Here is a 115,343-nt window from a genome sequence, read left to right on the forward strand (position 1 = left end):
GGCTCAACCGGTGCCACGGGTTCCACTGGCGCGACTGGCCATACCGGAGCGACTGGCTCGACGGGTGCTACGGGCTCGACCGGTGCTACAGGTCATACCGGTGCAACCGGAGCGACCGGCTCAACCGGTGCCACGGGTTCCACTGGCGCGACTGGTCATACCGGTGCCACCGGAGCGACAGGTTCGACCGGAGCGACTGGCTCGACCGGAGCAACAGGCTCGACCGGGTCGACTGGAGCAACCGGTGCCACAGGGTCTACCGGTGCAACCGGCTCCACTGGTGCGACAGGTCATACCGGAGCGACTGGCTCAACCGGTGCCACGGGTTCCACTGGTGCGACTGGCCATACCGGAGCGACTGGCTCGGCGGGTGCTACGGGCTCGACGGGTGCGACAGGTCATACCGGTGCAACCGGAGCGACCGGCTCAACCGGTGCCACGGGTTCCACTGGCGCGACTGGCCATACCGGAGCGACTGGCTCGACGGGTGCTACGGGCTCGACCGGTGCCTCTGGCTCGACCGGAGCAACAGGCTCGACTGGTGCAACAGGCTCGACCGGGGCGACTGGTGCCACCGGCTCAACGGGTGCAACCGGAGCGACTGGCTCGAGCGGGTCGACTGGAGCAACCGGTGCTACTGGTGCGACCGGCGATACGGGTGCAACAGGTTCGACTGGAGCCACAGGCGATACAGGCGCCGCTGGTTCGACTGGAGCAACAGGCTCGACCGGGTCGACTGGAGCAACCGGTGCCACAGGGTCTACCGGTGCGACTGGCTCGACCGGTGCCACAGGCTCGACTGGTGCCACGGGGTCCACTGGTGCGACTGGTTCTACCGGGGCAACAGGTTCGACAGGCCCGACCGGAGGAACCGGTTCGGGTGGTGGTGACACTGGTCATGCCAACAACGGCCACGGCAACGGAGAACAGCCCGCGCCGGGTAATTCCGGGGACCATAACAATGCCGACAACAGCTCACATCAGGGACAGGGCAACTCCGGCAACGGAAACGGCGGTTCCAAAGCCAACGTCACGGCCAGCACGCTGGGGCTCAAGGACACGACACAATTCCTGCCGTCGAGCTCGACCGGCAACGGCAGTGACCCCGGCGGCCAAGCGTCGTTCCGCAACCTGATCGGGCTTGCAGCCACATCGGTGACGACAGACCTGCTCAATGTCCTCAAGACGATCAGCGGATCTGGTCAGAACCAAAACAAGCCGACGGGGGCGAGCACGGATCTTACCTCCGACCAGACTAAGCCTGGCGCCGGCTACGCCAGCAACGACCACACCGTCAAGACGACCCTGAAGGATCTCTTGAAGCCACATGAGTGAGCGGCGAACGGACTGGACGGTAACTGGTCCAGGTTGAAAAAGGACGCGCGGGCTTCGCTGGAAATCGGCACCCCGCGCGTTCATCATCTCGAAAGAGGAAAAGCCATGAGAGTCGCGCTCCCGATCAGTTCGGAGTACAGTGCGTCATTGCCAGGAACCTCGGCAGAAACGCCTCGGCCTTGGGCCTTGTGGATCGTTGGCGCTGCGTACCGGATGAGAAGCCTGTGGTAAACGTTCCCGTAAATGCCGACAATCAGCCGCTCCGGATCCGCGCCGGGACCGAGGTCGAGGCTGCGGCGGACCAGGCCGACGGCCAGAATGCGCCCGGCGGTCCCGCCGAGCTCGACCAGCTCAGCGCGCGCCTCAAGGCCGTACTGCGGGCCGCCCGCTATCACGGCGTCGAACTCGATCCCTCGGAATTCAGGACGGCCAACCCGGTCCCGAGCGCCGCCGATCTCTCCGAGTGGGCGCAAAACGCCGGCATGTGGTCGCGCGCCATACGCATCCGCTGGGCCCACCTCTTGCGCTTCCAGGACACCGGACCGGTCGTCCTGTTGTTCAACGATGGCGGCGCGGGTCTCCTTACCGGCGCGAGTGTCGAGCGCAACGTCGTCTTCCTCAAAAGTGCTGACGCGCCAGACGACGGCGAGGTCACCGCCGTCGACGAGCTGCGGCTGTCCCAGGTGTGGACGGGCGAGGCCGTGCTGCTGCGCCCTACTCGGTCGCATGTGGCAGCGGACGCGCCTTTCACCCTGCACTGGCTGGCCGAACTGGTGCGGCTCGAAAGCCGCCCCCTGCGCGACATCGCCATTGCCTCGTTCACGCTCAGTGTCCTTACCATCTTGCCGCCGCTGATGGTCATGACATTGGTCAACAAGGTGCTGCAGTTCAACAGCCTGTCCACTCTGGTGCTCCTGTCCGCGGTGATTGCCGTAGTTTTCGTCTACGAGACCCTGCTTGGCCATTCGCGGCGGCTGATCATCAACGTCGTCGGCGCCCGTCTCGACACCAAGCTGCATCTGCACGTCTTTAGCCGGCTCCTGCGCCTGCCGCTCGACTATTTCGAGCGCCATCCGGCCGGCGAGACGATGTATCACCTCGCCCAGGTCTATCGTATCCGTGAATTCCTGACCGGAAAGCTCCTTAGCACGTTCCTGGATCTGATCACGCTGTGCGTGCTGGTGCCTGTAATGTTCTATATCAACGCCACGCTGGCCTGGATCGTGGTGGCCTGCGCGGTCGTGATCATGCTGATCATCCTTGCCTATCTCAAGCCGCTGCGCCGCAGGTACCAACGGGTGGTCGAAGCCGAGACCTGGAAGTCGGCGGCGCTCGGCGAAACTGTCGTCGGCATCAAGACGGTGAAGGCGCTCGGCCTTGAGCCGCAGCGCAAGGCGCTCTGGGATGAACGGGTGGCTGAAGCGGGAAAGGCCCGTCTCGCCTTCGGCCAGCTCGCCAGTTGGCCGCAGACCTTGGTCACGCCGATCGAACGCGTGATGGTGCTCGGCACCATGCTGATCGGCGCCTATCTCGCCATGAACGACCGCTCCGGCTATATGGTCGGCAGTCTGTTCGCCTTCATGATGATCTCCCAGCGCGTGGCGCAGCCGCTGGTCGGCCTGGCGCGACTGGTTGAAGACTATGAGGAGGTCGGAGCGGCGATCGGCGAGGCAGCGTCGGTTCTCAACCGGCCGCTGGAGAGCAGCTCGAATTCCACCGGCCTGAGACCCAAGCTCGTCGGCGAGGTGGCGTTCAGCGACCTGACCTTCAGCTATATCGCTACAAAGTCGCCGGCGCTCGACCGGGTCAGCTTCCACATCCCTGCCGGCACCATGTTCGGCATTGTCGGGCGCAGCGGGTCGGGGAAATCGACCATCGCGCGCCTCCTGCAGGGGATCAACCGTGACTACAGCGGCTTCCTCAAGCTTGACGGCGTCGACCTCAAAGAGATCAACCTGCGCCATCTTCGCCAAGGGCTCGGCGTGGTGCTCCAGGACAATTTTCTGTTCCGCGGCTCGATCCGCGACAACATCATCGCCGGGCGCCCAGGGCTGACGCTTTCCGACGCCATGCGTGCCGCGCATCTCGCCGGCGCCCAGGAATTCATCGAGCGGATGCCCAATGGTTACGACACCTACATCGAGGAAGGCTCGCCCAATCTGTCAGGCGGTCAAAAGCAGCGGCTGGCGATCGCGCGCGCCCTCATCCACGATCCGACAATCCTCATCCTCGACGAAGCGACCAGCGCGCTCGACCCCGAGAGCGAGGCAGTGGTCAGCGCCAACCTCATGCGCATCGCCAGCGGGCGCACCATGATCATCGTTTCGCACCGGCTGTCCTCGCTGACAGAATGCGACAACATCCTGGTCATGGATCAGGGTAAGGTGCTCGACGTCGCGCCGCACGCGACGCTGCTCGAGCGATGCACGCTCTACCGCCAGCTGTGGTCGCAGCAAAACCGGCACCTCGATGGCCGCCAAGGCCGTCCGGTCGCCATACCGCCGCGGTTGGTTTGACGATGCCAAGACAATCTACGCTTCAGGTCCGGTAACCCATGAGTAGCACCTCGCTCATCGCCCTCCCCGCCCGGCGGCAGCGGATGGAAACGAGGGATCCGACAAGCCCGGCCATACTGGAGTTCCAGTGGCCGTCAAGCGCCGTCACCAATGCACCCATTCCGCGCACGGCGCGCGGCATCGTCTGGATCATTGCGAGCCTCGTCATGGCGCTGATCGCCCTGGCAGGACTAATACCGGTCGATCAGGTTGTGACGGCAAGGGGGCTGGTGGTGTCAAACGCGCCCAACATCCTGGTGCAGCCGCTGGAGACGGCGATCGTGCGTTCCATCGACGTTCGTGAAGGACAGCACGTTCAGGCCGGTCAAGTGCTTGCTCGCCTCGATGCGACCTTTGCTTCAGCCGACCTGGCGGCGCTTGCGATGCAGGTTTCGACACTTGAAGCCGAAGTGGCGCGCCTGAAGGCGGAAGCAGACGGCAAGGTCTTCAACTATGACGGTCTGGACCCAAGCTGGACCCTGCAGGCATCGATCTTTGAGCGCCGCAAGGCGGTCTACGACGCCAAGGTCGAAAATTTCGACCGCCAGCGCGACGAACTCGGTTCCGTGATCTCGCGTTCGCTGTCGGATGCCGACGGCTACCGCCAGCGGCTCACTGTGGCGGCGTCGATCGAACAGATGCGCAAGCAGCTCGAAGCACGGCAGGTGGGCAGCCGCCTCAACACACTGCTGGCCGAAGACAATCGCGCCGAAATGTCCCGGTCGCTTGGCAATGCCGAGCAGACGGCCCAAGCCGCAAGGCTCCAGCAGCAGGCCGTGGCCGCCGAGCGCGACGGATACATTCAGGGATGGCGTGCCGATGTCTCACAAAGCCTGTCGGAGGCGAGTTCGCGGATATCCGACGCGCGCGAACTTCTCAACAAGGCAAAGCTGCGCAAGCAGTTGGTGGAATTGAAGAGTGAAGCCGACGCCACCGTCCAATCGGTGGCCAAGGTCTCGGTCGGTTCGGTCCTGCAGTCCGGCGAGCGCTTGATCACCCTCGTACCGGCTAACGCGCCGCTCGAGATCGAGACAAACATCGTCGGCCGCAGCAGCGGCTTCGTCCATGTCGGCGACCAGGTGGTTATCAAGTTCGACACTTTCCCCTATTCGCAATATGGGCTCGCGCATGGCACCGTGCGGACGCTCAGCCCGGATTCCTTTTCTGCCCAGGAGCAAGCCCGCGATCCGAACAGCTCGCTGGCCATGCTGCCTTCCGACGCCGAGCCGTTCTATCGCGTGCGCATTTCCATCGATCAGGTCGCTCTTCACGGCGTGCCTGCCGGTTTCACCGTCAGCCCCGGAATGCCGGTGACCGCCGACGTCAAGGTCGGTCGGCGTACTGTGCTCAAGTACATACTCGCAGTGATGCTCCCGGTCAGCCAGGAAGCGATGCGGGAGCCATAGAGGATCGGAGCGATCAGAGGTTCGGGATCGATGACAATTCTGCATCGGCTGGCTGGACGCGTCTCCCCGGCGGCAGCGTTGCGCCGGTCTATCCAGCTTTTTGACGCCGGCAAACCAGCTGAAGCCTTTCCGCTGGTGGCGGTAGCCGCGCGTGCGGGAATGGTCGAGGCCGAATACCGGGTCGCGCGTTGCTATCTCGAGGGAGCGGGTGTGCCGCCCAGCCGTGTGGAAGGCGCGCGTTGGCTGCTGCGGGCAGCCAATCACGGCAGCGCCGATGCGCAGGCGCTCCTTGCCGCACTCTACGTGACGGGGCTGGTCCCGGCGGAAGCCGCCAGTAAAGGCGCCGGATCGGAAGAATTGTTCAAACGCGACCGCCCAGGCGAACCGGATTTCACGGCAGCGTTCGAACTGGCCACCAAGGCCGCCGAGGCGGGCTCGCCAACCGGACAGGCGATCCTTGGCTATCTCCTCACCAGCGGCCCCAAGCCGATGCGCAACGCAGATGCGGCGCATCACTGGTACGAGAAGTCGGCTTCCGCCGGCTGTGCCGAAGGATGTCTTGGCCTTGCCCTGTCGCTCGCCCGGCGTGGCAATCGCGAACACCGGGTCAGGATTGCGGCCGAGGTACGACGCGCGGCCGACGCCGGCCTGCCGACCGCAACCTATCTTCTGGCGGTCCTCACCGAGCACGGGCTCGGCGTCTCACGCGACCTGGCGGCCGCCGCTCGCCTCTATCAGGCCGCCGCAGAGAAGGGCCTTCCCTCCGCCCAGTTCCGGCTGGGCTTGGCACTGATTGATGGGGGCCTCGTCGACCATGATCCCGCTGCCGGCGAGGCCTGGATGCGCAGTGCCGCCTTGGCCGGCAACAGCGAGGCCGCCTATCTCCTGGGCGATCGCTATGTGAAAAACCAGCGGCCCGATTTTGCGGAAGCCGCAAACTGGTATCGGCGGGCGGCCGAAGCGGGTCACCAGGCCGCCGCCCGCGCCCTGGCCTCTCTCTACCTGACGGGGAACGGTGTGGCTGAGGACGTCGAAGAGGGAGCACGCTGGCTGCGCGCCTCTGCCAATGCCGGCAATCAGGACGCACAGATCGACCTCGCCAATCTCGTCCTCGGAGGAGCCGGCGAGCCGGACGACGGCGCAAGCGTTGCCGGTTGGTTCGAGGCCGCCGCATCATCGGGCGACCTGATTGCAGCATTCAATCTCGGGCTCTGCTTCGCCAACGGCGTTGGCGTGCGCCAGGACGAGGCACAAGCGGCGCAGTGGCTGAGGCGGGCCGCCGAAGGTGTCGCGGAGGCGCAATATATGTATGCCCGCCTCCTCCAGGATGGCCGCGGCGTGGCGACGGATCCAAGGCAGGCCCGCCTCTGGTTTGCTCGGGCGGGCAAAGCCGGCGTCCTCGACGCACAGGTCGCGCTTGCCGAGATGCTGCTCAACGGGCGCGGTGGCGCCCGCGAGCCAGAGGTCGCAACGCAGTTGTTCAAGCAGGCCGCTCTCGACGGCCACGCTGGGGCGATGTTTGCGCTAGGTGCGCTGTACGGTGCTGGCCAGGCCCTGCCGGTTGACCACAAGGCGGCGCAGAAATGGTTCGCCGCCGCTGCCGGACGTGGTCATGGCCAAGCCCAGCTCATGCTTGGGCGTTACCTCGTCAATGGCCTGGCCGGGGAGTGCGACCCCGCGGCCGGCCGGGTCTGGCTCGAGCGGGCGGCTGCCTGCGGCGTCAGTGAAGCGGCCGACGAACTCGCCGAGCCCATATCTGGTTGAGCTTTGCCGATTTTGTCAACAAACCGTCAGGCTCGTGGCGCGCGCCCGCTGAGGTGGCCTCATGCGGACCCGTCCAGAGCTGCAAGCCACCGGGGTGACCGCTGCGGTCATCGCCTGAAGCGCTTCGCGTCGAGACGGATTTCAGGCGACGCGCTTTACGTAGATCTTATGCGTGTCGCCTTCCCAAAACCGAAGTCACTGTTGGCCACCGTGCACTAGCCATCAACCACGACTTCTGACCGTCTGTCATAGGCTGTCATCCACTCTTCTGCAGCTCCACCAGAGGACTCGATTTCCTCCGCGGCGAGAATTCCCTGAGATCGAGCAAATGCCTCAAAGGCAAGGCGAGCCGTTTCCGCATCTTCGTCGTCTGCAAGGGCAGACCGGAAAAGCGCAAGTGTGGCCGCATGTGTTGGGCTGCGGAACCCGACCCATTCGTCGAGAAGCTGATAGGCATCCATGACAGATGACACCTCATGCGCAAAGCCAAGTCCCACAATTACCTGAACCGGGCGGGTGAAGCGCTTGGGCGTCATTGTTGAGCTCCGTTTCGAGGACCGTAGTCAGAGTGCCACTAGCTGTGTACTGAGGTGACCGGGCCAAGGACCATTTCTGGCCTCAGGATGCATCATAGTCTGGCAAATATTCAAGTAGGTCTTACGGACTAAAGAGCCTCCGACGAATTCTGAAGTCGCGCCTACTTCCGGCAGCTGCCATGGACCGCAGTGCGGGCCGTTACCTTCCTTGCTCTGTACAGATGGCTACATACAGCTTGCATACTGCCCGCTAATCGTTCGCCTGAGGAAGGTGCATGGCAGACAATTGACAGTCGTGGAGTACAGCTTGCCATTACGGCTCGCGATCACGTCAACAGAAGCACCTAATCTTGGCGTTTGCTGTCGGCATGGCAAGGGCCGCCCGCCGGCGCGATGCTACTGCCCGTCTTTGACGTCGGCTCGCACGAGCCGCCCTGTCCCAAACAGAAGCGCGAAACGGTACACTTTTGGCCGACCCGTTCTTACACCCCGCATTTCTGGCCGGCAAAGGGCGCGCGAAAGTGCCTCGGCTCGCCTTTCGTCAATCTCCAGCATCACATTCTCGCACGTGTCTGAAGCCCCACACCCAGGGCATCTCAGGACATTCGATGGTCGTGTCTCATCGCCGACAAGAGCAAGTTTGCACCTGTTGCAGCCGAGCCGCGGTGTGTTTGCAATCATGATGGTTATCCCAGCGCTCGCCAAAGGTTCACCCCTGACGCTGGATGGGAGATGCAATTGAGGGACCATTTGCGGGTGGCCCATTACGGCACAGCTTTGACGCTGCGAACCCCGGCAGAGCCTGCCCTGGAGCCTGAGGATGCAAGAGCCCGTCGTCCCACTTTGCAATAATCAGTTGCACCAAGCCGCCATTCTCGCCGCTTGGCCCGCTCAAAAAGTTTGGTTATAGGCGCCGACTTCCGGACTGCGGCGCAACACGGCGTCGACGGCATCGAACATCTGGCGGCGACGCTCGGACGAGACCGGACTTTCGACGACCACGACCAGTTCCGGCTTGTTCGACGAGGCGCGCACCAGACCCCAGGTACCGTCCTCGGCAACGACGCGCACGCCATTGACGGTGATGAGATCCACGATCTTCTGGCCGGCAAAACTGGAGCCGTCACGCTTCATCGCCTGAAAATCGGAGACCACTCGCTCGACCACGCCATATTTCACATCGTCCGCGCAGTGCGGGGACATTGTGGGCGTGCCGAAGGTCAGTGGCAGTGCCCCGTAGAGATCGGCCATCGAACTGGCGGGGTTACGGTCCAGCATCTGACAGATGGCGATTGCCGTGACCAGTCCGTCGTCATAGCCGCGCCCGATTGGGGGGTTGAAGAAGAAGTGGCCTGATTTTTCGAAGCCGGCGACCGCGCCGAGTTCGGCAACCCGGCGCTTGATGTAGGAATGGCCGGTCTTCCAATAGTCGGTAACGGCGCCATTGGCGCGCAGCACCGTGTCGGTGTTGAACAGTCCGGTCGACTTGACGTCGACAACGAAGGTCGAACCCGGATGGAGCCGCGAAATATCCCGCGCAAGCATGACGCCGACCTTGTCGGCGAAGATCTCCTTGCCTTCATTGTCGACGACACCGCAGCGGTCGCCGTCGCCATCGAATCCCAACCCGACATCGGCCCCGGTCTTCAGCACCTTGTCTCGGATGGCATGCAGCATCTGCATGTCTTCCGGATTGGGATTGTAGTTTGGAAACGTATGATCAAGCTCGACATCGAGCGGGATCACTTCGCAGCCAATGCGTTCCAGCGCCTCAGGTGCGAAGGCACCAGCAGTGCCATTGCCGCAGGCGGCAACCACTTTGAGCTTACGTGTGATGCGCTTGTCTCGGGTCAGATCGTTGAGATAGGTCTCTCGAAAGTCGGAAACGAAATCATAAGAGCCGCCGCCAACAAGGTCGAAATCGGCGGCCAGCACGATCGCCTTCAGCGCGCTCATCTCCTCGGGGCCGAAGGTCAGCGGCCGCGCCGCTCCCATCTTGACGCCGGTCCAGCCATTTTCGTTGTGCGAGGCCGTCACCATGGCCACCGACGGCGTATCGAGCGCGAACTGCGCGAAATAGGCCATCGGCGACAGGGCCAGACCGATATCCTTCACCCGTGCGCCGGTCGCCATCAGCCCGGAAACCAACGCCAGCTTGATGCCGAGCGAATAGGAACGGAAATCATGCCCGGTGACGATGTCTGGCCCAACCCCGAGACGGCGGATCATCGTGCCGAGCCCCATACCCAACGCCTGGACGCCGATCAGGTTGAGTTCGGGCGCGACCTGGCCAAACCACCAGCGCGCGTCATATTCCCTGAAGCCGCATGCCTTGATCAGCGCAGAGGTTTCAAACGCGAAGGTGTTGGGCCGGGCTTCGGCAATGAAATTCAGAGGCACGAAAGGAAACTCCGCACGATGAAAACGACACGAACGCGCTTGTCGAGGCGGTAGCTTACCGGAACCGTTCCTCAGGCCTATCTATCAGTTTGGTTGAGCCTGCTCAGGCTCGACGCCTGCTGCGGCCTTAGCGGGCCGACACTGCTTTTGAAAAGGCGATGGCTGTCGCTTTCCCGACGGTGCAGAAGGCGAAGTCTCGGGAGACGGTTTTGTCGGCCAATCGAACCTTTTTAATATTTTGTGATCAACCGGATTTGAGTTCTCCACAACCGTCTCCGGTTGACCATCTGCGGTTGCTAGAATCTTGTGGGCGAATGCCCTAAGCAGCCGTGAGCAAGAGCAAAACCCCGCTTTGACGAGCGGTTTGTTGTTAAGCGCGGATGCAAAATGCCACTGTTTTTTTTCGATGTCCGGGACGGCAAATCCCATTTTCCCGACACCGAGGGCACCCATTACGTCGGTGCGCTTGAGGCCCGGGTAGACGCAGTCAGAATGCTGGTCGCCATGGCACAGGACGAAGTTCAGGGCGAGCTGCAAAGCAAGCTTTCGGTAGTCGTATCCGACGAAAGCCGTAGGCCCGTGATGGAAGCAAATATTGATTGCAATATAAAAGTCTTCTGAAAATCCCCAAAACCGGCATCAGCTTCGCACGGATGAGTTGCCCCGCAACGATGTAACCGTCGGATGCGCAGGTCAGATCAGGCAGGCGTGTGGCGCCAGCGTGTTGCACTTGTTCGGCACAGCCTGCAGGCTGCGACCAGCTTTTGGCGGCAACCCTCCTCTTCTTGCCAGGCGACCGGCGCCCCAGCCAAGGGCGATCGAGCCCAGGCTCGCCGGTTAGTCAATATCCCCGTCCATTTTGAACATGACCGGGCCCTGACACATTGCCAGCAACCTTTGCCGTCGCAAAACCAACTCGGCGGAACCGGAGTACACGACTTTGGCCGCACCGTCGCCGGACGCCGGGCTAGATCGCTCGAATGCCGCAATGCCGCGCCGAGCACTGACTCTCGTGGCGCAAACGACTGCAAGTGCAATGAAAAAGAGAATGCCTGGATCAGCGCTGCCGCCCGATACCGACATGGCAATTATGCTTGCAAGGGCAGCATTCCTGACGCTGACCACGACGGCGTCTGTTTCTGGGGCCACCCATTGCCGAACCGCCCCCAGCCCCCTAGCCAGGACACACAGCAGGACACCCATCATCAGCGACCCGAACAAGCCCAACTGGGAAAGGACAGCGATCGGCCAACTCGATGCTCTTGAGCTGCCGAACCCCACACCCAGGCCGCTGGGATCGAGAAACGACTTCAGGCTCTTTACATTCCAATAGGTGCGTTCATGGCCCGAGGCGGAATCGGCTTTGTTGATGATGGTGCTGTTGATCAGCCTGACGAACGGGTCAAACGCCTCGGCCTTGTAAAGACTTATGCCCAACATGGCTGTCCCGCCCAACACCAAGAGAGCCATTATCAGGATCTCTTCGCCCTCGACCTTTCCCCTCAGGATCGAGCCCAGCATCGACAAAGCAACCGGGATGCATAGCAGTATCAGCCCGACATAGGCGGTCGATGAAGTCGACAGAATGGACAGGAAGAGCAGGATGGCAGCCAGCCATTTGGCCAGCGGTGATTTCGTCTTTCTCCAGTAGCTGTAGCAGAATGCCAGGAGTAGCTGTAGCAGAATGCCAGGCAGGCGAGGGAAATGCTGGCGAATGAAGAGGCCTCCGAAAAAGGTCCGGTGATCCGCACGAATCCGGCCTCCGTCGCGTTCGATATGATCGCGTAGTTGGCGGTTCTGATCGGGCCCAGCAGGTCTCCCGCGCCCGCCGTCTTGCTGATGAAATCGAAGACTCCCATCCCCGTGTGGAGGCCGCACCACAAGAAGAAGCCGCGCCGGACCTGGTCGATCCGGTCGGAGTGCAGCAGCAGGGCGCAAACTATAGCGGCGAGTCCACCAAGGACGAAATAGCCGGTCTGAGAGATGTTGCTGGAAACCGGCGCCAAGGAATCTTCTATGACTATGCCGCGGGTCTTGGACTGCACGAATACGGCGGTCTGTCCCGCAAAGAATCTCGGACACAACCATGATCCGATGACTGCGTACAGTATGAGGCTTGTCAGGATCCAGACCGTCCGGATGCTTCCGAACACGAGTCCAAGATCAAGCCATATGCGGCGTCTTGCAGCGACGGTCGTGACAAGCAAGGCCGCGAACATGGTATAGATCAATGGAGATGACCCGCCCAGAAAGGTCAGTGTCATGACGGCCGTCGCGCCGAAAGCCTGGGAAGCGATCAAGCCGATGATCAGCATTCCCCTTGAATAGTAGGACGTGACCAAAATAGCCGCGCATATTAGCAGTCCCGGCAGAGACACCTGCATGCCGACGAGTTCCCGCTTGGTTTGGCCCTGTGACGCCGATACAGCGAGCTGTCCGATCGCTAATCTTTCGACAGCTGGATGTCCTGAGCAAGTGAGTCAGAGGGGGTAGCCTTCCACCGGCGATGGTAGAGCGCGCCAATGCTCGTCCCCACATCCCTTCCGTGGCCTTGATAATCAAGGTGGTGGCGTGCGCTCAAAAGCGCTTGGCGTTGAGTGATCGAATGTCCCCATCAACGTCGCGCCAAAACATGCACCTGAGCACAATTCGACAACAAACAGGTCTGCGACGGAGGCGCGAAGCGGGTCGTACCCTCCCGCGAATGGCTAAGCCCTGGTTCCGGCGGGCCCCCTAAAGAACGCCTCGACCCGGGAAGCCGACGACCTTACTACAGTCGCACGCAGTTTTTTGCTTTCAGCCAGGAAACTCTCTGTCAATGCAGGCGCGTAGTAGGCCGGGCAGCGGAGAATTCCACTACAGGGAGGAGAGGCGATATGACCAGCCATGGAGTATATCGCGCGTTAGGGCTCAAGCAGGTTAGGAAACTCAAGGAGGTTTACGAGTGTGCACGGGCCGTGAAGGCCACCTACCCTGAGAGTCATATCGCCAGCAAAGCCGCCAAAAGGTTGATCGACGCCTTCGAAGCCGATGTCCAGAATGCCGGACCTGTTCTGGACGCATCTTGGCTGACCGAGAATGATCCCCAGGGGACCGCCTGAGCCCGAGCTATACATGGCGTAGCTGTCGGTGTAAGTGCGGCGACACCGTGTGCTGCTTCGGACCTCATGTCCGCTAGGGATGCTGGCGGATTTGCCTTCCCCTTCCCGACCAAACGAGCTGGCATTTGCCACAGCGTCCAAGGAGCGCCATGGAGCTGCCCTACGCGGTCCTTTGGCTGAGCGTTGCGCGAAGCAGGCGCTTAGATGACAGTGGCGGCGCCTATGCAGTCAACCGATGCTTTGGTGATACGTGGCTTTTGACTGCCGGAGGGGTAGTCCTCGGCTACGCCTATGGGATGAGGACCGCCGGGCCAGCTGTCTTCGGATGGGTTCACCTTCGCAGCGTTGCGATGTCCTGCGGTATTCAGACGCTCCACAACATCCATCGACGGGCCAGCTCGCATGTTTACCTAAAACGGTAGCGTCCGCGGCGGGGCTAGCCGTTAGTGTTTTTCGCACATCCAAAAATTTAACCAAATGTTAATCTAAGTTAGCGCTGGCTCATAAATAGCCCATAAGCTTAGGTTGTTCTGGTTGGGATTGGGAACAGGGAACAGCAGTGGGTGCAAAGCTGGGCAAATTCCAGCTGAAGCTCCCAAATGGTGGGCGCCGATTTTTAAATTTCTGGAGGAACTGAAGAGTGAGGGGCTAATTGGCCGCCGCAGGGCGGATCGCGTGGAAAAAGGGTGGGTAAGTGTATGGGCTCCACAGTAGGACTGCATAAATATACTTCGGCAGATCAGGCAGAAATCCCGTCAAGCGGAGCGGGAATGGTGCAGCGAGCAGGCAGGGAATGTCTGCTCATCCTGGACGGCAGGGCGCTCGACCGCGAATGTCTCGCATCGGCGCTGGAAGACCACGATCTCGGCATGGCCGTCGAGGCCATGGGATCGATTGCCGAATGGCGCGCCAAAGAGGGGATGACCCTTGCAGCCATTCTCTTCAACCTAGGTGGCCGGAAAGTCACCGACCAGGGTATCGCGGACCAGATCAGGCGAATTTCGAGCGAATTCAAGTCAGTGCCCGTAGTGATTTTGGCGGACACCGAAGACCTCGCACAGATACTGACGGCTCTCGAATGTGGCGCGCGTGGCTACATTCCAACCTCTGTAGGGATCGATGTCTGTGTCGAGGCAATCAATCTTGCGGCAGCGGGAGGCATCTTCGTTCCGGCAAGTAGCGTTCTGTCTATGCGGCACCTGATAGATTCAGGCAGCCGTGATGCGCCTTTGACCGGCATGTTCACGCTCAGGCAGGCTGAGGTCGCGCAGGCGCTCCGACGCGGCAAGGCCAACAAGATCATCGCCTTTGAACTGAACCTGCGCGAAAGCACGGTGAAGGTACACATCCGCAACATCATGAAGAAGCTCAAGGCGACCAACCGCACGGAAGTCGCATACAAGGTCAATGATCTCTTCGCGGAAGGAACTGCGGCTGAACGGTGATCGCAATCACACGCCGCCTCCCTCAATGTACGATCGCGGTCTTGTTGTAGCGAACGCACCAAGCGCGTCGCCGTCAACGAAAAGCCCGCCACGGTAGCGACCCGGGCGGGCTTCATTCTGAGCGGCTACATCCCGGGGGAATCGACCGCTGCTAGCTGTTTACCATAAGATTCTTTTTCGTGAATGGCGTGATCACGCAGGGGACTGCTATTTGGCAGGATCGCCTGGAATTTCCGGGTCGTCCGCGGGTCAGGGGTCGTAGTTCGCGGCAGCCGCGGCGCAAATGCTCATCAGCATTTCGGACATGCCGGCTGTTCGCCCAGGGTCCCAGTGTTGAGCCTGGTTCAAGCAACCTACGCTGGATTAGCTGCTCCCGGCCGCAGGCAACGCTGCGCGAATTCATTCGCTTGCGCCTTGATGCTGCTTGTCAGTTGCGCGTTTGCCGCACAAGACCGCACAATCGGGCCAACCATCCACCATAAGTGCTAAAGCGGTGACCTTATGGAGAACGCGAAAATCCAGGCTCAGACATCTAGACTTTCTGTCGAACTGGAGCAGTCCGCATGCCTGAGCAAAGCCTCTGTTTTCGCAAATCGGGACGCCTTCAAGAACGTGGCCGCGAGCTGATCCCGGGCGGCAGCCACACCTACGCGAAAGGCGAGGATCAGTATCCCGTTCTCGCGCCGGGCTTTATCGAACGTGGTCTGGGGTGCCACGTCTGGGATGTCGATGGAAACCAATACATCGAATACGGCATGGGCAACCGTTCCGTCGGGCTGGGGCATGCGTACCCAACGGTGCTCAGGGCGGTGGAGGCGGCGCTTGCAGGCGGAGCCAACTTCACGCGCCCCGCAAGGATCGAAGTTGACTGCGCCGAAACCTTCCTTGAACTCGTCGGCGCGCAGATGGTAAAATTCTGCAAGGACGGATCGGACGCGACGTCAGGCGCCGTCCGCCTTGCCCGCGCCTACACGGGTCGCGATCTCGTCGCGTGCTGCGCCGACCACCCTTTCTTTTCGACAGACGATTGGTTCATCGGCACCACACCGATGAATGCGGGAATTCCAGAAGCGGTTCAAAACCTGACCCTCACTTTCCGGTACAACGACATCGCTAGTGTCAAGGATTTGTTCGACAGGCACCCGGGTAAGGTAGCCGCTGTGATCCTGGAACCATCCCGTGGCGACGATCCGGCCGACGGCTTCCTGCATAATGTCCAGCGTCTTTGCCGGGAAAATGGCGCGCTGTTCATTCTCGACGAAATGATCACCGGGTTCAGGTGGCATGCAGCGGGAGCACAAAGGCTCTATGGCATCGAACCGGACTTCTCGACATTCGGCAAGGCTCTTGGCAATGGTTTTTCGGTCTCCGCCCTGGCAGGCAAACGCGAATATATGCGGCTGGGTGGGCTCGAGCATACGGATCGCCCCCGTGTCTTTCTGCTGTCGACCACGCATGGTGCGGAAACCCACGCGCTTGCCGCGGCCATCGCGACCATGCGGGTTTATCAGGACCAGTCCGTCATCGAACACCTGCACCGTCAGGGAACGAAATTGAAGGAAGGTATCACGGAGGTTTGCAGACGCCATGGATTGGATCGGCACTTCAAAGTTGTCGGCCGCCCCAGCTGTCTCGCCTACGCCACGCTTGACCAGGACGGCAAGCCGTCACAGACATACCGTTCCCTGTTCCTGCAGGAGACGATCAAGCGTGGTGTCCTCATGCCATCTCTCGTCGTCAGCTACACGCACGACGACGCGTCGGTCATGAAAACCATAGACGCCGTCGATGGTGCTCTGGGCGTGTACGCGAAGGCCCTGGATTCGGGAGCAAGCCAATTTTTGGTCGGCCGCCCCTCGCAGATCGTGTTTCGTCGCTTCAACAATGGCGATGCACAGGCCCAGATATCGGCCGTCTCACAGAACCCTCGGCCAGCGAGCAGTGAGACCAAACGACAATCAGAAACCCGCGGGCTCGTACCCACTTTATGAGCCGGTAACCCCGATCTGGCAGCGTGGTGCGCCAAAAGTGTCGTGCGAAGATCGCCAACCACGTCGAGGATGGCTCCTGAAGGCAAAGCCCGACCCGAAGTCTTCCCCAGGAACCATGCGCCCCCTCGGCTCAGACAAGCCCTCAAGCAAATCGGGACGGAAATCCGCTAAAGAAGTCTGGCTTTTCTGAGTGTAAACGCCTCGGCGAAATGTTCCGGGGCCCTGCACTCCATCCCGCGCAATCGCGCCAGCCCCGCGAATGTGTCGCGGTCGAACCAGTCCTTGGAGCGCTGCGTGCCGAAGTGCTGTTGCAGGAGCTCGATCTTGCGTTCCAGCACTGCGGCAGAGAGCGGCACGTAGGCATTTGGCTGGCAAAGATCGCCATCCCATTTGGGAATCTCGTATTCGACCACAAGATGATCGCGAAAGACATTCCAGGTCAGTTGATTGACCTCCCGATGGTCTTGATGGGCATCGAACCTCGCATGGGTCAGCACCAGGTCGGGATGGACGCGAGATCTTAGATCTATCAACCGCTGCTTTATCGCCCGGCTATGGGCCGGGAAATAGCTGTCTTCGAAATCCGCGATGTCGATTACGGACGACTTCGATCCTTTCAGGAACGCTTCGGCCGAAGCGCGGGCCTCGACCGACCGCTGGCCGCCGGCGCTCAGCACACACCAGTGGACGTCCAGTTTCACCCCCGACGCGATCAAACCAAGGATAGTGCCGCCGGCGCCGATCTCGATGTCATCGGAATGGGCGCCAAGGCAGAGGATCGAGAGTTCCTCCCCGCCACGTGCGAGGCCAAGCCCTCTCATGAAGCGGCCATCACCAGACCGCGCCTGGTTTTCTCGGCGGTAACTTTTCTATTCCAGGGCATGTCGCCCCGTTCGACCATGTCTTCGAGCGATTGCCAATCGCGTAGCGTATCCATCGATCGCCAGAAGCCATCATGTTTGTACGCCATGAGCATGTTGTCGTCGATCAGTCGTCTGAAAGGTTCCAGAACGAGCTCCTCGCCATCGCGCATATAGTCGAAGATTTGCGGGCGGAACAGGAAGTAGCCGCCGTTGATCCAGATCTCCGAGGTATCGGTTGTGCGGAACTCACGCACGCGACCATCTTCCGCGATATCGGCCAAATGGTATGTCAGTGGTGCGCGCACTGCGAGAAAACAACCGATCTTGCCGCTGGCTTCGAATTTCGCCACCACGTCGTCGAGATCGACGTTGGTCAGACCATCGGAGTAGTTGGCCAGGAACATCTTCTCGTTCTTAACCTGGTCCCTTGCCGCCCAGAGGCGTTCGCCGATATTGCGCCAGACCCCGGTATCAAGCAGGGTAATGCTCCAGTCCTTGACCTGGTCTCCGAGCAGTTTCACGTCTTGACCTCCCTGCGTGACCACGCAATCGGAAAAGGTCTGCGGCCGTGTGTTGAGGAAGAAATCCTTGATTACATTGGCTTTGTAGCCCAGGCACAAGACGAATTCATCATGTCCATAATCGCTGTACCACTGCATCACGTGGCGCAGGATCGGCTGGTGGCCAAGCGGGATCATCGGCTTGGGTATACTGTCGGAATAGTCGCGGATCCGGGTTCCGCGACCGCCGCAGAAGAGGACAACTTTCATCTGCCTAACTCCGATGGATCGATCACCGCCACAAAAGGAATTGGGACCACAAACCTTGCACCCCAGGAGGCGACATGGCGCATCTGTTCGATGATCTCGTCCTTCAGGTTCCACGGAAGGATGAGGATGTAATCTGGCCGGACTTCGTCGATGGCCTCGACGGATTTGATCGGGATATGCATCCCCGGTGTGAAGCGACCATGCTTGTAAGGATTACGGTCGACCGTGAAGTCGAGGAAGTCGGTGCCGATGGCGCAGTAGTTGAGCAGCGTGTTGCCCTTACCTGGAGCGCCGTAGCCACAAATCTTCTTCCCTTCGTTTTTGACCGAGATAAGGAACGCCAAGAGGTCGCGCTTGGCACGCTGCGCTTTGTGACCGAAGGAGGCATAGGTAATCATCTCCGTCAGCCCGTGGCGTTTTTCTCGGGCGAGAAGTTTGCCCACGCTGTCATCCACGCCCCAGCGACTGCCCTCATGGGCGAGATAGACACGCAGCGAGCCGCCGTGGGTGGGCAACTCCTCGACGTCGATCAGCCGCAATCCGTGGCGCGCCGCCATCAGTTCGATCGTCAGCAGCGAGAAATATGAAAAGTGCTCATGATAAATGGTATCGAACTGATTCTCCGCCATCAGCCGCTCGATATGTGGAAACTCGAGCGTGACCACCCCCTGAGGTTTGAGCAGGATTTTCATCCCGGCGACGAAGTCATTGAGGTCCGGCACCTGCGCCAGGACGTTGTTGCCAATGATGAGGTCGGCGCAATGTCCTTCGCTCATCATCTGATTTGCCAACCGAACCCCGAAGAAGTCGACCCGGGTGGTCACACCTTTCTCGATCGCGGCGCGCGCAACATTGGCTGCCGGTTCGACGCCCAGTACAGGAACGCCCAGTGGCAGAAAGTGCTGCAGCAGGTAACCATCGTTGCTTGCGAGCTCGACCGCAAGACTGTCACGGCCAAGCCCAAGCCGTCTGGTGATGGCCTCGCAATACACTTTCGAATGAGCCACCCAGCTGGAGGAGAACGAAGAGAAATAGGCATACTCGCTGAAAATGGTCTCGGGGCTCAGATACTCCTTGAGCTGCACCAGGTAGCAGGTGTCGCAGACAAGCACGTTGAGAGGATAGTAAGCTTCCATTTGGTCAAGCTGCTCGGCCTGCAGGAAGCTTTCGCAAGGTGGAGACATGCCTAGATCGACCAATGTGTGGCGCAGGCGCGACCCGCAGAGCCTGCAACCGACATTCCGGCTTGCCGCATTGTGACCGCGAACGGTTTCGATAGGCTGAATGTTCATTTCCCCGCTCCTGTCTTCTACCTAACCCGCGGGTCCGCTCCGCAGAACCCATGCCTGCCGCGCCTGAGTAGGCACATGACGGCAGGTTAGGATCCGGCCCTCTCCGCTTCGATTTGCCAATCCGTCGGGCGCGTTAATCCTTATAGCGAGCCGGCGGCGGTGATCCCGACGCCAGGCTCGCCGAACGGGTAGTCAGCTTTCATCCGCACATACCGCTATCGGAGAGGCCAGCTAAGGCTTAGGTAGCCCTTACAGCGTGGGCTGGCGACGCTGACAATTGATGCGGCAGTCTCGCTCGGCGCCGGGGAGTCAAGGCATGCAGTTCACCGAAACGGAGCTTCAAGGGGTCTGGGTGATCGAGCCTACTCCCATGCTTGACGACCGTGGTTCTTTCACCCGCCTTTTCTGTGAGAAGGAGATGGCCGATTGTGGTCTGGCGACGCGCTTTGTCCAGCACAGCCGGGCTCATTCGATCAAAAAGGGAACTCTCAGGGGGCTGCACTACCAGGAGGAGCCTTACGCAGAGGTCAAGCTGGTCTCCTGTGTCCGCGGCGCGATTTTTGACGTCGTCGTGGACCTGCGTCCGAATTCGCAGACACGCTACAAGTGGCTTGGTTTCGAGCTGACTTCCGAAAACATGAAGCAGCTCTATATCCCTGCCGGGTTCGCCCACGGCCTCCAGACCCTAACCGACGGCACCGAGGTCTCGTATCTCATATCACAGTTCTATACGCCCAACGCTTCGACCGGCGTTCATTACAATGACCCCACCTTGTCCATCGGATGGCCCTTGATGCCGACGGCCATGTCGGAAAGGGACAAAAGCTGGCCCCTTATTAGACGGCGAACCGCAACGGCCTCATAAGGCTACCAGGAGCTCATGTTCCAACAGCAGTTTGGCAGCGGCGGCCAGTTCCTTGAAGGGCAGGTTCGAGCGCTCCGCCATGGCCAGGAGCGAATGCTGCCCGTCGGCGAGGTTCAGCACCCAAAGCAGGGACATCGACGTCGCCCCCGACGACTTCTGCCCTCCCACGGCTGCATAAAGGCCGCGCTTGCCGAGCTGCGGCTCGCCCTTGGGCGAGCGGTTCAACGGCGTCCAGTCCTCTTCGACAATGTCGATCACCTCCATCAAGATGCGGAAGGAATCCTCGAGATGCTCTGGCCTGATGAAGTCAAGATTGTCGGCCGAGGTGTGGTATTCGGGAAATGTGCCGTGGACGCTTCGCTGGAACATGCCGACCGGAAGATTGAACCCCGGCGAACAATATTGCCTTTCGTCATAACCGTAGGGGGAGAAATCCATCAGCTTTGCCCCGGCTCGACGCTCCAGCACGTGGGACATGGCTCGGTCAATAAAGGCGTCGCCGCGGCGGCTGCGCTTGTATGCCGGGTCTCCTGAATCACCAACGCATGACAGCACGAGACCGTGGTCGATGAGACATGTACGGTCCTCGTTGCGCGACAACCACGCGAGCGCGCCGATCGTGCCGGGAGCGAATAGGAAGCGGTAGCTGTATCGTGTCTTCCTTGCCTTGAGACTTCTCGCCAGCATTGCCAGCAGCGCCAAGCCCGAACAGTTGTCGTTGGCAAGCGAGGGATGGCAAATGTGCGCCGAGAGGAGGAATTCCCGCTCGCTCTGCCCGCGGTGCAGGTATTCGCCGTATGTGAGAGTGCCGTCCTCGAGCTCGGCGTCGATCTCCACACGGTAGAAACCGTCGGGCAGGTCGGCCACACGCACATGGGCTGCGCAGAAGCCCCAGGTCGGGGCGTAATAGCTGGTGCGGTAGGGGATCAGCTGCGGCTGTTCGGGCAGAGTATGAATGTGCGGCCTCAGCTCGGCGAGCGGCAGGATGCCCTTGAACGGCAAGCTGTAGTTGACGACGTGCAGGTTGGAATCCGCAAAATCGAGGACCGTCTGTCCGTCCGGGCCTGTGATGGTTGCAGAGCGTATGTTCCATTCCTTTGGAACGGTCCAGTCGAACAGCTGCGTCCCGGTGGGCACTTCGTGCCGTTGCAGCTCGATATGCTCCGAAAGGACATCCAGCGTTGCTCGCACGCCGTTTCCGGTGATGCTCCGGCAGATAGGAAACAGACGTTCGGCCAGGGCATAAATTTCTTGACCGACTCCGGTTGCCGGCGGCTGGCCGATCCCGGCGGGGTTCAGGTGTTCCATCCAGCTTATCCGAGCGCCTCCTCCAATGGCTTGGATACTCCCGCGACCCGCATCCGCTCGTCCAGAAGTCCGCTGGTCAACAAATGCCTGATATGGCCGATACGCTGGAAGCGGGGCCCCTCGAATTCCTCCAGCGTGACATTCGACTTCCGGTATGCCTGGTAGAGCTGCTCGGCACCCTTGCGCGCATCCCATTGTGGCCTGAAGGCAGGCAGGGCAAGCGCGATCTTGTCGAAGTTGACCCGATAGGAGCGTTTGTCGGGTCCGGCGTCGGGCGCGAGTTCAAGCCGGCAATCGGGCACGATCTCGGCGACGATCTCGGCAATGTCCCGGATCCTGTAATTGTGGTCGGTTCGTCCCACATTGAAGGCTTGATCGTGAATGGCCTCGCGGGGCGCCTCCAGCCCGGCAATGAATGCCCTGGAAATGTCCTCGATATGGACAATCGGCCGCCACGGTGTTCCATCGGACTTCAGGAGGATGACGCCTTTGGTGACCGCCCACGCGACCAGATTGTTCAACACGATGTCGAAACGGAGCCGCGGCGAGAGCCCATAGGCCGTGGCGGGGCGGAAATAGGTGGGAGAAAAGCTGTTGCTGGCCAGTTCGGAAATATCCCGTTCTGAAAGGACCTTGGACCAACCATAGGGCGTTACCGGATTCAGTTCGCCAGTTTCATCGACCATCCCGTCGCCCGCCTGTCCGTAATTGCTGCACGACGAGGCGAACAGGAAGCGCGACACGCCGGCGTCCTTGGCTGCCTTGGCAAAGCGGACGCTCCCCTGATGGTTGATTTCATAAGTGATGTCCGGATCAAGGTCGGACAGCGGATCATTGGAAAGGGCCGCAAGGTGGATAACGGCATCGAACCCTTCGAGGTCGCGCGCATGCACGTCCCTGACGTCCTTTTGGACGGATGGAATTGAAGCTCGCTCGCCCCCAGCGGCAAAGGTGCAGCGCCGGTAGAGATCGCTGTCATACCCCGTCACCGAATGCCCGGCACGAAGCAGCATCGGCACCATCACCGACCCGATATAGCCTTGATGGCCGGTTACCATGACTTTCATCGCGCATCTTCCTCAAGCAGATAGTGATGGTGCAGAGCCTACCGAGGCTCAAAGAGCTGGGCGAGAACGCCAATAGGCGGTCGGAATGCCCTGTTGGACGAGGCCCTGCCGCCGAATAGGTCATTCGGTTGGTGCGCGCCTAATCCTTTCGGATGTTGTCTCAGGGACCGCCGAAACCGTGTTTTTGGAGCTCGAGTCCTACGGTCCGAAGACGAACAGCGCGCGGCCGGCCTCGATCGCGATGGCCTGCCGGCCGTCCACGGTGAACGAGATCGGAGCGGCTCTCGTCTCTCCGCCAAGCGGCACGCGCCAAAGCTCCTGGCCGGAGGCGGAGTCGAGCGCGAACAGCACCCCTCCGGAGGCGCCGAAAACCAGCCCGCCGGCGGTCGCCAGTAGGCCGCCGTAACCTGAGTCCTTTGCCGTGGGGGAGCGGAATTCCCATTTCCTCTCGCCAGTCGCAGCATCGAGCGCACGCACGGCCCGCACCGGCGGAGAAACCCACGCGGCCCCGCTTGCGACAAACAGCCCCCCCTCCCCTCGTTGGACATTGTCCGGATCGGTTTTCGTAAAAATCGATGCCCCTTCGGTCGTCGGCACGAAGACCAGCCCTCGGCCTTGGTCGAAGGCCGGATTTTGCCAGTTCGTTCCTCCGCCGCCCGGCCGTATGAGGCGCCCCTGGGTCGAAGCGCCCGCCGACAGGACCGGCCGCCCCGCGTGATCCAGGCCATCGGCCCAATTCTGCTCCACGAAGTTCACGCCGGTCAGGAATTCCCCGGTGACCCTGTCGAGCACATAGTAGAATCCGTTCCTGTTTGCCCAGCAAATCACCTTGCGTTTGACGCCGTTGATGGTGAGATCGGTAAGGATAGGCGTCTGGTTGGAGTCCCAGTCGTGTTCGTCATGGGGCGTGAACTGGAAGTGCCATGCGAGCTTGCCGGTGTCCGCATGCAGCGCGACCGCGCTATTGGTGTACAGGTTGTCGCCGGGGCGTACGTCGCCATTATAGTCCGGGCCCGGGTTGCCCACGCCCCAGTACACGAGATCGAGCGACGGATCGTAGCTACCCGTCACCCATGTCGGGCCGCCGCCGGTTTGCCAGGCGTCGTTCTTCCACGTCTCGTGCCCCGGTTCGCCAGGACCGGGGATGGTGTTGAATTTCCACAGCTGCTTGCCGCTCGCGGGATCGTAGGCCGCCAGAAATCCGCGAATGCCGAACTCGCCGCCGGCAACGCCGACCACGACGGCATTGCTTGTGGCCAGAGGCGCCCCGGTCATCGTGAAACCTTCGGAGGGCTTGGCTACCTGGGTTTCCCACACCTCCTTGCCGGTGTTGGCATCCACCGCGACGAGGACGCCGTCCAAAGTGCCCAGGAAGAGCGTGCTGCCGAGAACGGCAACGCCTCTGTTTACCCTGCCGCAGCACATCGGCAGATTATCGGGCAAAGGCCTGTCGTACTTCCAGATCACCTTGCCCGATATGGTGTCGAAGGCAATGATGCCGGCAGGAGGCACGCTGGTGAAGAGCGCTCCGCCGATGACAAGCGGCGTCGCCTCTAGAACACGGTCATCGGTGTCGAGCTGGCTGATCCAGCGGACACGAAGCCGGGGCACATTGTCCTTTGTGATTTCGGAGAGCGGCGAATAGCGCCGACCGTCCAGCGAACCCGAATAGGTCAACCATTGGCCCGAATTCGGAGCAATCAGATCGTCGCCCTTCACGCGGATATCAAGATGGGGCGCGTTGTCGTCGCTCGTGGCCGAAGTCCTGGCTTGGAGCGATCTGATATAGCTTACGACCTTCCAACGGTCGTCGAACGGCAGATCGGCGTGGGACGCCATGGAGGTTGCGGGAATACCGTCGCGCACGACCTTGTAGATGGCCAGGTCGCTGTCGCCGTGTCTGAGTGGCCGGTCGAGAAGCGGAGCGTGTGTCCCCGATCCATCGTGGCAGGCCGCGCAGTTCCTGCGAAATATATCGGCGCCGCTGGCGCGATCCTCCGCACTGACAAAAGGATTGCTGACGGCGGCATCCAGGGAGCGCCCTTCCGTCACCGTCGTGGTCAAAACGAACCCGCTCGAAGGGTTCGTCATCTGAAGAAGCTCCGACCAGGACAAGTCCGGAACTCCCCCAAACACCTTACGCGTATAGAGCTGGACTCTCCAGGTTAGTGAATGCCATATCTTTGTACTTTTCGCCTCATCTTCGGGCTTATGCATATTATTGTATAATACAAATCCACCCACCACTGCGATGAAAACAGAAATCATCGCAGCGTACAAAAATCGTAACTTCCATCTTCTCTTGGCGGAATGTGCCATCTATCTTGGCATTTTTCCTGTCTGCCGCACTTTACTGTCGTGCTTGTTATCACGCGAGCGAAGCGGTCACATCGAGACCCCTTTCCTGTCAGCCACCGACAGGAGTCAAGGACAGACACCCTTATCGTCCCGATACGGTTGGTCGACGGATGGTGCATGTCAAGGGACTTTCCCAGCAAGCGGGGCCCGCCCGCAAGAAATGCAAAAGGAGTAGCCGCACGAAGACGTAATCCCTAAGCCCTACGAATGGCTCCTAGCCGCATTGCCGATCCACGCAACAAGAGTGGTAGTTCGCGCAGGAAAAGCCGGCTTGCCGAGGGCAATCCGTAGGCGGCGAGATGCTTTCGAGACCCTGCGGGAGCCCCGGTGATCAACACGCCGGCTATCGGTGCCCTGCCCGCACGCATCGACCGCACGAGGTCCTTCAGCACGTCCATGGAGGTTCTGCCCCATCCGGCGACCAGGATGATGCCATCGAGAACCGGGTTGACCGCCAATTTGGAAGATCCCGAAGCGAACGAGGGGAGGACCACGATGACAATATCGTACGATTGCAATTCGGCGAGGGCGCCGTGCATCGCCTGCGGGACAAGCAGTTCACCGGCGCTCGAAGACAAGCATGGAAGCAGATCGAACTTCCGGTTCGGCACAGACACTATGCTCGACGTGATGGGGCCTGCCGCCCGCTCGCCAGCGGCAGGCAAAGCCGTCAGCAGCATCCTGGTCAGATCCGGACGAGAGGAGTTCGCATCGAGGAGCAGCACGCGCTTGCCGGACATCGAGTAGAGCGAAGCGAGGTTGATCGCCGTCAAGCATTTGTCCTCGTCCTCCGCCGTCGATGTGATGCCCAGCCATTTCATGGGACGGGCGCCGCCGGCGAGGCTGATCGCGGTCTTGACCCGTCTGAGGCTGTGGCTGAGGGGCGAATATGGAGAATTCGTCACCTCGTCCGTTCGGCCGCCACGTCCTCTCCGTCCGAACGGCGGCAACTCGCCCATGCATTCCAGCCCAAGCCCCTCACGGACTTGCCGCGGCGAACGAATGGTCTTGTCGAACATGTTCCGGATGAAGGCTTGGGCCACTCCGACCATGATGCCGAAGAGAGCGCCGAAAGCCAGCATCAGCGAACGTCGCGGATGGCTGGCTGACGGCGATGGCGAAGCAGGCGTGATTACCCGCAGGTCGGCAATCGGATATGTTTCCTGGTTGAGCGAACTGGTGTGCGCCTGCAAGAAGTCGCGGTACATCTTGCGGTAGATGTCCGCGGTAAGATCGAGTTCTTCGAGCGTAGAGTCATGCATCTCGCCGCCCGCATTCTCCATCGCCTTGTCCTGGACCGCCGCGTCGCCCGACGGTCTGCCGACGCTGTAGTCGTGCCGGGCGCGGAACTCCTGGGCGATCTGCGTGGCGTTGTTCATTTGGCTCCGCAATTCCTCGAGACGTTTATCGAGCCACGCGCCATCCTCATTGGCCACCGCTCCCTTGGTCCCCAGCTGTTCGAGCACGAGGGCGTTCGCGATGGCGTTGGCTACCCTGGCCGACAATTCGGGGTCGTGGGAACTGAAGGAGATTTCGATCGCGTAGGAGCCACCCAGCTGACGGATGTCGAGTCCGTTCTGAAAGGCCTGCATCGTATGGCGGGTGCGCCTGAATTCCGCGATCTCGGACGCCGTGCCGTCGGCGCTGCCCGAAAGCGGTTGTCCATCGCCGGCGGATTCAGACCCACCGGCAGCCGCTCTTGTCCGCAAGCCCAGCGTTTTCAGCACAAGCGCCCCGAATTGGTCAAATCGTTCGGCCAAGGTAAGACTTTGCGGCCGATTGAACGTCGCGTCGTCCCGCAGGTTGAGTGAGTCGATGACCATCATCGCGGTCCTTTCCGACCTCATGAGGGCGATCCGACTTTCGATCTGCGCTGTATCGAGGGACACGTTGGCTTCGCGCGGCTGCTGCTGGAGCAGCTTGGCGAGGTTCGGCTCGATGAGGATCTGGGTGCTCGCCGTGTAGGTCGGGTCCGTGGTCACGACGTAGAACCCCGCCGCGAGGAGGCCTGCCGCCAGGCAACCCGTGATGGAGCGCGCGTACAGCTTCAGGAAGCCGGTAATGTCAGAAAGGCCGATGAATTCGCGGTCGATGGGATTCTCCCAGCCGGACGCGGGCGGCCACTGCCCGGATATCGCCGCATGTCTGGCGACAGCCGGATCATCGATCAGTTCCGGGGATTGGTATCCCTGCAACGACCGTTCGCGGGCATGCCTGTTCCTGCGGGCGAGCGCCCTGGCTGAGGCGACGACGGCGAGTGCGATGAAGAAAACGATGCCGGGATCCGCGCTCCCGCCCGAAATGGAGGCGGCGACGATTCCTGCCAGGGCGCATGCCCGGACGGACGATACCACCGCATCCGTTTCGCGATCGACGTAAGGCCTCAGTCCTCCCAGTCCACGGATCAGCACGCCCAGGAGCGTCGCCATCATCAGGCTGCCGACGAAGCCGAGCTGCGAGACGACGGCAATCGGCCAGCTGGAAGCGCGCGAGCTGCCGAACCCGACGCCCAGGCCGCTGGTGTCGGCGAAGGACTGGAGGCTCTTGACGTTCCAGTAAGTCCGTTCGTGACCGGAGTCCGTGCTGCCCTTGCTGATGATGGTCGAGTCGATGAGGTCGATGACCGGATCGAGGATCCGTTCATCGTAGACGATGATCGCCATCACCGCGCAGACCCCGATCGTCAGGAGCGCGACGATCAGGATTTCATCGGCAGTGACACGACCGGCCAGAAACGAACGTGCGAGGGAAAAGGCAACGGGAAGGCTCAGCGCGGCCAAGCCGACATATGCCGTCGACGACGTGGAAAGCAGCAGCAGCAGCAGCATGGCCGCCGACAGCCAGCTGGCCAGCCGAGAGCCTGTCTTGCGCCAGTAGACGTAGCAAAACGACAGGCACGCCAGGGACGCGCCGCCGAAGGCCGATGCTTCGGAATACGCTCCGGCAAGGCGGAAGAAACCCGACTGGATCTGGTCCGTGAGCATCGCGTAGCTGGCGGTCCGGATCACCAGCAGAAGGTCCCCGGCTCCCGCGAACTTGCCCGCCAAATCGAGCAGTCCCATGGTCACATGGAGGACGCACCAGACGAAAAAACCGCGCCGGATCTCGTCTGTCCTGTCCTTGTTGAGGAGCAGGACGCAAAGGGCGATGGCCGTGAGGCCGCCAAGAATGAAATATCCGGTTTGCGAGATGTTGGACGAGACCGGCCCGAGCGAGGCCTCTACTACGACGCCGTGGCGCGTGGTGGATTGCACGAACGCGCTGGTCTGTCCCGCGAACAGGCGCGGGAAAAGCCACGCTCCGGCCGCCGCATAAAACATAAGACCAATGAGAACCCATACGGGCCGGATCTTGCCGAACACATCGCCGAGGTCCTGCCAGATCCGCCTCCTGGCGGCGACCCCCATCAGCAGAAGAGCGCCGAAGAAGGTGTAGATAAGCGGCGACGATCCGCCCAGCGAACTGAGCGTCATCAGGGCCGTTGAGCCGAAAGCCAGCGATGCGACAAGCCCTACGATCAGAGGCGCCCGGTAGTAGTAGGCCAGCAGCAGCACCGCCGCGCAGACAACGAGACCGGCAGGCGAGATCTGCATCTGTCGTCAAGCCCGCCCGAGCCGGCCGCAGCCCTGCGTTTCCTTCATATGGCTGGCTCCCCGCGCATCGGCATGCATGTCATAGTTTCCTGGGCTGGCGACCCGCGATAATGTCCCGGTTCCGGGCGCGGCGCCGATGCCTGACTTTTCGGGAAACGACGCCTGGCCGGCAAGCGTGGCAATGGGAGTAGGAGGCGGCGACAAGGTTGAGCGCACTATCCTTTTGCCGTATTGCCATACCTCCATAAGCCTATCCATCGGCTCTTTCGGATCGTATGGACCTACTTCGACGACATGGCGCCGTCCGGCTCCGGGTTCGCGGCCGCCGCGTCACTGCGAAAGCAAGGACAGTATCTTTCGCCTGCGTGTGTATCTGCGCCAAGGATACACCCACTTCATGCGAAATCTGTTGCGCTCCCGATGGGAAAGACCCGCAACTATCTGCGCCTTTGGAGGGACCGGAAGCGTGACGCTGCAGTTTCGCAGCACCGACTCCGCCTGGCGATAGAATTTGTTGAAATACTCATCCCAGGGCCAGCCGGGTGCGTCCCACGGCTTGGGCGCGCCGACGAAGTGCCAGATCGTTGGCTTGAATCCCAGCTCGCGCGGATCCAACGCCATCATGTATTCGCTCTGATAATTGTAGCGAAGAGGCAGAAAGTCGACGTTTCCCTGCGCCGCGTGATTGAGCGCGCTTTGATCGGACGCGATGCAGCGGTCCGGATGCTCACGCAGAAACTTGATGGCCGACGATGCTATGGAATTCCACGCATTTTTCGATGCATATATTACGCCTGAATTGAAATATGCCGTCGGACTGCAGCCCAAATCTGTCAGATGGGCTATGTCTTTCCCTTTAGACAGGCTCAATTCATCAATGTAAATTCTCATGAAGTCCGGTACCGCCATCAGACCGTGCTCGGGCGGCGAAATTGCCAACAGGCTGTCGAGCTCGTCGTCCACCATGGTGTCGCCGTCGATGTACAGAAGGCGCCCGATATCCTCTTCCAACAACGAGCCGATCCACAACCGTGCCAGCGCTATCGGGGGAACGACGTCACGGTGAAATCGGGAGAGTTCAGCCAGCTGCGGGAAGCTCGCCGCCTTGATTGATATCTTCGTCCCGGAAACAGCCGCGCCGAATTGCTGTAACCACGCCTGTTTCGCATTGACGACGAACAGATAAATGGAGATGTCGCCGCCAGTATGGGCATCGGCGGACAATGCCGTTGCGAACGTCGGAAGAAAGTAGTTCTGGTCCGTGACCAGAACCACCGCCACCTTGCCGGAGGTTTTTTCGCGTTGGTTTTGTTGGGCAAATGGCAAGGTCACGATCAGATCCGACATCTATTGCCCAATCGATGTTGAGCGCTTTGCAAAATTCCGAGAAACACGGCTAAGGGCGCGTCGCTCCAAGAACCTCCAAGATGACCCGTCTCGCACGTTTGAGGGAGCCGTCCGCCGTGAACAGATGACCGATGGGCGGCAGAAACATGGAGGCCGGGTCAAGCCTCCGGCCGAATTTGAAAAGTTTGGCGCCGGCCGCGCGCTTGCCCCTTATCAGATGCGATAGTGCCGACCAGTAAGCGGCCGCCGCCAGATGGCGCCGGACCATGCGAAGAAGCGCCGGCGCGTTGGGCATGGTGCTGCCTTCGTGAGCAAAGAAGCTCTCCAGCACGGTTTCATACTCCTGCAGTCTGCGGAGCCCGTCCTGCCACATGACTTGAGAGATATTGGTCGTGTGTTCGCGCGTTATCGCCAGCGGCACGGACAGCTCCGCAACGGATCCGAAGCGGGCCAGGCGCAGAGCCATCTCCAGGTCGTCGAGCAGAGGGACGGACGGCCGATAGTGGCCGACTGCCTTCTGCACCGATGTCCGCACGAGCATGGCATGGGCGGTCAGGTTGAATCTCATCTTCCGGCAGCAGGTCTCGATCAGCCGGTTGCCATCCGTCAGGGTCCAGCCGTCGGCCTGCGCAGACAGGGTGGGAAGGTCGTTCCCGACCCATGGCGCCATGTGCTTGCCCAGCACGAACGATACCTCCTTGAAGCGGTCGAGGAGCGCCATCCCAAGGCGAAGGGCTCCCGGCATGAGCAAGTCATCGGCGCAGAGGATCATGAAATAATCGGCGCGGGCCAAATCCACGCCTTCGTTGAACGAAGCATGGGAACCGACATTCACCGGATGCCAGATGGCCTCGATCCTGTCATCCGTCGCCGCCAGCCGATGCGCCACCTCGACGCTGTCGTCGGTGGAGGCGTTGTCGATGATGACGATCCTGACATCCTCGACTCCCTGGACAAGAACGCTTTGAACGCATTGCGGCAGGAAGTGCGCATAATTGTAGCAAGGGATGACAATGTCGACGCTGGCCATCAATCAGAACCTCCGATGAGGATGAGGATTGCCAGGCTCGCTGGCGTCCTTATAGGCTTCTTCAGCATTGTTTCCATCGATGATGTTGCTCGCACGAGTGAGACCGCAACAGACTAGCATTTCGACGTCATTGTTGACCTTCAGACGATGGATGTAGCCCCTACTCCTGGTCCGCAACTTTCGGATGAACGCCGTTGCGCATTGCCTGGAGGCGCAATGCGGGCGATCAACACCATGCGCTTCAACCGATCACGCCGGCGAGGAGGCAGGCGTCCTGCCTGTCGACCTGCTCCCTGAACTCGACGAGACGCTCGCCAATTGCCTGTTCGTGCTTTTCCCTGGCAGCCGCCAGCTGCGAAAACTGCGCGATCAACGTTTCGACATTGAAGGTCTCGACATGCTGGCAGTACTCGCCCAGGCCCATTTCTTCCATCAGCACATCGTTCTTCCTCGCGTAGCTCAGCGAGATGGTCGGCCTGCGCATCATCAATGCGCAGACGATGTTGTGGAACCGCGTGGCGACGACGATGTCGGTCAGCGCCATCTGCCCCATGACGTCGCCCAGCGAATGGACCTGTTCGTGCGCCAGCCTCGAGCCGGGCCGCAGGTCACCCACGGCCGCCCGGAGCGCGTCGACGGCGATGCTGTCTTCTTCGTCGCCTATGAGAAGCCGGACATCGTGGCCGCTGTCGAGGAGGTGGACGACGAAACGCGCCAGTTTGCCGATATAGCCGGTAAGGATCGACTGACCGCCTTCGGCAAAGCCGTACCAGCCGCGATAGGCCATGATGCCGACGCCCACCTTCAGCGCCTCCGGCCGAGTCCGAGGAGATCGAATTGGCGCGGGCAGGCCGAAGGCGAGGTCTGGATAGATCGCGTCTCCACGGGTGTCGAAGCCGACGCTTTCCATGAATTCCCTGGATTGCAGGTCGCGGTAGGACCGGTAATGAGCCAGGCGGGCCGCCGACGTCATCAGCAAGCGGCTCAGCCGGTTCCTGATCGGGCCGGCCCCGATGCTGACAAAGGCGATGCGCGTGCCGACGAGGCGAGCGGCGAGACACCATTTGAGGATGTCGTAAGGCATGCCCGCCGGCCTCTCCCCGAAATCGTCCAGGATTCCGGTGCCTGGGAAGATCATCACGTCGGACTTGCGGATGCGGCTAACCGTCTGCGCGAAATCGGCAAGTTTTCCGGGGATTTTCAGGAGCAGCCGGTTGATGCGTCCGGACAGGCCCGCCGCAGGCCCGTTCCGCCGGATCGGCGAGGTCTCGATCCCAAAAGTCCGTTTGACCACCTCGGGTTCGCCGCAGACGCATGAAAGGTCCGCCTCGGGCCTCTCTCTCCTCAGAAACCCGACCATTGCTTCGAGCGAACCTTCATTGCCGAAATTGCCGGAGCCGAAGAGCCCGAACAATGTTATTCTTCGCGGCGCCCGGAGCACCTCCGTGCGGTGGCCGCTTGGCTGACGGGACGCCGCTCCGATCGCACCGGTGCTCGCCAGGCTGTCAAAGCTGTCTGCGGCGTCGTTCCTGGCGGTCATTGGCTTTGTACCGGTTGCGTACGGAGTTCCAGCATCCAATCGGTGTGATCGCCTTTTGGCGGCACGAAATACCGGACATTCATGGAAAACGGTGACCCGGGAGCCGCCTCGCTCCCTCCCGTGGAAGGATCGATCCAGCGAGCCGAGACTTGCGGCCCGGCGAGCTTTTCAAGGTCGAGGGTAATGCCCCTCCCGTTGGGAAGGTAGACGAGTGCGAACGACCCATCCTTGCTCCGCGCCGACATCGTCCGGGCGTGGTAGCTGCCCTGTCCCGCGATGAGGAAGTCGTTTCCCGTATCAGGTTCGAGTTCCCACCATCTGATCGACGAAAAATATTGATGGAGAACCTGCATGCTCCTGGCCCCCGGACTGTCGAGCGCCTGCTGCCAGGTCGTGTCCGCCGGCCAGAGGCCCGGACCGCCGAAGTGCCAGATCGGGTTGTTGCCGAATATTTGTCCCGAAGCGCCGGAAAGAACCGCCTGGTAGGCCTGCACCCGCACGCGGTGCGCGTCCGCGCCGAACTCGTTTTCGTAGGCGCTCTCCATCAGGAAATACGGCATCTCGCCCGAGGCGTGCTGGACAAGCGCCGCCGCGTGGACGGGCTCGTAGGTGTAGACATTGTCCACGGAAAGCCACGGTTCGCCCCGCCAGTAATCCAGAGCCGCCGTTTCGGGCGCGTTGTGCACGGTTTGCAAGGCATTCGGGTCGATTTCCCGGATCCCTTCCGCGACCGCCCTGACCAGGCTCTTGTCCGGCGGATTGTAGTCGCCGCCCTCCACCCAGATGATGTTTCCGAGGCCGCCATAGCGCTGTCCGACGAATCGGCCGTAGGCTCGCAGGCTTTTCTCGCCGCCGGCGGCCATCTCCTGGTACCAGCCCTGGTCCCCTCCGCCATAGCCGAGATAGGAAGGAACGAGCAGCACCACGAAACCGAGATCGCGCGCCCTGCGCAAGACCCAGTCGGCATGCCTGAAATAGGCTTCGTTGGGGGCGCTGAAGTCGCCATCGCGAAGGAAAGGGCGGTCGCCATAGGCATTGGCGGGAGCGTTGCGGGCAAAGCGATGCTCGATGAGGTTGATCAGCACCGTGTTGAACCCGCGTGCCCGCCGGTCACGAAGGTAGACATCCGCATCCTCGCGGGTCAAATCGGCGATCAGCGACCACGCGGCGTCGCCATTGATCAGAAAGGCACAGCCGGCAGCGTCTTCCAGATATCGCTTGCCGGGTTCCACGCGCAGAGGGAACGGCTGCTGGGCCGCCATGGGCGCTTCGCAGGCATGGCCGACCAGGGTCGTCGCAGCCAGCATGCAAAATGCGAGGCCACAGAAGCGCAGATCCATGACGGTCCAGACCTCTTCAGCCGCAGGCTAGTTTGCCATTTCGGCGGCGGGGGCCGTTTTCGCGGTCGCGGCGAGGTGGACGGCATACTTGTCGGTGAATTCGCTGGAGGTGATCATGCCGCGGGCTATGGAATCCCTCGACATCGAGCCGTCCCGCAGCTGTTTGGAATAGACGTCCAGCCCGTACCCGTCGCCGTCCCTGTCCATGAGCAGCCGGTAGAGGAAGCCGACATAGGCACGGTCGCTCAGGCCGATGATGCAATACTTCCTCAAGAATTCCCGCGAATGCATCAGGTCGATCATCATTTTGGGGACATCGGCCGAGCCGTCGTCCAGGGCAGCGGACCACCGTTCGATATCTTCATCGCTGGCCTTGCGCCCCAGTATCAGGCAATGACTAAAACTCGCCTGGCGCATGGTGGCGGTCACGATCTTGCCGCTGTCCGCGAAATCGCAGCCGCGCTCCGGCCTCGGCAGCGGCCGCGGGCCGAGTATCAAGTCCCTCACCGCAATGTATGCGGCCTTAGGCCCTGCCGGGCTCCAGCCGCGCTCCGCCGAGCCGACAAGCCTGACCAACCCCATCGATGCTTCGAAGTCGGGCGCCCAATAGGTTTCATCCAGAAGCTCATAGATGTGAGCGGCTTCCACGTTGTACTTGGCCTGCAGCTGGCGCAGCCGCAGCATGGACTGCATCAGTCCTTCGGCCTGCTGTCTTTCGCTTTGCCGGCTTCCGTAAGGATTGTTGAATTCGGTGACCCAGATCGGCTTCCCGTAGCTGGCGAGCACCTTGAAGGCGGGCTCGGGATCCTGGCCATACATATGCCAGACCGAGATGTCCCATTTGATGCCGTCCTGCTTCATTCGTTCGAATGCCCCGGTGTGGCCCCACCCCGCAGTGCCCATCGCCTTGCGAATGCCCGGGTCGACTTCGCTCATGCCGTCGGACAATCCCTTCAGGACGGCGCTGACCTTGGCCCAGCGCGGGCCGAAATAGTCCAGCACTCCGGTGCCGCCGGCCGGACCCCATTCGCAGGGATATGTGGTGCCGTCATGGCGCTTCTCGCAAGCTTTGATAATGGCGTAGTTCTCCGTCTCGTTGCCCAGTTCCCAGGCGCGGATGTCATCCTTAAACCGGGATCCCAATGCGACCGCCAGAGCGCGCGTCTTGGCGTAGAGCTCGTCGGTGTTGTCTTTATCAAGGTCGACATTGCCGGGGGTGATGACGGGCAGCACCTCGATGCCGTGCTTCTTGCCCTCCGCCACGATTTCCGCCAGCCTGTCCGCCGAGGAAAGGTCGGAAATGTTCACGCGGTAGGACTTCATCCCCAGGTCTTCGAGGTAGTCGAACTGACGCTCGACCGAGATGCCTGGATAGGCCGTAATCGGGTGGCCGTTAGCCCCCCAGAGAATGTCGCCGGAGGCCGACGAGGCCATGGCGAGCAGGCAAGTCGCCCCGATCAACGCACATTTCAACATTTTCAGTGTCCCGGTTCTCACGAGGCTGCAACACTATCCTCGTCGCGGGTCGCAACAATCTGACTATTGGGAGACCGGCTTCATCCGCCTTACGTCTTTAGAATGCGGCTCATAGCCTTTCGGCCGCTATGGGCGACGGCGGCACCCCAGTACGGGCGACCGCTTCGGGACCTTCTCGCGATGCAGGGCCTTGCTGCCGCAGAAGCGGCCTCAGGCGCGCGCCCTTCGATCTCAACCGAATGTGGGACGGACCTACTTCCTTTTGGCTTCTACTTCGGACCGCCGGCCTATGTTCTCCTGCCTTGGGAGGCGGGCAGACCAGACGTCATCGGCGCTTGTTCACTCGCAGCCGGCATCCAGGACCCTCATGAGCGTCAAACGCGCACTTCTGCTGAGCACGGGCGATCGTTACATCGTGATCGGCTTGAACTTTGTCACCGTCGCCGCCGTTTCCCGCGTCCTGACCCCCGAGGAGATCGGCATCTCGGTGATCAGCCTGGCAATCCTCGGCATCGCGCTGTCGGCGCGGGAATTCGCCAGCTCGAGTTTCATGATCCAGCGTCCGGTCCTGAGCAGGGAGGACATCCGCGGGACCTTCAGCCTGATGCTCGCCCTCACGGCGGCAATCGCAGCCTTTCTGGTTGTGGCCGCTCCGGCGCTCGCGTCCTCCTTCCACGAAGAAAAACTGGTGCCTTATCTTCGGCTGGTGTCGGTGTGCCTGTTCGTCGAATTGGTGCCCATCCAGGTCGTCACGCTGATGCGCCGTGAAATGGCTTTCGGAAAGGTCGCCATGATCAACGTTGCCGGGGCGGCGACAGGCGGAGCTGCTACCGTCGCGCTGGCGCTGACCGGGTTCAGCTATATGAGCTTTGCCTGGGCCTGGCTGGCGAGCAGCACGGTCACCGGCGTGTTGGCCCTGGCGCTGCGCCCGGATTTCTGGATGTTCAAGCCGACGTTCAAGCAATGGCGCAGGATAGCCGCGTTCGGCGGGTACAATGGCGCCATCGTGTTCCTATACAGGGCCTATGAGGCCTTGCCCCTCCTGTTGCTCGGCCGTGTCCTGTCGCCACATGCGGCGGCGCTCTTCAGCCGCGGGCTGACGGTGTGCCAGATACCCGACAAACTGATCCTTGGCGGAGCCATGGCGGTCGTGCTTCCGGCTTTTTCCGCCTCGGCCAGGCAGGGCGGGGACCTTAAACGATCCTACCTACATGCCATTGAAATCATCACCGGGCTTCACTGGCCGGCATTGCTGGCCGTCGCCGCGCTGTCCTATCCCGTCGTGGACATCGCGCTCGGCCACCAATGGCAGGCGGTTGCACCGCTGGTGCAAGTCATCGCGCTGGCGTCTCTTTTCACCTTCAGCTTCGAGCTGAACCATCCCGTGATGATGGCGATGGGCTCGATCAGGGACATGTTCGTAAGGTCGCTGATCGTCGTCCCCGTCTCGGCGGTCGTCATGACGACCGCGGTCCTGCTTGCCGGACTTATGGGCGCGGCGCTGAGCCTGATGTTCATTGTGCCGTTCCAGGCCTTTGTGTCCTTGAGTTTCGTGCGTCGCAGGCTTTCGCTGCGGTGGGACGAGATAGCTGTCGCCGTCCGAAAGAGCGGCGTCGTCGCCGCGTTGACCACACTCGGCCCGCTGGCCATGGTCGTTGCCGGCGGCTTCAGCTTCGACCTGTCGTTGGGACAGGCGATATTCGCCGGGTGTCTTGCCGCGGCCGGCTGGCTGGTCGGAGTGTTCGTGACCGGCCACCCCTTGTTTGACGAAATAGTCAATGCCGGTCGAATTTTCCGCAATGCAGTTGCTCCGACATAATTGTCGGCGCCATTGCAGCGGAAGGCCGTTTCACGCCTTTCCTGGAATTGCCCCCGCAGCCAGCACGTCCCTCCATTGCTGCAGGAACCGATCCTTTGTTGCAGCTGACGCGGTGTCGCGCAGCGCGCGGCTTGTTTGTGTTTTCTCCGCGGCGCTTCGCGAAAGCGCTCTCCCCATCACTTCCGCGATCGCGGCGGGATTATCCGGCTGCACCTGCGAGCAAACGCCCCCGACGGCCTCCACGAGGGCACTGCCGGCGGACACGATCGGCAGCAGTCCCATATAGGCGGCCTCCAGCGCCGGCATGCCGAAACCTTCGAGAAGGCTTGGCAGCACGAATGCCTCGGCATTTGCGTAGAGCCAGCGCAACTGCGCGTCGGGAACATATCCCATGAGCCTCACACCCGGGACGGCGCCCGCGAGTTCCGCTATCTCCGCATAGCCGTCGCCGCGCGTTCCGCACAAGACGTATCCGACCCCCTGGCGATGGAAGCCGCCGTCTCGATACGCCTTCAGGGCGGCGACCTGGTTCTTGCGGGTTTCGAACGCGCCGACGGTGAGAAAGAACGGACCGTTTACACCGGGGACCGCCTCCGCCGGACCATCGAACAGTTCGGTGCGCAGATAAAGCGGGATTGTCTTCAGGAACCGGAAGCCGGACCCGAAAAGGATCTCGAAGTGGTGCGCCGAGAAATTGCTGACGAAAACGACGCCTGGCCCAACGCGCCGGATCTTCTCGTAGGCAAGACGATAGTTGGCGCAGGTCCGTTCGTCGTAGAGTTCGCGATGCGTCAGCGGGCCAACATCGTGGCAAAGGACAACGTCGTTCTCGCTCAGGCGTGACCTCAGGACGTAGAGCGGGTCCAGGAACAGCCGGGTGCCGCGTTCGTCGACCTTGTCACGGATCAGGAAGATTTCGCTGTCCTGGAGCCAGTTGATCTCCAGCATCATCAGCCGGGCGACAATCTTGCGGACCAGGCCCTCGGGAGCGAAGGAACCCAGCCGCCAGTGCCGGATCCCTGCCCTGCCGGGGACGAATTCCCGGGTCAGGTCCTTGGCGATGTGATAGGCCCCGGTCCTGTTCAGGATCGACAGCGAGTTGTCGAAGAGAAGCGTGCCGGCGGACGCCAGTCCGCCTGGGGCGCGTAATCCGCGCGGATCGATCCGTTTGTTCATCGTGCCCCTCTTCACACTGCGATCTGACAGGGAGCTATGCCGCTCCAGCTATAGTTCCGCTCCCGCGCATGCATAACCAACCGTCCGCTCTCGCCGCTTCGACTATCCCGGCAAGGTCGGTCCCTGCCGGGCCGGTTACCCGCTGAACTCCCCGAAGTCGGCGTCGACTTGAACCATAAGCTCGAGGTATTTCCATGCGATCCATCGCCAGGAGTAACTGCTTGCCCTGGCGTATCCCTTGGCGACCAGCCGCTCCCGCAAATCCGGGGTGAGCATCAGCAGGCGGACGGTTTCGGCCCAGGATTGGATGTCGTCGGGATCGGCATAGAGAGCCGAATCCCCACAGATTTCGGGCAGACAGGGCGAGGTCGAGGCCACGACCGGGCAGCCCGAGGCCATCGCCTCGACGGCGGGCAGCCCAAACCCCTCGATGCGCGACGGGAACAGAAAGCACAGGGCGCCTTCGAGCGCCTTCTTGAAGTCGTCGTCCCCTATCCGCCCGAGGAAGACTATGTTCCCGGGCATTTCCGGGAGGTATCGCAGGATCGTTTCCTCGTCGACATCGCCTGGCATCCAGAGATCGAGACCCATGGCGTCGAGGAGCGGGGCAAGCCTGGCGAGAAGCGCCATGTTCTTGTACTCCTGGTCCCGCCTTCCGAGACAGAGAACATAGGGTCTGCCGCGGTCGACGGTCAGGGACGATCTCGCCGCATCCCATCTCTTCGCATGGTCGCTGCCATTGTAGGTGACCACGATGTTTTCGTCCGGCGCGATGCCGAACGCCAACAGGTGGCTGCGCGAGAGCTGCGAGACGGTGGTGATGCGGGCGGCCCGCCTGCCGAGCGCCGGCAGGATAAGGCGGTGCGCCCATCGGAAACCCCGCCCGTAGCTCGACGGCATGAGCCTGGTATGCATATCGTGGATACACGCGATCTGGCGCCTCAATGCGACGGGAGCGAGGTTGCAGAAGCTCAGCAATCCTCCCGGTACATGCCAGGGCAACTGCGCCTGCACCCAGAATTGGGGGAGACGCGGCTTGCTGAATTCAGGCACGACCCGGACAGGGATGGCGTCGAGGCGGAAGGTTTCGGGAAGCGGACGCGGCACCACGAGATCGATCTCCAGGTCGCGGCCAAGCGGATGCCCTTCCGAAATGAGAGCGTCGAGGGCCATGGTCACTTCGCTGGCGTAGCGGGCCACTCCGGTCGGCCGAAGTGTCGTGAAGTCCCCGTTTATCGTCCAGCGCCGCCTCGGCGCTTCCCGGTCCGACCACGTCCATGCCGAATGCCCGATCAGCGATCCGGCGTCCCCGGCAAGCGAGGTCGCCAGCGGTGTCCTGGAGCGGTGTCCATTCAAGCGGCTGGCCGATCGTGCCGGTGGCGATTCTGTCGTGTCGAACTCGATTTTACCCATCTCCGCCTCCCCGGGCCGTCTCGGCGCCCTGGACCAGACTAGCATCGCGCGAGGCACGAAGGTCCTCGAACGTTTGAGGTAGGCAGACTGCCAAACCTCGCCTATCCGGATGATTTCCGGGTTACCCGGATGACCCGATGGCCATGGTGACCCGCCGCCTTGGAGGCCCCACACTGGAAGTTCAAAGGGGGACGGCATGGCGCGGCGTTGGACAATCAATGGGCGTTTTCTTTCCCAGCCGACAACAGGCGTCCAGCGTTATGCGCGCGAGGTCGTCCGTTCGCTCGACGCTTTGCTCGCAGAACATGGGCCCCTCGCCCGCGGTCTCGACGTTCGCCTGCACTGCCCGCCCGGGTCGCAGGAGATCCCGCTCGCTTTCATCGAACGCGTCGAAATCGGCCGCACGAGCGGCCACGTCTGGGAGCAGACGCAACTCCCCTCATCCCTCGGCGGCGGCGGACTGCTCAGCCTCTGCAACACGGGACCGCTGCTTTCCCGCAAGCATATCGTCTGCATCCATGACGCGAACGTCTGGAATGCTCCGCAGAGCTATTCCCTTGCCTTCAGGAGCTTGTACCGAACCTTGCTGCCCAGTCTCGGCAGAACCGCGTGGGGCATTTCGACCGTTTCCGACTATTCGCTGGGCGAGTTGGTCCGCCGCGGCGTCGTCTCCGCCCACCGGGCCTTCGTAGCCCCGAACGGCCATGAGCATGTCCTGCGATGGATGCCGGAACATTCCCCGGCAACCCGGCTGGCGGCCTCGCCGGAAACCATTGTCATGATCGGCAGCGCCGCCCCCCACAAGAATGTGGAACTCATCCTGAACATGGCCGAGCGCCTTGCCGCGGCCGGCCTCAGCATCGCAATCGTCGGCATGTCGGACGCGCGCGTCTTCAGGTCGGGATCCGCCAAGGCCAAAGCGCAAAACATCCACTGGCTCGGCCGTATTTCCGACGGGGAGCTGGCGGCTCTCCTTGGGGATTCGCTCTGCCTGGCTTTCCCCTCGCTCACCGAGGGCTTCGGCCTTCCCGCCCTCGAGGCGATGGCGGTCGGCTGCCCCGTGGTGGTGTCGGACCGCGCCAGCCTGCCCGAGGTCTGCGCAGACGCGGCGCTTTTTGCGCCGCCCGACGACCCGGAAGCATGGTTCGACCGTTTTATGCAGCTGCGCGATTGCGAGGACAGGCGGACCCAGATGATACGCCGGGGACGAGCGAGAGCCTCAGCATTTGGTTGGCAAGCGACGGCCTTGCGCTATCTCGAGGCGATGGCTGCAGCCGACGGCGTCGACACGCAAACGAAGGTCGTCCGAATACGCGAACTCACATGATCGCGTGAAGCGCCTGGACGGCCCCGAGCGATTCCAGGATGGCGCGATCGAAGTTCTCTTCGGAAAAGCGTCCCGCATTCCTGGCGCAGGCGCGGGGCGTCATGGCGTGGCTGTTCTCTTCGAACCGTTCGACCGCCTCCTTGAGGTGATCCACCGTCTGGGCCTTGAACAGCACGCCGGTGGGCTCGGGAGACGACCCAAGGCGCTGCACGATGTCGACCGCTCCGCCGCGGCCGAAAGCGATCAGCGGCGTTCCGCAGGCCTGTGCCTCGGCCAGGGCGATGCCGAAGTCCTCGCAGCCGGCGAAGACCATCGCCTTTGCCCGCGCCAGGGTGTCCACATAATCCTGCCGGGGCAGGTATCCGGAAAAAGTGACGTTCGGGCCGGCAAGTGCCCGCAGGCTGGCCGATTGCTGGCCTTCGCCGACGATGACCAGGCGCCGCGACGGCATCTCGTTGAAGGCCCGGATGACGAGGTCGGTGCGCTTGTAGGGGGCGAGGAAGGACGCCGAGACATAGTAGTCGTCCTTGTCCTCCACGCAGGGCAGTTCCTTCAGCGAGACCGGAGGGAAAACGACGCGCGCCTCGCGTCCGTAGATGTGCTGGATCCGCGAGCGGACATAGTTGGAGTTGGCCAGCATGAGGTCCGGGCCATGCGCGGTTCTGGTATCCCACGTCCTCAGGCGATGGAGCATGTAGCGATAGAGCATTCCCTTGGGGCCGAAGCCAAGCCGACCCTGCTGAAGATAGGAAAACTGCTCGTCCCAGGCGTAACGGACCGGGCTGTGCACATAACAAAGATGCGGCTGGTCCGGCCTGGTGATCACGCCGCGCGAAAATGCCGCCGAAGACGAGATCACCGCGTCGTAGCCCGTCACGTCGAACTGTTCGATCAGGAAGGGACAAAAGAAGAAAAGCGACCGATAGAATTTCTGCACCATCGGGATCCGGTTGGCCGCGGACGTATGGAATTCCACGTCGTGGAAATATTGCTCCTTCACGTCGGCCGGCAGGAAATCGAAAAGCGTGAAGACTTCGGCATTGGGGAGCTGCTTGCAGATCTGCGCCAGCACCCGTTCACCACCCCGGAAATTCGGGCACCAGTCATGAACGACGGCTATCCTCGCATATCTGTCGACGTCGAGCCTCGGCGCAGCCGGCACCTCCTCGATGGGCATATCGACCCTGGCCGCAAGGGCCAGATCGGAAGCGCGTTCGTGGAGCATGGTTCCCCCTTGCCTCGGCAGGCCAGCAGTCTCCATTCCTCGCAACGACCCCGGCAAGTTCTCCGATCGGCTACAGGCTGCTCCGGGCGCATGTTCGGCTAATACTTATGGCTGCGGCCGTTCGCCGGGGATACTCCGAAAGCCGGAGCCAGGGGGTAAGCCAGGCTCCCTCCGTCTCCTTTTATGCAGGCTGTTTCGACCCCGTCACCGGTCTAGGGTCAGCTGGAACCGAAGATGGACCGGCCATGAAACTCATCGTGATCATCCCGACCCTCGGCCGCAACGAACAGGTCGCGCGCCTGCTCAGCTATCTGAGCGGCCAGACGAGACTTCCCGACGAGGTCGTGTTGTCGGCGCCCGACGCCACGCATGTCGAACTGCCGGAAAGCTGTCCCTTCCCCGTGTCACTCGTTTTCGGGCCGAAAGGGCTGGCCGCCCAGCGCAACACGGCTCTCGTACCTGCCCTGGGGCGCTCCGACATCATCACATTCTTCGACGACGATTTCGTTCCATCCGCCGAATATCTGGAGCAGATCGAGAAAGCTTTCGCGGAAAATGACGGATGGGCGGTGGTGATGGGCATGGTGGTCAGGGACGGAGCCACCAATGCCGGCCTCACCTGGGAAGCCGCCGAAGCCGCCTTGCGGGAAGCCGAGGGCAAGAAACATGAGGGACCGCTGGTGGTCGACCATGTCGGCGCATACGGATGCAACATGTCGCTCCGCTCCTCGCTTGTGGGAGATCTGCGTTTCGACGAGCGCCTAGTCCTCTACGGCTGGCAGGAAGACATCGACTTCACCAGCCAGATGAGATCCAAGGGGCGCGTGGTCTGCGTGACCTCGATCTCGGGCGTCCATCTCGGCATCAAGACCGGGCGGGTGAGCGGAGAGCGGTTCGGCTACTCCCAGGTCGCGAACGCGATCTACCTGGTCAGGAAAGGCTCCGTTCCGGCCTCTTTCGCGCTGCCCCTGATGTTCAGGAACATCGCGGCCAACCTGGCGAGGAGCCTGCGGCCGGAGCCGTATGTCGACCGGAGGGGCAGGCTCAAGGGCAACATGCTTGCGATCCTGCATGTCGCCATGGGGCGAATCGAACCCGAATACATCCTGAAAATCTGAGGCGGAAAAGACAATGCGGAAATGGCTTGTAACGGCGTCGGCTTCCTTGGCGGCGGCGACCGCCTTCGCCTTGCCGGCGATGGCTGCCGAGTATCTGCTCGGACCTCAGGACAAGGTCAGGCTCAAGGTCTACGAGTGGCGTGCGTCGCGCGATGTGATCTTTGAATGGACCGCTCTCAACGACGATTTCGTTGTCGGCGCCGACGGCACGCTCTTCCTGCCATTTGTCGGCCAGATACGCGCGCAGGGCACCTCGCCGGGCGACCTCGCCCGCGCAATCGGCGACCGCCTGATGCAGCAGATGGGCCTCGGCCGCCATCCGGATGTCGCCGTCGAGATCGCCCAGTACAGACCGTTCTACATCGTCGGCTACGTCACGCAGCCCGGCGAATTCCCCTACAGACCCGGACTGACGGTGCTGCAGGCTCTGGGAATCGCCGGCGGCCTGCGGACGCGCGAGGATGACATCCCGAGGCTCGAGCGTGAGGTCATCGCCGGCCAGGGCGACGTGGGCCTGTTGGCGCTGAGCAGCGTCACCCTGCTCGCGCGCAAAGCGCGGCTGGAAGCCGAGCAGGCCGGCAGCGACGACATCGCGTTTCCTGCGGAGCTGAAGGACAGGGCTTCGAACGCAACGGTCGCGGTGGCGATGGAGCAGGAACGCAGGATCTTCGCCGTCCGCAAGGAAGCGATGACAACGCAACTGCGTTCGCTTAGCGAACTCAAGGATTTCCTGGAGAAGGAACTGGACTCGCTCCAGCAGCAGCTGACTTTCCGCGACAAGCAGATCGAGCTTATCCAGAAGGAATTGGCAGGCGTTTCGAGCCTTGTCCAGAAGGGGCTTGCGGTTGCACCGCGGGAGCTCAATCTGGAAGGGACGGTTGCCCAGATGCAGGGCGACAGATTGGCCGCCGAAACCTCGCTCTTGCGGGTCAGGCAGGAGATAAGCAAGACCGACATCGAGATTCTCAATCTCAACAACCAACACGCCAACGAGATCGCCGCGGCCTTGCGGGAGACGCAGTCGCAGCTCAATGAAGTTGTCAGCAAAGCCGAGACCGCATCGCAGTTGCTGCACGAAACCGCGGTCACGGCTCCTGCCCTGCTTGCGCTCAGGGAACACGCCGAAAGGGCCAAGCCGATCTTCAAGATCGTCAGGATGACGGCCAATGGTCCGCAAGAACTGGCGGCCGAGGAAACGACATCGATCGAGCCGGGCGATACCGTGAAGATCGAGATACCCGCGCCGACATCCGCCTTGTCCGCCCTCCCCGCGGATGGCGAGATTCAGGGACAGGCGCTTCCGATCCAGAACACCAACTGATCAAGCCCGCACAGCTTGGGCTCGGGCGGCAGCCTGCCGCCCGAGCGTCGATCGATTGCCTGCGAGCAGCTCTCGCTGTTTCATGGAGACGCAGAACCGCCGCACAGTGTTGCGCGACATGCGTCAGAGGATACGTACTCGCCGGATCGCAAGCGGTTGTTGGCCACTCGGGACGGCGAGCCGCCGCTTATCTCTGCCAGGAGGGATGCTGCCATGAAGGGCTCGGGGCACAGGCCGATCCGCGTCATGCATGAGTGAACTGTGCATGCAGTGATCCTGGCCCTTGCTATGCTTTTTGAGGCCGCATATCAGTGATCATTCGACCGGCTTCCGCACCAACTGCACAGGAGTGGCCAACGCGACTAGCGGGTCTTTCCATGCCGCAGCGAGCCGATCGGTCCCGTGATGTCGCAGCTGGAGATGTCGGTGCTCATGAGTGTAGTCGCTGTATCGGCGGCAGGCGTTCTGATGGGACTGCGGTTCAAGGCTCCCGCCCTGATCGCCGGGACAGCCGTGCTCTTGATCGGCAGCCTTGTCTGGAATGGCCTTGGCTTGCCGGGCTACGTGACGATCACCAGGTTCCTCATCCTGGCGTTCGCAATGGCTTGCGCCTACATCGTCGGCCTGTCGATTTCCGTGCATAGGAAACGGACCCAAGGGTAGGCCGCCTCGGCTTTTTGAGCAGTTCACATCTGTAGAATTGTTATGGCTATTTTCTTCAGTGCGGGACAGAAACCAGTCTTTCTGGAATTCCCTTAGATTAGGATCGATGAAGGGATTGCAAAGGAAAGATTTCATTTGCAATCCGCATATTCAACTGATCACGGAACCTTCCGGGATCCTGGCCGTTCGTTCCCGATCCCAGAGGTTGCGTAGCCAGCGCGTCAGAGGGACCTCCAATCCCAAATGAATTCCTACTGTGACGACGACGGCAGTGACTGCCGCGAGTGGCATTACCACAATGGCCATTGTTGGCTCTGGGGCCATAATCTTGGCCGCCAAGTTTACGAACGGCTGCAACAGCATGGGGTGAAACAGATACATCGAATAGCTCGCGGCGCCAACCAGCAGCACGATCGAGTTGCACGTCGTCGCCCCACTGCGCTCAGCCACCAGGGCGCCCGTTACCACCAGGACAGCCGGAAACCCGTAAGTTACGATTCTGTACTCGCTTGAAGAGACCTGTAAGTAATACTCGATGGAAAGCACGGCCAGGCCTGCTGCAACGAACGCAACGCCGACGGGCAGCCCGAGCTTCCTTGGCTGGGACAAATACCAGTAGCCGAGCCAGCATCCGGCGACGAACTCCAGCACAATGGAATTGGTATAGACACGCAGCGCGAAAGGGCTATCCGGTCCGAACAGCGACCCAGCCGCCACGACAACGAGGAGGACCGCCGAAACAACCGCCACTCTGTCGCGTGTGCTGCGAACCCAGAGGAACGCGCCAAATACCAGGTAAAAGAACATTTCGTAGATCAAGGTCCACCCGAGCGACAGAATGGGCGCCTTCTCCCCGTCCAGCCGCACTTTAGGGTAAAACACAAACGACGTGACTATGTCGGCCAGGCTATAGTCCTGCAGCCCGTTCGGCCGGAATCCGAGCCCGAACAGGACAATGAGCGCCAGGGTTGCCATCCAGTAGAGAGGGGCAATTCTGATCACCCGTTCACCGTAGAACGCCCAGGCGGAACGTTCTTTTTGCGCGTACGCAAAAACCATCACGAAGCCGGAAATGACGAAGAATATGTCGACGCCCTCCGCACCTATATCGCTGTGGAAATCGGTGCCAAAACGGCGGTTTAACATGGGTCCAAGATGATAAAGTAAAATCGTTATCGCGGCGATGCCTCGCAACGCCTGTAAGTTAGCGACCAATTGAGCCTCCCCGCTCCTCTAAAATATTTCTATTTTTCCACTTTCTGGATCTTTAACGCCCCATAACGCTAACTTCTTTTAATCTATACTTTGGTGACCGCCTGTCCCATGGGGTTCACCCGAAAAAATGCGATCTTGCCATGCCCATGCCCACCCGGGGGCATTTAGCCAGTCTCGTGGCGTCGCAGGGGTCCGGCTAAAAACAATGAGACGGGATAGGATGGACCATCCGACACAGACGATCCCCCGTTCTAGGAAGCCCTGTCGAAGCGCATCACCGCAAACACGGTCCTGAACAAGATGGCGAGATCGAGCCAGATTGACCAGTTCCGCACATATTGGCTATCCAGCGCCACACGGCTGGGGTAGTCCATGCTGCTTCTGCCGCTTACCTGCCAGAGGCCGGTAACGCCCGGTCTCGTGCGAAGGTATTCCTCCAGATGGTCGCCATAGCGCTTGAGTTCGTCCTTCACGATGGGCCGCGGCCCCACGCAGCTCATGTCGCCACGGATGACGTTGAAGAGCTGGGGAAGTTCGTCGAGGCTCGACTTGCGCAGGATCCACCCGAGGGACGTGACGCGAGGATCGTCCCTGATCTTGTGAGTCTCCTCCCACTCCGCGGTGACCTGGGGATTGGCTTCGAGATATGCTTTGAGAACTTCGTCCGAATTCGCGACCATGGTGCGGAATTTGTAGCAATTGAACGGCTTTCCGCCGAAGCCGACCCGGCTGTGTGAGAACATCGCCGGACCTCCCGTCGTTATCCTGATCAGCAGGGCAACGACGATCATGACCGGCGCGGCCATGACAAGGGCCGAGATTGCCACGACCAGATCCATGAACCGCTTCGAGATGCCTCCCAGGGGAGGGTTCGTCGTTCCTGCCCTAAGCGAGGGCGACAGGTCTGCCAGCACTGCCCCGGCATTGTTGGGCTTGGGCGAGGCAACGACATGCAGGACTGTCGTCCGGCCGTCGTCAGGCTCGGGGAGAAACGGATGAATCCAGATCGTCGCTCCCTTGTGCGGCTGTTTCTCGAAGGCGTCTGTTGTCATTGGACGGTTGCCGGTTCGAAATTGTCCTCGACACTCTTCCAAGGCCGAGGCTTGTGAGCAAGAAAGGCAAAGGAGGTAGCGCGGCGCTCCGGGGCTATCCCCTTATCCCAAGGAATGATCCCCCTACACGCTTTGACGACTTCCGAAGGAGGATTCTCGATACCGGCCTCACGCCTTGCGGCGCTTGGACGTCATCGCGCGGGCCAGGAGCACGCCAAGTATCGGCGTCCTGCTGGCCTGCAGCGTCCTGACAAGTTCCCGCAGTGTTTCGACTTGTGTCCTGCCCCACTCGGCGACGATCACGACGCAGTCCAGGACCGATCCCACAATCAGCTCGTCGGCGCCCGAGGCGAGCGTCGGCAGGTTGACGATCACGATGTCGTAGGCGGCAAACTGGTATGCGGCCAGGTCGCTGGCGGTAAGTTCCGCAAGGAGCGCCTTCATCTTGTCTGGCGCCAGCAGATGCTTTTCGTCCACCACCGAACTTGGCAGCATGTCGAACGGCCGTCCCGGGGCGCGGACGATGTTGAGGCGAACGGGGTCCTCGCACGGTCTGTCGAAGGCCCGTGACGGGCCGAGCAGACGTGTGGTCATGCTCGCCCGGATGTCGGCGTCGATCACCAGCGTCTTCAGGCCGGACATCGCGTAAAGCGTGGCAAGATTGCTGGCGACGGAACTTTTCGAACTGTCGTTGGAGACAGCGGTCAACCCAAGGAATCTTATCGGATGACTGGTTTCCGCAAGGCTGATTTCGGTTCGTGCCTTCCTGAGGCCGTGGCTGAAGGGGGAATACGGGTATTTCACCACTTCGTCGAGGCGGCCGGAATCCATTCTCCAGCTGGTGGGCGGCACCTCTCCGACGCATTCGACACCCAGATTGTCGCGGATGTGCCGCGGCGACCTTATGGTCCAGTCGAACGTATGCCTGGCAAACGAAATTCCGATACCGAGAATGAGCCCGGTAACTGCCGCCAAGGCCAGAAACAGTTTCGGCCTGGGAGCGCTCGGATAAAGCGGCGCCGTCGCAGCCGTGATCACCCTTGCGTCGGCGACCGGATACGACTGCTGGCTTACCGAGTTGGTGTAGGCCTGGAGGAAGCTTTCGTACATCTTCTGGTAGGTTTCAGCAGTCACCTCAAGCTCTTCGAGCGTCGGCACAGCGCTCGTGCCGCCGCTGGCTTCGTGGCCGACGCTATAGTCGTGCCGCGACCGGAACTCCTGCGCTTTCGCCATGGCCTCGTTCATCTGGGTGCGCAACTGGCCAAGGCGCTGCTCGAGCCACGCGCCGCCTTCCTTCGCGGCGTCGGTCTTGGTTTCGATCTGTTCGCGCACGAAGGCATCGGCCGTGGCGTTCGCAATCCTGGCTGCGCCCTCGGGATCAAAAGAGGTGAAGGATATGTCTATCGCATAGGAAACGCCGACCCTGCGGATGTCGATGCCGTTGCGGAAAATAAACATGCTGCGCCGAGACTTTTGGTAATCGGTCAGCGTCGCAGGCGTTTCAGGCACGCCTAGGCCGAAATGCTCCCAAAGCGAGGTGAACCAGGCGCTTTTCCGGGGCCCGAAAGCGTCAAGCAGGATGGCTCCTATCCTCCTGAATCTCTCCCGAAAAGTCGGAGCCTGCGGACGGTTGAACTCGGGGTCATCGATGAGCTTCAGCTGGTCGATGACCATCGCAGCGATCTTTTCCGACTGCATGACTGCGATCTGGCTTTCCACTTGGGCGGTATCCAATGACAGATTTACTTCACCACCCTCCTGCAGGTGTTGCGGCAATTTCGGCTCGATCAGGATCTGCGCGCTGGCGGTGAAGGTGGGGTCGGTGGTCAAATTGTAGAAGCCGGCCACCAAGAGCGCCGCGGCAAGGCAGGCGATGATGGTGCCAACATAGCACCGCAGAAATCTGGTTATGTCGGAGAGGCCAATGAACTCCTGTTCGACGGAAGCCTGCTGGTCCGTTGTCGAGGGCCATTGATTGGGAAACATGCGGTTCATTCAACGCCTCCGGCAGGCGTGCGCGGAAACCCTGCGCGCACGCCGTCCCCATGCAGGTGGTCCTTGGCATTCGGCCACTGTTTTCATTGAAAGCCGAGGCCCCGCGATCCCAGACTGCCGCGGAAGACTACGCCTGCGCCCCGGAAGGTAAACGCCGCCAATTGGCGTATGCGGCTACGTCCTATGGGAGGGAAGAAGGCGCTGCAATTCTGCTTGAGTCCTGCGCAGGAATGACAGCTGCCGCTGCAGCGAGACCTGCCGTGTGTGTTTCAACATCATATTATGTGTGAGCGCATCGATCCTGACGGAGATAACTTCGAGAGTTTCGCCGTTCTCGAGCGCCTGCACAGCAAACGCGGCGCAGTCCGCCATCGCGTTTTCCGACGGATAGAGTTGCGTCGCCTCCTTCTCGATTTCGACTTGCGTGGCCTGAAGAAGGCGAACCAGCCGGCCAAGGCGCCTTTCATCGACATATTCGCGCGACGGGGACCTCAATGCGGGAAGCGGCATTTTGCGGCCCAATCCTTAACGTGAGCGCCCGAATGGAACGCATGTGCCAGAATACAAAACGCTCTCGCCTCTACGAGACATCCTTTCGGCGGCCGATTGGCATCTCCTATTGGATGAGGGGAGCGTATCTGGGTGTCAGGACTGCCCGAATTCCTGACGAGGCCGGCGCCCCACAGCATGCTAAAACCCTCCCTCGTGAGCGATTTCGGAGCGGAAGGTGTCCTTTACAAACTCAATTGCATCACGACGCGGCGTCGGGCCGGCCGCCGCGCTGGATGGTAGTGGACGTGACTTGGGCAGCCATTTGATCGCTGCCTGGCGCCCAATCGCCGGGCTGTTCCTTGGCGGCCTGGTCCAGGAGTGTCGGCATGGCTTTTCGCAGTCTGCCAGCCTCACGCCGCTGCTGCCAGCTCCTCGCCGGGGCCACAGTGACAGCCTCGTCGGAGAAACCTATCATCCGGCTCTGGTGCGCTGCTCCGTCCAAAGGGCGCCACGACATGGTCGATGCTCTCGACCTGCAGTTGCGCCAAGATCCAAAGGTCGAGCCAGTAGTTAGAGATTTCTGAGAAGGGACTCGAATATGGCATCCGAGCTGGTGTGTTTTGTCATGAGCGGGGGCGTGGGCTCACGCCTCTGGCCGCTTTCGCGCGAAGACAATCCAAAGCAATTCCACGACCTTTCGGGCGACGGTTCAATGCTCGCAAAGACTGTCCGGCGGCTCAAGGCGCGGCCCGACAATCAGACCCCAATCTACCTGATCGCTTCCGAACGACATGCCGATCGTGTTATCTCTGACATTGCTTCGCTCGGCCTGAACGGCGGTAAACCGATCTTCGAGCCTGTCGGTCGCAATACCGCCGCAGCCGTCGCCATAGCCACCCTGCAGACAATCTCGGAACATGGCAGCGATGCACTTGTGCTCGTGGTTCCCTCCGATCATGAAATATCGACCGACGCGCAATTCTGGGAGACCGTCGAGTCGGGCGTTCATGCCGCCGAGTCAGGGAGCATCATCGTGTTCGGCATCAAGCCAACGCATGCGGAAACTGGATACGGCTACATCGAGGTTGCAGCAACTGACGACCGCGTGGCTGCAGTTTCGCGCTTCGTCGAAAAGCCCAACGCAGAGACAGCGCGCAACTACGTATCGTCAGGACGATTCTACTGGAATGCCGGCATTTTCCTGTTTCGTGCCGACACCATGCGCCGGGCATTTCTCGAGTTCCAGCCGGACATCTGGGAAACTGCAGAACGGGCCTACAAGACTGCACGAACGGACCTCTCGGGTATCTGTCTCCCCCAGGGTTTCTACTCGGCCGTCCCCTCCACCTCGATAGACTATGCCGTCATGGAGCATGCACGCGATATTGCCATGGTTACGGCTTCCTTCCGCTGGAACGACCTTGGGTCGTGGCAATCGCTGCTCGAAGCCAGCCCGACAGACGGCAATGGCAATGTCGTGATGGGCGACATCGTCGCCATGGACTGCGACAGCTCCTACCTTAGAAGCCAAGGAAGGCTGCTGACCGTCATCGGCATGAAGGGGGTTGCGGTAGTAGCGACACCGGACGCGGTGTTCGTCGCCCCTGTCAGCCACAGCCAGAACGTGAAGAAGGTCGTCGAGCAATTGGAAAAGAGCGGACGGCTTGAGACGAAGTACACGCCCTCGGGAGACCGGGTCATCATCAACGGTTCCTGGCGCAAGCGCGTCGAACATTGGCTCTTCAACGAAACCCTGCCGCTTTGGTCCACCGTAGGGGTCGATGATGTGAACGGCGGCTTTCACGAGGCGCTCGGTTTCGACACAAGGCCGCTGGGGAAGCCCAAGCGCATGCGCACCATGGCTCGCCAGATCTACGCCTTCGCGGTGGCCAAGGAACGCGGCTGGGCCGGACCAGCCGACGAGCTGATCGACCACGGCATCGACTTCATTGCCAAATATGGCCGTACCACCCGTGGCGGCTGGGTGCGCACCCTTAATGTCAATGGCAGCGTGGCTGACCCTGCGGAGGACGCATACGATCATTCCTGCGTACTCCTGGCACTTTGCCATGCTCATCGATGCGGCCATCGCGAGGCCTTGCGACTGGCACAAGAGACATTTCATTTCATCGACGCGCATCTCGAAGACGACCGTCTGAACGGCTTCCTGGAAACCTCGGGCTCGAACGGGATGCGGTTTTCGAACCCGCACATGCACATGCTGGAGGCTTTCCTTGCGTGGCATGACGTTAGTGGCGACCGCACCTATCTGCGCCGGGCGGCTCGCGTGGTAGATCTCTTCAGATGCCATTTCTTCGACCAGGAGAGCTGGACGGTGGGGGAGAATTTCGACGTCGACTGGCTACCTTTGCCTGGAGAAAAAGGCCTGTCGACCGAACCGGGCCACCATTTCGAATGGGCCTCGCTTCTCATCGATTTCGCTCAAAAAAGCGGACAAAAGGACTTGGCCAGTTATGCACGGAAGCTCTATTCGTCCGCGATCGCCAGCGGCTTGAATAGGGCTACGGGTCTGGCTTACGCGGCTGTGTCGCGGCAGGGAATGCCAATCGACCGGCTCTCCCGCAGTTGGCCGCAATGCGAGGCCATCAAGGCAGCCATAGCCTTGGACGGCATAGGCGGGCCTGATTTGAAACCAGAGATAGAGGCCCGTGTCGCCCGCCTCTTTCGATGGCATATCGATCCCGCCCCCCTTGGCTTGTGGATCGACAGAATTGACGAGCGCGGAAGATCACAGGCAACGGAGGTTCCCGCCAGCATTTTCTACCACTTGGTGACGGCCTTGATGCAGTATTTGGACAAGACCGAAGGGCAGATCGAATCTTTCCCGATGCCGGCTTTGGGCCTGGGCAAGAGCGTCGCCGCGCGGGCTCTGGGCTAAGCCTCACGGTCGGCCCCACACTATTCATCCGGCTGGGTACGGAAGAATTCGACGGCGTGGCAGGCCAGCGATGTACGCGCCCGTCCGATCAAAGGTGGCGAGACCCGTCGCGGACGGCAAGCGGTGACCCCGTGAGCTGGGAAGTGACCATGGTTTCTCTGATAAAAGACTTGTCGCCGTTCTCCGATGCGACGTCTCAGCGGCGACGGCGGTATCGTGGTGTCCCAAGGTGGAAGGGCAAGCTACGGCTAATTCGGTATGCCTGCCTCTGTGTCGTCGCTCCAAACCGGGATAGCATGCTTACAATATGTCTAAAGCGACGCACAGATTGAGCTTTTCCAATCCCGTTGCCGCCGCGGATCGCGATTAAATCGCTCAAGGCGAGGTGATGTGAGTCCAAACACCCTTCTTGTCCGGACAGTTGAGAAGCATACTATGGCAAAAAAGAAATCGCGTACTAGGCCCAGCAGTGATCTGTTGAAATTACTGGCCACCAGGCCTCGAGCTGTTGCCCTTGCCGCGTTGCACGTAAGTGAATCGGTGCTGCTTGAACTTGAGGCATCGGAATTGTTGTCGGCAAGACAGATAAGAGGGTTGCTCAAGGACGCATCAAATACCTTGCGGAATGCCGCCGGCCAAGTGGACAATCGCAGCAGCTTCATCGCCGCCGAAATAGTCGATTCCATGCAAGAAACTTTCACAAGAAATAAAAGCTAGCTGCGGGGTTGCGACGTACAACGCTTGCTTTCGCATGCTGGTAGCTGCGACGTCGCACAGGTACCCATCACGCCAAATTTAATGTACATTCGATCCGTTGGGGATAGAAAGGAAGACATCGGGCGGGATTATAGATGTTGTACGCTTCACAGTCTTTGGGCGGGAATGAAAAGCGGTCATCGTATATCAGGCTTGCCGACGAAGATTCGGCGCTCATGAAGACGCTGGGGTTCACACCGAAGCGTTATCCACCCGAGACGGTCATTTTCAGCCAGGGTGAGGACAATGATCGCGTATTCATAGTCGAGTCGGGCTGGGGTTGCCTGTCGCACGAACTTGCAGGGGGGCAGCGACAGATCCTTGATTTTGCCTTGAAAGGCGATCTCGTCCTGTCCCGGTCGAGCGGGGGTGGCGCGCTTGAAACGTTTGTTGCTCGAACCGAACTGAACGTCTTGGTAGCCTCGACCAAGACATTTACGCTCGCAGCCATGAAATCCCCCCATCTTTTCTCCCTGGTCGTCGCGGCTCTTGGGCACAAGGGGGCCGTCATCGCTGAACATCTCACCAATGTTGGTCGACGCAGTGCCCTGGCGCGGACCGCACATCTGTTCCTCGAATTGAGGACGCGCCTGGAACACATAGGCTTCGTCACCCGCGATAGCTATGAATGCCCTCTGACCCAGTACGATCTCGCGGACGCCCTCGGCCTCACTCCGATTCATGTCAACAGGATGCTGCGCGAACTGCGCGAGCGTAAATTTCTCGAATTCCGGCAAGGCCGTGTTCGCGTGCTCGATCTACGAGGCATGACGGAATATGCGGGTTTCGAATGCAGCTATATAAACAGTTGACATCTGTATGTAGGAGCAACTTGGCATCCAGATGCCTCCTGAGCGAGGGGCGCATTGCCGTCCGGCAGCAAGGGGCTGGCTCTGCACGGCCATTGGGCGCCGGCTGACCCTTCCCAGGGATTCCGCCGGGCCGGCTCCCCGCACCCTTGCGTGTTCGACCGCCCATCCTTCCGCGGCGCCGGCGCCTGGGTGATTTCCATCTCCCTTTAGCTGCTAGCCTGCAAACCCTCATCGTAGCCCTTTGAGGCAAACGTTGGGTGTCCGCCACCAAAGCATGGCGCAGCGCCGATGCCTCCGGCGCGCGGCACGCTCATCGCGGGGCTGTCAAATCCACATGCAAGCAGCTTTTGTTAGCGCGAGCTACATCCCTCATTGGACACGAGCTGGAATGGCCGGCGCGGTCTGGGATGTTGGGATGCGGGCCGCACCGGCCATCGCGGTCGGGGGGCCTCCCGCAAGGCTTGGTATATCTTATATTAGCTACAGCGCAATTAAGCCTATCGGACGACCACCACCATCGCCGGGACCGGGAGGGATCGAGTGCAAACCGAGCATTGCGGACTTGCTGTTCAGACCTGTTTGGAGAGCGGAACGCAGAGGCTGAAGGACGGCATGCTAGAGCAGCGTCGGGAATGCCGACTGCGGCGACTCGATACAGCACGATCCCTCCCCTCGCGGCAGCGAGCTGGAGCCGTCCGGAGCGGGAGGTCGGCAGGGCTCGTCGGCGGCCCTAGCCCTTTCGTCATGCGTTAGATGGCGCCGTCATACCGCCATATAGCGACGCTGGAGTAGAGAGAATGGGGATGGCGCAAGATTGCCGTCCCAGGGTCGGCGTCGTGCTCGACTTAGAGGAACTCGCAGGCAATGTGTCCCTACCATCTGAATGTTCTTATGGCCGCCAAGTCAGCATATATCCGGGCGCGATCGCCATTGTGCTTCTCGACGAGCGCCTGTGCTTCTTGCCTGCTGAGCTTTCCGAGCTTCATCAGAAACTCGAATTCGTGCTTCGGTACGGATGATATCAGGCGTTCGAGTTTGGCTCTTTTGGTCTCGTCTGCGGACATAGCGATGCTGAACTTACTTTAGGGCTGCACTCAATGACGCTAAGCACAAGTGCCAAGGAAACGCCAAAGGCCAGGCCGAGCAATATGTTGTTTCTTGGTACATCAGGTTTCCTCGGATACCAATGCGCTTTATCTCAGACCCGGCGACTCAAGTCCCCCGATGCCGATGGCTCCAATCCGCCAAGCAGATCGTCTGTTCATCGTTCCGCACGACATTTCTGGTATCGCTAAACAATTTTACTGTCAGGCAGAATGTTCCCTCTAGTGCGGGTTCGAGACCCAGGTAACCGGATTCGCCCCCAGAAGCTGTTTTGCAGGCAAGGGAAAGAAACGCAACGACGACGTGCTTTGAGCGCGCGATCTGCTACCCTTTTCCATAGGCGACATTTGCGTCGCCTCCGTGACGATCAGGCCCGCCGATGCACGCTGGCTGGATCGTGTCCCGAACGTGGTGTAGCTGTCGGTCGCCGTGCTCTCCGGCATTGGCCGGGCTGGTCTGCGCCACGGCTGGAAAGAAAATGCCACCGCCAACCAGGCTGGCTGACGCCGCGCCTGTACGCAGTCGTGGGCCTGTCACCGAACAGCAGGGGCTTCAATCTGGGCCCCGCCAGCAGCGCTCATCAGTCGCTTCCTGGCCGAACCGTTTCAACATGCAGTGTGCCTGCAGGCGACGGTTGAAGCAGCTCCGCTTCGGTCTTGGTAAGGTAGATCCAGTGCGCCCAGTTATGCGGGCTCAACACGACGATCTGCCGGTCGTGATAGGGCCCAACGTCTGGTCCGGGACTGGTTGTCAGCATCGTGAAGGCCGCTGGCGCTCCGCCCTGCCCTTCCCGCCAGATGCCGGCGATCGCCATGAACGGCTCATCATTCATTGTGAAGCGATGTTTGGCCTTCGGATATTTCTTGCCCGTGAACTCGAAGAATGCCGAGGCCGGAATGAGGCAGCGGTTGCTATTGGCAAAGCTTCGGCCTTCGGAGCGGAAATTGAAAACCGGTCCGCCGCGCGGGCTCGATGGCGGGAAGCTAAAGTTCATAGGCACCAGTTCGATGCCATTGCCGGCGGCGCGCATCACCGGGCCGACATCGTTGATCTTGATGTCGTCGGCCTCGGGCAGATCGCCTTCGCTCTGCCCGGTAGGCATCCCGAGTTCGAGCCTCTGCATCATCTTGCAGTATTCAGCCCACAGAATGTGTTGCTCGTAGTCGTTGCACATAGTGTCTGATCCAGCTTGCGCGATGTAGGATACGACCTTACACCCCTCCGGCAAACCCGATGCCAGCTGGTATCCTGTCACTGAACTGTGGCGAAAAGGCCCGCTACAGTTGACGCTATGATAGGCGTGACTCAGGGCCACCTGCTTTTACAGCAACATCTGTGGATGGCTGCCATGGCGTCAGTTCCCGGTTCGGGTCTCGCGGATCCTGGCATAATGGCGCGACGCCTTGGCGCGGTTGCCGCAGTCTCCCATGGAACACCAACGACGGTTTTGCGCCCGGCTCTCATCGATGAACAACCAGCCGCAGCCGCGATCGTCGGCACATTGCTTGACCCGTCCTGCCCGCGGGCCGGTCATGAGTTCAGCCGCGGAGATGGCGATCGGCGTGCAAAAATCGAGTTCATTTGGATGCGAGCCGTTCCAGCCGAATTTCCCGGCACGCCATTCCAGCAAAGCGGCTGGCCTGTGATGCAGAAAACGATTGAATGCCTGGACGTGGTCGGCAACGGGACTGACATTTCTGATCTGTGCCACCAGGAGTGCATAGATCGTCTCGCGCAGCGCTATGGCGCTTGCATATGCGGTTTGGGCCCCTTGAAAGTGCCCTCCCCTCCCCCGCGTGAGTTCAGCAGAATCGTTGGAAATGCGCACGCCGTTTTCATCAAGCCAATCCAGCAGTGCCGCGAGCGTGGGAAGCCGCTCCTCAGTGGCTTGCCGCAGGCGCCAGGCGACCGTGTTGACAAAGCGGATCGCTAGATCCTCCTTTGCGACATCGGTCGGCTGCCGCTTTTTCAGGTTGTGCGGGGAACCCAAGCGCGATCTCCGAATTCTAACCTCATAAGAGGTTTTACGCCTATGAAGCTCCCCAGCGCAAGTTTTCTCCTGATAGCTGCCTTCGGCGCCATCTACTTCATCTGGGGCTCGACTTACCTGGCCTTGGCGCTGGCCCTGCAATCACTGCCGCCATTCCTGCTGATCGCGGCGCGCTGCCTCGTGGGTGGTCTGATCCTTTTCATCATTGCCGCAGCATCCGGTGCGAAGCCTCCGTCCAGGAGGTCCCTGCTCTTCGGCGTCATATGCGGATTACTGTTCTTCTGCGGATGTCACGGCATCCTTGCCAACGTTCAGCAGCGTGTTCCAACAGGCCTGGCCGCAATCATGCTGGCGACCATTCCCTTGTGGATTGCGGCGCTTCAGACAGGCCTCCGACGTCCCGATCGGCCAAGCCCCTTGTCACTGACCCTTCTTGTCCCCGGTGTCGTTGGCGTTGCGCTGATAGCCTGGGAAGAAGGTGCTGGCGGAATCGGGGCGGTGCACTTCATCGACATCTTCTTGCTGCTTGGCGCGTCCCTGTCCTGGAGCGTCGGAACGGTGGTATCCGAACGGTCCCCAACGTCCAGCACCCCATTGGTGATGTCTATCATCGAATTGTGGGCTGGCGCCGCTGCCTTGGCGGTTGTCGGTGCCGCCAAGGGCGAAGTGAGCCTTGTTCACCCCTCCTCGATCACGGCGTTGTCGGTCGCTGGGTGGGCATACCTCACCGTCGCCGGAACGGTGATCGCCTTTGCTGCCTACGTCTGGCTGCTCCGCAAAGTCACGCCGACCTTCGTAGCGACCTATACCTTCGTCAACCCGATCATCGCTGTGTTGCTCGGCTGGGCCTTTCTCGGGGAGGTTCCGTCGATATGGATGGCGAGTGGCGCGCTCCTCGTGATCCTTTCCGTGAGCGGCCTGCTTTTCACCAGCTCCGCTCGAGGTTCCAGGAGACCAAACAACGCCCGGACCGAATTTGCCGTCGACTAGCGGCACGTTCCGGTTGAGGCTCGGCATCGCAGCGGCAGTGTCTTGCAATGTTGCCTGCTCGGAGCCGAGATGGCGAACGCGGGCCAGAGGCCGTGGACGAAGCCAATGACTCGAGCAGCAACAGCTTGTCCTGGGTATCGCAGATGACAGGGTTGAGGAGGCACAAGGAAGCTATCACCAGGACCTTTATCGTCTACGAGTCGGTAATCGCCGTCATTGGCCACTACAACGCAATTTAGCCTGTGCGATGCGCCGGCTTATGACACGGCGGGGCTGGCGCTCATGACCGTCTCAGCAGCCGTCGCCGCTGGCAGTAGCCGCTTGTCGCCGGCGGCGCGCCTGGAATAGAGCAGCCGTCCGGCACGCGCTCGCGCTGCGTTGTGCCAGGCGCTTCGGGCCAGTCAGTTCTGAACTTGCAGGGCTGCTCCTGATCAACGCGCCCGGCCGCCAGGCCATGTGTGCGGGTGACCGACACCAGGGCCCCGGCCCATGCAGAGATATCTCGCCCCCCGGGTCGAAGGACGCCGTTTCCCCTCCCCGGTGTGGCGACAGTGGTGGCAACTTTACTGTTTGTACTTTACTGCAGTAAATTTCCGCAAAAACCTAAATCGAAACAGTGTGGTAGCTCACGCCAGCAGACGTTTCTACCGGCGTGTCGACCGCTCGGGCCGTTAACCTCCTGTTAACCCAAAAGCTCTTGCTCGGGATGGCGAATCGGAGCTTAATGGCGGTTGTTGGTCTGTTTCCCAGCAAAAAGCGCCAATTCAGGTCTCCGGAAGTATGAACATCGCGATGCGGCTGCCCAGCTTTGAGTTTGACGACAAGATCCTCGAGCACGGGGCGGAGATATCGCGTCGGCTCAATCAGCTGCGCATGGAGAAGTTTCCTCCGAACGCCACGAAGACCCTGCGCACCTTCTCCATGGCCGAGGTAGCGCACTATCTTGGTGTGTCGCAAAACAATCTGAAGCGCCTCCATCTCGAAGGCAAGGGGCCCCTGCCCGAACAAGCGCAGTCGGGTCGACGCTCTTATACGGCCGACCAGATGCTGGAGCTTCGCCAGTTCCTCGACCAGCATGGCAGGACGGAGGTTAAGAAATACGTCCCGCACCGCAAGCCCGGAGATAAGCTGCAGGTCATCGCGGTGGTCAATTTCAAGGGAGGAAGCGGCAAGACCACGACCGCGGCTCACCTCGCCCAGCACCTGGCACTTACCGGCCATCGCGTGCTTGCCATCGATCTCGATCCGCAAGCGTCTTTGTCGGCACTCCACGGCTTCCAGCCGGAACTCGACCGGAACCTCTCGCTCTATGAGGCGATCCGCTATGATGCGGAGCGTAGGTCCATAGCCGACGTCATCGTCCCGACGAATTTCCCCGGCCTCGACATTGTTCCTGCAAATCTCGAACTTCAGGAATATGAGTACGATACGCCGTTGGCAATGCAGGACAAATCATCCAATGCCGGCCGCCAGTTCTTTTTGCGCATAGCCAGGGCCTTGAGCGACGTCGACGATCGCTATGACGTCGTCGTCGTCGACTGTCCTCCGCAGCTCGGCTATCTGACCTTGACCGCCATGTCGGCAGCGACGTCGGTGCTGATTACGGTTCATCCGCAAATGCTCGATCTCATGTCCATGAGCCAGTTTCTGCTGATGCTCGGCGGCATCCTAAAAACCATCAAGGGAGCCGGAGCCGAGATCCAACTCGACTGGTTCAGGTATCTGATCACCCGTTACGAGCCCACCGACATTCCGCAGGCCCAGATGGTAGGCTTCATGCAATCGATGCTGGCCGGCCAGATCCTTGAGCATCCGATGCTGAAGTCGACTGCCATATCGGACGCCGGGCTGACCAAGCAGACGCTCTACGAGGTCGAGAAATCTTCGTTCACGCGCACGACCTACGATCGGGCGATGGAATCCCTTGATGCGGTCAATTCCGAAATCGTCTCGCTCGTCCATCGCGCGTGGGGGAGGGCGTGATGGCGATGAATTTTACTGCAGTAAAAACGCAGATTTTTGTCCACAAAATCAGACTAGTAGCTGATTTGAGGAGGGGCTGAATGGCGCGCAAGGACATTTTCGATAGCGTGATGGGGTCCGCTGCGGTGGAGCAGACCAGGGATGTGTCGAGCTACGCTGTTCGCGGCGCATCGCGATCCATCATGCAGTCCTTTGAAGAGCTGTCGAAAAGCTCGGTTGTCGATCTCGACCCAGAGCTGGTGGACACCTCGTTTGTGTCGGACCGGATTGGCGAGGATGAGCAGGAATTCTCCGAGTTGGTGCGGGCGATCCAGGAGCGCGGACAGGATTCGCCCATTCTGGTCAGGCCGCATCCGGCTTCCCCCGGGCGCTACCAGACAGTGTTCGGGCATCGGCGCGTCAGGGTCGCACGTGCGTTGGGGCGCCCAGTGCGAGCCGTTGTCAAGCAAATGGACGATCGCGATCACGTCGTCGCCCAGGGCCAGGAGAATGCGGCTCGCGCCAACCTGTCCTTTGTCGAGCGGACGCTGTTTGCCGAGCGCCTGCTCAAGCAGGGCTATTCGGCCGATATCGTTAAATCGGCCTTGGCGCTCGACGATACGACCTTCTCGAAGATGCGGTCCGTGTCGAGCAACGTCTCCGAATCCGTCATCATGGCCATCGGGGCGGCCAAGGGGATCGGCCGTGACCGCTGGTGGCAGTTGGCCAAGCTCATGGAGCATCCGGCCAATGCCGCCAGGGCGCAGGCGCATGTCCAGTCCGCCCAGTTCCAGCAAGCCGGCAGCGATGCGCGGTTCCAGGCGCTCTATGAACTGCTGGCGGCAACCGTCCACGGTGCGAAATCAACGCCGACGCGGGCCGTGGAAAGGGCCTGGGCGACAAAAGACAATTCCGTAAAGGCAAGGATCACCGATACCGGGAAGGTTTTCACCCTGGCTTTTAAATCCAGAGAGGCATCGGCGTTCGGTGCTTTCATTACCGGCAGGCTCGAGGAACTGTTCGAGGCGTTCCGAGAGACGGAATCCAGGAAGACAACAGGAGACTGAACCGCAAAAGAAAAAGGCCCCCGAACGTCACCGTCACGGAAGCCCTTCTCAGGTCTGTAGCAAGCCGAGAATCGCAAATCCGCGAATCACTGTCAAGTGCTATTAGGCGTCGTTTGGCGAGCAGATTTCTTTTGTCTGACTAGAGGCAAAGGGAAAATGGTTACGCATATCTCAACGACGCCATTTGGGCGGCGGCCACTGACGCTTGCTCAGATGGCAAGCCAGGCAGGTGCAAAGGCGATCGACCGAACGGCGGCTGTGCCCAAATGGCAGGCCTTTCGAGACATCACAGAGGCCAGGGACGCCATAGGCGCGACCGATCGTTCGCTGGCGATCCTCAATGCGCTGCTGTCGTTTCACCGCGAGGACGATCTTTCCGGGGAGGGGGGCCTGGTCGTGTTCCCCTCCAATGAGCAGCTAATCCGGCGTGCCAACGGCATGTCGCCGGCGACGCTTAGGCGCCACCTGTCCGTCCTTGTGACGTGTGGCTTGGTGATCCGTCGTGACAGCCCGAATGGCAAACGCTTTGCTCGCAAGGGGGAGGGCGGGCAGATCGAGCAGGCCTATGGCTTCGACCTTGCGCCAATCGTGGCTCGTGCCGAGGAATTCAAGCAGTTGGCGGCCGCCGTGCAAGCAGAGCGGAAGGCCTACAGGCTGGTCAAGGAGCGTCTCACCATCTGCCGGCGCGACATCGTCAAGATGATCGATGCAGGGCTCAATGAACAGGTTCCGTGTGATTGGCGCCGGTTTCAGAAGCGGTATGAGGCGGCGGTCGCTCGATTGCCGCGGACAGCCTCACGCCAGTTGCTGGAGTCGGTTGCCGACGAGTTGGAGGACATCTGGGCCGAAGTGCATCAGCTGCTGGAAACATTCGTTAAATCACAAGATATGAACGCCAATGAGTCCCATTCCGAGCGCCACATACAGAATTCAAACCCAGACTCTCATTCTAACGATGAAACTGAAGATCGCCAGGAAAACGAGAAAGAAGCGAGCGGCAGTGCCGGGTCCGACAACAATGTTCACAGCCTGCCCAAACGGGAGTTGCCTCTGGGAATGGTGCTGGACGCATGTCCGGAAATCCTGAACATGGGCCGCGGCGCCCAGATTCGATCCTGGCGTGACTTTGTTGCGGCGGCCGAACTTGCCCGGCCCCATATGGGGGTCAGCCCCAGCGCATGGCAGGAGGCGGTCCAGGTGATGGGGCCCGAAAACGCGGCCATAACGATAGCTGCGATGCTGCAGCGAACCGACCAGATCAACAGTCGGGGCGGCTATCTCAGGAACCTGACGGAGCGGGCTCGCAACGGCCAGTTTTCGGTGTGGCCGATGGTCATGGCGCTGCTGCGCGCAAGGCTTGATGCAAAGACCAGCCAGAACGCCGGCAAGCCGCTCTGGAAGGACAGCGCGCATCAGGATGGGCCGGCCAGCGCCCCAAGATCCGCTGAGATCAGCGAGGCGCTGCGGCTCAGCATGAAACGGAAAGGCTGGGATTGATTGAGGAGGGACGGACCCCGTCGTGCCTATTGATCAATCCCGCTCAAGGCCAAGCTGTTTAGCCGGTGTAATGGGTCGCGTGCTGTCACGTCGTAAGTCGAGCAGGGGAATGCTCTAGATCAGCCTGGGGCGGGCCATCCAACAGCCTCTTCGGTGGTCGCCTCGGTTCGGAGACTTGATGCTGACCGTAAAGTGCCCTATGTTTTGCCTAGTATTTGTGACGTCTGACATGACAGGTTTGTAAGCTGTGGGCCACGCACTCAGAAAAATCGCCCCGAACGCACCGTTGGTTTTGCTTTATATGGATCCGGCCGGGAACATTGCTGTCGACCAGGTGGCGGATGGCTTTGGAATGTCCAAGGGCCAATTGGCCGAGACGGCCGGCCTTGCTCGCGAGACCCTTTATCGATTGGAGCGCAGCCGCGCCGCCAAAACACAGGGGCGACTTCGTGAGATGCTTGAGATCATCAGCCGCGTGACGGATTGGGCGGGGGGAAAGGACCAGGCGATGGCGTGGTATCGAGCCCAGCCGCTTGCGGCATTCGGAGGGCGCACCGCCGAAGCGCTCGTGAAAGAGGGCAAGGCTGGTGCCGTTCGTGACTATCTCGATCACATGGCGCTTGGCGGCTTTGCTTGAGGTTCGTTGGAACCTGCTACAGGGCACATGATCCGCGTTGGGCTTTCAAACCGACTTCCGGTGAGGGAGCCGCGATCAGGGGTGCGCGCTTTAATCCCAAAGGTGTGCCCGCACTCTACCTGGCCCTGACCATCATGACGGCGGTCAAGGAAGCCAATCAGGGCTTCGCGCATCGGATCGATCCGTGCGTGCTGTGTTCCTACGAGGTTGATTGCGAGGCCATTGTGGACCTGACAACGGGGAAGGGGAGGGGAGAAGCGTCCGTCACGCTCGACGAGGTGTCGTGCGCCTGGGCGACGGCGCTCAGCAACGGGGAACGCCCGGCTTCATGGGATGTCCATGACCGCCTGCGTTCTCGAGGCATTGCCGGCATTCTGGTGCCAAGCTTTGCGCCGGGCGCCGAGGCAGAAGATTGCAATCTCGTGCTTTGGGATTGGGGGCCAGATCTGCCGCACAAGGTGACGGTATTCGATCCGAGCGGACGGTTGCCGAAAGACCAGCTATCCTGGCTATGACGGCCCTTTAACGAGTTTGGCGGCTTGCGGCGCCAACTCAAACCAGATCGTCATCTGGTCTTTCTGGACATCTGGTTCGGGGCAGGGGAGGGCGCTTTTCCTGCTACAACCCGCTCGCTTTGGTGAGATTGACGCGGAACCGATCGCGACGGCGCTGGTATTTGCGGGTCATTTCAGCCGAGGTGTGGCCGAGCTGCTTTTGCACATGGCGCTCGTCGACCTCGGCTGAGGAGGCCAGACCGGCTCGCAGCGAATGTCCCGAAAACCTTTGGCCGCGTTCGCCTTCCGGCAGATCACCCCGCACGCCGGCAGCAAGTGCCGCGCGCTTGACCAGCCGTGCCACCTCCTGGTCGTTGAGCCGCTCGGCGCCGACCGCCTTGCCTTGGGCGGTGACACGGCGAAACAGCGGCCCATAGCCTATTCGTGCCAGTCTCAGCCACGCCTCCAGGGCCACGATAGGGCAGGTGGCGTCCGCCGAACCGCGGCCAATCTCAACTTCGCGCCAACCGGTCTTGCCGCGCAGCGTGACCAGGACGCCTTTGCCAGGGAAGAATTCGATCCAGCCACGACCGTCTTCGGTCTGGTCACGGGCCACGTCGAGCCCGACGATCTCCGAGCGGCGAAGTCCGCCCGCAAAGCCAAGCAAAAGCATGGCGCGGTCGCGCAAGCCGCGCAGCGTGCCTCGATCGAGCGTCTCCAGCATGGCAATGAGATCTTCGGGGAGAATGGCCTCCTTCTGCACAGGTGGCTTGGCGTGGCTGTTGCGAATGCCGGCCAGCACAGTGGCGATATGCCGGTCTTTTCTGTCCAGCGGCTGACCGCGCTGGGCATAATTCCAGGTCAGCGAGGACAGACGCCGTTCAATCGTCGCAACGGTTTTTTTATCCCCTCCAGACCCAGAAGCCAGCGCCGTGATGTAGAGCCCGACCATCTGCGGATCCGGCGGCATCGGGTCAAAATATTGCCGGCGGCACCAGGCGCCAAAGTGCTTCCAGTCTGCAGCGTAGGCGCGGCGAGTGTTGGCCGAGCTCGCCGCCTCGACATAGTCACGGGCGCGCCCAGCAAGCGCCTCAAGATGCGCCGGCAGGCGCGGATTGGCGACGTCCGGAAGAGGGGAGGGAGCTTCGGCCGGCGGTTCTTCCGGCGTCGTGCCCATGGCCATGACGACGTCGATGATGTCGGGCAAGTCGTCGGCGCGGGGCGCGTCGGGCTCCACCGACAGCCTCGCGGACGAAACATCGTCCTGCGCTGCCGTGCTGTGCGACGGTGCGGAGGGTGGCGCGACGTGATTTTCGGGGTTTTGATCGACGAGAGAGGCCATTCGCTCTATAGAGAACAAAACGAACGATAAGGCAACATTATCATTCGTTTTATTGCACTGACAGGCTGTGCGTTTTGGCGCAAAAATCATGGCAAAAAGCGCACCGGCGCTTTACCCTCCAAATCATGATTCGCCTCGATCCCGCGACCGCCAGCTCCTCTGCGCCGCCCTCCATTCCGGCCTGGGCGCTCGCGTCGGGCGGCGCGCTCGGCGACGTCGACGCCGCCTTCCGGGCCGGCGCCGCCCTGGGTGCGCTCGACAGCCTCGCCCGCGCGCAGCCCGCCTGGGCCGGCGCCTGGCGCCAGCGGCTGGCGCTCAACTGCGCCGCCGCCAGCATGCGGCTGGCCGGCCGCGCCGAGGACGAAGCCGCGTTGCGCGATGCCTGGTACCTGCGCTCGGCCGGTGCCGATCCCGGTCCCGCCGGCGCGATCTTCGCCGCCTGGCGGCGGTTGTCCGTCCAGCCGCCTGTCGCCGACTCCGATCGGCTCGAAAAGATCGTCGACCAGCTTGGACTCCATTGGGACGGCGCCTCTCTCGCTGACCTCTGCACGGCGATCGGCGAAGCAGCGAGGTCGCCGCGGCCGGCCCCGTTCGCTGCCGCGGCGATCGCCGCCCGTGTCGTTGCCATGCGGCCCGATGCCGAGCTTTTGGCTTGGTGGCTCGCCGACCTGGTGCTGGCGCAGAGCCTGCATTGGCCGCGGCCACTGCCGCTGTTGATGGCGCAGGTTTTTGGGCCGGCATTTCGGTCCGCGGACGCGCGCGGCAAAAGAATCCGGCCGGGAGAAGAGGGGTTTGAAGCAGCGATCTGTGTGGCGCTGGCGCAGGCGGCAGCCGATGCCTGCCGGCTGGCCGCCGAGCTGTCCCGCCGCGCCGACAAACTCCTGGTGGTGGCGCCAAAGCTGCGCGCGAAAGGCGCCGGCGACGTGATTTTTTTGCTGCTCAACGAGGACGCCGTTTCCGGATCGCTGACAACCAAAACCCTGTCGCGTTTTGCGGCGCGACGCCTGTTCGACCGGCTGCAGCAATTGGATGCCGTGCGCGAGCTGTCGGGCCGCCAAACCTTTCGGCTGTTTGGACTCTAGCGATGAGCGAAGCCTCTGCCCGCCGCAAAACAAGCGATCAGCCGGCGCTGCTGGACACCGAGCTCGACCACCTGCCGCCAGAACTGCGCTGGCGCGAATGGATGGGCCGCGTCGAAGCGGTGATCTTTGCCGCCAGCGAACCGGTGACACGTAGTGTCCTCGCGCGGGTGGTGGGAAGAAACTGCAATCTCGAGCTGATCATCGACGACATCCGCGCCGAGCTCGCCGGCCGCCCCTACGAGCTGGTGTCGGTCGCCGGCGGCTGGCAGCATCGGACCAAGAAAGCCTTTGGCGACGTCATCCGCTCCGCCTTTGGCACGGCCGCCGGGGAGGGGACAAAAGAGCTGTCGCAGGCGGAGGCGCTTGTTTTGATGTGCATTGCCTATTTCCAGCCGATCACGCGTGGCGAGCTGTCGAGCTTCTTCGGCAAGGAGGTGTCGCGCGATCTGATCGGCGTGTTGCGCGCGCAGGAGCTGATCGCCTCGGGGCCGCGCAGCCCCACTCAAGGCGCGCCCTACACCTATGTGACGACGAAAACCTTTCTGTCGCAGTTCGGGCTCGACACGCTGCGCCAGCTGCCGGATTTCGAGGCGCTCGAGGATGCCGGGCTGCTGTCGAAGGAAAAGCTACTGGCCGGGATCATCCCGCTCGCAGCAGAAACGGCCTCACTCGATGACGACGATATGGTGTGAGCCATCTCGTGTCGCTGCTTGCCGCCACGAGTCCCCTGTCGACTGATTGCGCACGTGTGATGCAGAGCGGGCGAGGGAAGTTGTATCTCGGGTGGGCGGACATCCTCCTCAGGCCAATCCGGCCGTGCCAAACAGAACGATGTCATGAGCTTCGCGCAGCACCAGGCTACGATGCTGTGGTGCCCTAAGATCCAAATTGACGACGGTCGGGCGAACGCCATCAGCGACCATCCGGATCGTTTGCGAAATCAGGACGGCAGCAGCAATCATACCGACAAAGGGAGCGCCCACCGCCACTTGTCCCAACCGCGTCAGGCCGCATTCGTCGAGATCGCCGCGATCATGAAGATCCTTATAAGCAGGCGGGCGCCCAGCCAGGGCAACGGGCGCATTTCCTTGATGCCCCGCTTCGTCCATCTCCGGGTCGTCGGCCCAGATATCGAGCGCCTTGTTTGGTGCCGGGAAGCTATGGGTTCTGATCAGGCGGAAATCCTCCACGCCGCTACCGAGGCCGGCCTCGAAGACCGTCGCAAAGCCCGCGCCTTCGAGGATGGCCCGCGCCTGGGGGTTATCCACTCCGCAAAGCGCCAGCAGGGGTTCGTCGTGGCCAACACGCAGGTCGGAAGCGAACCTCCGCTCGACGAGCCTGGACTGGAAGCCGCGGGCCTCAACCCAGTCAGCGCAGACGCGGGTCTTCAGCCGCCCAGCGTCTGTAGCGAAAGTGAGAACGGACGTACTCTCGGTCGACGGCCCGGCCCGGTCGACGTCCTGAAGGAAGATGCGGACATTTGACGGATCGGCAAAAGGAAGGAGGCCGATCGTCCATAGAAAAGCCTGGCCGAGATGGCCAAGCCCAATCACCCAGAAATCCGATGGGAACTGTGCCACGGCGGGTCCATCAGACGTCGGCGATCTCCAATCGGCGGACCCTTTGAGGTCCCACAGCGACATCCCAATTGGTCGGTGTCCCGCCATCGGCTCGCCATCGAAATGGGCGAAGACTTCCGACACGGCTAGCGCTCCAGCAAGCACGCCAGAGGGAGTAAACTCGGCACAGTCGGCGAGGGCAGGGGCGCCGAAGGGCACTAGGCCGGCTCGCCAGCCTTCGAATGTTGTTCTGATAGCAAAACCCGCGCGATCGACCGCCGGCGGAGCTCCGATGCTGACAAGCGGAACGCCTTGCGGGATGTTCTCGACGACGATGCCCTGAAGGTGTCCTACTGCGTCAGCCAGGGTCGCACCGGCAACGACCGGCACAGTCAAACGCGCGTCTGGGGCGCCCGACACCGTAACGCCGCCAAGAAAGGTGCGGCGAGCGCAATTGAGAGCGGTGAGCAGCGCCGCCTGATGGGTCGGGCTCGAGGCTGCGCTCTCGCCGATGAAAAGATGCATCCGGAAAGAATGCAACTGCTGCTGGGCTTCCTCCGCGGTAGCGGCCGTGCCGCGATCCATGAAGAGCTTGGCGGACCTGTTCAGGGTATCAATGATATCTTCAGCCATAGATTATTCCTTCTATGCGCAGTGTGGGCCGCAGAAGCGACCGTTTGAGTGCGGTCCAGCGAAAACGGCCCAGGTAGCGGTAGAGCCCGATCTCCTCGAAGCTGATCGGCTCGGCGGCAAAGCGAGGCAGGATCATTGCGATGTGACCCGGCTCGGCGATCATTGGATGCAGCCGATCAGATTCGCTTTGCCCGGCACTGCCGGGATGGGTGTGAACATCGGCCACGACAACTTCGCCACGTTCACGGCAGATGTTCCACAAATCCGCCATCGAGCCGCCGTCGATCTCGATGATGCCGGTATCGAACGCGTGAGGATCGATCTCGTCGTAGAACACGATAGAGCTGACCCTACGGTGCGCTGCAGTCGGCCCGAGCAGGAAGGCGCCGCTTTCACGGCGATTGCCGCCTCGCACGCGCAGCCCCTCAAGCAGCTCGACCCAGAGGCCAGCCGAGATGGAAAGATCAGGCGGCCGGCCGAACAGGCGCGAAATAAGCAAACGAAGCCAAAAGGTCATGGATGATCTCCAGATAATGAACAATTCCGCGGGCGGGCTTCCAGAGCAGTTCGGGGTGTTCCACGATCCACTGCTCGTGGCCGGGCAACGCCATCCGGTCACATGGCAAATAGAGGGCTGCGGCGTTCCAGTTGGGATTGAAGGCCGCCGCCACCCGGCCCGCTCCCTTGGGCCAATATCCTGCGGCAAGCGGCGCGCCGGTCTCTATGTCGCAAGGCCTGGCGTTCGGCAGCTGCACTGGATAACCGTCCAGAAGAAAACGGAACCCCCATTCGGTGCCATCGCGCGCTCTGATAGCGAAGTCGGCGGTCGGCCACGCTACGCGCAGCAGGCGCCATTGTTGTTTGATCGTGCCGAGTTGGAAATCAGGGCGCTTCAGGTGTTCCCGGAACGCCCTTTCCTCGGCCGTCGCCAAAGCTTCCATCAGCCCTGCACCAACTTCTTGCGGACCAGGTCGAACACCACGGTGCAGCTTTCGCCGGTGAAGCTGCCCAGATGCGCATTCTGGGGCGGCTGGACGCGGCTGCCATGGATCTGGAGGACGTGTTCCTCGGCCTCCTCCTTGCCAAGGCCCGCCTTTTCCACGGCCCAGCGGGTTACCTTTGCGATCGTCGCCGAGGGCGCAAACTTGTGCTTGAAGGCTTCCGTCTTGTAGTGGACGGTGACGTCGACTTTGCGGCAACGGTGTGCATGGAACACCGGGTGATCATGCCCATGGAGCGGGTGGTGGTGTTCCAGGGGCTCGTCGTCGTCCTCCTTGAAAATCAGGAGCTCGGCGACATCGATACCGCGCTCCTTCACCACGGCAAGGAGATCTCCGACGACGGCAGCCCCTTCCAGTTCGAGGCGATCGAGAGGCTCGGCTCCGGCCGCGAAAAAGATTACAGTTTTCATCTATCAGTTTCCTCTATTCCGGCACGGCAACAGGCCGCCCTTGAACATTGGATCGGCTGAGTTCAACGAAAGCGGAAAGGCAGCTGCCAAGATTTTTTAGAGGATTGGTTTCGCCGCTGGTGCTTCGGCCGCCAAAACGGTGCTGCCGAAGAAAGGGTCCCGGTCAGGCTTCGGCGTTCGGGGCGGCGCAAATGAAGAGGTAAGGACAGCGCGGGCAGCGGAAATCGTCCTTCCTTGGCTCATAGAGCCCGTTCCGGATATCTGCGATCGCCGCCTCGCAGTCGCCCAGACGCTTGTCGAACTTCGCCTTTGTCTGGCCCATCTCAAGGACTGAGCCCAGGAGCAGGTAATGGTTCTCGACACGCGTTTGGGGGCCGAGCGTCTCTTCGACGGCTTTGAGAAGAAGGGTCGCTGACAGCCGATCCGCATCGCCGGCCGATTGCCGCCCCGAACGGATTGTCTTGACAACGTGGTTGTCGCCGTCGCGAACGATACGGTCTACCTCCAGGCCTACGGTCTCGCCACCAATGGACGTGGAGAGGCGGCCATTGGTGGCGGCCGCTCCAGCAGCCGAAGCGTGCAACCGATCGAGCATTGACATAGTCAGCTTGCGATATGCAGCGCCAAACATGTGCTCTTCGAGCTCGCATTCATGCCACGCCTGGTCAAAAATTGCGGCGGCTTCGGCGCGATCATATTCGACGCCTTCGCCGAGTTGGCGAACGAAGGCGATCACCTTTTGCACGCAGCTATGTGCGGCAAGATATGCGCCTGCCTTGGATCGCTGTGACAGGCCTAGGACGCGCGCGTAGAAGAAGCGGCGCGGACATTGCGAGTAGCGCTCCACATCATCTGCTGTCAGCTCATCAGGGGCAGCCGGAAGGCGAATAGGGGGGTAGCTCGGCGGGGGCAATTTGCGGATCACGCCGGCGATAGAATGACCCGGGCCGACGGGAACACGCTCGAGAAATTTTGATGGATTGGCCTTCCGGCCGTTTCGCGTGGTGGGCCGATAGAGTCTGAGGTGCCTCTTTGCCCTCGACATAGCAACAAAGAGGATGCACTCCTCCTCCGCCTCGTGAGCGTGCTCCTCCTCGGAGCCAAGCATTCCGACCGGCGCGGGGCAGGCCGGCGGTCGGTTTGGTGCGGGAACCGCTCCAGCGTAAAGCCCCGGCAGGTGGACTGCCTCGAACTCCAGGCCCTTGGATGCGTGAACGGTCATAAGGCGCACCCCGTCCAGCCCGCTCAGTTCGGGCGGAAGCTGTCTGAGGTCGCGCTCGTCGGCAAGCATGATCATGTGGCGGATGCGATCAAGGGCGCGGCGGATCGGTGTTCCCTTACCGTGGAGGGGCATGGCGCGCAACGCATCGAGGAGTTGGCGCACAGCGACCCGACGCAAGTCATCGGACGGCGACTGACCCGACAGAACCGTCCTTACATAGTCGCTTGTGTCAAAGAGAAACCGGCTAAGCGCCAGCCAGGGTGTCGTGCCTTGGGTAGTCCCTTGCAGGTGACGGGCTAACACCATCAGTCCGGCAAGCCCGACCGGTGAAATTTCCCTAAAGCTCTCGATTTTTCTGAGAAGATCGAAAACCCGTTGCTCGGTAGTGCGTGCGGCCCCGACGACCTTCAGCACGTCCTCTAGGGGAATGCGATATTCGGGAAGACCAGCGATTCGCACCAGGCCCGTGCCTGCGCTGTCGGAAATGATCGAAAGTAGGGAAAGCAGATCGCGAACCTCTGCGCGCTCAAAAAGCGGTCCGAGATAAAGAACGGGTACTCCCCGTGCCTCGAGCTCCTCGGCAACAGTGGCAAGCGAGCCGTTGCTTCTGGCAAGAACAGTCTGGGAGCGAAGCGAAACGCCTCTTGCCTCGAGCTCGCGGATTGACCCGGCAAGGACGTCCATCTCGGTCTGGGTGTCGGCGCATGGAAAAATGGACGGGCTCTCACCGATCGAACCGATTGCGGCATGCAGCGTGTTGGTGCCTGCGAAGGCGCTGACTTTCATGGTGGCGCCAAAGGCCGTGTAGGCCTCGACAATCTCTTCGCTTGAGCGATAGTTCTCTTCCAGGCCGTCCCTTGTTCCCGCGGAGTAGTCGGCTTCAAACCTGGCTATGTTTGCCGCAGATGCGCCACGGAACCGGTAGATGGACTGACGGGCGTCGCCTACGACCCACAGATTGCTGCCTTCGGCAACGATTTCCTTGACAAGCATCGCGCTGGCGCGGTTCACGTCCTGGTATTCATCTATATGGACGTGGGTGAAGCGCTTGCGCATTCCCTCCCGAAAATCCTGGTCCGAGCGCATCAACAGTGTCGGTCGCATGATCAGATCGCCATAGTCGACCGCCTGGTCCTTGATGAGCTGGTTCTGATAGTGCTCGTAGACCAGCGCGACTTCGCGCGCCTTTTCGGCAGCCATCACGTCGTCATCCGACTGTGCCCTCGCGCGAATCTGTTCGGCAGCCCGCGCGTAGTCTTTCCAGCTCCACAATTCGTCCTTGGCGCGTGCGATCGCTCGCAATATGTCGCGAAGCACCAGCGCCGGCTCGAAGAGATTGAGGTAGTGCTTCAGATCAAGCGCTGGCAGGACCTCCTCAAGCATTGCCACGCCTTCACTGGCGTCGACGATCTTTGGATCGTCCGAGACACCGAAGAGCGCATGGTGCTTGCGGATGGTGTCCAATCCGAAAGCATGAAATGTTCCGGTCCAGACATTGACGGCACTTGAGCCCGCTACGCGCTGGACCCGCTCGGCCAGTTCCAGTGCGGCTCTGTTCGAGAACGTGAGAGCCAGGATCTTCTCTGGCGGGACCTTGTCCTTAATCAGGGAGACGATCCTGGCGGTGAGGGTCTTGGTCTTTCCGGTTCCCGGCCCGGCCCCAAGCAGGAATGGCGATCCGCGATGATCGACCGCGCGTGCCTGTGACTCATTGCAATTGTCGTTTGCGGGACTTGACGTCTCGGCCGTGGGCTGTACGTCAGGTAGAAGCAGGCCGTCGGCAAGTTGCTGTAGCGTGGTGTCATAGCGCACCTTGAGGTCTTCAGAGATGCGGCTGGCGTTCATTCCTTGCAGAAATAGTTGCTTGGCAAGCGGCCGCGGCAAAACCAGCTCTCGTCCAAAACTGTTGGCCTGGGCCTCCCGGCGCTCCTTGATGCCATAAGTCTCAATGCGCTGGTTGGGATCCCCGCCATTCGCTTCCGAGCGGGGATAGTAACCCTTCTCCACGCCATCATGGACTTTGAAATGACCAATCTCATGGGCGAGCACCTCGGCCAGTTCGTCATCGGCCAGGTCATTGCGCACGAAGATGAATTTGAATTGACGGTCGAGCGCGCCATGCGCACCGTCCAGCTCATGGTAGTCCGGATCATGTGGTCGGATGGTGAGACCGAGATGTTTTGCCGACCCACGAGCAACCTCGATCGCAGTCAGAGAATCCGACAGTGCGGCTTCCTTCCTGAGCGCCCGAGCAAGTGCGCGAATTGCTGCAAACTGGTCCAATCAAGCTTCCAGGTGCGCGAGCCAAAATTGTTTGTCATCTGGGCTGAGGCCCGAACTTCGAATCGCTTCGGCGAAGCTTACCTTTGTGCCCGTGCGCCTGCCTGAAGGCGCGAAATAATCGGCTGCGGCGTTGATTTGACCCGATTCCAGATGTGACCAGACGTCTGCCATCCTCGCGCCGGTGGCGTCTGCGAGCCAGGTAATCAACTTTCCCGGAATGGTGGTCTCGTCGATGCGACCCCTTACAAGCTGACGAAGGATAACCAGGTCGACGCGGCATCGCTCAGCCAATGCCTGCAGGTCGTCAGTCGATAGTTTCTCGAACGGGTCGGCCGCAGTAGGCATTGTCAACTGCCAAAAGCGCTCCAACAATATTGCATGTTCCGAAACCGTCTGTTCGACGGTGAGGATGTCGTCCGACAAATCACTTCCATCCGAAGCGAACCATTCGGCGGCAAAGGCCAGAATCTCTGCGCGCAGTTGCGGGTTCTCGTTTGCGATCTGATTGATGCGGTCGGCGGTGGCGCCATCCTCAAGTTCGATGTGCACGCCGGCCAGTATATCGTCAAGCTGATCCATAGGAATTTGGTTGCTGCTCATGGCCTCACTCTTTCCCGCGCCTTTGGCGTGGCGCGCTCTCCTCGCTCGCCCGTGCCTTTCGGCTCGCGCTCGTGATCAAATATCGGACGTTGCGGTCCGTACAGCCCATCTGCTCAGCTGCCTCCTTCTCGGTCAGGCCAGCCTCCTGCACGTAGAATATTGCCAGGCGCTCCTTTTCGGTGAGCATCTCGTAGATCTGGTTCAACATCGCTCTGGCCTCCGCCAAAGGCATCGATCCACCTTTGGCCAGGCCCAGCGTATCCGCAGCCTCCTCGCCGGTGAGGTCGGAGCCCGGTTCGATAAGGTCCTCGCGTGAGACCTCTGTCCTAGTGCGAAGACGGACAGCGGCCTTTGCCGTCAGATAAAGCCGCTCCGCACCGAGCTTGAAACTCATCTCGAAGATGTCCAAGCGGTCCGTTTCTATCAACTTCAGCGCTTTGTTCTTGACCAGATCGTCTACGCGCTCTCTGTCTAGATCCGACATACCCCTTGTCATTGGAGCGCCGGCCCGCTGCAGCCTTGAGAAGAACGCAACGATCAGGGCATCATATCGCGCAGTAGGTCGGTTCGGCTTGCAGTTTCGCATCAAGTAAACAAGCGTCTGAGGCCGCAGGTTGCCCGCTGCAGCCAAAGCAAACGACTGCGGCAGCGGCCATTCAAGGACCGCCTCTATCTCGGCCGTCACCGCGTCCGGCCGGACGTAGCGCTCGCCTTGTTTGTTCGATCCCGCCAGTGGCTTCACCGGGCTCTCCCTTGGCAATCCAGTCATCTGGTACTCTGTTGATCTGACGAAGAGCGAAAAAGCGGAAAGAGGAATCCTCACCTTTTTTCAAACCCGCTTTTCCACCCCGCCAACTTCAGTTCCGCGAAGGCCTGCCATCTTCGGTGATGCAGACCCAGAAACGGGCTGTCTGAAACGATTCGACCTTGCAGCCAATTTTCACGAAATGAGTTTATTGAAAATGCACTCGTTTCGCCGGATCAATATTTTCCACGGAATATTTTAACACTATAGCGCCGAGTAACCGGCGGGAAATGTTTCGAACCAAAATCGGACCACGATCCGGTCCGATTCTTGCTATGAGCCAAGATGAGTACCACGAGTTTTGAAGGGCGATGGAAGAGACCTTTGCTCAGTGAGGGTGAGCGGCATAAGCACCTGATGCTGGGCGGCTATCAATATCAGCTAAAACAAAGAGCTAGAGCCATTTGTCATCCAAATCCTTAGGCGATATCGGCAGTAATCGACGGAGTCAGGCTTTCAACAGTCTGCAAGCATTGGGAGCAATAATGGCAGAGAAGGCAAACCACCACTTCATACCTCAATTCTATCTGCGCAATTTCAGTGTCGGCTGCGACAAGCGGAAGGCTAAGGTCTTCTGCTACGATCAATCGACGAGAAAATCGTTTGAAACATTGGTCCGGAACGTCGGTAGCCGGCGCCACTTCTTCCGGATCGATGTCGAGGGCTATGATCCGAACCACGTCGAGGACGGGATGGCCGAGATCGAGGGTGAAATCTCAGCGCATCTCGCCGAGGTGATAAAGGCGAAGTGCTTCCCATCGGAAGCGCATTTTTCTTCGGTCATGCTTCTGATGGGGAACGTGGCGGTGCGCAATCCACGGTTCAGGTCAATGACGGAAGGCTTTCATCGGCAAATGGTCAACGCCATCATGAAAATGATGCTGCAGGATAAGAATCGCTTCAACGATTCGGTGAAGGAAGCGCGAGCGAATGGCGTCCCAATCCGCGATGACATCAACTACCAGGATATGAAGGACTTCATCGATCGAGGCGAATATGAGGTTGCGATCGATCAGACTTACCTGATTGAATTGGAGCTCGACGCGGTCCCGACGGCTGTTGAGCAACTGGCTCGCCGGAGTTGGTCTTTCGTCTCGGCTGCGCCTGGTTGCACCTACGCGACGTCCGACGATCCGGTGATCTTAAATTGGGTTGACGGTAGGCCGACGCCTTACTCGCCAGGGTTTGGCGTCCAAAATACAATCGTTATGTTCACGATCTCGCCGGAGCTCGCATTGGTCGGGCTTTTTGTCAAACAGCCTCCACAACGAGATCATGGCCGCGACCAGGTCGCCGCACTGAATACCAGCATTGCTCGATATGCGACCAAGCAGCTCTATGCTCGCGACGGGTCATTTGAGGTCCACACCAGGACAGAGCATTACGTCCGGGGCTGGGACCTTGGCGCCGCTTTGGAACGACAGGCGGACGGTGGGGGCTGAGTGCCATGAATCCCCAAGTGCTATGGCGTCCGGAATTATCTGTCGTCGGCTGGACTGCTAAGTGGATGATTTCCCGCTGCTTTCGTGCCGAAGAGGTTACCAATGCCTTTCGGACAACAGGTTACCAATGTGCCCCAACGACAATCAATTCCCGACTGGCCTTAAGGAGATGTTTTGATTGAGCTTATTACGGCCAAGATTGGGAACCTAAGGCCAAGCGGAAGGTCAATTGTCGGCGCGGCGGGAACGCCGGGGAGCAATATCAGGTGAATTCGACGTCTCTGCCGCTCGAATACCAGCAGCGCTTAAAGACCTCTCAAACGCCCGTTGAAAACCACTCGAAATCGATCATCGACAGGACGGCGGAGCACGCATGGTGGCTCGATTACCTGAGGCCAGCGCTTCAGCATCCAGCCAACTCGACGCGGAACTGGGAGGGTAGGGCGGTCAGCTATTCCCTGCGGACGCTACAGCGTCATGCCGCACGCTTTGACGAAGGCATGAAGGTCGGACGGCATGGTCGATCAGACAAGGGCAAGAAGCGTGTCGTCATAAGCCGGAAGTGGGACAAGCTGGTCCCGTTCGACGCCCCCACCAAGGCGAAAATCGCGGAGGACCTAAAACAGGAAATCCGCGGCCTGCTCAAAGGCGGCATGTCGTGGGGCCACACCCTGCAAGAAGCCGAGAAGTTCCTGATCGACGCGACTCGGGCCTGGGGCTTCCGTCCCGGCGATCCCAACGTGCTGGAGCGCGCTTTTCCTATCCCAACCGAACTCGTCTCGGCGGAGCTCCACTTCCGAAACGTCCACCGGTTTAAGCGCGACCATAAGGCCTATGATGATCGCCGGCCGCGCATCCGTCGCACCCTCGCCGGCATGCAGCCGATGGAGTTGGTGGTAGGCGATGTTCACCCTGTGGACATTCACCTCACTCGTCCTGACGGCACAGTCGCCACTGCTAGACTGATCGGCTTCTTAGACTGGGCGACGCAGCGCCTCTGGATCGGGCTGATCTTTTTCGAAAAGCGCGGCGGCGTGCAAAACCGCGACGTGATCGAAGTCTTCGCAGCCATGATCGAAGCGTGGGGCATGCCGCAGTCGCTCTACTTCGACAACGGCAAAGAATTCGGCTTCGCCGCCTTTCTGGACGATGCCATGCAGCTTACCGTGCCGGGCTTCCATGGCCCGTCCCGATCAACCCACGTCATCAATGCTTTGCCCTACAACGCCTCCGCAAAGCCGATTGAGCGTTTATTCGGTGACTTGGAGACGCGCTATTTCAGCACGGCGCGCGGCCACATCGGCGGCAACCGAATGAGCAAGAAGCAGGAGGCGATCGGCAGGACGGTTGCTCCGTTCGGCGCGTTCGAAGATGTGGTGCCGGCCATAGAAGGCTTCGTGCGCACCTATAATCACACTGCGCAGGGCAAGAAGAGCGCGCTCAAAGGTCTCTCACCTGAAGCCACATTCCGAAAACACCTTGAGGCCGGATGGGCGCCGACTGCGATGAGCCGCGATGAAGTGCGCGCGGCATGTGCGCGAACCGAAGAGCGGTCGGTTGTTCAGGGTGGGATATCGGTCGGTGGCCGTCATTGGACATGCCCGGAATTGCAAGCTTACCAGTACGAGAAGATTTGGTCCGTGTGCCGGCCTATCACACACCGGCCGAGTTGCTGCTGCTTGACCGGCATGGTGAACGAGTCGGCATAGCCTCTCCCGATGTCGAATTCCATCCGCTCGATAAGCGCGGCGCAAAAACCTCAGCCGAACGCGCGAAGGTGCATCGGCAGGCGGTGCGTGATCTCGATCTGTCAGCGCCTGATATCAATGTGGCTGCACGCCTGATTGCACGCGGCGAAGCCCAGCCTGACACGGTTCCCAACGAACCCGTCGGCATCGTCTCTTACGACCCGGCGAAGCGGACGGCGCGGATCGTTATGCCGAAGAGGCCTTCGACCTCCGAGGAGAGCCTACACGAACAGGACGAGCGCATAGCCGCTCAGATGGACTTGGCGAAGAGGATCGTCGGATGACGTTTATCGAAACCCGCACCGCGCTCACGGTGCGAGCTGCCTTCGATACGGCGGTCAAGATGCGATATCCGGTGCTTGCGGTCGGCAATGCCGGACTCGGAAAGACTGTAGCACTCAACTGGATAGCCGCCCAAAGAGGAGCTGCCTACTGTGAGGTTGCGCAGCATACCAAGGCTATCAGGCCGATGTTCCTGATGCTGCACGACGCCTACGGCGTCCAAAAGGACAGCAAGCACGCATATGATCTTGCGAAGGATTGCATGAACTTTTTGGGCGCCCGATACGGCCCGACGCGTCCGTTGCTGGTCGACGAATATCAGAACTTCACACCCACTGTTTTGCGGGAGCTGCTGCACCTTCAGGAGCGCTGCGGTTTCGCTTTACTGCTCGCTGGCAACACTCATCGATTAGCTGGCACCAGGCGTGATACCCACGCCATGGATCAAATCGAAAGCCGTATCGGCATGCGTTTCGAGATCGGGCAGCCGACGCGGGAGGACTGCATGAGGATAGGCGCCGAACACAACGTTGAGGGAGCCGACGCCTACGATGCGATTGTCATCTACGGTGAGAACACCTCCCTTCGCGCGCTTTGCCACCTTCTCCAAAACTGCGCTGCCTCTACCAGCGGCATCGGCAGCATTCGTCTTCCCTGGATCGAGACCACGCTTCGCGGCATGTCATGCGGCAGCGATGTGCTCAGGCTTCTACACGAGCGCCGAAACGCCGCCGCACACGACCTTCGCAGCCCGGCTTAATTCCGGACAGCGACAGATAATTCCGGACGGCACAGCGTCGATCGTAGGATGGCGCGCACCTGTAACATCCTTGGCCATCGATAAGCGACGGCCTCGAGTTCTTCCAGCCCGTCCGACATGGGTGAGCTTCGGGCGGCCGCCCCTTCAGGCGAATATCTGCCTTTCCATCTTGGCTGCGCGGAAGCTGACAGGCAGCCTTCGGCACCAAGGCTGCCTGTCAGCAATGCCCCCCATCTCGGATGGTTCGGCGAACGTTACCTCGCTCGAAAGTGGACAGTCTGCCAAAGTAGCATGAGTGCGTCGCTCGACGATGATCTGATCCAACAATGACCCCGCATGTCAGGTTCCTAGAGTATGGGAGGTTGTCATCGCCGTCGTCCTTCTACTGCTCGCATGCACCCAAATGCAGCGATGAGTTCTCGGTGGATCCTATAAAAAGCCGGCCTTTCTGAAGCCGGAGAGGAAGAGCTCGAAGGATGACGGGTCTGCGAAAGGAAGGTGGGCAAGGTAGCCAAGCGAGAGGTCCGGCTGCCGGCTCAGTGTGGCCTCGACTGCGACATGCGCGTTTGCCATCTCGCCCAGATGTGCGTATGCCGCCGCAAGAAAGGCATGGATGAAGAACTGGTCGCCGGCCTTCCGATAAGCGTCGATGGCCTCGGCGTACCGGCCGAGCAGGAAGAGCGCGCTGCCCTTCACCTCCCAGAACCAGACCGGGGGCAACGGGTCGAGCAGTATGGCCCTTTCGAGGACCGCTAGGGACTGCTGAGGCTGACCGCCGTAGTTAAGCCAACTTGCATAGTCTCCGGCAATGTTGACGTCGTGCGGATTGAGCGTCCGGGCCTGCTGGAAATGCAGTCCGGCATCCCCATGCTGGCGCATATGTACAAGCACAAGACCCATGCTCTGGTTACAGATGCCGTCATTCCGGTCGAGCAGGAGCGCCGTGCGCGCAGACTGCAAGGCACTTTGCAGCGTACGAGGATCGTGGTCATACCAGAAGCGCGCAACCAGGCACTGCGCCAGATAGGCATGACCTTGAGCAAAAGCCGGATCGAGTTCGGCGCTCCGGGCGAACATGGATTCGCCCTTGTCCATTTCATACTGATGGTAGTGCGCGCGACCCTGCAAGTAGTAGTCGTAGGCGGCCCAATCGACCGGCGGCGTTCGCCGCGAGCGGTTAGTCGCATCTGCCTCGGCAGCGCCTTGGACGGTTGAAGCCAGGAGGGCCGCCACCTCCTCCTGAACCGAAAAGACGTCCTCAAGCGCCCTGTCGTAGCGTTGAGCCCACAAATGGAAGCCGCTGGCCCCGTCGATCAGTTGCGCCGTGATCCGGATGCGGTCCCCCAGCCGTCGTACGCTGCCCTCGACGACGTAGCGCGCGCCGAGTTGCCGGTGGACTTCCGCAGGGTCCGGCGCTGGTCCACGAAACTGAAAAGATGAATTGCGCGCGATCACCACGAGCGACCGGTATCGCGCCAGTTCGGTGATGATATCTTCGGTAATGCCGTCGCTCAGATAGTGTTGGTCCTGATCGCCGCTCAAATTGGCGAAGGGCAGCACGGCAATGGTGGGTTTGCCGGACGGCGCGATCCGTCGCTGCACTGAACCTTCCACGCGCTCGACAGGCGCGGTGAAACGGTAGCCGACGCGAGGCACGGTGGCGATCCAGTCGCCACCTTGGTCGGTAGGGCCGAGCGCCTTCCTCAGCGTCGCAATCTGGACGGTGAGATTGCTTTCCTCGACCGCCAGACCCGGCCAGGCAGCTTCCATCAGCTCGGCCTTGGTCAGGATGTCGCCGGACCGCGCTGCAAGCGTGGCGAGCAGCGTGATGCCGCGATGCCCGATGGAGATCGGTAGCTCTTGCCGCAGGAGCGTCCCCTTCTCAGGGTCGAGCACGAACGGACCAAAGGCGAGGTGAACCCGTTGCATCACGCCATATTAGACGTTTCGGAATTTTTCGGAACAGTTTCGGCCGCGCTTTAGTACGCAGGTCCGCTCATCCGCCAAAGTAGCGTCATCGATTCTAGCAGCACCAAGAAAGGACGAGCCAAATGAGCACGCAGCTTTCTCTTACCTCAAGGTTCTACCAGTCTCTCTGGAGCGAACAGCCGACGTGGACGACTGGACCGGCATCGGTCTGGGCGAGACTCATCGCCCTGCGCGGGCTGGTCGCGGTCTGGCGCGAGCGCATGTACTATCGCGAGGAGCTGAAGCGACTGGCGGGAGATGGGCCTCAGCGGATCGACGACGTCGGTCTCACCCTGGCTGGCGTCGAGGCGGAACTCCAAAAGCCGTTCTGGCAGGCGTGATTTGCATCCATAATTTCACTGCCATTTCGAGCATCGGATTATGGCACGCATTCTCTGCTATGATCGACAAGGCGACGGCCAACCTGCGCGCCATTCAGATCGTGCTCGGGCATACCAAGATCGAGAATACAGTGCGGTATTTGGGCGTCGATATCGAAGACGCTTTGCTCTTAGCAGAACGAACTGAAATCTGACGCCGTAGGGGTCATTCGTGTACGGCGGATGACCTCTTCGCGGGACGGTATTGTTGTGCTGCTAGTTCGGGCTGGGGGTGGGAAACGGGCTCCCAGGTTTCGGGCTGCGAGGCCGCGAAAGCCTCCTTTCACCGAGTCATCGACCTTCGACCGCAATGCGACCAATGTTTTTCATTGAGCAGACCATAGCCGCATCCGGAAAGCGGACATCCCAGTGAACGGCTACGTTAGCGGTTGCCGGCCGTCCAATCGAGGAACTAGACACGTTTGTGTGAGGCCGCCCAGCACCGGTAGTCGGATTTTCAAGTCAAAACCAGAACTGAGGCCCTAGTCGAAGCCATTAGCCCTGCGCCTCTTCCACCTGGGCCGCGTTCGCTACGCCCGGCTGGATCGCACGTCGGCATCCTCCCGGTGAGCCCAAACCGCTTGTATGATTCCAGGCTAATATATGCTACTCCTGCGACATGCGCGGACTGCTGGCACTTGGAATGCTGGTATTAGCGGCTACAACTGCAGCCGCAGGTGAGCCGTTGTTCGACTCCATCGCCGCTGGCGACAAGGGCGCCGTGGAGCAAGCCCTGGCAGGCGGTGCCGATATCGACAGCCGGGCACGCGACCAGGCAACTCTCCTCATCGCTGCCGCGCTCAACAACCAGCCCGAAATCGCCGAATTCCTGGTGGGCAAGGGCGCCGATGTCATGGCGCGTAATTCGGGCGGCTTTACCCCGCTTCATGCGGCGGCCTTCTCGGGCAGCCTGCCGATCGCCAAGATGCTGCTGCAGATAGGCGCGGTGCTCGACGATGCCGCCAACAAGGCGGGCGCTACGCCGTTGTTGGTGGCCGGCGAGGAAAACCACCTAGAACTGGCCGAATTCCTTATCGCGAAAGGTGCCGATGTGAACCATCCCGAGGCTCATGGTTACATGCCGATAACGCGCGCATTCTGGAAGGGCAATACGGATATCTTACGACTGTTCAAACGCCATGGCGCTACCTGCCAAGCCAAGGTCCTTGGCGAGGCGAACGCGGCCAAGTGCGCCGAAATCCACGACTGACGGAGGATGCAGATGAGCACGATGATCAAGTTACGACTGGTTCGGAATCTGGGGGCGGCTGCCCTGGTCGCGGTAGCTGCGGTCGCCGGCGCGGGATCGGCCCGGGCCGACGATTCGGTAAACACCGGCTATTTCGGCGGTGTGGCGATCATGGGCTACGACACAGTCGCTTACTTCACCGACGGCAAGGCCGTGAAGGGCTCCGAAGAGTTCACCTATGAATGGTTAGGGACACCCTGGCATTTCGCCAGCAAGAAACACCAGGAAATGTTCATGAGCGAACCGGTCAAGTACGCTCCTCAATATGGCGGCTACTGTGCTGGCGAAGTCGTGGGCGGTGGGGTCACGATCAATGTCGATCCGGAAGCATTCAAGATTATCGACGGCAAGCTCTACCTGATCTACGACGTCGGCAATGCGGATGATTTCGCCGCGCACGCAGCTGAAAACATACCGCAGGCCGATGCCAACTGGCCGCAGGTCGCGGCCAATCTGGAGCTCGACAAGTATCACTGAGCCTAGAGCAATCCAGGAAAAGTGTGATCGGTTTTTCGTCCGGAATTTCGTGATAAAGATGGAGCGTTCGCCGTCTCCGTGAAACGGTGAAATGCTCCAGGTTCGCCTACCGGACCACCGTGAAGTGAAACACCTTGCTTGTATTGGCATAGGAGTAGCCTTTGCCGGCTGCGTCATTGCGCCTGTAGACGGGACCGCAGTCGGGGCGTCCGAACAGGTTCTCGCTATGCTCGCACAAGAAATCGCGATCGACGTAGACGGTCTCGGTGACCAGCCGCGTCGTCGTTCGGAAGGCCGCCTTGCCGTCGCTCCCGATTTGAAGGAAGGCCGGTTGGAGACCGGGTTCGATCTGGCCTTGCAATGTATGGCCAATGACGAGGGAAGCGATCTCAGCACCCTTCAATCGGTCGTGCTCGTCCGGGGTAAAGCCATAGCGCCATTGGGGTAGGCCTGCCTGCCGCAGTGCGTTGACGAGGATCGCCAGGTCCTGCGGGTTCCGGAAATGTGCATGAGTCATCTGCCATCCAGCCAAAGAGTCCACATAGCTGGACCCTGCTACGAGGTGGAGCCCAGCTGCGATTTCGGCTTTCGCATCCGGTAGACGGCCGCCGTGGACATACGCCGCAGCGAGTGTAAAGCGAAAGTTGCCAACCGTGGACGCATTGTCGCGGGTGCGTTCGAGAGCCTCGATCGCTTTATCGACATTCCCCTGGAGAAGAAAAACCAGCCCGGCAGTCTCCCTGTTGATAGCGGAGAGGTCGGGGTCGAGCCTGAGCGCTATCTCGACCGCTGCGGCTGCCTCGGCATAATTGCCGGCGCATAACTGAACATATCCAAGGGCTGCTTGCGCCTCTGCATCGCCCGGACCGATTGAAACAGCCTTCCTGGCAGAGGCAATCGCATCGTCGTAGCGGCGATTCACGACCTGCATGATACCGAGAATGGCATAGGGCGATGAAAGGTCCGGTTCGAGTTCCAAAGCCCGGCTCGCCTTCTCGTAGGCTCGCTTGCGCGCGGGCGCGCTCTGCATGATGTCGTTGAAGGCCTCGCGCCAGATATAGACTGTCGTGCGCGCGTCGGCCGCAAAGGCTTCCGCGAAGGCGGTGTCGAGCCCCTCCGCCTTTTCATAAAGCGCAAGCGCCTTCCGCAGACCGGCCAGCAGGCCGCTGCGTGACGCCGTCTCGGCTTGGAGATAGTAGTCGTAGGCCTCGAGATTGTTCGTCGGCGGGCGCGCCATGCGCTCGCTCTCCGCTGCCGAAGCCCGGATGCCGAGCGCTTTGGCGATCTCCCCGCTTATCTCTTCCTGGACGGCAAACACGCCGGCCATGCCGCGGTCGAACCGGTTGGCCCACAGATTGTCACCCGTTGCCGTATCGATGAGCTGGGCGTTGAGACGGATCTGCTCGCCGGTGCGGCGGACGCTCCCCGTGACGACAAAGCGGACGCCAAGATCGCGCGCGACGTCCGCCAGCACCGCAGGCTTGTTCTTGTAGGCGAACACCGAGTTGCGCGCGATGACATCGAGACCGGAAAGCTTGGTAAGGTCGGTGATCAAATCCTCGGTGATGCCGTCTACAAAATAGTCCTGGCTCGGATCACCCCCAAGGTTTGTAAACGGCACTACGGCGACCGATGGTCGGTCGGCCCGGGAAGATGTCCTCGATTGCCACGCAAACAACCCTGCAAGGAGCACGACAAACAGGACCGCGATTCCTGCAATCCCGATCGCCCGGGGGGATATCGGCCGGTGAACTGCCTGCTTGATTTTCCCTGCGGCCGCGGGATCGAGCAGCAGCCGATAGGCGCGAACCGGATCGGCGATGTTCTTGAGCCGCTGCTCGCCAAGGCTGGCAAAGCCGACATCAACCTTGTGGAAGGCATGATCGAACGCGGTTCCGGAGATGCAGACTCCGCCTGGCTCGGCCATCGCTTCAAGGCGCGCGGCGATGTTGACGCCATCGCCGTAGATGTCATTTTCCTCGACGATGACGTCGCCGAGATTGACGCCGATGCGAAACCGGATCTGCCGGGCATCAGCGGTGCCTTTGTTGCGATCGGCCATCCGGCGCTGAATCGCGGCAGCACACTGGACGGCATCGACGACGCTGGCGAACTCGACCAGCGCCCCGTCGCCCATGAGCTTGATAATGCGACCGTGGAATTCCTGGATCGCGGGGTCGACCAGTTCGCGACGGCAGCTTTTCAACCGCTCCAGCGTTCCGACCTCGTCCTCGCCCATGAGGCGGCTGTAGCCAACCACATCGGCAGCAAGGATTGCGGTGAGCCGTCGCTCCATACCTGCCTGCGCCCTCCCGGTCGATTACGCGGCTTTGCTGCAGCCTATTCCAGTCCCGCGTCGGACGCGAGCGTACGCAGCCGCTTTCCAGAGGATGCCGGGGTTACTCGTCGATGTCTGCTTGGGGCGAACAGCGGCGGCTTGGCCCAGTGTCTTCGTTGGAGACGCCGAATGCGGTTGGAATAACCGGTTCGGGTCAGCTCACGACATCGGACCTTAGAGGTAAAACGTCCGCTATGGAGCTCGACAAGTATCACTGAGACCAGGTTCGCCTACCGAACCACCGTAAAGTGAAATACCTTACTTGTATTGGCATAGGAATATCCTTTGCTGGCATTGTCGCGGTGTTTATACACAGGTCCGCAGTCGGGGCGCCCGAACATATTCTCGCTCAACTCGCACAAAAGGTCGCCATCGACACGGATGGTCTCGGTGACCAGCCGCGTCGTCGAGCGGAAGGCTGCCTTGCCGTCGCTCCCGATCTGGAGGAAGGCTGGTTGGAGACCGGGTTCAAGCTGACCTTGCAACGTATGGCCCAGCACCAGCGAGGCGATCTCATCGCCCTTCAAGCGGTTGTGTTCGTCGCCGGTGAAGCCGAACGGCCATTCGGGCAAGCCCGCCTGCCGCAGCGCGTCGATGATGAGAGCCAAATCCTGGGGGTTACGGTATTGGGCCCCGTTGAGCCGGATTGCGGACAATGAATCGGACCCCGGTATCGACATGGCACCTAGTCCGTCCGTGATCGCCGCCCTCGCATCCTGCAGGCGGCCGGCGCGGGCGTAAGCGGCACCAAGCGTGACCGTGAAATCTCCGACTGACGGCGCATCGTCGTGGGTGCGTTCGAGCGCCTCGATCGCCTTGTCGTTGCTACCTTGAATGAGAAAGACCAAACCGGCAATTTGCCGGTTGATGGGTGAAAGGTTGGGATCGAGCCTGAGCGCGGTCTCGACCGCTGCGGCTGCTTCGGCATGATTGCCGGCGAACAGTTGCACGTATCCTAGAGCTATTTGCGTCTCCGCATCGCCGGGGCCGAGTGCGACGGCTCGTTCGGCCGAAGCGACGGCTTCCTCGTAGCGGCGATCCACCACCTGCATGATGCCAAGAATCGCATAAGGCGACGAAAGGCCTGGGTCGAGTTGCAGCGCGCGGCTTGCCCTCTCATAGGCGCGCTTGCGCGCGGGCGCGCTCTGCATGATGTCGTTGAACGACTCGCGCCAGATATAGACTGTTGTGCTTGCATCAGCCGCGAAAGCTTCTGCGAAAGCGGGGTCGAGCTCCTCCGCCTTGTCGTAGAGCGTAAGCGCCTCCCGCAGCCCGTTGCGCCGACCGGTCCGTGCTGTCTGCTCGGCCCGAAGATAGAAGTCATAGGCTTCGAGGTTTTCCGTCGGCGGGCGCGCCATTCGTTCGCTCTCCGCTGCCGAAGCCCGGATGCCAAGCGCCTTGGCGATCTCGCCGCTCATCTCGTCCTGGACGGCAAACACGCCGTCCATGCCACGGTCGAATCGGTTGGCCCATAGATTGTCACCCGTTGCCATATCGATGAGCTGGGCATTGAGGCGAATCTGCTCGCCGGTACGGCGGACGCTGCCCGTGACGACGAAGCGGACCCCAAGGTCGCGCGCGAGGGCAGTCAGCGCCGGAGGCTTGTCCTTGTAGCCGAACACCGAGTTGCGCGCGATGACGTCGAGACCGGAAAGCTTGGTGAGATCGGTGATCAGATCTTCGGTGATGCCGTCAACGAAATAGTCCTGGCCTGGATCACCGCCAAGGTTTGCAAACGGCAGCACGGCAACCGATGGCCGCGATGGCACCGAGAATTTCTGCCAGGCAAAAATGCCGGCAATCGCGGCAATCGCCAAGGCGGCCACGCTCGCCAGGATTATGAAGCGTGGGCCTTGCCGGTGTGGTGTGGCCACGACCTTGCCCGAGGCTGCGGGATCGAGCAGCAGCCGATAGGCGCGAACCGGATCGGCGATGTTCTTGAGCCGCTGCTCGCCAAGGCTGGCAAAGCCGACATCAACCTTGTGGAAGGCATGATCGAACGCGGTTCCGGAGATGCAGACTCCGCCTGGCTCGGCCATCGCTTCAAGGCGCGCGGCGATGTTGACGCCATCGCCGTAGATGTCATTTTCCTCGACGATGACGTCGCCGAGATTGACGCCGATGCGAAACCGGATCTGCCGGGCATCAGCGGTGCCTTTGTTGCGATCGGCCATCCGGCGCTGAATCGCGGCAGCACACTGGACGGCATCGACGACGCTGGCGAACTCGACCAGCGCCCCGTCGCCCATGAGCTTGATAATGCGACCGTGGAATTCCTGGATCGCGGGGTCGACCAGTTCGCGACGGCAGCTTTTCAACCGCTCCAGCGTCCCGACCTCGTCCTCGCCCATGAGGCGGCTGTAGCCAACCACATCGGCAGCAAGGATTGCGGTGAGCCGTCGCTCCATACGCTGGTGTCCCACCTCCAAGGGCAAAAGCTTGGCTTGAGAGCGTACTCTAGTACTACTTTGATTGCGAGCATGCTTGGCCCCTTGGGGCAGCGTGCAATGCAACCCGTCGGTTTCGCGGTCATTGCCCAGGTGGGGCAGTTCATAGCCAAAAAATGGATGAAGCAGAACGATGCCCCGGGGTCACCCAACAAAGTTAAAAGGTCCGCTATCGTTTTCTCCTCACCAAAAGCGGACTTACTGCTTGCGGCCCAAAGCAATTGATGTAGGCGGTCCGGTTGCCGGGGATATGATTTTGAGCTTGGACTCGGCAACCGGCCATGCCCGCGATCCCGACCGGCAGAAGCGATCAATGCGGATGCCGCACCCTTCATGGACCCAATGCTCCTCCTGGCCGTTCGCTCGCTGCCCGACCACCGCACCGCTTGTCATTGGCGGCAATTTGATCCGGCGTTGGGTAGTTTCCACTGTATCCATTACCGCCGCCGCCAGATCCTACGGTGGCACCCGCCACGCCCATCACCGGCGGACCGCGATATTGAGCCACGACAGCGGCCGAACGCTGCCCATCGCCCTCGATGTGTGTGTTCTGGCTGTTTGGATTAAACGGGTCCACAGTCTGAGTGAGGGTGTTGGCGTGGTTGGCTTCGCCGGCCGCCAGAGTCACACTGCAGGCGCATTGGCGGCGCCCTCAGACCGGTGACGGGTTGATGCCGGCCGCCCTGAGCTTCGCGCCGAGGATTTGCGCGGGTCGCACAGGCAGCCTTGTCGCCGGCGACGCACTTGTTGTTCGCATCCGACCAATCCAGCAATGCCGTGTCGATCCAGCTGCCAGGCGCGCGGGCTATCCTGTATGGTGTCGGTGGCGCGCCACTCGCGACGGCTGCCGCCGCTGCTGCAGCTCCCTGACCGTGAGGCGCGCGCTTCCACCCATTGATGATCAGACAGTTCTTCATGTACTGATCTTCGGCGGCCAAGTTGCCAAGAGCGTTGCCTATTCCGGCACCCGCGACACAGCCCGGCGATCCGATCGCAATATAGCCGTGATCGGCCGAACCCTTTTGCAGTTCGCACTGAGCATGGGCGACGTCGAAACTCGGCCCGTAGCCGATCTGCATATAGTCAGCTTGATTACTCGTCTGGCAGCCGCATAGCACTGCAATGGCACCAAGTGCCATTATTGATTTGATTTTCATCCCCTGGCCCTCCCAAGGCCAAAGGACAGCTTCTCCCAAAGTGGTTAGCGTGCAAGGGTCTACGAATATTTTGGGTAAACGCGTTCGACGCCTAAGATGAGAAGCACACCAAATATACCCAGTTATTACTTTTGCCCCGCCTACGTCGGCTCGTCGACGAGCGGCGTCTTCCGCTTCAGCGTAGGCTGGCGGGCGTCCTGCATCTGGTTTATCATTGTCCTCATGAGGATACTTCGACCACGGCCAAAGCCTAAGAAAGCTTACCCGAACAGCGACCGCTTCGCCGAAGATGGCCAGCGTCTTTACAGTGCGTATGCGCCAGCAGCAGCCCGCAAAGCGGCGCGCCGCAGCATTCTACTTCCCCGACTGGATCTACTGGCCGGTCTCATCGCTGCAGCAATTGTGCTGGCTGCCATTTGGTGGTTCGTCTAGTTGGTCAGCTTCTCCACCGTGACGATGATCGCCTCGGGCTGTCAATTAGCCGAACCTAACGTTCCCTGGGAGCTTTATCGCTGCATGAGTACGCGCGGCACAAACTTCCTTGACCAGTGGATCCGGTCCAACGTTCCGAAGACAGTCGGTGCGGATGTCATCTCAGTTGCCGAGCTGACACAAAAGCTTTTCGCTGATGCCAAAACGGTCGGCATCAGTAGCACTGAGATCGAGGAAGACACCGGCAGCGTATGAGGCGGTCCTTGATGCGATCGTCCACCACGAAGCGACCGCTCAAAAAATTCCATCGAGGCCCGCGCGCTTCTTTTTGTACCAGACCGTACGCAATAGTCCCAGATGAGGAACAAACGTCGAACCTTCACGTTCGCCGTCGATGGCGCGCTACTACTTCGATCTAACCGATAACGGAACCGCCTACCCGAACACTGAAGGAATTGACCTTCCGAGCCTGGAATCCGCTGAAGACGAGGCGGCAACGGCACTCCTAGCGATAGCCAGGGACAAAATGCCGGACGGCACCTTCCGAGAGGTCGCCTTGCATGTGCATGATGGTTCGAGCGAACCAATTATTTTTGTGGTGAAGGTCACGTTCGAGCTAATTCGAAAACAGACCCGATAACGATGGAGCCTTGGGAGCCTGACGATTATTTCACCGTGAGCGCTCGCCTCTATCAGCAACGGGCGGTGGCACATGTTGCGGATTTGCGCTCAGACATCGCAGAGACGCGCCGCATAATCGATGAATCCCGCAAGCTGCTCGACCGGCTCGGCACCAAGTCAGGCGCTATCGTCCCGTAGACTGTGAACGAAACAGGACACGGGCCACAGCTTTATAGCAATCCCGATATGACGTGGATTAGGTGGGCAACTCGCATACCAAGGGCAACGGTGAATTCGCCTTCGTTGGCGGCGAAGTCCCAACCGAAGAATGCTGCCCAGCAAAAAAGCAAAACCGAGAAGCGCATTCACAAACGTTAAATTAGAGAACTTGAATATACATTAACGTGGGCCGCGCTCTGCGACTCTGAGCGGAACTTACCGCCCGCTGGCTCCGGCCGGCGAGCTTTGTTATTTCCGCTTTGGAAATTCTATCACCTCGGTCTCCAGCTCCAGCGGTTCATGACCCGGGCCGCTCATGCCACAAGATTTGCCGCAGATCGCGCTGGTCGACCCGCTGGCCACATTCAGGGCAGTTGTAGAAGTGAAGTTGCTCTTCAATTTCTTCCCGCCCATACAGTTTGCCGGGAATCGAGGGCCAAGGTCGGATAGCTTCGTCATGCGGGCTGCAACATCCGGTCATGCTAAATGTTCCGGAACCATTTTAGCTAAAGCTTATTGAATCGACGGTTTGCGTGAGTGAGTTGATGCGTCTGAAGTTCATTAAGCCAATGGAGCCCGAACTGGTCGACACCCCGCCACAGGGCGCCGAATGGCTCCACGAGATCAAGTTCGATGGGTACCGGACCCAAGTCACAAAGGACGACGACGGGATTCGGCTGATCACCAAGAATGGCTACGATTGGACAGGTCGCTATATCCAGCTTGCCGGCGAAGCAGCGGCGATCGAAGCGAAGGATTTCATCATCGACGGTGAGGCGATCACCATCAATGAAGCTGGGCTGTCTGACTTCCATGCACTGCAATCAGCCATCACCAGCCGCAAGCCGTCTCGCGATCTGTATCTCGTGGCGTTCGATCTCCTGCACCTCAATGGCCGTGATTTGCGCGAAATGCCAGAGGAAATCCGCCGCGACATCCTTCAGGCGTTGATCCCGACCGGTGGCCGCATCCAGTTCAGCGAAGCAATGCTTGGGACCGGCGATGCCGTCTATCACCTTGTCAACCAAGCCGGCCTGGAGGGCATGGTTTCAAAGCGCAAGGACAGCAAATATCGCAGCGGGACGACGATGAACTGGCGCAAGATCAAGTGCTATACTGAGAAGGGGCAAGGTCGGCGGACCTGTTCCGAAGGGTCTTAAGAGCGACAAGGCGGAATGGCTGAAGCCCGGTCTGGTCGGCCGCGTGAGGTTCCTGAAGGGCGAGGAGAAGCTACGTCACGCCTCGCTCAAGGATTTTCCGGAAAAATAGGGACATCGTGCTTTGATGCGTAACAACTGGACGCTTGAGTCACTGATCGACAGGGAGCGTCGGCGTCATCTACACGCCCGACACCATGCGGACGGGGTATGGGATCCTAAATGCTGCCAAGCGCGGCGGACGCGTGCGCAAGCATTTGGCGGGACCTCTTTCTCAGCCGCGGTTCTGCTCGATGAGTTCCTGAGTTTCTTTGATGCGGATGAGGCTTTGCCGCTCGCTCTGATCGATCGAATAACCGAAACATCTGCCTTTCACCGCCCGCTGGCTCAGGCCGGTGGGCTTTTTCCGCTTAATATCGGCAAGGCCGGGCTTATTGCGCACGTTCACTTCAGTTTCGTCAACGGATAATGGCCTCAACGTCCTCTAGAGAGGATGGTGGGCTTTGGGGCGTGGGCTTCCCGAATCATCTTGGCCGCTTCTTCCGGGGTAATGCCGCACTTGCGGGCATAGTAAGCGGCTTCTGTTTGCACTCGTCATCGGAGTGCAATGATAGCCTGCTTTCCTCTGTGCTTCGCCTTCTTGTCCATGCAGCGAATCATACCACATGAGTAGTTATTTACAGAGGACCCAGATAGCTTCGTCATGCGGCCTTCAAACACTTGGCCTTGCTAAACTATTTTAGCTAATTGCTAAAGGAGGTGCGCCGTGGATGGCGTTGGCCGTTCTAATCCGCAACATCTTGCTCTGGTCGGCGATCTGTCTTCGTTGATACCAAGCCCGTTTGAATATCGGCCGCGCCGCGCAATCTTGTTAATCGAAGCGTTATTACTCGGGTGGCGGCTCTGAGGCCGTCTGAATCCAAGCTCTCGACACAAATAGTGGGTACCGGGAACGATTTAAGTTCTTCCTCGACAAGATTAATGTGGTGGATTTGATCAAGACTGCTCTGCAGATCAAGATCGAGGAACTTCTGAATGATCCCGAGAGTACGCCGGCGTTCCCTCAACCGCACCTCTAGAATTCGCCTTGGCGCCCGCAATCGGACAAGAAGGTCCGGTTTGGGCAGAAGTTCGAGAGCACGCGACACTCTTTCACGATCCGTGATGTCGCTGAACAAAGCCAGTGAGGATACGAATTGAACCATACCTTGGTCAAAAATTGAGATCTTTTGATTAGACGCCATTGCGGCGCGCCAAGCTTGCAAAAGAGCCTCAAGATGCCAGTTCAGACGAGCTGCCCACATCTCGTTCTTGGGTGGGAGAATCTCAAACAGTTCTCCGAGAGAATGCTGTCCAATCCACTTTGAATGAACGCCAGAAACCAGTTTAAAGGCGGCTCTTCTAACCGGGTGTGCACGGTCAGCGATCTGCAAAAGAACGGGCTGGCCCTGACCTCGCAGATCGCGTGCCAACTCGGACGCCAAGGTGGTCTTACCAGCGCCGGAGGGCCCAAATAGCTCCAAGATCATCTTTTAATCCAGACTGAGGGGAGCCGTCCGATAGTAATCTTAGCCGACGAACCAGGAAATGCGTCATCCGTACGAATGACCGTGTCGTGAGTAAGATCGGCGCGCCGCCGCCGAAAGGTCTCACGAAGGAAAAGGCCGAATGGCTAAGGCCGGGCCTCGTCGGCCGCGTGAAGTTCCTGAAGGGCGAGGAGAAGCTACGTTACGCCAAGCTGCTCGATTTCCGGGATAAGCAATAGCCAACGCGTGCCAGCCGGGAACTTAGGGGCACCCATCGCACTTATCGCCGAATGAGCACACGCGGCGTGGATTTCCTCTATCGCTGGATGAGCGAAAATATACCCGAACATGCTTCCGTCGATCCGGGCCTGATCGCTCATCTTGCCGATCAGGCCATGGCCGACGCGATCAAGGCTGGTATCCGGCCGCGTGAGATAGATGAGGAGGTCGACAGCGTCTTCGCCGTAATAGCGGAGGCTGTCAGCAATCATGAGGGTGGCGCGATCGAATAGCGGTCCCGAAGTAGACTATTGCTTTTCGGGTCCCTATCTCTGGTGCATGTGCGGACGAGTTTTCGTAAAGACTACAATCCCCGACATGGTTCGCCGCTTCGAATTCGCCCATCCTGGCGAGGTCGAACGGCTTGGCAACAGCTTTCCTCTCTGGAACGGTGCTCCGAGCCTGACCTACCCGATCATCATCCGTGAAGAGCTGTCGACCAGCATGGCCGGCTTTGTGTCGGCGCGCTGGGGCCTGGCCCCGGGATGGGCTCGGGAAGGTGACGGCCGCCCGCCGCCGGTCAACGCCCGCTGCGAGACCATTGCCAGTAATGGCTTGTTCCGCAAGGCTTACAATACGCGCCGCTGCTTGGTGCCCGTCGACGGCTATTTCGAATGGCAGAAGCTCGACGCGTCGGGGAAGAAGAAGCAGCCCTATGCTATCGCTATGAAGTCTGATGACCCCTTCGCCATGGCCGGCATATGGGAAGAGTATGCCGACAAGCTTACGGGCGAACTTGTGCGGACCTTTGCCATCGCCACCTGCGAGCCCAACGATCTGATGGCGACCATCCACGACCGCATGCCGGTGATCCTGGCGCCGGCCGAGTACATGCGCTGGCTTGGGCCGGAGCAGGACCCTCGCGAGCTGATGAAGCCCTTTCCGTCCGATCTAATGAAGATGTGGCCGATCGACAGCAAGGTCGGATCTCCGCGCAACAACACGCCCGACATCATTGATGAGATCGGTCGCGGGCCTACTGATCTGTTTGACGTCTAGGTTCCGGGCTTTGGAGGCCGCTGCCACGACACATAGGGCATCTGATCGTAGACCCTTTGCAGCCGGTTCGGTGCACTCCCGTCGGGCAACACGTGCCGTTTGAGCTCAGCCACTTTGCGCTTGAAAAACCTTGCCGGCGCCGAGACATTGCCGACACCCGAACTTCCTAAATCCTGCCAAGTACCACCTGCCCACCTACCTGAGACGGCAAGAACGTCAGGGGCATAAAATAGTTTCACCGGCTAATCCACGTCCGAGATTTTGCCGTTCGTGAGGTGCGTCTCGATTTTGCTGAGCGCCTTCCGAATGACGTCGACCGCCTGCAAGTTGACTGCGAAGTCGAAATTGCCTTCCGCCGTCTCGAAAATCAGGACGCCGATCTTCGTTTCGTCGTCCCTCAGCATGCCGATGCCAATTCCTGTGGGCATATATGGTGGTCTATCTGCCATGGTTTCCTCCTTCAGAGATAGCCTCCCCATCATCTCGGTGCTCGAAACAGAACCAATGCGGATCCTGGCGAGGCCGAGCAAAGCCGAACCCTCCGCGCTTCGCGCAACCTGTGCGCTCGCACATGTGCCTTAGCACTCTGGCACGCTCGCGCGGCACGGGCGTTATGCCGTCGGGAAGCCTGGTCGGTTCGTCGCTCATCTGCGGAAAGATTCCATAAGACCGCTTGACGGGCAAGGAATTTGTTCCTTTTCTGTTCTCATGGCGCATGATCCGATCGACACGCTGGGGAAGGCGACCCGGCACAATATGCTTGTGAAGGTGGAATGCAGTTGCGGCAATGTCCGTTACTGCAGATCGGCCGATCTCATGATGGTCTATGGCGGCGGGGTTGATCCTTTGAAGCTGAAATTCGACTGCAACCGGTGCAAGCCATCGATCAAGATCACGCTCCTTGAAGTCCATCCGGAGCACCTTCCGAAGCGTCTGATGATCCACAAGCCGATGAAGGTGGACGGCAAGATCACCTGGTACACCGAAAGGTTCAGGGGATGAGCGGTTCTTTCTCGGAGCGTTGCAAAGATGCCCGCCGGGTACCTCTGCAACCTACCTGGCGGGCCTAGGCCGTTACCTGTGGCAAGCCTTCACAACCGTCGCGGCCCGTTAAGGTGGCTGCCTAAGACGTGGTTGCCCCCACGTAACTACACAGACACCACACAGCCCACAAAGCACTGTTGCGGCGCAATGCTTTGGTTCGCCGGCTCTACAAACTACCTCTGGTCGTTGTACGGTTCCTTGGTCTGCCCGACCTGCCGCACCAACTCTGAGAAGGGCGGAACCCCGGTCTCGTCCTGCGAGAGATTGGCGAGCTGCAGCAGCCTCAACGGGAAGCGGATCGCATCCCTGTTGGCCGGCGACATGTCCTCGTATACCCGCTCTTCGCCTGTAACTGAAGCTTCAGCCTTGCGCAGTGCATCGTCAATGGCATCTATCGACAACACCCCATTGTGGACGAGCGCGTTGTTAATGGCCGCTATTGCCATCAGCAGCCCCTCGAGTTGCAGGTTGGCGACGTTCATCAGTTGCTCCGTTTGACTACGTCATTCAAACTCGATGCGTGCCAGGAGGTTCCTGCATGACGTGCTGCCAGCTATCAGCGTTCGGCCCGGAGTTGGCGCGCACACCCTCCAGGCGCTCCGGCAGAAGTGTCGGGAGCTGCCCCTTCAACGCAGCTCACCTCGGAGGTATCGCGTCGACATGCATTCCCTGGCGCGAAGGAGCATCTGCGCCGTTCAACGCGCAGATCTTGGAAGTATGCGCGACCCGCCCGCACGTCACGGCGGTGACGCTGAAGTGAGCGCGTGGAGTCCGAGGCGGGAGTCGACATGAAGGTCGTCAAAAGAACCACGCCCGGCAAGCCCACCTCACATTGCCTAATAAAATCCTATAGACCTGCATTCTGGAGCAGCCAAGTGCAGTGGCAATCGCTGCCGGTCCGTTGCCTTCCTGTTTCAGCCTCAGAACAGTGTCGCGATCCAATCGGCGTTTCCCTCCACGATATACGCCCGCTCGCTTAGCTTGCTCGATGCCGTCGCGCTGTCGCTCTTTGATGAAGCGCCGTTCCATTTGCGCGACCATGCCAAGCACGGTCAGCACGACGTGCCCCATCTCGCCACGGGTCGAGACGTGCGGATCGAGCACGGTAACGAATGCGCCTTTCAGCTCGCATTCATGAATGAGGTTAAGCACGTCGCGGGTATCGCGGCCAAGCCGGTCAAGGCGCGTAACCACCAGCTCATCCCCAGGACGAAGAAAATCCAACACCGTTGCCAGTTCGGCGCGACCGTCACGACTGCCGCCCGAAACCTTCTCCGAGCGAATGACCTCGCATCCTTCGGCTTTCAGCTTAATAAGTTGCGTATCGAGGTCTTGATCGATTGTGCTGACGCGTGCGTAACCAATGCGAGCCATTTGGTGTCACCTCAAGGTGCTAAGGCTTGATGCTACCTTGCCGCAAATAGTCGATGTCAAGCTGATCGCGCACCACATGTGAGAGCACAATACGAATGACAGTTTTGCGCCTCATCTTGGTAATTCAGCGTCGACGGTGCTGATCCCGAAAGCAGCCGAATGTTCATGCACGGCTGACAGCTCGTAAGGAGGGCTGGTTTCGGACTTTCTTGCCACACACGTGCACAGAACAACGGCTCTCCGGTCGGCACGCGTCCGAGCCAATCCACGATGACTACGTCCGGAAATAATTGGCGCTGTTTACTGGAGGGATGTTCACGTGGACTCGAACGACCACTCCCTGTGGTCCTGCCGGTGAAACGGACGCCATAGCATAGGATTCCACGATGCTCCCCGATCGATCTCATTGACAGCAAGGCCGCGGCGGAAGCCCTTGCCGATCTCGCAGACGTGCACGATATCATGCGGGGCAACATCCATCCGGCAATTTAGGCAGTGCAGGCGGTCCTGCCGAGTATAAACATTGGTGACTTTGCCCGACAAACCGTCCGTCGCGGTCCTGCCATTCGCGGACCTGATGGGTGACTCAGATCAGGATTACTTCGCTGACCGCATGGTCGACGACATCATTACCGGACTGCCGTAAGCTGGCCATCACGTCAATGGCGGGCTCTGATGATCCGTGCCTCGAAGTTGCCGGACTGTTTTCGGTCCAATCTGGACATTACTGGCAATGGACCTTGCAGCTGCGTAACCTATCATCGGCCCCGGGCGTCACATCAGGTTTTAGGCCCGAGATAACACTGTAACAAATGGCTGACCTTGGCCCAAATGTTACGCCGAGAAGGGGAGTGCCAGTGACGTCACCTAGGGGTATGCCCTGAAGTGACGGCTTTGCGCCTCATATCGGTGGTCGAAGCCCGTCTAAGCGTTCTCCAAAGCGGACCCTGCGAGCGCCAGCGGTTGGTCGGGGTTACGCCGACAGCAACCATTCGCAACGCCTTGAAATGAATGGCGGCAATAGCGACCGCCAGCTTCGTGTGACGCCGCTGCGCGGGCGGCACCGCGAAGGGCGGTGCCGCCCGTACTCCGATTGTGAAAACTTGTCTCAAACCTTTAGCACCAGCGCGCCGGTCGTTCGTCGAGACTCCAGATCGCGATGGGCCTGAGACGCTGCTGCAAGATCGTAGGGCCGTGGATGCTCGACCTTGACAACGCCCAGTCGGAGCGCGGCAAAGAACCGGTTCAATTGCGGAGCAAACTTTTGCGGTGTGTCCGTATAGTGAGCGTAGTTGGGCCGGGAGATCGTGACGGACTTCGAGGAGAACCGACCAATGTCCCAGTTGCCGACTGGGCCTGAAGCCTGGCCAAAACTAACGAGATGGCCTCGTACCCCGAGCGCTGCCAGCGACCCGCCGAAGGTGTCGTTTCCGACAGCATCATAGGCGACATCCACCCCGGCGCCGCCAGTCAATCGCATAACCGCCTCGGCGAAATTCTCTCGCGAATAGACGATGACGTGATGAGCCCCCAGCCGTTCGACGATCCGCGCCTTGTCGTTATTCGACACCGTCGCAATTACCGTCGCACCGAGATGGCGAGCCCACTGCACCAGCAATTGGCCGACGCCGCCGGCGGCGGCATGGACAAGCACAATCTCGCCCGGACGGACAACATGGACGTCGTGCAGCAGAAAACTCGCGGTGATGCCTTTGAGCAGCCCGGCGGCGGCAATGTCATCGGAGATATCATCGGAGAGTTGGACCAAAAGATCGGGCACCATGTTGCGCCGCTCGCAATAGGCGCCGACCGGTGGACATGCATAGGCGACACGGTCGCCGACAGAGAAGCCCGACACCGCCGACCCAACCGTCTCGATGACGCCGGCCGCCTCCATGCCCGGAACGCCAGGCGGCTGCAGAAGGTCGAAATAGCCGGTGCGGCAATAGACGTCGATGAAATTGACACCGATCACCGTATGGCGGATCTGCACTTCGTTCGGCGCCGGCCACGGCAGTCCGATTTCCCTGAGCCGCAGCTCTTCGGGGCCGCCATAGCGCTCGACAACGATCGCCCTGGTTGTTGCGGCCTGACCCTCAATGACCGTTGGCACGACGGGCGGCACACCTGCCGATGGCGCAGGAGCGGCAACCGCCCGGGAAGCCCTCACATCGATCGGCGAGCCGACGCTTCGCTCTCGTAGAAGATTGCGCATGGCCGCGAAGCCGGCCTGATAGATGCCTTCGGTGACCAACCTCACCAGCTCGTCGCGGCGATGCGCCGGCGGGGTGAACTCGGAGCGCCATTCCCAGAAAGTGGCATTGCCGTCGGTCACCGGCTTCAGCCGCATCGAGGCGACATAGCCCATCAGCGGCAGCGGCGCTTCGAGCAGGCAATAGCTCAGCCGCCGGTCCTTGTCGGACAGCGCCAGCAATTGCTCGCGCAATTCGCCGCCATCGTTCAGCCTGAAGTGGCGCACTGAGCCTACCGCGTCGATCGGCTCGCCGCCCTCGATCTCGCTGAAGGCAATCGCCGGATGCCAGCGGCCATGGCCGTTGAAGTCGCGCAGGATCGCCCAGACCTCGTCGACCGGTGCCTCGATGATCGTGCTCTGGCAGACCTTGACCATCGGCCGGCGTCAGCGCCCGAACCGATGTTTCAGCGCGGCCAAGGCGGTCTGGAACACGCCATGGCCGATCTGATGCATCAGGGCGGCCTCGCGATCCGGCGCGCAGTCGAACTCCGCCTGCCATTCGGCGAGCGTCAAATTGCCGTCGGTGATCGGCGTCAGCGACAAGGTGGCGACATAGTTCTCGACCGCCATCGGGCTTTCGAGGATGGCGTAGCTGCAGGATAGGTCGTAGTCGGACAGCGCCAGTAGCCTTTCGCGGACACGCCCGCCGTCCTTCAGCGTGAAACTCCGGATGCAGCCGATCTGGTCTGCCTGCGCGTTCTGCTCGATGCGGCTCTCGGCGACGAACGGCGCCCAGCTTGGCAATGCGTTGAAGTTGCGCACAAGCTTCCAGACTTCCGCCGCCGGCGCTGGAATGACCGAGGAGACATAGACCTTGGTCATTTCGAATAGCCGCCGATATTTGCCACTGCAATCCCGTCAGTGATCGCGGTCGTCATCGTCGTCCTTGGTGGGTTTGCCCTTGCCCTTCTTGTCGCGGGTCAGGCTGGCAATATCCTTGGCGTCGCGCAGCACATCGGTCATGCGGCCAAGCGAGCCGCCCTCGATGCCGATCTCCTTCATCAGATTGTCGATGATCGGCGCCTGCACGCGGTAGCGCAGCGCGGAATCGATAACCTCGTCGGTGACGTTGCGGTTGCCGCCAGTGCCACCGTTGAGGCCGTCGACATGCAGGATCTTGATGCCGTCGATCTTCTCCATCGGCTTGACGCTTTCGCGGATGATGCCTTCCATGTGGTCGAGCAGCTTGCCGCGCAGGCGCCCGGCCCTCGCGCCTTCGGAAAGGATGTTCTCGGCCTCGTTGAGTTGGCGGTGGCCAGCGGCATCGACCTCGTAGCGCTGGGCGGCGGCAAGGGCGTGGATCTTCTCCGATTCGGCCGAAGCGACGGCGGCGATCTTCTGCGCCTCGGCCAGACTCTTCGCCGCCTTCATCTCGGCGTCCGCTGCGGATGTGATGCGCAGCGCCTCGCGTTCGGCCTCGCGCTGCGCACCGATCAGGTCGGTCAGCTTGCGACGCTCGGCGATCTCGCGTTCGCGGGCGGTGAAGGCCTGCTCCTCGGCCTGGACGGCCTTGGCGCGCACGGCTTCGGAAGCGGCGATGGCGGAGGAACGCTCCTGCGTCTTCTTGGCGATGTCGATCGCCTTCTGGATCTCGGCGATCTCGATCTTCTGGTCACGGTCGACGCCGAGCTGCCTGATGTCGCGATCCTTAATCAGCCGCGCTTCCTCGATGCCGCGCTCGGTGGTGATGCGGGCGCGTTCGACCTCTTCGCCGGCCGAAATCTCGGCCTCCTCGAAGGCCTGGCGCTTCGCGATCTGCAGTGCTTCGAGATGACGCTCCCTTGCGATCCTGACCTCGTCGATGGCACGGTCCTGCGCGATGCGCGCCGTCTCGGTCGCCTGGTTCTCGATGATCTCGGAACGACGCTTTTCCGCCTCGGCCCGGGTCACCTGCAGCGCCTTTTCGGCGAGGGCGATCTGGCGCTCCAGCTCGGCGACTTCGAGCAATTTCTTGCGCTCGATCTCGAGCTGGCTCTGCGTGCCCTCGCGCTCGATGCGGGCCTTCTCCAGCGACAGTTCGAGCGCGATCTGCTCGCGCTCGGTCAGCTCGCGCATCTTCATCTCGGTTTCGTCGAGCGAACGGCGGCGCGCGATCTCGCGGCGCTGCGTGTCTTCCTCGCTCTTGATGCGCTCCTCGGTGATGTTGCGCTCCTGGTTGAGCCGCGATTTCTCGACCGCCTCGCGCGACGAAAGCTGTGCCTGCTCAGATTCCTGGTCGCGTAGCGCCCGATCGATGGCCAATTCCGAACGTTGCGCGGCGCGGCGGATCTCGACCTCGCGCTCCTGTTCGAGGCGCGCATATTCGCTGTCGCGGTCGATCTCCAGCACCTTGCGTTGGGTATCGAGGTTCTGGTTGCGGATATCGACCAGCGTGCGCTGCTCGATCTCGTTGCGCATGCGGCGCCGGGTCTCGATCGATTCCGTCAGCTGGGTCAGGCCTTCGGCGTCGAAGGCGTTGGACGGGTCGAAATATTCGAGGCTGGTCTGGTCTAGATCGACGATGGCGACGCTTTCGAGTTCCAGGCCGTTGGCGGCAAGCGACTCCTCGGCCAGCCTTCGCACCTTGGCGGCGTAGTCGCCGCGCAGTTCATGCATTTCTTCCAGCGTCATCTGGGCTGCGACTGTGCGCAAGGCACCCGCGAACTTGCCTTCCAGCAATTCACGCAGGCTGTCGGGCTGCAGCGTGCGGCGGCCAAGTGTCTGCGCGGCGGCGGCAACCAACTCGCGGCTGGCGCCGACACGGACGAAGAACTCGGCGATCAGGTCGACGCGCATGCGGTTCCTGGTGATCAGCGCATGCCCATCTTCGCGGCGCACCTCGATCCGCAGGACGTTCATGTTGACCGGGGTGATCTCGTGCAGCACCGGAATGACGAAGGCGCCGCCATTGACCACCACCTTCTCGCCCAGGAAGCCGGTGCGCACGAACGCCGTCTCCTTGGTCGAGCGGCGATAGAGCCAGCGCAAGATATAGACCGCGATCACCACGACGACTGCGGCAACGATCAGCCACAACAGGAAAGCGCCAAAGGTCTGCGCGTCCATGATCTATCCTCCCCAAGACAATGCGGCCGGCGCGAGGCGACCGATTTCAAACATCCACCCGCAGGGTGGCGAAGTCCAATTCCTCATGCCCGCCTCTGCAGCTTCGGCGTGATCGCGTGGAACGCGGAGATCACCGCATCGACGAAAAGCGTGTCATTGATGTTGGCCCGTACCCGCTCGACATGACGTTGTGGCGTCTGGCGGACCGTCTTCTCGATCGCCTCGAACAAAGCATTGTCGGCTTCCGGGTCGTGAAAGGGCTGGCCTGGCGCATCGAGCATCGAAACGCCGCCTTCAGGCAGCAGGAAGCGAACCGGGCCGTTCATGGCGTTGAGCCGCGCGCCGATCCATTCGCCGAATGCCCGGTTCTCGTCGCGCGTGGTGCGCATCAAGGTGACATTGGGATTATGGATGACGAATTTGCGGCTGCGGAATTTCTCGGGCGCGCTGTCGCGCGGCCCGAAATTGACCATGTCGAGCGCGCCAGTGGAGCCGACATAGGGTAGCCCGGTGCGGATCGCCGCGCCGAAACGATCCTGGGTCGCAGGGAAGACGCCACCGACAATCATGTCGGCCACCTCCGTGGTGGTGAGGTCGAGGAAGGCCGAAATCAGCCGCGAGTCGCCAAGGTTTTCCATAGCTCGCCCGCCTATGCCGGTGGCGTGAAAGACGAGGCAGTCATAATCCGCTTCAAGTCGTTTCGTCACCGCTTGCACCAGAGGCGTGGTGACGCCGAACATGGTGATGCCGACGGCCGGGCGTGCCAGCTTGCGCCTGGCTTCCCACGCTTCGGCGTTGGGCAGTTGCGCGACCATGCCGGCCATGGCGTGCGCGGCATTGGACAGCACCTGCTCGGTGATCGAATTCAACCCTTGCACATCGGCGACCGAGTGAAACATCATGATGTCGGCGCCGCCGACATATTTGCCGACGTCACCGGCAGCCACCGTCGAGACCATCAGCTTGGGGATGCCGACCGGCAGCACGCGCATGCCCGCCGTCGCCAGCGTGGTGCCGCCGGAACCGCCTGCCGAGATGACACCGCCGATACGAGGCTCGCGCTGGATCCAGCGCGCGAAGGCGTCGGCCATGGCGCTGACCGAGCCGCCGCGATCGTTGGTGAAGACGGCCGACGATCCCCGCGCGTGCATGCCGGCCACCTGCATCGCCGGCACATCGGCGCATGTCGGTTTGCCCGACGTCGACAGATCGACGGTGCGAACCGAGATGCCGAGCGACTTCAGCCGGTCGGCGACAAACCGCAATTCTTTGCCTTTGGTGTCGAAGGTGCCGACGACCAGAACGGTCCTGCCAAAACGCTCGGCGAAGGGGATGGAGAAGACCTTCTTCAGCTCGTCTTGCGGTGCTGCCTTCTCGACCGCCGCTTGCCGCAATTCAGTGACCGGCACATTCCAGCGATTGGGCAATTCGGTGACCGGGCGATAGACGCCATTGCGAGGCTCCGGCTCGGCCGAGCCGTTGGCCGTCCGGTCGATGCGATAGACTTCGGCCAGTTGTTCCTTGGCCTGCGCGGACTCCACCGGCGTGACGGGTGCGTCTTCGGCATGGCGGCCGACGCCGAGCAGCCGCTGCTGCAGCTCGCGATCGGCGGAAAGCGCCTTTGCTTCCATCAACCGGTTGACGCGGCCATTGACCATGATAGCGACCTGGTTCGACACCGCTGTGGCCACGCCGATATTCTGTTCGATGACGAGGATTGCCATCTCGCCCTCGGCGGCGAGCTCGACGAGCATCCGTTCGACCTGGTCGACGACAACAGGCGCCAGGCCTTCGGTTGGCTCGTCCATGACCAGCAATTTGGGATTGCTGAGCAAGGCGCGCGAGATGGCCAGCATCTGCTGTTCGCCGCCCGACAATTGCGAGCCGCCATTGCCTCGGCGTTCGGCCAGGCGTGGAAACGTCTGGTAGACGCGCTCGACCGTCCAACTGGCATCGCGGCTGTTGCCGGCCGCGAGACGCAGATGCTCGTCGACCGTAAGGCTCGGCCAGACCCGGCGCCCTTGCGGCACATAGCCGACGCCGAGACGATGGATTTCGTGCGGCTCGAGCGATGTGATCTCACGGCCATCGACACGGATCGAACCGGACTTCGCCCGTCTCAGGCCGACAATGGTGTTGCAGAGCGTCGATTTGCCCATGCCATTGCGGCCGACCACCGACAGCACACCGCCTTCCAGCGTCAGCGAAACGCCCTGCAGCGCATGGCTTTCGCCGTAGAAGACCTGCAGGTCGTCTATCCGGAGGATCGCCCTGACGGTTTTAGGGGACGAGGCCTGGCGCTCAGCCATGCTTGCCTCCGAGATAGATCTCCTGGACTTCCGGATCGGCTTCGATCTCTCGCGGCGTGCCTTCCTTGAACAGGCGGCCATTGTGCATCATCGAAACATATTCCGAGACGCGCAGCGCCACATCGAGATCGTGCTCGATGATGATGTAGCCGATGTGTTTAGGCAGCGCGTTCAGGATGGCGACGAGGTCGCGGCGTTCGGTCGGCGACAGACCCGCCGCCGGCTCGTCGAACAGGATGAAGCGCGGTGCACCGGCGAGCGCCAGCGCGATCTCCAGTTGGCGCTGCTGGCCATGGCTCAGCGTCGCCACCAGCGTGTCGCGATAGGCTTCCAGATGCACGGCGTTAAGGATCGATTCAGTCTGCACCATGTTGACGTCAGATATGGCCGGGCGCAGCAGCGAAAAGCGCCGGCGCGAGACGCCGCGGCAGGCGAGGAAAATCGAATCGAGGACCGACAGGCCCTTGAACAGCTGCGATATCTGATAGGTGCGCCGCAGGCCGCGCCGGATGCGCTCATGCGGCGGCAGATCCGTGATGTCCTCGCCGAAGAAACGGATGCGCCCCGACGTCGGCATGAAGTCGCCGCTGACGGCGTTGAACAATGTCGTCTTGCCGGCGCCGTTGGAACCGAGTACCGCGCGCCGTTCGCCGGCCGCGATCCTCATATTAATGCCCGAGAGCGCCACCAGCGCCCCGAAATGCCGCGCCACGCCATCGAGCTCCAGCGCATAGGCGCCGGAGCTCTGGACACGATTCGCAACGAGGCTTTCGGTCACTGGCGGCTACTCGAAAGTCGCGATCACGGACAGCTTGGATTGTCGCGGCTGACCGCGCCAAGCTTGGTGAACTCGTCCTCGGGAATGCCGAGCGTCTGGTTCACCTGCGGCACGACCTTGATCAGTTTGTTGAGCAGCGTGCCGTCAGCGCCTTCCGTCACTTCGGTCAGGAAGATGTCGGCGATGGCGTTGCGGTTCTTGTCGAGCGACACCTTGCCGGTCGGCGTTTCGAAGGACAGCGTCGACAGCGTGTCGCGCAGCTTGGTTCCGCCGTCGGACACATCGCCGCCAACCTTGTCGAGCCCAAGCAGTGCCGCCTTCATGTTGATGTAATAGGCGTGCGCGAACAGCGAAGGCGACGGGAACGCACCCGGCTGCTTCTTATAGGCATCGACAAAGGTCTTCCAGGCGGGAGAGTCGTTGGTGTCGGCGGTTGGGCCGGCCGAAGGCGTGCCCTTCAGCACATCCTTCAGCTTTCCCTTCGAGGTCAGCACCGTCTGGTCGACGGTGATCGAACCGCCGATCAGCGGAGCCGCGCCGCCGGACTGCTGGTACTGCGTCAGGAAGTTGACCGCGTCCGCGCCGCCAAGCGCGACATAGATCGCATCGACATTGTCGGGAATGGCCGCGATGACGGAGGAGAAGTCCTTGTTGCCGATCGGCACCCAGGACTTCGACGGCACATGGCCGCCGGCCTTGCAGAATTCGGCCATGAAGCCGAACACCTGCGTGTAGGGGAAGGAATAATCCTCGGCGACGGTGGCGACGTTCCTGTAGCCCTTTTCTTTGAAAGCGTAGGTGCCAAGGCCGGCCATCCATTGCGCACCGTCGGTTCCGAAGCGGAAGAAGTTCGGCGCAGGATTGCGGAAGGTGGTGTCCTGCGCGGCCGAAGCGCCGTTCAGGAAGGTCACGCCGGGCTGGGTCTTGGCGTAGTCCTTGACGGCCAGGCCCTCGTCACCCGAAAGCGGGCCGATCAGGACCTTGACACCATCCTGTTCGACCAGCTTGCGCGCGGCACGCACCGCGCTGTCGGGCGAGGCGTCGGACGAGCCCTTGACGATCTCGATCTTCTTGCCGGCGACCATGCCCTTCACCTCTTCGACCGCGGTCATCGCACCGCGTTCGCCATCCTCGCCGAGCACCGTGAACGGCCCCTCGAACGTGGCAAGCAGGCCGATCTTGATGCTGTCGTCGGCGGCGAGCGCCATCGATGGGGCGGTCAGCCCGGTGAACACCGCGAGCGCCAGCAACGTACGTCTATGCATCCTCATGATTTTCCTCCCTTTTGATTTCGTTTGCAGTGGTTCATCCGCCCCGGCACTCATGGCCCGGGACGCAAGGACTCCTGGGCAAGATGTGGCTTGATCCTCCCCCACAACCCAAGAATTCCATCTGGTGAGACAAAGACGATCACCAGGAACACCATGCCGATCAGCGTGTTGAAGCGCTCGGCGCCAACGATGTCGAGGGCGAAGGTCTGCATCAGGACGACGACGACCGCGCCCAGAAACGGCCCGATCGGATGACGCAGGCCACCAATGACGGCGATGATCAAAACGTCGATCGCGGCATCGACGCCGATGGTGCCGGGCGAAACGCGGCCGTTGAACCAGACCAGCAGAACACCCGCCAGCCCGGCAATTATTCCGGCCAGCAGCCAAGCTAAGACCTTGTGCGCGGTGACGTGGTAACCAAGCGCCCACATGCGCCGGGGGTTGTCGCGGATCGCCTGCAAGGTCATGCCGAAGGTCGAGCGCGAGCCGTAGAGCACCGCTCCATAGGACAGCACCGCGAGGCCAAGGCAGAGATAGTAGAAAGGCTTGGGGTCGCGCCAGTTGATGCTCCAGAAGGCCGGCGCGCGGATGCCGGCATACCCGGAATGGCCGTTGAAGATGGCGTAGTTCTGCTGCGCGAAATAGAAGGTCGCGGTGGCGATCGCCAGCGTGATCATGATGGTGTAGATGCCCTCGGTGCGCACCGAGATCCAGCCGATCAGCGCCGATGCCAGGGCCGCCGTCGCGACCGCGAACGGCACGGCCAGCCACCACGGCCAGCCGAAGCCGAGAATGTTGGAGTTGTTGTTGCCCAGGATGGCGATGGCATAGGCCGATATGCCGGCAACCGTGATCTGTGCCAGGCTGACCATGCCGCCATAGCCGGCAAGCAGCATCAACGACAGGCCGATCATGCCGAAGATCAAGGAATAGCCGCCGATCTGCGTCAGGAAGAAATCCGAGGCCACCAGCGGATAGAGCACCAGTGCGACGGCAAGGATGATGTGGCTGGCGCCAAGCTTCTCCAGCCAGTTCTGTTGCGGGGTCGCGCCAACGGGAGCGATGGCCAGGCTCATCGGGCCTTCCCCATGATGCCTTGCGGCCGGATCGCCAGCGTCACCACCATGATGACGAAGGTGAGCACGACGCCGTAGGTCGGGAAGTAGACAAGGCCGATCTGTTCGGCGAGACCGATCAGCAGCGCGCCGATGGCGGCACCCGTGATCGAGCCCATGCCGCCGACGATGACCACGACCAGCGAGGCCAGGAGATAACGAACATCTTCACCCGGCGCGACGGACAGAGCCGAACCGCCGACGACGCCGGCAAAGCCGGCGAGGCCCGCGCCAACGGCAAAGACGATGGCAAACACGGCATGCACGTTGACGCCGGATGCCTGCAGCATGGCGCGGTCGTCGACGCCGGCGCGGATCATCATGCCGACGCGGGTCTTGTGCAGCATCAGCCAGAGCCCGACGCCGATGACGATCGCCGCCGCCAGGACAACGACGCGGTAGAGCGGATAGGTGAGGAGCACCGAGGCGCCATCCGAGCGCACGGCGGTGATCACGGGCAATGTCAGCGCGCCATCGAGCCACTCCGGCGTGGTGATCTGATAGGTGCCGCCGGCCCACACAGCCAGCATCAGGTCGGCGGCAACGATCGAGATGCCGATCGAGACCAGAGTCTGCCGGAGATCGTCGCCCTCGAGGCGGCGAAACACAAAAACCTGCATCACGAGGCCAACCACCGCCAGGGCGGCGAAACCAGCGGCGACGCCAAGCAGCCAGTACCCGGTTCGGCTGGTGACCTCGTAGCCGATATAGGCGCCGAGCAGATAGAGCGAGCCATGCGCGAGATTGACGTTGCGCATCAGCCCAAAAATCAGCGTGAAGCCGCTGGCGACCAGGAAATACAGGCCGGCCAGCGTGATGCCATTGAGGATGGCGCTGACGAAGGCCTTCTTCGAGATCAGGATGGCGTTCAGCCAATCCGGCCAGACGGCGAAGACCAGCCATGCCAGCACGGCGCCGGCAAGCAGGCCGACCACACCCCAGACCTGCCCATGCGTCATCCCGCCATTCGCTATCGACGGCGAGGACAGCTGGGACGGCGAGGATGGCCGGTCGAGCAGACTCATGCGGTCAGCCGCCGGCGCTGCTCGTTCAAACGCGGCGCCTTGTGAAACTTGCCGTCTTTCATGATGGCAAGGATGCGGTTCCTGTCCTGCAGGATGCGAACGTCGGAGATCGGATCGCCGTCAACCAGCAGCACGTCGGCGAGGTAGCCTTCCTTGATCATGCCGAGCTCGTCGCCCATGTTCATTATCTGGCCGCCATATTTGGTGCCGGCCTGGATCGCTTCCATCGGCGAGAAGCCGAGCATCTCGACGAAGGTCTGGATGTCCTTGGCGTTGGTGCCTTGCGGCGTCCAGGCAAAGCCGTAGTCGCCACCAATGCAGACACGAATGCCGCGCCGGTGCATCTTCTTCATCGTGTCGACGCACATCTCGAGTTCGCGCTCATATTCGAGCGACAGCGGTGAGCCCGGTTTGATGCCCCATTGCTCGGCATGGCGCGCGGTGTTGATCAGCCAGGCGATGCCGGGCGCGACAAAGTGCTTGTCCTTGACAGCCTCGAGCATGTCGAGCGCTTCCTCATCGGCGAAGGAGGCATGGTAGATGTTCTGGATGCCGTGGCGGACACACTGCTTGACCGAGCCGGACGAGCGCGCATGCGCCGACAGCACCTTGTTACGGCAGCGCGCCTCGGAAGCGGCCATGGCGACTTCTTCCTCCGACATCGGCGTCTCCTCGGCGCCCATGCCGGTGATGCTTTCCCCCGACAGGTTCAGCTTGATGGAATCGACGCCGTATTTGATCAGCTGGCGCACGGTACGGCGGATTTCCTCCGGGCCGGAGACGACCAGGCCGAGGTTCAGACCCTCATGCGGAATGTGCGAGGGCGAGGAATCGCCGAGACCGCCGACCGTGGTTATCTCGGGTCCGGCGGCGAGATAGCGCGGTCCGGGGAAGCGGCCCTGGTTGATGAATTTCTTGGCGACCACGTCAAGGCGCGGCTTGGCGGCGGCGGCACCCCGGCCAGCGGTGAAGCCGGCATCGAGCACCAGCTTGGCCATCTCCATCGTGACCAGCATATGCTCCTCGACCTCCATCATCTGGATGGGGTCGATGCCTGGCGCATTGTTCCACGACAGATGCAGATGCGCGTCGATCATTCCCGGCATCAGCGTCGCGCCCATGCCGTCGATCACGGTTGCACCGCCATTGTAGGACGAGGACGACGAGGACGAACCGTAGCGCGACGAGCCCTTGGTGATCTGCTTGATACGGTTGCCCTGCACCAGCACCTCGCCGGTGTAGGGATATTCACCCGTGGCGTCGAGCACGCGCACGTTGGTGAACAGCGTGCTGCCCGAACCGTTGCCGTTCCAGCTGTCGTCTGCCATCACAAGCCTCCCAACTTGCCGAGCGCATAAGTCTACGCTCGATCGGAAATTCTCACCTATCAACCCGTCTTAAAAAATCGGCCAGTTTCTGGCTGCTTTCGCGCGGGTTTTCCACCGTCGCCCAGTGTCCGCACCGATCCAGTGACGAGAATACGGCGCCCTTGATCTTATCGGCAAGCGCCTGTCCGACACCGGGCGGATTGACGGTGTCTGCGTCGCCGGTGACGAGCAGCGTCGGCGCTGCTATGCGGCGTGCGTCGACAGCGGTCGCCTTGGCCAGCGCCTCGCAGGTACGGGCATAGGATTCCGGGTCCTGGCGCGTGATCGATTCCCGCACAAAGGCGACGGCGGCCGGCGAGGTTTCCCTCGTATGCGCCGAAATCGCGTTGGCGACGATCTGGTCGGCGATATCGGCAATGCCGCCCGAGCGTGCCAGTTGCGCGCGTTTGGCGAGGCCTTGCCGTGTCCCTTCGACGGGCTCGGCCAATGCACCAAACAGCGCCAGAGAGGCGACAAGCGAAGTTTGCGTCGCCGCGATATGCTGGCAAACGATGGTGCCCATGGAATGGCCGACGAAATGCGCAGAGGTGGCACCCATGCCGGCCATGGCGCGGATGACCGCCTCGCTCATCCCTTCAACGGTGAGCGGTTCGATCGGCCGCGGCGAACGGCCCGAACCCGGCAGGTCGAGCCGGATGACGCGATAGCCCGACAGCGCCGCCATCTGCGGCTGGAACATGTTCGACGTGCCGCCAAGGCCGTGGATCATCACCACGGCAGGGCCTTCGCCGACCACCTCGGCGACGATATGACCAACTGTCACCGTGGTCATCGAGTATGCTCCACAAAGCGGTTTTCCAGCGTACCGATGCCATCGATCTCGATGCGCACGACGTCACCGGCCTTGAGGTATTTCGGCGGATCAAAACCGATGCCGACGCCGACCGGCGTGCCTGTGGCGATGATGTCGCCTGGCTTCAGCGTGATGCCTTGCGACAGCGTGGCGATGATGGTCGGGATGTCGAAGATGAGCAGCGATATCTGCGAATTCTGGCGCAGGTCCTCATTGACGAAACAGCGGATGCCGGTGGTCGCCAGATCGAGTTCGTCTCGGGTCACAGCCCAAGGCCCCATCGGACAGAACGTGTCCTGCGATTTGCCGATCAGCCACTGGCTGTATTTGCCCTGCAGGTCGCGCGCCGTGACGTCGTTGACGATGGTGTAGCCCCAGACATGGTCGAGCGCATCTTCCCTGGAGATGCCGCGCCCGCCCTTGCCGATGATGACGGCCAGCTCCGCCTCGTAATCGATGGCCGTCGAGACCGAGGAGTCGATCAACACATCGGCATGGTTGGCCACGACCGATTCAGGCACTTTGGAAAAGATGATCGGGTGTTTCGGTATCGCTCCAGCGCCGGCGCTGGAATCGAAACCACTGCGGGCAAACTCGTGCGCATGTTCATGATAGTTCTTGCCAACGCAGAAGATGTTTCGCGAAGGCAAGGGGATGGGGGCTTCAATATCGACCTGCGGCAGCGGAATGGCCGAAAGCGTGCGCGGCACACCGGCGTCGTTTCGCTCGATTAGCGCCAGGATGCCGTTCCTCGCCTGATCGACGGCGAAATCGAATGGTGCGACGGTCTGGGCATCAAGATCGACAAGGCCTACGCGACGTTCGCCGGCGATCGAAAATGTCGCGACCCGCATTCGATTCCTCCCTGAACCTTTTCTGAACCAATATCCGCTCTTTCGTTACACGCTACCGCCGATTGGTTCACGCTGCAAGAGGGTTTCTGCTCACCACTCAACAAAACAATCCCGTGTCTGGGCACTGGACCGAATGGCAATCAATCGATAACATTGGTCCAACATTGGATCAGGTAAAAGCCATCATCGAATGCCGAAGCTCGTCGCCAACGATATCGCCACAATGCTCAAGAAGCGGATTTCCTCCGGCGAGTGGATTGAGGACGGCCGCATGCCGCCCGAGCGTGACCTTGCCGCCGAATTCGGCGTCGCGCGCAACACGGTGCGCCGTGCTGTCGGCTTCTTGGAGGACGACGGAACAGTCGTGCGGCATGTCGGGCGGGGCACCTTTCTGACCGCGACGAACCCCACGTCAATCGCATCAATGGTCGCACGAATGGAAGGCATCAGCCCGGCTGACATGATGGAGATCAGGCAGTTGCTCGAACCAGCAGCGGCAGCCTTTGCCGCGACCAACGCAAGTGCTGCGGAACTGAACGCGGTTCGCGAAGCCCATCAGACAGCACGCGAGGCCCAGGACATGCCAGATTTCGAGCATTGGGACGCCGAATTCCATCATCGGGTGTTTGCGTGCTGCCGTAATGATTTCCTCAAAGAGATTCACAATCTCATGCGCGCCATTCGTAACCAGTCACCCTGGTTCGAAATGAAGAGGCGCTCATTCTCGGAGGAACGGCGTCAGGTGTATTGCCGAGAACATCAGGCCATTTTGGAAGCGTTGTTACACCGCGATCCGGAAGGCGCGAAGATGGCGATGCTCGGGCACCTCAAGACAGTCGAGAAGAACTTATTGGGCAGGTGATCAATCGGGCTGCCCTACTTTGGGGTGTGTTCTAAACCTCCTTCCGCATCATTTCGAGGCGTCGGTCAAAAGCTGACAGCACTAAACGTCAGTCATGAACCAGATAGAGACGAAACGCATGTCGACTCGAACGTCCGCTTCCGCCACGCTTGCGCCGAAACCTGCCTGACCGGAATCGGCCCGTTGCGGCCATTTCTGAACTCCCACACTTTGGCTTTTCCAGCGCTAAACTGGCCTTGGCGATGAATGGAAACGTTCAGATGTTCCCGGTCTGTGCTCGAAAAGTCGCATAAAAAGGCAGTCTGGAATTGAGACTGCCTTGCTCTCAACCCTGAGCTGCGGTGCCTGCTTCGTTTTTCAACTTTTCAAGGCGGGATCGGCAGATCGGTTCAATCCGATCGATAAGATCATCGACGCGCTCTGCGAGCCACTCTAGAGCTTCTCGCGTGATGTCGAAGTGCCTCGAATAGCGTGCCTTCACATAGGCCTCGTTGATTATGTTGAACCAGGCGACGAATCGCTGCTGGTCACGAGGCCATACGTCGGCTAGCTGCTGGGACTGGTCCTCGGCAAGGCTTCGAAGAAACTTGATGTTGTGCGATGCAGGGCTGTAGTTCGTTGATACGAGTAACAACGCTGCGTAGGCCTGTTCGATTGATTGATGAAGAAGAAAGGCCGCTTCTTTGAGATTGGATTCCCGAAGGAGAAATCCTGCGGTTTTTGCGAACACCCGAGCGTGTGGCAATCTGTCATTGAGGTATTCAGTTGCTAGCCGGAGGGCATCGGCCGGCTTTGCCGGGATTGGGTTAGTGAGCGGCTCGTCGTCAAGCTCGTAGAGCACGATTCCTTCGCGGCGAATGTCGACGAAGAAGTACTGGCCTTCCTTAAGCGCCGAGTTCACTTCCCGGCGCGAGTGCACGATGAAGCTGACGGGCGTATTGATCTCACGCATCAAACGGTCGGCTGCAGGCTGCCAATAGCTGGCGAAGTCGGTCAGCTTTCGATTGTTGACCACCACCAGCAGATCGTAATCGGAACGGTAGCCCTTCTTGGTATGCGGCTCGTCGACCCAGCCGCCGCGGGCATAGGATCCAAAGAGTATGATCTTCAGAATGCGCCCGCGCTTCTTGAAATTGGCGGTTCCTCCTCTCACAGCGTCATCGAACTCCCGAAGCAGTAGCTCGACTGCCTTTTTGAGCTCACGCTGCTTCGGGGGAGGAAGGTGGTCGATGCTGGATTTCATGAACAATGATCTACCGCCCATATGGCATTGATAGGCAAGGCCAAGCCTTCGTTCTGTAATTAGCTCCTTCCGGCCGCGCCAAGCAACGTAAAAGTTGTTGCAAAAATATAAACATGGTCGTCCAGAGGAGTTGTAAGTCGGTACAGAGTAAAGGCGGCATGGTCCTGATTCGAGTCATAGCCGCCTCGGTGAGTCGCGGTACCGCTAAGAATTCCTGGTTGAGAGAGCGTCGTATCGTTTGCGGATCACGTTTGTTAGGCTCCCTTGCGCGGGATAGAGCGGTATCAGGCAAGCCTGCAGTGCGTGGTACAAGTCGGCCTTGCCGACAAACAGCGAATGCGCCGGCTGCAGTCCCTCATCCAGCTCCTCGAACCATCCGCCATGCTCGCGGTCTATATAGGTCTCGGCGATGGTATTCCAGATGCGCCGGCACCATTGTTCATGGAAGGCCCTCGGGCGGTGCTCGACAAGGAAGGAGGCCGCGCCCGCGGCCTCGGCGATCGGCCACCAGGGCTTGAACCGGAATGCCGGCTTGTCGGCCCAGTCCAGCGTGTAGAAGAAGCCGCCCTTAGCTTCATCCCATCCCAATTCCACTGAGCGCCGGAACAGCGTCTCCGCAGCCTCTGGCATCCAGTCCTGCTTCTTGCCGCCCAGCACCCACAATTACAGGATCAGCCTGGCCCATTTCCAGCCGCTGCATCAGCACCGGCAGGCGGCCGTTGACGTTGTACGTCGCGATCTTCATGGCGTTATAGATCCGGGAGGAACTGATCGGCCCGGCCCCATCCCGCGAGGGCCTTCGATGCGGCGCGCTTCTTCAACTCGGGCGCATCGCCGACATGGAAATGGGAGGGCGCATCGATTGTCTTCATCTCCGCCCAGGTGACCGGTGCCGCGACCGGGGCTCCTGGCCGCGACCTAGCGCTATAAGGCATGATCGCCGTTGCGCCGCGCTGGTTGCGCAGATAGTCGACGAAGATACGTCCCTTGCGTTTGGCCTTCGACAACACGGCCGTAAAGTGGGTAGGGTCGCTCTGCGCGACCGCCTGTGCAAGGCCTGAGGCGAAGCCCTTCACCTCAGGCCATTCAGCTCGCGGCGTGAGCGGCGCGATTACATGCACGCCCTTGCCGCCCGTCAGCATCGGGAAGGTGGTCAACCCA

At 60.8% G+C, this 115,343-nt stretch carries 97 protein-coding genes and 3 pseudogenes (1 of these 100 running past the window's edge); 43 read left to right on the forward strand and 57 right to left on the reverse strand.

Annotation, left to right across the window (positions count from 1 at the left end):
• From FJ527_RS24650 to FJ527_RS24665, 5 genes are all read left to right on the forward strand, one after another.
• Nucleotides 1-890, forward strand: an 890-nt coding sequence (locus FJ527_RS24650) for a hypothetical protein (protein ID WP_246677787.1), incomplete at its 5' end; no start/stop codon positions are given.
• Nucleotides 891-1,155: 265 nt separating this feature from the next.
• Nucleotides 1,156-1,335, forward strand: coding sequence for a hypothetical protein (locus FJ527_RS29720; protein ID WP_023796661.1), 180 nt, complete (start codon nt 1,156-1,158; stop codon nt 1,333-1,335).
• A 224-nt stretch (nt 1,336-1,559) separates the two neighbouring features.
• Nucleotides 1,560-3,851, forward strand: coding sequence for a peptidase domain-containing ABC transporter (locus tag FJ527_RS24655; RefSeq protein ID WP_140824257.1), 2,292 nt, complete (start codon nt 1,560-1,562; stop codon nt 3,849-3,851).
• 83 nt (nt 3,852-3,934) lie between these two features.
• Nucleotides 3,935-5,296 carry an HlyD family type I secretion periplasmic adaptor subunit gene (locus tag FJ527_RS24660; RefSeq protein WP_246677788.1) on the forward strand — a complete coding sequence of 454 codons (1,362 nt, stop codon included), beginning with the start codon at nt 3,935-3,937 and terminating at the stop codon, nt 5,294-5,296.
• 159 nt (nt 5,297-5,455) lie between these two features.
• The gene (locus tag FJ527_RS24665) at nt 5,456-7,060 is read left to right on the forward strand and encodes an SEL1-like repeat protein (protein WP_246677789.1); all 1,605 of its coding nucleotides are present in this window, start codon (nt 5,456-5,458) and stop codon (nt 7,058-7,060) included.
• A gap of 215 nt (nt 7,061-7,275) precedes the next feature.
• On the opposite strand, the gene FJ527_RS24670 is transcribed toward FJ527_RS24665, so the two are convergent.
• Both FJ527_RS24670 and FJ527_RS24675 read right to left on the reverse strand, forming a co-directional pair.
• The gene (locus FJ527_RS24670; protein WP_140824259.1) at nt 7,276-7,596 is read right to left on the reverse strand and encodes a DUF982 domain-containing protein; all 321 of its coding nucleotides are present in this window, start codon (nt 7,594-7,596) and stop codon (nt 7,276-7,278) included.
• Nucleotides 7,597-8,487: 891 nt separating this feature from the next.
• A complete protein-coding gene (locus FJ527_RS24675) occupies nt 8,488-9,996 on the reverse strand; it encodes a phosphomannomutase/phosphoglucomutase (RefSeq protein WP_140824260.1) in 1,509 nt (502 codons plus the stop codon).
• 387 nt (nt 9,997-10,383) lie between these two features.
• Between FJ527_RS24675 and FJ527_RS24680 the strand changes: the two genes are divergently transcribed.
• The gene (locus FJ527_RS24680) at nt 10,384-10,617 is read left to right on the forward strand and encodes a hypothetical protein (protein ID WP_023781630.1); all 234 of its coding nucleotides are present in this window, start codon (nt 10,384-10,386) and stop codon (nt 10,615-10,617) included.
• Between the two features lie 216 nt (nt 10,618-10,833).
• On the opposite strand, the gene FJ527_RS29410 is transcribed toward FJ527_RS24680, so the two are convergent.
• Together FJ527_RS29410 and FJ527_RS29415 are read right to left on the reverse strand one after the other, a co-directional pair.
• Nucleotides 10,834-11,517: a hypothetical protein gene (locus FJ527_RS29410; RefSeq protein WP_181166470.1), complete on the reverse strand. Its 684-nt coding sequence runs from the start codon at nt 11,515-11,517 to the stop codon at nt 10,834-10,836.
• A 29-nt stretch (nt 11,518-11,546) separates the two neighbouring features.
• On the reverse strand, nt 11,547-12,380 hold the full coding sequence (locus FJ527_RS29415) for a hypothetical protein (protein WP_181166471.1): 834 nt from the start codon (nt 12,378-12,380) through the stop codon (nt 11,547-11,549).
• 492 nt (nt 12,381-12,872) lie between these two features.
• On the opposite strand from FJ527_RS29415, the gene FJ527_RS24690 reads away from it, so the two are divergent.
• The 3 genes from FJ527_RS24690 (at nt 12,873) to FJ527_RS24700 (ending at nt 16,533) form a co-directional block, all read left to right on the forward strand.
• The gene (locus FJ527_RS24690) at nt 12,873-13,097 is read left to right on the forward strand and encodes a hypothetical protein (RefSeq protein WP_140620151.1); all 225 of its coding nucleotides are present in this window, start codon (nt 12,873-12,875) and stop codon (nt 13,095-13,097) included.
• A gap of 770 nt (nt 13,098-13,867) precedes the next feature.
• Nucleotides 13,868-14,542 (forward strand): response regulator transcription factor, encoded by a 675-nt coding sequence (locus FJ527_RS24695; protein WP_246673994.1) that lies wholly within the window; start codon nt 13,868-13,870, stop codon nt 14,540-14,542.
• Between the two features lie 563 nt (nt 14,543-15,105).
• Nucleotides 15,106-16,533, forward strand: coding sequence for a glutamate-1-semialdehyde 2,1-aminomutase (locus FJ527_RS24700; RefSeq protein ID WP_140824261.1), 1,428 nt, complete (start codon nt 15,106-15,108; stop codon nt 16,531-16,533).
• A gap of 167 nt (nt 16,534-16,700) precedes the next feature.
• Here the strand turns inward: FJ527_RS24700 and FJ527_RS24705 are convergent, their stop codons facing one another.
• From FJ527_RS24705 to FJ527_RS24715, 3 genes are read right to left on the reverse strand one after another with little or no spacing between them, the layout of a single operon-like run.
• Nucleotides 16,701-17,354 (reverse strand): PIG-L deacetylase family protein, encoded by a 654-nt coding sequence (locus FJ527_RS24705; protein ID WP_140620157.1) that lies wholly within the window; start codon nt 17,352-17,354, stop codon nt 16,701-16,703.
• Nucleotides 17,351-18,166 carry a sugar phosphate nucleotidyltransferase gene (locus tag FJ527_RS24710; RefSeq protein ID WP_023774755.1) on the reverse strand — a complete coding sequence of 272 codons (816 nt, stop codon included), beginning with the start codon at nt 18,164-18,166 and terminating at the stop codon, nt 17,351-17,353. Before FJ527_RS24710 ends, FJ527_RS24705 begins: the two co-directional genes overlap by 4 nt.
• On the reverse strand, nt 18,163-19,458 hold the full coding sequence (locus FJ527_RS24715; protein WP_140824262.1) for a class I SAM-dependent methyltransferase: 1,296 nt from the start codon (nt 19,456-19,458) through the stop codon (nt 18,163-18,165). Before FJ527_RS24715 ends, FJ527_RS24710 begins: the two co-directional genes overlap by 4 nt.
• 316 nt (nt 19,459-19,774) lie before the next feature.
• Between FJ527_RS24715 and rfbC the strand changes: the two genes are divergently transcribed.
• Nucleotides 19,775-20,323 carry a dTDP-4-dehydrorhamnose 3,5-epimerase gene (gene rfbC, locus FJ527_RS24720; RefSeq protein WP_140824263.1) on the forward strand — a complete coding sequence of 183 codons (549 nt, stop codon included), beginning with the start codon at nt 19,775-19,777 and terminating at the stop codon, nt 20,321-20,323.
• Here the strand turns inward: rfbC and FJ527_RS24725 are convergent.
• From FJ527_RS24725 to FJ527_RS24765, 9 genes are all read right to left on the reverse strand, one after another.
• Nucleotides 20,318-21,631 (reverse strand): DUF4910 domain-containing protein, encoded by a 1,314-nt coding sequence (locus tag FJ527_RS24725; RefSeq protein WP_140824264.1) that lies wholly within the window; start codon nt 21,629-21,631, stop codon nt 20,318-20,320. The genes rfbC and FJ527_RS24725 overlap by 6 nt on opposite strands.
• Nucleotides 21,632-21,636: 5 nt before the next feature.
• Complete coding sequence (locus FJ527_RS24730) at nt 21,637-22,698, reverse strand: NAD(P)-dependent oxidoreductase (RefSeq protein ID WP_140620164.1); 1,062 nt, start codon at nt 22,696-22,698, stop codon at nt 21,637-21,639.
• A gap of 198 nt (nt 22,699-22,896) precedes the next feature.
• Nucleotides 22,897-24,789, reverse strand: a complete 1,893-nt coding sequence (locus tag FJ527_RS24735; protein ID WP_181166472.1) for a PQQ-binding-like beta-propeller repeat protein — start codon at nt 24,787-24,789, stop codon at nt 22,897-22,899.
• Nucleotides 24,790-25,250: 461 nt separating this feature from the next.
• Complete coding sequence (locus FJ527_RS24740; protein ID WP_140824266.1) at nt 25,251-28,649, reverse strand: Wzz/FepE/Etk N-terminal domain-containing protein; 3,399 nt, start codon at nt 28,647-28,649, stop codon at nt 25,251-25,253.
• A 330-nt stretch (nt 28,650-28,979) separates the two neighbouring features.
• The gene (locus FJ527_RS24745; RefSeq protein WP_140620169.1) at nt 28,980-29,996 is read right to left on the reverse strand and encodes a glycosyltransferase; all 1,017 of its coding nucleotides are present in this window, start codon (nt 29,994-29,996) and stop codon (nt 28,980-28,982) included.
• Between the two features lie 49 nt (nt 29,997-30,045).
• Nucleotides 30,046-31,026, reverse strand: coding sequence for a glycosyltransferase family A protein (locus FJ527_RS24750; protein ID WP_140824267.1), 981 nt, complete (start codon nt 31,024-31,026; stop codon nt 30,046-30,048).
• 241 nt (nt 31,027-31,267) lie between these two features.
• Nucleotides 31,268-32,440: a polysaccharide pyruvyl transferase family protein gene (locus FJ527_RS24755; RefSeq protein WP_246677790.1), complete on the reverse strand. Its 1,173-nt coding sequence runs from the start codon at nt 32,438-32,440 to the stop codon at nt 31,268-31,270.
• A gap of 122 nt (nt 32,441-32,562) precedes the next feature.
• Nucleotides 32,563-33,873 (reverse strand): DUF4038 domain-containing protein, encoded by a 1,311-nt coding sequence (locus FJ527_RS24760; protein WP_246677791.1) that lies wholly within the window; start codon nt 33,871-33,873, stop codon nt 32,563-32,565.
• A gap of 60 nt (nt 33,874-33,933) precedes the next feature.
• Complete coding sequence (locus tag FJ527_RS24765) at nt 33,934-35,382, reverse strand: DUF4214 domain-containing protein (RefSeq protein WP_140824269.1); 1,449 nt, start codon at nt 35,380-35,382, stop codon at nt 33,934-33,936.
• Between the two features lie 190 nt (nt 35,383-35,572).
• Here FJ527_RS24765 and FJ527_RS24770 point away from each other — a divergent pair, with 190 nt between their 5' ends.
• A complete protein-coding gene (locus tag FJ527_RS24770; RefSeq protein ID WP_246677792.1) occupies nt 35,573-37,201 on the forward strand; it encodes an oligosaccharide flippase family protein in 1,629 nt (542 codons plus the stop codon).
• A gap of 30 nt (nt 37,202-37,231) precedes the next feature.
• Here FJ527_RS24770 and FJ527_RS24775 read toward each other — a convergent pair whose 3' ends face one another.
• Together FJ527_RS24775 and FJ527_RS24780 are read right to left on the reverse strand one after the other, a co-directional pair.
• A complete protein-coding gene (locus tag FJ527_RS24775; protein ID WP_140824270.1) occupies nt 37,232-38,377 on the reverse strand; it encodes a glycosyltransferase in 1,146 nt (381 codons plus the stop codon).
• A gap of 135 nt (nt 38,378-38,512) precedes the next feature.
• A complete protein-coding gene (locus FJ527_RS24780; RefSeq protein ID WP_140717101.1) occupies nt 38,513-39,790 on the reverse strand; it encodes a glycosyltransferase family 1 protein in 1,278 nt (425 codons plus the stop codon).
• A gap of 196 nt (nt 39,791-39,986) precedes the next feature.
• Here FJ527_RS24780 and FJ527_RS24785 point away from each other — a divergent pair, with 196 nt between their 5' ends.
• Nucleotides 39,987-41,117, forward strand: coding sequence for a glycosyltransferase family 1 protein (locus FJ527_RS24785; protein ID WP_140824271.1), 1,131 nt, complete (start codon nt 39,987-39,989; stop codon nt 41,115-41,117).
• Here the strand turns inward: FJ527_RS24785 and FJ527_RS24790 are convergent.
• Nucleotides 41,110-42,294 (reverse strand): glycosyltransferase, encoded by a 1,185-nt coding sequence (locus FJ527_RS24790; RefSeq protein WP_051407744.1) that lies wholly within the window; start codon nt 42,292-42,294, stop codon nt 41,110-41,112. The two genes, FJ527_RS24785 and FJ527_RS24790, sit on opposite strands and share 8 nt — an antisense overlap.
• Before the next feature lie 293 nt (nt 42,295-42,587).
• Here FJ527_RS24790 and FJ527_RS24795 point away from each other — a divergent pair, with 293 nt between their 5' ends.
• The 3 genes from FJ527_RS24795 to FJ527_RS24805 all read left to right on the forward strand — a co-directional run bounded on the left by FJ527_RS24795 (nt 42,588) and on the right by FJ527_RS24805 (nt 45,444).
• Nucleotides 42,588-43,460, forward strand: a complete 873-nt coding sequence (locus FJ527_RS24795; protein WP_023794945.1) for a glycosyltransferase — start codon at nt 42,588-42,590, stop codon at nt 43,458-43,460.
• A 13-nt stretch (nt 43,461-43,473) separates the two neighbouring features.
• On the forward strand, nt 43,474-44,781 hold the full coding sequence (locus FJ527_RS24800) for a polysaccharide biosynthesis/export family protein (protein WP_140620186.1): 1,308 nt from the start codon (nt 43,474-43,476) through the stop codon (nt 44,779-44,781).
• Nucleotides 44,782-45,213: 432 nt separating this feature from the next.
• A complete protein-coding gene (locus FJ527_RS24805; RefSeq protein WP_140824272.1) occupies nt 45,214-45,444 on the forward strand; it encodes a hypothetical protein in 231 nt (76 codons plus the stop codon).
• A 150-nt stretch (nt 45,445-45,594) separates the two neighbouring features.
• On the opposite strand, the gene FJ527_RS24810 is transcribed toward FJ527_RS24805, so the two are convergent.
• From FJ527_RS24810 to FJ527_RS29875, 5 genes are all read right to left on the reverse strand, one after another.
• Nucleotides 45,595-46,659 (reverse strand): acyltransferase, encoded by a 1,065-nt coding sequence (locus FJ527_RS24810; protein WP_140824273.1) that lies wholly within the window; start codon nt 46,657-46,659, stop codon nt 45,595-45,597.
• A 251-nt stretch (nt 46,660-46,910) separates the two neighbouring features.
• Nucleotides 46,911-47,711 carry a sugar transferase gene (locus tag FJ527_RS24815; RefSeq protein ID WP_140824274.1) on the reverse strand — a complete coding sequence of 267 codons (801 nt, stop codon included), beginning with the start codon at nt 47,709-47,711 and terminating at the stop codon, nt 46,911-46,913.
• Nucleotides 47,712-47,879: 168 nt separating this feature from the next.
• On the reverse strand, nt 47,880-49,706 hold the full coding sequence (locus tag FJ527_RS24820) for a Wzz/FepE/Etk N-terminal domain-containing protein (RefSeq protein WP_140717091.1): 1,827 nt from the start codon (nt 49,704-49,706) through the stop codon (nt 47,880-47,882).
• Between the two features lie 174 nt (nt 49,707-49,880).
• Nucleotides 49,881-50,216, reverse strand: coding sequence for a hypothetical protein (locus FJ527_RS24825; protein WP_140824275.1), 336 nt, complete (start codon nt 50,214-50,216; stop codon nt 49,881-49,883).
• 241 nt (nt 50,217-50,457) lie between these two features.
• Entirely contained in the window at nt 50,458-50,586 is a 129-nt protein-coding gene (locus FJ527_RS29875; protein ID WP_281405554.1) for a hypothetical protein, read from the reverse strand.
• A 210-nt stretch (nt 50,587-50,796) separates the two neighbouring features.
• On the opposite strand from FJ527_RS29875, the gene FJ527_RS24830 reads away from it, so the two are divergent.
• The 3 genes from FJ527_RS24830 to FJ527_RS24840 all read left to right on the forward strand — a co-directional run bounded on the left by FJ527_RS24830 (nt 50,797) and on the right by FJ527_RS24840 (nt 54,665).
• On the forward strand, nt 50,797-53,097 hold the full coding sequence (locus tag FJ527_RS24830; protein ID WP_140824276.1) for a mannose-1-phosphate guanylyltransferase/mannose-6-phosphate isomerase: 2,301 nt from the start codon (nt 50,797-50,799) through the stop codon (nt 53,095-53,097).
• 435 nt (nt 53,098-53,532) lie between these two features.
• On the forward strand, nt 53,533-53,814 hold the full coding sequence (locus FJ527_RS24835; RefSeq protein WP_140663915.1) for a hypothetical protein: 282 nt from the start codon (nt 53,533-53,535) through the stop codon (nt 53,812-53,814).
• Nucleotides 53,815-53,948: 134 nt separating this feature from the next.
• The gene (locus FJ527_RS24840) at nt 53,949-54,665 is read left to right on the forward strand and encodes a Crp/Fnr family transcriptional regulator (RefSeq protein WP_140620199.1); all 717 of its coding nucleotides are present in this window, start codon (nt 53,949-53,951) and stop codon (nt 54,663-54,665) included.
• 1,684 nt (nt 54,666-56,349) lie between these two features.
• Here the strand turns inward: FJ527_RS24840 and FJ527_RS24850 are convergent.
• Nucleotides 56,350-56,943, reverse strand: a complete 594-nt coding sequence (locus FJ527_RS24850; RefSeq protein WP_140824277.1) for an SOS response-associated peptidase family protein — start codon at nt 56,941-56,943, stop codon at nt 56,350-56,352.
• Nucleotides 56,944-57,123: 180 nt separating this feature from the next.
• The gene (locus FJ527_RS24855; RefSeq protein WP_246677793.1) at nt 57,124-57,759 is read right to left on the reverse strand and encodes a CGNR zinc finger domain-containing protein; all 636 of its coding nucleotides are present in this window, start codon (nt 57,757-57,759) and stop codon (nt 57,124-57,126) included.
• Between the two features lie 42 nt (nt 57,760-57,801).
• Between FJ527_RS24855 and FJ527_RS24860 the strand changes: the two genes are divergently transcribed.
• From FJ527_RS24860 to FJ527_RS24885, 6 genes are all read left to right on the forward strand, one after another.
• Entirely contained in the window at nt 57,802-58,749 is a 948-nt protein-coding gene (locus tag FJ527_RS24860; RefSeq protein ID WP_140824278.1) for an EamA family transporter, read from the forward strand.
• Between the two features lie 780 nt (nt 58,750-59,529).
• Nucleotides 59,530-60,732: a plasmid partitioning protein RepA gene (repA, locus tag FJ527_RS24865; RefSeq protein ID WP_140824279.1), complete on the forward strand. Its 1,203-nt coding sequence runs from the start codon at nt 59,530-59,532 to the stop codon at nt 60,730-60,732.
• An 80-nt stretch (nt 60,733-60,812) separates the two neighbouring features.
• Nucleotides 60,813-61,778 carry a plasmid partitioning protein RepB gene (repB, locus tag FJ527_RS24870; RefSeq protein ID WP_140824280.1) on the forward strand — a complete coding sequence of 322 codons (966 nt, stop codon included), beginning with the start codon at nt 60,813-60,815 and terminating at the stop codon, nt 61,776-61,778.
• 156 nt (nt 61,779-61,934) lie between these two features.
• Nucleotides 61,935-63,275, forward strand: coding sequence for a plasmid replication protein RepC (gene repC / locus FJ527_RS24875; RefSeq protein WP_140824281.1), 1,341 nt, complete (start codon nt 61,935-61,937; stop codon nt 63,273-63,275).
• A 301-nt stretch (nt 63,276-63,576) separates the two neighbouring features.
• On the forward strand, nt 63,577-63,912 hold the full coding sequence (locus tag FJ527_RS24880) for an antitoxin Xre/MbcA/ParS toxin-binding domain-containing protein (RefSeq protein WP_140664019.1): 336 nt from the start codon (nt 63,577-63,579) through the stop codon (nt 63,910-63,912).
• The gene (locus FJ527_RS24885; protein ID WP_140663897.1) at nt 63,909-64,427 is read left to right on the forward strand and encodes an RES family NAD+ phosphorylase; all 519 of its coding nucleotides are present in this window, start codon (nt 63,909-63,911) and stop codon (nt 64,425-64,427) included. The genes FJ527_RS24880 and FJ527_RS24885 overlap by 4 nt, the downstream gene beginning before the upstream one ends.
• A 103-nt stretch (nt 64,428-64,530) precedes the next feature.
• Here FJ527_RS24885 and FJ527_RS24890 read toward each other — a convergent pair whose 3' ends face one another.
• Nucleotides 64,531-65,748 carry a site-specific integrase gene (locus FJ527_RS24890; protein ID WP_140824282.1) on the reverse strand — a complete coding sequence of 406 codons (1,218 nt, stop codon included), beginning with the start codon at nt 65,746-65,748 and terminating at the stop codon, nt 64,531-64,533.
• Between the two features lie 125 nt (nt 65,749-65,873).
• On the opposite strand from FJ527_RS24890, the gene FJ527_RS24895 reads away from it, so the two are divergent.
• A complete protein-coding gene (locus FJ527_RS24895; RefSeq protein ID WP_140620325.1) occupies nt 65,874-66,830 on the forward strand; it encodes a DUF1403 family protein in 957 nt (318 codons plus the stop codon).
• 2 nt (nt 66,831-66,832) lie between these two features.
• On the forward strand, nt 66,833-67,522 hold the full coding sequence (locus tag FJ527_RS24900) for an SMC-Scp complex subunit ScpB (RefSeq protein ID WP_140620214.1): 690 nt from the start codon (nt 66,833-66,835) through the stop codon (nt 67,520-67,522).
• 108 nt (nt 67,523-67,630) lie between these two features.
• Here FJ527_RS24900 and FJ527_RS24905 read toward each other — a convergent pair whose 3' ends face one another.
• From FJ527_RS24905 to FJ527_RS24920, 4 genes are read right to left on the reverse strand one after another with little or no spacing between them, the layout of a single operon-like run.
• Nucleotides 67,631-69,022 carry a thiamine biosynthesis protein ThiF gene (locus tag FJ527_RS24905; protein ID WP_140620215.1) on the reverse strand — a complete coding sequence of 464 codons (1,392 nt, stop codon included), beginning with the start codon at nt 69,020-69,022 and terminating at the stop codon, nt 67,631-67,633.
• Complete coding sequence (locus FJ527_RS24910; protein ID WP_140620217.1) at nt 69,015-69,539, reverse strand: Mov34/MPN/PAD-1 family protein; 525 nt, start codon at nt 69,537-69,539, stop codon at nt 69,015-69,017. The genes FJ527_RS24905 and FJ527_RS24910 overlap by 8 nt, the downstream gene beginning before the upstream one ends.
• Complete coding sequence (locus FJ527_RS24915) at nt 69,487-69,963, reverse strand: hypothetical protein (RefSeq protein ID WP_140620219.1); 477 nt, start codon at nt 69,961-69,963, stop codon at nt 69,487-69,489. The genes FJ527_RS24910 and FJ527_RS24915 overlap by 53 nt, the downstream gene beginning before the upstream one ends.
• A complete protein-coding gene (locus FJ527_RS24920; RefSeq protein WP_140824284.1) occupies nt 69,963-70,238 on the reverse strand; it encodes a hypothetical protein in 276 nt (91 codons plus the stop codon). Before FJ527_RS24920 ends, FJ527_RS24915 begins: the two co-directional genes overlap by 1 nt.
• Here FJ527_RS24920 and FJ527_RS24925 point away from each other — a divergent pair.
• Nucleotides 70,230-70,493 (forward strand): hypothetical protein, encoded by a 264-nt coding sequence (locus tag FJ527_RS24925; protein ID WP_140824285.1) that lies wholly within the window; start codon nt 70,230-70,232, stop codon nt 70,491-70,493. The genes FJ527_RS24920 and FJ527_RS24925 overlap by 9 nt on opposite strands.
• 103 nt (nt 70,494-70,596) lie before the next feature.
• Here the strand turns inward: FJ527_RS24925 and FJ527_RS24930 are convergent, their stop codons facing one another.
• Genes FJ527_RS24930 through FJ527_RS24940 form a run of 3 tightly spaced genes read right to left on the reverse strand, consistent with a single transcriptional unit; the run spans nt 70,597 to nt 75,280 of the window.
• Nucleotides 70,597-73,938 (reverse strand): UvrD-helicase domain-containing protein, encoded by a 3,342-nt coding sequence (locus tag FJ527_RS24930; RefSeq protein ID WP_140620223.1) that lies wholly within the window; start codon nt 73,936-73,938, stop codon nt 70,597-70,599.
• Complete coding sequence (locus FJ527_RS24935) at nt 73,939-74,538, reverse strand: hypothetical protein (protein WP_140620225.1); 600 nt, start codon at nt 74,536-74,538, stop codon at nt 73,939-73,941.
• A gap of 4 nt (nt 74,539-74,542) precedes the next feature.
• A complete protein-coding gene (locus FJ527_RS24940; RefSeq protein ID WP_181166473.1) occupies nt 74,543-75,280 on the reverse strand; it encodes a sigma factor-like helix-turn-helix DNA-binding protein in 738 nt (245 codons plus the stop codon).
• 548 nt (nt 75,281-75,828) lie between these two features.
• Between FJ527_RS24940 and FJ527_RS24945 the strand changes: the two genes are divergently transcribed.
• The 4 genes from FJ527_RS24945 to FJ527_RS24960 all read left to right on the forward strand — a co-directional run bounded on the left by FJ527_RS24945 (nt 75,829) and on the right by FJ527_RS24960 (nt 79,575).
• Nucleotides 75,829-76,785: a DUF4238 domain-containing protein gene (locus FJ527_RS24945; protein WP_140620229.1), complete on the forward strand. Its 957-nt coding sequence runs from the start codon at nt 75,829-75,831 to the stop codon at nt 76,783-76,785.
• A 266-nt stretch (nt 76,786-77,051) separates the two neighbouring features.
• Nucleotides 77,052-78,494 carry a hypothetical protein gene (locus FJ527_RS24950; RefSeq protein WP_140824287.1) on the forward strand — a complete coding sequence of 481 codons (1,443 nt, stop codon included), beginning with the start codon at nt 77,052-77,054 and terminating at the stop codon, nt 78,492-78,494.
• On the forward strand, nt 78,428-78,817 hold the full coding sequence (locus FJ527_RS24955; RefSeq protein ID WP_210241266.1) for a hypothetical protein: 390 nt from the start codon (nt 78,428-78,430) through the stop codon (nt 78,815-78,817). Before FJ527_RS24950 ends, FJ527_RS24955 begins: the two co-directional genes overlap by 67 nt.
• Nucleotides 78,814-79,575 carry an AAA family ATPase gene (locus FJ527_RS24960; RefSeq protein WP_140620235.1) on the forward strand — a complete coding sequence of 254 codons (762 nt, stop codon included), beginning with the start codon at nt 78,814-78,816 and terminating at the stop codon, nt 79,573-79,575. Before FJ527_RS24955 ends, FJ527_RS24960 begins: the two co-directional genes overlap by 4 nt.
• Nucleotides 79,576-80,004: 429 nt before the next feature.
• Here FJ527_RS24960 and FJ527_RS24965 read toward each other — a convergent pair whose 3' ends face one another.
• A complete protein-coding gene (locus tag FJ527_RS24965) occupies nt 80,005-81,504 on the reverse strand; it encodes a winged helix-turn-helix domain-containing tetratricopeptide repeat protein (RefSeq protein WP_140620237.1) in 1,500 nt (499 codons plus the stop codon).
• Between the two features lie 122 nt (nt 81,505-81,626).
• On the opposite strand from FJ527_RS24965, the gene FJ527_RS24970 reads away from it, so the two are divergent.
• The 4 genes from FJ527_RS24970 to FJ527_RS24980 all read left to right on the forward strand — a co-directional run bounded on the left by FJ527_RS24970 (nt 81,627) and on the right by FJ527_RS24980 (nt 83,649).
• Complete coding sequence (locus FJ527_RS24970; protein WP_140620238.1) at nt 81,627-81,884, forward strand: hypothetical protein; 258 nt, start codon at nt 81,627-81,629, stop codon at nt 81,882-81,884.
• 59 nt (nt 81,885-81,943) lie between these two features.
• Complete coding sequence (locus tag FJ527_RS29880; RefSeq protein WP_263492600.1) at nt 81,944-82,078, forward strand: hypothetical protein; 135 nt, start codon at nt 81,944-81,946, stop codon at nt 82,076-82,078.
• A 464-nt stretch (nt 82,079-82,542) separates the two neighbouring features.
• Nucleotides 82,543-83,133 carry an ankyrin repeat domain-containing protein gene (locus FJ527_RS24975; protein ID WP_140620240.1) on the forward strand — a complete coding sequence of 197 codons (591 nt, stop codon included), beginning with the start codon at nt 82,543-82,545 and terminating at the stop codon, nt 83,131-83,133.
• Nucleotides 83,134-83,145: 12 nt separating this feature from the next.
• Entirely contained in the window at nt 83,146-83,649 is a 504-nt protein-coding gene (locus FJ527_RS24980) for a YHS domain-containing (seleno)protein (RefSeq protein ID WP_181166474.1), read from the forward strand.
• A 106-nt stretch (nt 83,650-83,755) separates the two neighbouring features.
• Here the strand turns inward: FJ527_RS24980 and FJ527_RS24985 are convergent, their stop codons facing one another.
• The 3 genes from FJ527_RS24985 to FJ527_RS29420 all read right to left on the reverse strand — a co-directional run bounded on the left by FJ527_RS24985 (nt 83,756) and on the right by FJ527_RS29420 (nt 89,591).
• Nucleotides 83,756-85,945 (reverse strand): adenylate/guanylate cyclase domain-containing protein, encoded by a 2,190-nt coding sequence (locus tag FJ527_RS24985; RefSeq protein ID WP_140620241.1) that lies wholly within the window; start codon nt 85,943-85,945, stop codon nt 83,756-83,758.
• A gap of 272 nt (nt 85,946-86,217) precedes the next feature.
• Nucleotides 86,218-88,395 carry an adenylate/guanylate cyclase domain-containing protein gene (locus tag FJ527_RS24990; RefSeq protein ID WP_140620243.1) on the reverse strand — a complete coding sequence of 726 codons (2,178 nt, stop codon included), beginning with the start codon at nt 88,393-88,395 and terminating at the stop codon, nt 86,218-86,220.
• Nucleotides 88,396-88,997: 602 nt separating this feature from the next.
• Nucleotides 88,998-89,591, reverse strand: coding sequence for a hypothetical protein (locus FJ527_RS29420; protein WP_181166475.1), 594 nt, complete (start codon nt 89,589-89,591; stop codon nt 88,998-89,000).
• 516 nt (nt 89,592-90,107) lie between these two features.
• On the opposite strand from FJ527_RS29420, the pseudogene FJ527_RS25000 reads away from it, so the two are divergent.
• From FJ527_RS25000 to FJ527_RS25015, 3 genes and pseudogenes are all read left to right on the forward strand, one after another.
• Nucleotides 90,108-90,384 (forward strand): annotated as a pseudogene (locus tag FJ527_RS25000) (hypothetical protein).
• Between the two features lie 33 nt (nt 90,385-90,417).
• Nucleotides 90,418-90,663, forward strand: coding sequence for a hypothetical protein (locus FJ527_RS25005; protein ID WP_140620245.1), 246 nt, complete (start codon nt 90,418-90,420; stop codon nt 90,661-90,663).
• Between the two features lie 745 nt (nt 90,664-91,408).
• Nucleotides 91,409-92,132 (forward strand): annotated as a pseudogene (locus FJ527_RS25015) (RNA ligase family protein).
• Nucleotides 92,133-92,294: 162 nt separating this feature from the next.
• Here FJ527_RS25015 and FJ527_RS29425 read toward each other — a convergent pair.
• Nucleotides 92,295-92,462 (reverse strand): hypothetical protein, encoded by a 168-nt coding sequence (locus tag FJ527_RS29425; protein WP_181166476.1) that lies wholly within the window; start codon nt 92,460-92,462, stop codon nt 92,295-92,297.
• A gap of 343 nt (nt 92,463-92,805) precedes the next feature.
• Nucleotides 92,806-93,492, reverse strand: coding sequence for a hypothetical protein (locus FJ527_RS25025; RefSeq protein WP_246677794.1), 687 nt, complete (start codon nt 93,490-93,492; stop codon nt 92,806-92,808).
• 143 nt (nt 93,493-93,635) lie between these two features.
• Between FJ527_RS25025 and FJ527_RS29430 the strand changes: the two genes are divergently transcribed.
• The 3 genes from FJ527_RS29430 to FJ527_RS25035 are packed head-to-tail and all read left to right on the forward strand — an operon-like array spanning nt 93,636 to nt 94,824.
• Complete coding sequence (locus tag FJ527_RS29430) at nt 93,636-93,785, forward strand: hypothetical protein (RefSeq protein WP_181166477.1); 150 nt, start codon at nt 93,636-93,638, stop codon at nt 93,783-93,785.
• 51 nt (nt 93,786-93,836) lie between these two features.
• Nucleotides 93,837-94,058, forward strand: coding sequence for a DUF768 domain-containing protein (locus tag FJ527_RS25030; RefSeq protein ID WP_140620249.1), 222 nt, complete (start codon nt 93,837-93,839; stop codon nt 94,056-94,058).
• A gap of 46 nt (nt 94,059-94,104) precedes the next feature.
• Entirely contained in the window at nt 94,105-94,824 is a 720-nt protein-coding gene (locus FJ527_RS25035) for an SOS response-associated peptidase (protein WP_140620251.1), read from the forward strand.
• Between the two features lie 242 nt (nt 94,825-95,066).
• Here FJ527_RS25035 and FJ527_RS25040 read toward each other — a convergent pair whose 3' ends face one another.
• Complete coding sequence (locus tag FJ527_RS25040) at nt 95,067-95,354, reverse strand: hypothetical protein (protein WP_246677803.1); 288 nt, start codon at nt 95,352-95,354, stop codon at nt 95,067-95,069.
• A gap of 286 nt (nt 95,355-95,640) precedes the next feature.
• Between FJ527_RS25040 and FJ527_RS29725 the strand changes: the two genes are divergently transcribed.
• On the forward strand, nt 95,641-95,826 hold the full coding sequence (locus tag FJ527_RS29725; protein ID WP_246677804.1) for a hypothetical protein: 186 nt from the start codon (nt 95,641-95,643) through the stop codon (nt 95,824-95,826).
• Nucleotides 95,827-96,041: 215 nt separating this feature from the next.
• Here the strand turns inward: FJ527_RS29725 and FJ527_RS25055 are convergent, their stop codons facing one another.
• From FJ527_RS25055 to FJ527_RS25115, 13 genes are all read right to left on the reverse strand, one after another.
• The gene (locus FJ527_RS25055) at nt 96,042-96,350 is read right to left on the reverse strand and encodes a hypothetical protein (protein WP_140824288.1); all 309 of its coding nucleotides are present in this window, start codon (nt 96,348-96,350) and stop codon (nt 96,042-96,044) included.
• A gap of 316 nt (nt 96,351-96,666) precedes the next feature.
• On the reverse strand, nt 96,667-97,242 hold the full coding sequence (locus FJ527_RS25060) for a recombinase family protein (protein WP_140620261.1): 576 nt from the start codon (nt 97,240-97,242) through the stop codon (nt 96,667-96,669).
• A gap of 1,108 nt (nt 97,243-98,350) precedes the next feature.
• Nucleotides 98,351-99,871 carry a zinc-binding dehydrogenase gene (locus FJ527_RS25065; RefSeq protein WP_181166478.1) on the reverse strand — a complete coding sequence of 507 codons (1,521 nt, stop codon included), beginning with the start codon at nt 99,869-99,871 and terminating at the stop codon, nt 98,351-98,353.
• Between the two features lie 9 nt (nt 99,872-99,880).
• Nucleotides 99,881-100,318: an SRPBCC family protein gene (locus tag FJ527_RS25070; protein ID WP_140620263.1), complete on the reverse strand. Its 438-nt coding sequence runs from the start codon at nt 100,316-100,318 to the stop codon at nt 99,881-99,883.
• Nucleotides 100,319-100,354: 36 nt separating this feature from the next.
• Complete coding sequence (locus FJ527_RS25075) at nt 100,355-102,541, reverse strand: flotillin family protein (RefSeq protein WP_140620265.1); 2,187 nt, start codon at nt 102,539-102,541, stop codon at nt 100,355-100,357.
• 83 nt (nt 102,542-102,624) lie between these two features.
• Nucleotides 102,625-104,850 carry an ABC transporter permease gene (locus FJ527_RS25080; protein WP_140824289.1) on the reverse strand — a complete coding sequence of 742 codons (2,226 nt, stop codon included), beginning with the start codon at nt 104,848-104,850 and terminating at the stop codon, nt 102,625-102,627.
• Nucleotides 104,843-105,628: an ABC transporter ATP-binding protein gene (locus FJ527_RS25085; protein ID WP_140620268.1), complete on the reverse strand. Its 786-nt coding sequence runs from the start codon at nt 105,626-105,628 to the stop codon at nt 104,843-104,845. Before FJ527_RS25085 ends, FJ527_RS25080 begins: the two co-directional genes overlap by 8 nt.
• 23 nt (nt 105,629-105,651) lie before the next feature.
• Nucleotides 105,652-106,899, reverse strand: coding sequence for an ABC transporter substrate-binding protein (locus FJ527_RS25090; protein ID WP_140620269.1), 1,248 nt, complete (start codon nt 106,897-106,899; stop codon nt 105,652-105,654).
• A 50-nt stretch (nt 106,900-106,949) separates the two neighbouring features.
• On the reverse strand, nt 106,950-107,978 hold the full coding sequence (locus FJ527_RS25095) for a branched-chain amino acid ABC transporter permease (protein ID WP_140620271.1): 1,029 nt from the start codon (nt 107,976-107,978) through the stop codon (nt 106,950-106,952).
• Nucleotides 107,975-108,976 (reverse strand): branched-chain amino acid ABC transporter permease, encoded by a 1,002-nt coding sequence (locus tag FJ527_RS25100; RefSeq protein WP_181166481.1) that lies wholly within the window; start codon nt 108,974-108,976, stop codon nt 107,975-107,977. Before FJ527_RS25100 ends, FJ527_RS25095 begins: the two co-directional genes overlap by 4 nt.
• Nucleotides 108,977-109,038: 62 nt before the next feature.
• Complete coding sequence (locus FJ527_RS25105; RefSeq protein ID WP_140620275.1) at nt 109,039-110,370, reverse strand: amidohydrolase family protein; 1,332 nt, start codon at nt 110,368-110,370, stop codon at nt 109,039-109,041.
• Nucleotides 110,371-110,422: 52 nt separating this feature from the next.
• A complete protein-coding gene (locus FJ527_RS25110) occupies nt 110,423-111,202 on the reverse strand; it encodes an alpha/beta fold hydrolase (RefSeq protein WP_140620276.1) in 780 nt (259 codons plus the stop codon).
• A complete protein-coding gene (locus FJ527_RS25115; protein ID WP_140620278.1) occupies nt 111,199-112,077 on the reverse strand; it encodes a fumarylacetoacetate hydrolase family protein in 879 nt (292 codons plus the stop codon). The genes FJ527_RS25110 and FJ527_RS25115 overlap by 4 nt, the downstream gene beginning before the upstream one ends.
• 190 nt (nt 112,078-112,267) lie before the next feature.
• On the opposite strand from FJ527_RS25115, the gene FJ527_RS25120 reads away from it, so the two are divergent.
• A complete protein-coding gene (locus FJ527_RS25120; protein ID WP_140620280.1) occupies nt 112,268-112,939 on the forward strand; it encodes an FCD domain-containing protein in 672 nt (223 codons plus the stop codon).
• 325 nt (nt 112,940-113,264) lie between these two features.
• Here the strand turns inward: FJ527_RS25120 and FJ527_RS25125 are convergent, their stop codons facing one another.
• The 3 genes and pseudogenes from FJ527_RS25125 to ligD form a co-directional block, all read right to left on the reverse strand.
• Nucleotides 113,265-114,182 carry a nucleotidyltransferase and HEPN domain-containing protein gene (locus tag FJ527_RS25125; RefSeq protein WP_140824290.1) on the reverse strand — a complete coding sequence of 306 codons (918 nt, stop codon included), beginning with the start codon at nt 114,180-114,182 and terminating at the stop codon, nt 113,265-113,267.
• A gap of 204 nt (nt 114,183-114,386) precedes the next feature.
• A pseudogene (locus tag FJ527_RS25130) lies at nt 114,387-114,872 on the reverse strand (AGE family epimerase/isomerase); the annotation flags it as partial.
• 59 nt (nt 114,873-114,931) lie between these two features.
• Nucleotides 114,932-115,343, reverse strand: partial view of a DNA ligase D gene (gene ligD, locus FJ527_RS25135; RefSeq protein ID WP_210241267.1) — the final stretch only. The gene runs 824 nt beyond the window's last position; only the last 412 of its 1,236 coding nucleotides appear in the window; its start codon lies beyond the right edge, outside the window — the gene reads right to left on this strand; the stop codon is at nt 114,932-114,934.

This window comes from Mesorhizobium sp. B2-4-18 (assembly GCF_006441385.1).
Classification (GTDB): domain Bacteria; phylum Pseudomonadota; class Alphaproteobacteria; order Rhizobiales; family Rhizobiaceae; genus Mesorhizobium; species Mesorhizobium australicum.

Coding starts and splice junctions, on each gene's coding strand:
- FJ527_RS24715 (WP_140824262.1), bottom strand. CDS start 19,458: ATGAACATTCAGCCTATCGAAACCGTTCGCGGTCACAATGCGGCAAGC.
- FJ527_RS25005 (WP_140620245.1), top strand. CDS start 90,418: ATGGCGCGCTACTACTTCGATCTAACCGATAACGGAACCGCCTACCCG.
- FJ527_RS29880 (WP_263492600.1), top strand. CDS start 81,944: ATGATCGACAAGGCGACGGCCAACCTGCGCGCCATTCAGATCGTGCTC.
- FJ527_RS24700 (WP_140824261.1), top strand. CDS start 15,106: ATGCCTGAGCAAAGCCTCTGTTTTCGCAAATCGGGACGCCTTCAAGAA.
- FJ527_RS24760 (WP_246677791.1), bottom strand. CDS start 33,873: ATGCTGGCTGCGACGACCCTGGTCGGCCATGCCTGCGAAGCGCCCATG.
- FJ527_RS24820 (WP_140717091.1), bottom strand. CDS start 49,706: ATGAACCGCATGTTTCCCAATCAATGGCCCTCGACAACGGACCAGCAG.
- rfbC (WP_140824263.1), top strand. CDS start 19,775: ATGCAGTTCACCGAAACGGAGCTTCAAGGGGTCTGGGTGATCGAGCCT.
- FJ527_RS29875 (WP_281405554.1), bottom strand. CDS start 50,586: ATGCCGACACTCCTGGACCAGGCCGCCAAGGAACAGCCCGGCGATTGG.
- FJ527_RS24680 (WP_023781630.1), top strand. CDS start 10,384: ATGCCACTGTTTTTTTTCGATGTCCGGGACGGCAAATCCCATTTTCCC.
- FJ527_RS29410 (WP_181166470.1), bottom strand. CDS start 11,517: ATGCTGGGCTCGATCCTGAGGGGAAAGGTCGAGGGCGAAGAGATCCTG.
- FJ527_RS24765 (WP_140824269.1), bottom strand. CDS start 35,382: ATGTTGAAATGTGCGTTGATCGGGGCGACTTGCCTGCTCGCCATGGCC.
- FJ527_RS24990 (WP_140620243.1), bottom strand. CDS start 88,395: ATGGAGCGACGGCTCACCGCAATCCTTGCTGCCGATGTGGTTGGCTAC.
- FJ527_RS24730 (WP_140620164.1), bottom strand. CDS start 22,698: ATGAAAGTCATGGTAACCGGCCATCAAGGCTATATCGGGTCGGTGATG.
- FJ527_RS25035 (WP_140620251.1), top strand. CDS start 94,105: ATGTGCGGACGAGTTTTCGTAAAGACTACAATCCCCGACATGGTTCGC.
- FJ527_RS25030 (WP_140620249.1), top strand. CDS start 93,837: ATGAGCACACGCGGCGTGGATTTCCTCTATCGCTGGATGAGCGAAAAT.
- repA (WP_140824279.1), top strand. CDS start 59,530: ATGAACATCGCGATGCGGCTGCCCAGCTTTGAGTTTGACGACAAGATC.
- FJ527_RS24965 (WP_140620237.1), bottom strand. CDS start 81,504: ATGCAACGGGTTCACCTCGCCTTTGGTCCGTTCGTGCTCGACCCTGAG.
- FJ527_RS24740 (WP_140824266.1), bottom strand. CDS start 28,649: ATGCAGATCTCGCCTGCCGGTCTCGTTGTCTGCGCGGCGGTGCTGCTG.
- FJ527_RS25070 (WP_140620263.1), bottom strand. CDS start 100,318: ATGACCAAGGTCTATGTCTCCTCGGTCATTCCAGCGCCGGCGGCGGAA.
- FJ527_RS24790 (WP_051407744.1), bottom strand. CDS start 42,294: ATGCCCATCGAGGAGGTGCCGGCTGCGCCGAGGCTCGACGTCGACAGA.
- FJ527_RS24975 (WP_140620240.1), top strand. CDS start 82,543: ATGCGCGGACTGCTGGCACTTGGAATGCTGGTATTAGCGGCTACAACT.
- FJ527_RS24835 (WP_140663915.1), top strand. CDS start 53,533: ATGGCAAAAAAGAAATCGCGTACTAGGCCCAGCAGTGATCTGTTGAAA.
- FJ527_RS25075 (WP_140620265.1), bottom strand. CDS start 102,541: ATGGACGCGCAGACCTTTGGCGCTTTCCTGTTGTGGCTGATCGTTGCC.
- FJ527_RS24665 (WP_246677789.1), top strand. CDS start 5,456: ATGGTCGAGGCCGAATACCGGGTCGCGCGTTGCTATCTCGAGGGAGCG.
- FJ527_RS24780 (WP_140717101.1), bottom strand. CDS start 39,790: ATGGGTAAAATCGAGTTCGACACGACAGAATCGCCACCGGCACGATCG.
- FJ527_RS24925 (WP_140824285.1), top strand. CDS start 70,230: ATGGAACACCGGGTGATCATGCCCATGGAGCGGGTGGTGGTGTTCCAG.
- FJ527_RS24775 (WP_140824270.1), bottom strand. CDS start 38,377: ATGAACAAACGGATCGATCCGCGCGGATTACGCGCCCCAGGCGGACTG.
- FJ527_RS25125 (WP_140824290.1), bottom strand. CDS start 114,182: ATGAAATCCAGCATCGACCACCTTCCTCCCCCGAAGCAGCGTGAGCTC.
- FJ527_RS25105 (WP_140620275.1), bottom strand. CDS start 110,370: ATGGCAGACGACAGCTGGAACGGCAACGGTTCGGGCAGCACGCTGTTC.
- FJ527_RS25080 (WP_140824289.1), bottom strand. CDS start 104,850: ATGGCTGAGCGCCAGGCCTCGTCCCCTAAAACCGTCAGGGCGATCCTC.
- repC (WP_140824281.1), top strand. CDS start 61,935: ATGGTTACGCATATCTCAACGACGCCATTTGGGCGGCGGCCACTGACG.
- FJ527_RS24785 (WP_140824271.1), top strand. CDS start 39,987: ATGGCGCGGCGTTGGACAATCAATGGGCGTTTTCTTTCCCAGCCGACA.
- FJ527_RS24735 (WP_181166472.1), bottom strand. CDS start 24,789: ATGACGAACCCTTCGAGCGGGTTCGTTTTGACCACGACGGTGACGGAA.
- FJ527_RS24805 (WP_140824272.1), top strand. CDS start 45,214: ATGAGTGTAGTCGCTGTATCGGCGGCAGGCGTTCTGATGGGACTGCGG.
- FJ527_RS24935 (WP_140620225.1), bottom strand. CDS start 74,538: ATGAGCAGCAACCAAATTCCTATGGATCAGCTTGACGATATACTGGCC.
- FJ527_RS24815 (WP_140824274.1), bottom strand. CDS start 47,711: ATGACAACAGACGCCTTCGAGAAACAGCCGCACAAGGGAGCGACGATC.
- FJ527_RS24960 (WP_140620235.1), top strand. CDS start 78,814: ATGACGTTTATCGAAACCCGCACCGCGCTCACGGTGCGAGCTGCCTTC.
- FJ527_RS24980 (WP_181166474.1), top strand. CDS start 83,146: ATGAGCACGATGATCAAGTTACGACTGGTTCGGAATCTGGGGGCGGCT.
- FJ527_RS25065 (WP_181166478.1), bottom strand. CDS start 99,871: ATGGTCAAGGTCTGCCAGAGCACGATCATCGAGGCACCGGTCGACGAG.
- FJ527_RS24695 (WP_246673994.1), top strand. CDS start 13,868: ATGGTGCAGCGAGCAGGCAGGGAATGTCTGCTCATCCTGGACGGCAGG.
- FJ527_RS29725 (WP_246677804.1), top strand. CDS start 95,641: ATGATGGTCTATGGCGGCGGGGTTGATCCTTTGAAGCTGAAATTCGAC.
- FJ527_RS24985 (WP_140620241.1), bottom strand. CDS start 85,945: ATGGAGCGACGGCTCACCGCAATCCTTGCTGCCGATGTGGTTGGCTAC.
- FJ527_RS24725 (WP_140824264.1), bottom strand. CDS start 21,631: ATGGAACACCTGAACCCCGCCGGGATCGGCCAGCCGCCGGCAACCGGA.
- FJ527_RS24690 (WP_140620151.1), top strand. CDS start 12,873: ATGACCAGCCATGGAGTATATCGCGCGTTAGGGCTCAAGCAGGTTAGG.
- FJ527_RS25100 (WP_181166481.1), bottom strand. CDS start 108,976: ATGACGCATGGGCAGGTCTGGGGTGTGGTCGGCCTGCTTGCCGGCGCC.
- repB (WP_140824280.1), top strand. CDS start 60,813: ATGGCGCGCAAGGACATTTTCGATAGCGTGATGGGGTCCGCTGCGGTG.
- FJ527_RS25060 (WP_140620261.1), bottom strand. CDS start 97,242: ATGGCTCGCATTGGTTACGCACGCGTCAGCACAATCGATCAAGACCTC.
- FJ527_RS24850 (WP_140824277.1), bottom strand. CDS start 56,943: ATGTGCAACGACTACGAGCAACACATTCTGTGGGCTGAATACTGCAAG.
- FJ527_RS25115 (WP_140620278.1), bottom strand. CDS start 112,077: ATGCGGGTCGCGACATTTTCGATCGCCGGCGAACGTCGCGTAGGCCTT.
- FJ527_RS24750 (WP_140824267.1), bottom strand. CDS start 31,026: ATGGCCAGCGTCGACATTGTCATCCCTTGCTACAATTATGCGCACTTC.
- FJ527_RS25110 (WP_140620276.1), bottom strand. CDS start 111,202: ATGACCACGGTGACAGTTGGTCATATCGTCGCCGAGGTGGTCGGCGAA.
- FJ527_RS24670 (WP_140824259.1), bottom strand. CDS start 7,596: ATGACGCCCAAGCGCTTCACCCGCCCGGTTCAGGTAATTGTGGGACTT.
- FJ527_RS24660 (WP_246677788.1), top strand. CDS start 3,935: ATGGAAACGAGGGATCCGACAAGCCCGGCCATACTGGAGTTCCAGTGG.
- FJ527_RS24705 (WP_140620157.1), bottom strand. CDS start 17,354: ATGAGAGGGCTTGGCCTCGCACGTGGCGGGGAGGAACTCTCGATCCTC.
- FJ527_RS24840 (WP_140620199.1), top strand. CDS start 53,949: ATGTTGTACGCTTCACAGTCTTTGGGCGGGAATGAAAAGCGGTCATCG.
- FJ527_RS24795 (WP_023794945.1), top strand. CDS start 42,588: ATGAAACTCATCGTGATCATCCCGACCCTCGGCCGCAACGAACAGGTC.
- FJ527_RS24825 (WP_140824275.1), bottom strand. CDS start 50,216: ATGCCGCTTCCCGCATTGAGGTCCCCGTCGCGCGAATATGTCGATGAA.
- FJ527_RS24970 (WP_140620238.1), top strand. CDS start 81,627: ATGAGCACGCAGCTTTCTCTTACCTCAAGGTTCTACCAGTCTCTCTGG.
- FJ527_RS24710 (WP_023774755.1), bottom strand. CDS start 18,166: ATGAAAGTTGTCCTCTTCTGCGGCGGTCGCGGAACCCGGATCCGCGAC.
- FJ527_RS24860 (WP_140824278.1), top strand. CDS start 57,802: ATGAAGCTCCCCAGCGCAAGTTTTCTCCTGATAGCTGCCTTCGGCGCC.
- FJ527_RS25095 (WP_140620271.1), bottom strand. CDS start 107,978: ATGAGCCTGGCCATCGCTCCCGTTGGCGCGACCCCGCAACAGAACTGG.
- FJ527_RS25120 (WP_140620280.1), top strand. CDS start 112,268: ATGCCGAAGCTCGTCGCCAACGATATCGCCACAATGCTCAAGAAGCGG.
- FJ527_RS29420 (WP_181166475.1), bottom strand. CDS start 89,591: ATGAAAATCAAATCAATAATGGCACTTGGTGCCATTGCAGTGCTATGC.
- FJ527_RS24745 (WP_140620169.1), bottom strand. CDS start 29,996: ATGTCGGATCTGATCGTGACCTTGCCATTTGCCCAACAAAACCAACGC.
- FJ527_RS24890 (WP_140824282.1), bottom strand. CDS start 65,748: ATGGCCTCTCTCGTCGATCAAAACCCCGAAAATCACGTCGCGCCACCC.
- FJ527_RS24945 (WP_140620229.1), top strand. CDS start 75,829: ATGGCAGAGAAGGCAAACCACCACTTCATACCTCAATTCTATCTGCGC.
- FJ527_RS24900 (WP_140620214.1), top strand. CDS start 66,833: ATGAGCGAAGCCTCTGCCCGCCGCAAAACAAGCGATCAGCCGGCGCTG.
- FJ527_RS24910 (WP_140620217.1), bottom strand. CDS start 69,539: ATGACCTTTTGGCTTCGTTTGCTTATTTCGCGCCTGTTCGGCCGGCCG.
- FJ527_RS24905 (WP_140620215.1), bottom strand. CDS start 69,022: ATGGCTGAAGATATCATTGATACCCTGAACAGGTCCGCCAAGCTCTTC.
- FJ527_RS24830 (WP_140824276.1), top strand. CDS start 50,797: ATGGCATCCGAGCTGGTGTGTTTTGTCATGAGCGGGGGCGTGGGCTCA.
- FJ527_RS24915 (WP_140620219.1), bottom strand. CDS start 69,963: ATGGAAGCTTTGGCGACGGCCGAGGAAAGGGCGTTCCGGGAACACCTG.
- FJ527_RS29415 (WP_181166471.1), bottom strand. CDS start 12,380: ATGCAGGTGTCTCTGCCGGGACTGCTAATATGCGCGGCTATTTTGGTC.
- FJ527_RS24895 (WP_140620325.1), top strand. CDS start 65,874: ATGATTCGCCTCGATCCCGCGACCGCCAGCTCCTCTGCGCCGCCCTCC.
- FJ527_RS25055 (WP_140824288.1), bottom strand. CDS start 96,350: ATGAACGTCGCCAACCTGCAACTCGAGGGGCTGCTGATGGCAATAGCG.
- FJ527_RS25090 (WP_140620269.1), bottom strand. CDS start 106,899: ATGAGGATGCATAGACGTACGTTGCTGGCGCTCGCGGTGTTCACCGGG.
- FJ527_RS24880 (WP_140664019.1), top strand. CDS start 63,577: ATGGATCCGGCCGGGAACATTGCTGTCGACCAGGTGGCGGATGGCTTT.
- FJ527_RS24800 (WP_140620186.1), top strand. CDS start 43,474: ATGCGGAAATGGCTTGTAACGGCGTCGGCTTCCTTGGCGGCGGCGACC.